We start from the raw sequence: 115343 nt of genomic DNA, 5'->3' as shown, positions 1-115343 counted from the left end.
CGGACTGGGACAGGACGACAATCGCTACAGCGATATCCAGGCCGAAACGCTGTGGGCCTTCAGCCACGGCCGCAATACCCTGAATCTGGCATTGCAAGCGGCCACCAGCCTGTCAGCCAACAATGCCGGCCTGGGCTTTTCCCTGGGTGGATTTCAGCACTTGTCGGCCTACGCAACGGATCAGTTCTACGGCAACTATCTGCTGTACGGCCGTGTCACCTATCTGCGCGACTTGAATGAATACAGCTTGCCGGGCCTGCGTAATCCGGTGCTCGGCACCAGTCTGGAAGCCGGTAACGTCTGGCAGAACCGCAGCGCCTTCGGCGATGGGCCGTACAAAAAGAGCATCAGCGTATTCGTCGGCGGCGGCAGCGCCATCGGCCCGCTCTACCTGGGCGTGGCGCTGGGCCAGCAAGGCGTCTGGAATCTCTACCTGCAGCTGGGGCGGGTGTTTTAGCGGGTGCCGGATGTATATGGGTATGCGAAACTCACAGAACCACAACACGCTCACAAATTCGCTGGCCCATCATTCTCGGGAACACAGACCATGAAAACCGCAGTATTCAGCACCCGGCGCTACGACCAGACCTTGCTCTCGCGCGCCAACAGCGACGGTGCGCACGAACTGCTGTTTCTGCAAGACCGCCTCAGCCTGTCCACCGCCCCGCTGGCTGCAGGCTGCGAGGCCGTATGCATCTTCGTCAATGACGATGCCAACGCCGAGGTACTCGCGCAACTGGCCCGTCAGGGCACGCGGCTGGTGCTCACGCGCTCTACCGGATACAACCATATCGACGCAGCCGCAGCCGCCAGCGTGGGTATTACGGTCATGCGGGTGGCCGACTATTCGCCCTACTCGGTCGCCGAATTCGCGGTCGGACTGCTGCTGGCGGTCAACCGGAAAATCGCGCGCGCCAGCATGCGCACGCGGGAAGGCAATTTTGAACTCGACGGCCTGATGGGTTTTGATCTGCACGGCAAGACGGTAGGCGTGATCGGCACCGGCAAAATCGGCACGATCTTCGCACGCATCATGGCCGGTTTCGGCTGCCAACTGCTCGGCCATGATGTACACCACAACCCGCAATTCGAAGCACTGGGCGGACGCTATCTCGATGTTCCTCAATTGCTGGCGGCCAGCGATGTGGTGTCCTTGCATTGCCCGCTTATCGAAGCGACACAGCACCTCATCAACCGGCGGTCGCTGGCGGCCACGAGGCCGGGTTGCATTCTGGTCAACACCAGCCGCGGTGGCCTGATCGACACGGAAGCGGCCATCGAGTCGCTCAAGAGCGGACATTTACGCGGACTGGCGATTGATGTCTACGAGCAGGAAGCCAGCCTATTCTTCCAGGACCTGTCCTCCACCATCATCACCGACGATGTGATCCAGCGGCTGGTGTCCTTCCCCAACGTGATTGTCACCGGCCACCAGGCATTCTTCACCGAAGAAGCCATCGGACAGATCATGCAGACCACCATCCGCAACCTGTCGGATTTCTGCGGCGGCATGCTGCCTGAGGATCGCCTTGTGCGGGCTTGATTGCGTTGATCTTCCGCGTTCGAAAGCAATATTTCCCGATATGATCCGGCCTGATCGCGGGCCACGGAGAGCGACAGCGCAGACGCCAACAAAAATGCCGCTCAGTGTTTAACTGAGCGGCATTTCTGTTTAAAGCGAAGTTAATTCAGCGGAGCGACTTAGTAAGTCAGTGTGACAGTCACGGTGTCGGTGTAAGTGCCTGCCAGCGGAGTCTGAGCCGAAGCGATACGGCCGTAGACCGTCAGATTCTGCAGCAGGCCGCTGCCGGTGCCGGCCTGGGTATCGGTGCCGATGGTCGAACCCCAGTTGTTGGTGCGGCCCGAATCGCGATACAGCGCGTAGTTCAGTGTGCCGCCGCCGCTGCCGGTCATCTTGCGTGCTGCGGTGGTAGCGCCGGTGCCTGCACCTGCGTCCAGGCCAACGTTGTAAGTGGTGCCGTTGGTGCACAGCACGGCGATGTTGCCGGTCTGATCGACTTGCGTCGAGCTGTAGGCGCCGAAGGCGATAGTGGAGCCCACCACGGTGCAGGAGGCTAGCACCGAGGCGCTGATGATCAAGGAGCCGGTTGCAGTCGCGGCGAAAGTCGGAGCACTGGTTGCCAGCAGCAGAGCGGCGGCGGAAGCACAAACGAAGCGATTTTTCTTGGCAAAAAACATTTTATTCTCCCGATTTTCCCGACTCCCCGATCTCGCCCCTTGCGAGAACTTGTTTGCAGCGGGTATGGACACACTTTAATTTTTGACAGCACTTTGGTGAATCAGGGCCTTCCCTAGTCCACCGCCGAACTTCATCAGGAAAAACCTGAGCTGATGCAAATAGCCACAGAACGGGATAGAAATAGGTGCCGACCGGCAAGATTCACGTCGAATTTCAAGAAAACTGGGCGCAATCAAGAAAAGCACGGTCAAGGAAATGTGAGAACGGCGTCACCGCACGCCGACAAGCTCACAAAAACCGGCGTGGGAATATTGTCGTTACGCACAGATGAGTGAAATCGACAGCGCGGTGCATCGCATGGCGGAGATCGTCACCACCATCGAGCGCATCGCGGCACAGACCAACATCCTCGCCATGAATGCCTCAGTCGAAGCGGCGCGCGCGACATCAAGACGCTGATCATCGATTCACTGAAGAAGGTTCCATGCTGGCGACCCACGCCGGGCAATCGATGCGCGAGGTGGTCAGCGGCGCCAGCGACGTCGCGCGCCTGATCGATGGAATCAGTCAGGCCAGCAAGGCACAGAGCCCCGACACTGTGGAGTTCAGCCACGGCATGAAAGAACTGGAAAAAGGCATGGAGATCGATACCGAGAACGTCGGGCAAGTTGCTTCAGCCTCGGACAATCTGTCGGCACAGGCGCAGGCGCTCAGAGATTCCCTGTCGGTGTCTCTGAGCGCCAGGCACTGAGATTTTATGCTGCGGTACGGGCTGATTCGTCGAATCGGTTCGATCCGAACGGTGTCAGCAGGGAATGCGCATCGAGAACACGGTGCGCTCTGCTTCAGAATTCACCTGCACCGTGCCGCCGTGAGAGCGTGCGATTTCCGAGACGATGAACAAGCCAAGTCCCAGCCCCTCGGAATTGTTTTTCAGGCGCGTGAAGGCCTCAAACAAGGCGCCATGCTGATCGGCCGGAATCGGCTTGCCGGCATTTTCCACCGCCAGCTCGAACCAGCTGCCGATCTTGACGCCGGTCACAATGACCGGGCTGCTTTCGTCGCCATGCGCCAGCGCGTTCTTCAGCAGATTCGACAAGGCCTGCCCCAGCCTGCCGGGGTCGCATTGCAGCTCGATCAGCGAGGGAAATTTGACGATGATTTCACGCTCGGGATAAGCGCTTCGGAGTTCGCTGATCACATGCTCGAACACGCCCAGCATGTTGTGTTCGAACTGCATCACGGCAGGAATGCCGCCGGCCATGCGGCCGCGCGTGAAATCCAGAATATCGTTGACCATGCCCGACATGCGCAGCGCACTGCGACGCACGCGACCGACGATAGACATGGCCTTTTCGTCCAGCGACATTTTCTCCAGCACCGAGGCGCCGAGCAGGATCGAATTGATGGGATTGCGCAGATCGTGACCCAGCACACCGACAAAGGTTTCACGCAGTTCCGAGGCCACCTTTTCATCCACCAGCGCCTGATTCATCACGGCCAGATCGCGCGCGCCATTGCGGCTCAGCGTCGCAAATTCCTCACGTTCATTGACCAGGCTATGGCTGTCTTTCAACTGCAGGGAAATGAGTTCGGCCAGCATGCCGAGGCTGGCGATGGTCTTAGGATCGGAGATCTCGCGCTCGACCGAATCGATGCCGCACAGACTGCCGAAATACTCGCCGTTCTCACGGATCAGCGGGATCGAAAAATAGCTTTCGAACTGATAGATCTTGGGCGTGATGTGATCGGAATAAATCGGATCGCGGCTGACCGCATCGATGACCACCGGTGCCAGGCGTTCGCGCACATCCTTGCAGATGGTGGTGGAGAGAATCAGATCGTCGCCGGCACGCAGGCCGAAATTGAGATCGTCCTTGACGGCGCAGGCAGTCCAATGCTCATCCGTGACTCTGGCCACGCAGACAAAACGAAGTTTTGTCAGAAAGGAAACCATATCAAGTATCTTGGGAACAGCCTCAAGAGACTGAATCAGCAGGACGTCACCGGCAGTTGCGAAGCTCATTCGTTGACTTTGTACAAAAGGTGGGAGAGTTATTCGTGGACGATGCTTGAATTGCACGTCTTTTTTGCTTTGTATTCTATACGCAGATTCTCTTTGCACTGCATTAAACCGAACATACTTTGATTATCAATATTAATAAAATCGATAGCATCGCCCTATAACACTTGCTCGCAAGCATTTTTCACTGAACGCTGCAGACCGGCACAAGTTTAATGAGCAATTGGCCATACATGCCGCGCGAGAATGTTGCTGCGATACATTAAAATTCTGCAGTCCTGGTCCCGCTTGCAAGTCACAATCCCCATTCTCCATGAATATGCGCACATCCCGAACCATCATCATCGGCAATTCCGGCTCCGGCAAAAGCTGGCTGGCTGAGCGCATTGCGCGCCGCCACGATGCGCCGTGGATCGATCTGGACCGCATCCATTGGCAGGCGGATGGCTACAATCTGCCGCGCGACAGGGATCAGGCCATGGCCTTGACCAAGACCGCTGCCGCCGGAGATGCATGGGTGATTGAAGGCATTTACGGCTGGCTGGTGGAGCAGATCACGGCACGCGCCGATGGACTGATCTGGCTGTGCACGGACGAACAGGAATGCGTCGCCAATATTCGCCGGCGCGGCAAGCGCAATGGTGCGACAGCGGCGGGTTTCGAGGCTTTGCTGAGCTGGTCGTCCACATATCGCTCGCGCGAAGGTTCGAGTTCGTTCACCGCGCATCAGCGCTTGTTCGACACATTCACGGCTACCAAAATATGTTTGCGTGACCGGGAAGAAATCACGCGCTTCGCCGGAGAATGATCATCCCAATGCGATCCGCTGCTATACGCCGATGAACTGGACCCGAAACACCGAAGCCATCCCTCTCTGCCCGCCTTGCAGACTGTCGCATAATTGCCGGCTCAGCCTCATTTGATTGGACATCGACCATGAATTACCAGCTCAGAGAAACCGTCCCCGAGATCGAGGATTACATCAACATCCGACTGGCCGCCGGGATGAGCAGGAAGTCGCCGCAAGCGGCCGCCATCGGTCTGAAAAACGGTTTGTTCAGCGTCGTCGTTTATGCCGAGGATGTGCCGGTCGGCATCGGCCGCATCATCGGCGACGGCGGCTGCTTCTTTGAAGTGGTGGATATCGCGGTGCTGCCGCAGCATCAGAAAAAAGGACTGGGTCACATGATCATGCAAAGGCTCATGCAATACATTCATGCTACCGCCCTGCCGACCGCGTATGTCAGCCTGATGGCGGATCATGGCACGCCGGAGTTTTACCGCAAATACGGTTTCGAAGCATCGCTGCCGCCGAAGAAGGCAGGCATGTCTCTGCGCATCAGCTAGGGCCACAACATATCGCATCGCCGGCCCGAATCGCGGTGCCGCTACGGACACCATCACACCACGAAAGGCAGCCCACAGGAATGCAAGCAGCAACCATGACAGAAATCCGCCACGCCCGTTTTCCCGACGATCTCGACGCGGTGATCTGCATCTTCCGCGAATACATTGCGAGCGTCAGCGTCAGTCTCGCGTTTCAGGATTACGAGAGCGAATTCGCCGCCTTGCCGGGAAAATATGCGCAGCCTGCAGGCCGTCTGCTGCTGGCCTGGCGTGCAGATGAAGTGGTCGCTTGCGTGGGTCTGCGCCAGGTGGATGAAAGCAGCTGCGAGATGAAGCGCGTGTATGTACGCCCTGCCGCGCGCGGCGAAAATCTGGGACGCCGTCTGGTCGAGCGCATTCTGCAGGAAGCGCGCAGCGCCGGTTATGCGCGCATGTGTCTGGATGTGTTGCCGGAGTTCGCCGCCGCACAAAAAATCTATGCAGAGTTCGGCTTCAGCGAAGCGCCCGCCGTGACCTTCAATCCGGTGCCCGGCACCCGCTTTCTGGCGCTCGATTCATAGACTTGCTCAGCGCTTGCTGCCGGTCTGCGCGGTCTTTTCGGTCTTTGCTGTCTTGATGATTTTCTTCAGCTTCAGCTCGCCGATGATATTCGCGCACACGATCAGCAATGCGCCGACCGCGGCCAGCGGGGTGATTCTTTCGCCGGCAATGGCGCCGACCAGCCCGGCCCAGATCGGTTCGCCGGCGTAGATCAGCGTGGCCTTGGTCGCCGCAATACGCTTCTGCGCCCAGTTCATCACGTATTGAATGATGGCACTCATGACGCCCAGCGCGATTGCGCTGCCCACATAAAGCAAGTTCAGCTCCGGTGTCGGCTCGCGGGATATCAGCGCGCCGCCCAATGCCAGAAGCGAAGCAGTGGCCAGTTGCACCACCGTCACGCGCACGATATTGAGGCCGGGCGCTACCCGGCTGATCAATAGAATCTCGGCTGCAATCGCCACCGCACCCAGCATCGTCAAGAGATCGCCGGAACTGATGCCGGAAGCGACGCCATCCGGCCCCGTAATCAGGACCAGCCCGACGAAGGCGATACCGACCGCGATCCACGCCATCAGCGACGGCCGCTGCCGCAACACCAGCCATTGCAGAATCGGCACGAAGGGAACATAAAAGGCCGTGATGAAGGCAGAACGACTGCTGGAGATGCTCATCAGACCGTAAGTCTGCAAGCTATAGCCGCCGAAAATGCTGACGCCGATCAGCGCACCTGCGGCCAGTTCTGCGCGAGTCAGTCCACGCACCTGACGAAAAAAGATCAGACCCGGCAGCAGCGCGGCGACGCCGAAACGCATGCCGACAAACAACAGCGCGCCACTGGCTGCGACGGCGTTATGCACGATCAGAAAGGTGGCGCCCCACATGCAGGTGATGGTGATCAGCGCCAGTTCCGGCGCGCCGATGGCAGGTGCTGCCTTGGTTTCAATGCGGTTGTCCTTGCTCATTTCTCCGTGCGTCGGCTTTATGCAAGCCGCCCTGCATTCATTCAATATTCAAGCGCCGGATCATACCGCTTTTGCAGAAGCCGGGCAGACCCGGGCATGCTCAACGGCAGCACTCGGCGACACTTGCACGAGCGCACCATTTCATACACGCACGCCCTCGGCATGTGCTGCAGCGTGCACCATCAGCGCGCTTGATCAAGTGCAATAAATGTGTCCCAAGCTTGCGCGCAGTGCAGGCAAAGGCCGAACGTCGCCGGCTACCCGGATGGTTTCCCGTGCGGAAATCCTTGGGCGCGGCGCTTGAAGACCGGAAACTGTCATTCATTAACAAAATGCAATAGTGATTTTTCTAAATCACGGTGTCGACATGGCATGGAAAATGCATGTAGACTTTGATGTATACATTGATGCCAACATTTAAAGGAACAAGGATGAACATGCCATTTCTCCCGCTTTCCCGCTTCATGGGCCGTCTCGGTCTGCGCCTTGCCGCTGCCGGCTTGCTGACTGGTCTGGCTTTGTCGGCATCCGCCGCGACCATCAATATTTCGCTGGACGACGATCCGGGCAAGCTCGATCCGACACAATCGTCGATGATCGCCGAGCGCATGGTGTATCAAAGTATTTTCGACAAGCTGGTCGACCTCGATGAGACCGGCAAGATCGTGCCGATGCTGGCGCAGCGCTGGACCATCTCCGACGATCAGAAGACCTACACCCTGTATCTGCAAAAGGGCGTGAAATTCCATGACGGCACGCCCTTCAACGCCAAGGCAGTGGAATTCAATCTGCTGCGCGGCCAGGAAAAGAGCTCGCTGCGACGTAACGAGCTGAAGTACATCAAGCAGATCACCGTGGTGGACGACAGCACCATCAAGCTGGAACTGAGCACGCCGTTCGCGCCTTTCATGTCGATTCTGACCGACCGCGCCGGCATGATGTCATCGCCCGATGCCGTCAAGAAATTCGGCGACGACTACGTCAACAATCCGGTCGGCACCGGCCCCTTCGTATACAAGGGCCGCCTCAAGGGCGCCACCATCACGCTGGAAAAGAACCCGCACTACTGGCAAGCCGGCTTGCCGAAGGTCGACGGCGTGGTCTACAAGATCATGAGCGACGTCAATGTCGCCTTCAACAATCTGCGCAGCGGCCAGGTCGATGTCACCAATCGTTTCCCCTACAAGGAAATCACCAATATCCCGGCCAATGCCAACTACTCGGTGATCAACAAACCGTCGCTGGGCTTCCGCGGCTTCTACCTGAATACATCCAAGCCGCCGTTCGACAAGAAGGAAGTGCGTGAGGCGGTCGACATCCTGATCGACCGCAACGCCATCGCCAAGGTGGTCTACAACGGCGCAGTCGCGCCCAGCCACTCGCCGTTCAGCAAGGCGCAATTTGCCAATGGCGAAGCCGATCTGCCGCCCAAAGTGGATGTGGCGCGCGCCAAGGCGCTGCTGAAGGCGGCCGGCAAGGAAGCCGGCTTCAGCTTCAAGCTGACCCTGCCGACCACGCCGTATGAATCGCAGGTCGGCCAGATGGTGCAGAACATGCTGCGTCCGGCCGGCATCACCGTGACGCTGGAAAAGGCTGAACTGGCGACCCAGATCGAAGCCGGCAAGGCCGGTACTTATGAAGGCCTGTTCGTGGGCTGGAGCGGCCGTCCCGACCCTGACCAGAACATCTATGACTTCGTGGTCACCAACGGCTCGCTGAACTACTCCAAGTACGGCGCCAAGGAAGTCGACGATCTGCTGCAACAAGCCCGTCTGGAAGGCAACGACACCAAGCGCAAGGCTTTCTACGATCAGGCCATGCAGATCCTGGTGAAGGAAGTGCCTTACGTTTATCTGAACCACGACAATGTGCTGTTCGGCATTTCGAAGTCGGTCAAGGGATTCCGCTATGTCCCTGACGGGGTGATCCGCACCGCGACGCTGGCCAAGTAAGTGCGTTGAGCCAGCAGCCATGGCTGCGTGCGGACGAGGGTTCGCACGCAGCATCTGCCGCATCGGCATTCACCGTCCTACCCAACATGTTGTGCACATGTCTCCATTATTGAAACGCCTACTGCTGGTCATCCCCACGCTGCTGCTGGTCAGCATGGTGATCTTTTCGCTGCTGGCGATTCTGCCGGGCGATCCGGTGTCCGCCATTCTCGGCCAGGAAGCCACGCCGGAAGCCGCGCTCGCGCTGCGCGCCCAGCTCGGTCTGGACGATCCTATTTATGTGCAATACGCGCGCTGGCTGGGCGGCGTGCTGCACGGCGACCTGGGCCGCTCTTTCATCGACCGCACGCCGGTCATCGATGCCCTGATGCAGCGTCTGCCGGTGACCATAGAACTGGCGCTGGGCAGCTTCGCGGTGGCGATTCTGATTGCGGTGCCGGCCGGCATCATGGCGGCCGCCAAACCGCGCGGCTTCGCCAATTACTTCAGCACGCTGGTGGCGCTGTTCGGCATGTCGGTGCCGCACTTCTGGCTGGGCATGATGTTCATCATCCTGTTTGCGGTCAAGCTGGGCTGGCTGCCGGCCTCGGGCTATGTACCGCTGAGCGAAGACTGGCGCGCCAATCTGGCGGCGATGTGCATGCCGGTGCTGGCTACCGGTCTGCGCGAGTCGGCGATTCTGATGCGCATGGTGCGCAGCAGCCTGCTCGAAGTGCTCAATGAAGACTATATCCGCACCGCATTTTCCAAAGGCCTCAAGGACTGGCAGGTCGTGATCGGCCACGCGCTGCGCAATGCGCTGATCCCGGTGGTCACCGCCAGCGGCCTGATGGTCTCCAGTCTGCTGGGCGGACTGGTGATTACCGAAAGCATCTTCGGCATTCCCGGCATGGGCAAGATGATCGTGGATGCCATTTTTCAGCGCGACTACATCATGGTGCAGGGCGGCGTACTGGCCGCCGCGCTGATGGTGGTGATCGTCAATCTGGTGGTGGACGTGCTGTACACCGTCATCGACCCGCGCATTGCAAGGTAAGAAGCGTATGGAACCCTCTACTCCCGTCCCCGCCGTCCATCCTGACCAGGCCGCGTCCGCTTCCATGCCGGGCCGCGCGTCTGAAGTGCTGCCGCAGCGCCGGCGTTTCGCCGGCCTGCGCCGCTTCGCCGGCAATCGTCTGGCGGTGGTCGGCGCCCTCATCATTTTGCTGCTGGTGCTGGTGGCGCTGTTCGCACCGTTGCTGGCAACGCACGATCCCATCTTCGATCAGGATTACAGCAATCTCTTGTCCAATCCGGACGCCGCGCACTGGATGGGCACCGACGATCTCGGCCGCGACATCTTTTCACGCATGCTGTACGGCGCCCGCATTTCCTTGCAGGCGGCGATGATCGCGGTGGGGCTGGCGTTCTGCATCGGCGTGCCGATCGGCATCGCCAGCGGCTACTTCCGCGGCTTCTGGGATGAATGGGTGGTGATGCGTCTGGTCGATGCGCTGCAGGCCTTCCCTTCGCTGATTCTGGCGCTGGCGCTGGCGGCGGCGCTGGGCGGCGGTTTCTACAACGCCATGGTGGCGGTCGGCATCGGCTTCGCACCGGCCTTCATCCGCCTGGCGCGCGGCCAGGCCATGAGCATCCGCAATCTGGATTACGTGATGGCGGCGCGCTCGGTCGGCGCCGGCCATCTGCGCATCATGTGGCGCTATGTGCTGCCCAATGCGATGGCGCCGCTGGTGATTCAGGCCACTTTCGCGATGGGCTCGGCCATCATCGCCGAAGCCGGCCTGTCCTACCTCGGCCTCGGCGCCAAGCCGGAAGATCCGAGCTGGGGTTCGATGCTGCACATCGCGCAAGGCTATCTGAACACCAATCCGACGCTGGCGCTGTGGCCGGGCATCGCCATCTTTGCGGTGGTGCTGGGCTTCAATCTGCTGGGCGACGGCATCCGCGAAGTGTTCGATCCCAAGTTATCCAGATAAATCAGCTCAGGAAAAACGAACATGCTGGAAGTCTCCAATCTCAAAGTCGAATTCGTCAGTCACGGCAAGCGCGTGGCGCCGGTCGACGGCGTCTCGTTCTCGGTTGGCGCCAATGAAACGGTCGGCTTGCTGGGCGAATCCGGCTGCGGCAAGAGCGTCACCGCGCTGTCCATCCTGCAGCTGTTCCCGATGGCCAGCAAGGCGCAGCTGAGCGGCAGCATCAGCTACAACGACGGCATCGCCATCAGCAATCTGCTGGAAGCCGACGGCGACACCTTGCGCAGCATGCGCGGCAAGGAAATCGCGATGATCTTCCAGGAGCCGATGACCTCGCTCAATCCCTTGCATCGCATCGGCGATCAATTGCGCGAGATGCTGCGCATGCACAGCCAGCTCGACCGCAAGCAGATCGATGCGCAGGTGATCGCCATGTTGCAGCGGGTCGGCCTGCCGCGCGCCGAGCAACTGGTGAACGACTATCCGCACAGCCTCTCGGGCGGCATGCGTCAGCGCGTGATGATTGCCATGGCGCTGCTGTGCAAGCCCGGCCTGCTGATCTGCGATGAGCCGACCACCGCGCTGGACGTCACCATTCAGGCGCAGATTCTGGATCTGATGCGTGCGCTGAAGGACGAACAAGGCACCTCGATATTGATGATCACGCACGACCTCGGCGTGGTGGCCGAGATGTGCGACCGCGTGGTCGTGATGTACGCCGGTCAGGTGGTCGAGCAAAGCAGCGTGCGCGATCTGTTCGACGCGCCGGCGCATCCCTACACGCAGGCGCTGATGCGCGCACGGCCTGCGCTGGACGCCACGCCCGGCGCATTGCTGCAGGCGATTCCCGGCTCGGTGCCGCTGCCCGGTTCGGTGGCGGCCGGTTGCCGTTTTGCTGCGCGCTGCCCCAAGGTGCAAGCACGCTGCTACTCCGACGCGCCGATGCTGGCACCGGTCGCGGTGGCGGCAAAAACGGCAGCAACGAGCCATCAGGCGCGCTGCTGGTATCCGAACTGACGCGAAGAAAAAGATAAGAGGACAAGAAGATGACGACTCCCTTGCTGCAGGTTTCCGGTCTCAAAAAACACTTCGCGTCGGGCCGCGCCGGCGCCGCGCCGGTGCGTGCGGTGGACGATGTCTCGTTTCAGATCGCCGAAGGTGAAACGCTGGGTCTGGTCGGTGAGTCGGGCTGCGGCAAATCGACCACCGGCCGCAGCGTCTTGCGCCTGATCGAACCGACTGCCGGCAGCGTCAAATTCATGGGCCAGGAGATCTCGGCCCTGCCCTCGCGTCCGCTGCGCGCCATGCGGCGCCACATGCAGATGGTGTTTCAGGATCCGTTCGCCTCGCTCAATCCGCGCATGACCATCGGCGAAGTGCTGGAAGAACCGTTGATCGTGCATGGCCTGTTCGACCGCCTCACGCGCAAGCGCAAGGTAGCCGAGATTCTGGATGTGGTCGGACTGAGCCAGGCCTATGCCGGCCGCCATCCGCATGAATTTTCCGGCGGCCAGCGCCAGCGCGTGGGCATCGCGCGCGCCATCATCACGCGCCCGAAACTGGTGGTCGCGGATGAAGCGGTATCGGCGCTGGACGTGTCGATTCAGGCGCAGATTCTGAATCTGCTGCAGCAACTGCAAAAGGAATTCGGCCTGACCTATCTGTTCGTCTCGCACGATCTGGCGGTGATCCGCCACGTCAGCAACAGCATCGGCGTCATGTATCTGGGGCGCATGGTCGAATACGGCAGTTGCGAGAGCATCTACAACGCGCCCAAGCATCCTTACACGCAGGCGCTGCTGTCGGCGATTCCGCGCGAACATCCGGATCAGGTGCGCAAGCGCATCGTGCTCAAGGGCAGCATTCCGAATCCGGCCTCGCCGCCTGCCGGTTGCCATTTCCATCCGCGCTGCGCCTCCTGTATGGAGGTCTGCAAAACGGACACGCCGCCGCGTGTGGAAACCGCGCCCGGCGAATACGTAGCCTGTCATCTGTATCGCTAAAATATCGCTCATTGCACTTACGTCACTTTCACGATTTCAGAAAGCCAAACATGCCAAGCTTCAACGCCAATCACTACCCTTATGCATCGCGCCGCAGCGCAGTGTTCGCCCATCGCGGCATGGTCGCGACCTCGCAGCCGCTGGCGGCGCAGGCCGGTCTGCAAGTGCTGCAAGCCGGCGGCAACGCCATCGATGCAGCCATTGCGGCAGCCGCCGCGCTGACCGTGGTTGAACCGAGCGCCAACGGCATCGGCGGCGACGCCTTTGCGCTGATCTGGCACAAGGGTCAGATGCATGGTCTGAACGCCAGCGGCCCGGCGCCGATGGCGATGTCGCTCGACGCTCTGACTGCAGCCGGTCACAAGGAAGTGCCGAAATACGGCGCACTGCCGGTGACCGTGCCGGGCACGCCTTCAGCCTGGGTCACCATGGCCGAGCGCTTCGGCAAGCTGCCGCTCACGCGTTCCATGGCCGGCGCCATCAGTCTGGCGCAGGACGGTTTCCCGATCTCGCCGGTGGTGGCGGTGGCATGGGAGCAGGCTTACAAGAATTTTTCGCGTGTATTCAAGGAAGACCATTTCAAATCCTGGTTCGACACTTTCGGCGCCCTCGACGGCTCCGGTCGCGCGCCGCGTGCCGGCGAAATGTGGCGCTCGCCGGGCCATGCCAGCACCCTGCAATCGATTGCCGACGACAATGCCCGCAGCTTCTATCAGGGCGCGCTGGCCGAGAAGACCGCCGCCTTCATCCGCGCTGCCGGCGGCTACATGGAACTGAGCGATCTGGCCGACTTCCGCCCGCAATGGGTCGACCCTATCCGCGCCAACTATCGCGGCTACGACGTCTGGGAAATCCCGCCGAACGGCCATGGTCTGGTGGCGCTGCTGGCACTCAACATGCTCAAGGGTTTCGACTTCAGCGAGCGCGATACCCTGCTCACCTATCACCGCCAGATCGAAGCCATCAAGCTGGCCTACGCCGACGGTCTGGCGCACATCGCCGACATCGATCACATGCGCGTGTCGGTCGAGGATCTGCTGTCGGACGCCTACGCCGATGAACGCCGCAAGCTGATCGGCGCACGCGCCACGCTGCCGGTGGCCGGCGATCCGCCACGCGGCGGCACCGTGTATCTGTGCACCGCCGACAACGAGGGCAACATGGTGTCCTTCATCCAGAGCAATTACATGGGCTTCGGCTCGGGTCTGGTAGTGCCGGGCACCGGCATTTCGCTGCACAACCGCGGCAACAATTTCACGCTGGATGCAGCACATCCGAACTGCCTGGCGCCGGGCAAACGGCCGTACCACACGATCATCCCCGGCTTCCTGAGCAAGGACGGCGAAGCGGTCGGTCCGTTCGGCGTGATGGGCGGCTTCATGCAGCCGCAAGGCCATGTGCAGATGGTGATGAACACGGTCGACTTCGGCCTCAACCCGCAAGCCTCGCTGGACGCGCCGCGCTGGGAATGGGAAAGCGACAACAAGGTCAGCATCGAACACAGCACCGCCGAACATCTGTTCCGCGGTCTCGGCAGCGCCGGGCTCGGCCATGAAGTGAGCTGGTCCGGCAACCAGCTCGGTTTCGGTCGCGGCCAGATCATCTGGCGCGATGCCAACGGTGTCCTGTGCGGCGGCACCGAGCCGCGCACCGACGGCTGCATCGCCGCCTGGTAATTCTCTGCATTTATTGAAAAGGCCGCGTTGCCATGCAAGCACTCTCCGTTTCATCCCTGATCACTGGCGACAGTCCGGGCCAAGCATCGTCGGAACCTACAGAACCGGTGAAGGCCTCGCTGCCCGAATATGTCTACGCGCGTCTGCGCGAAGACATTTTCGAAATGCGGCTGCTGCCCGGCGATCAGGTTACTGAGACGGAAGTGGCGGCTTTCTTCAAGGTCTCGCGCACGCCGGTGCGCGAGGCGCTGCAACGCCTGCAAAGCGATGGCCTGATGCAAGGCTATGTACGCGGCGGCTGGGAAGTGATTCCCATGGATTTCAAGCGCTTCGCCGACCTGTATGAACTGCGCATGCTGATTGAAGTGCATGCAGTGACGCGATTGTGCCGGGACGCCGGCACCAGCCGCGACATCAACATCGCCATGGTCGACGATCTTAAAATGGTCTGGTGCGTGCCGCCGGCGGAACGCCTGAGCGATGGCCGCCTGGTGGCCACGCTTGATGAAAACTTCCACCAGACCCTGGTGCGCGCCACCGGCAATCAGGAAATGGCGGGCACCTTCGATCGTCTGACCGATCGCATCCGCATCGTGCGCCGCCTCGATTTCATCTACGGTGATTGCGTAGAATCGACCTACGATGAGCATGCCGCCATCCTTGCGCAAATCGATGCCCGCGACGGCGAGCAGGCTGCCAAACTGCTGACCGAACACATCTCGGGCAGCCATGCCGAAGTCAACCAGATCACCCTGCATCGCCTGCACAGCGCACGCGCCTCAGCGGCGACCGAGCGTCTGCCTTATGTGACGGTGCGGGTGATGCGGCAGTTTTGAGCGGCACCTTGTGACACTACCGGAATACCGCTCAGCCTAGGCACTCAACTCGGCCGCCAGAAAATCCATCGCCGCGCGCACGCGTGCCGGCAGGCCCTTGCGCGAGGGCACCATGATCATCAGTGGCGCCGGGTCGAATTGCCAGGCCGCCAGCACGCGTATCAGTTTTCCCTGGCCCACCGCCGCCTCCACATCCCACTGCGAACGCAATACCAGGCCCAGCCCCTGCTCGGCCCAGTAACGCGCGGTGCCGCCGTCATTGGTGAGCAGCGCCGGATGAATGCGCAAGGACTCACGCGCACCGAAACGGATTTCCGCATCGGCCTTCTCGCGCCGGAAATGCCACAGGCTGACGTCTTCATCGTTCTCGCGGATACAGATGCAGGCATGCTGCAGCAGATCGCGCGGCGTCTGCGGCATGCCGTTCTTTTTGATGTAGGCCGGGCTGGCGCAGACCCAGCGCTCGTTGTCCGCAATCGTGCGCGCCACCCAGGACGAATCGCGCACGCTGCCGATATGCACCACGATGTCGGCGTCATGGCGGTCGGGCCAGGGTGTTTCGCGCAGATCGAGTTGCAGTTTCAGTTCCGGATGCAGGCGTGCGAAGCGCACCAGCAGCGGCGCAATGCACTGTCGCCCGTAACCGAAGGGCGCCGCAATTTTCAGGCTGCCGCTGAGGCGCTGTTCGTTGCGCTGAAACATCTCCGGCAATTGTTCTATGCGCCCCAGCAAGCCCTGCGCCTCCTGCGCCAGCGCTTCACCGTCGGCGGTCAGGCTCAGGCGCCGGGCGGTGCGAGTCGCCAGCGCCACGCCCAGCGAGGTCTCCAGACTGCGCAGGCGCATCGATAAGGCCGAGGGCGTCAGATTCAGCGAGCGAGCGGCCTCGCTGAGCGAGCTGGATTGCGCCAGCGCGGCCATCAGTTGCAGGTCTTCGACCTTGATCATTGCATTCCTTCCAGTGATTTCTATATTCAATTTCTCTTAAGGTTTGATCGCACTTTATTTAAACATAACTTACCCTATTAATCTTAAAGTACGACGCTGTCACCACCTGATTCCGGAGCACACATGTCGGCCCTTGCCCATCTGAATACACCCTCGGCCCTGATCGATCTGGACCGCATGCAAGCGAACATTGCCCGCATGCAAACGCGCATGGATAGTCTGCAGGTCAAGTTCCGGCCGCACGTCAAGACCAGCAAAAGCGCGGCCGTGGCAGCGCAGCAACTGGCGGCGGGGGCCTGCGGCGTCACGGTATCGACGCTACGTGAAGCCGAGCAGTTTTATGCCGACGGCATCAGCGACATCCTGTACGCGGTCGGCATGGTCGCAAACAAGTTGCCGCAGGCCCTGGCCCTGCGCCGCCTCGGCTGCGATCTGAAAATCATTACCGACAGTCTGGCCTCGGCCCAAGCCATCGTGCAGTTCGGCCAGCTGCATGGCGAGATCCTGGAAGTGTGGATAGAAATCGACAGCGACGGCCATCGCTCCGGCATCAAGCCAGAACAGCAGGCGCTGCTGGACGTCGGCCAATGCCTGCATCAGGGAGGCATGAAGCTGGGCGGCGTGCTCACGCATGCCGGCTCCAGTTATGAATACGACACGCCGGTGGCGCTGATCGCCATCGCCGAACAGGAGCGCGCAGCCTGCGTGCTGGCCGCTGAACGCTTGCGTGCCGCCGGTCTGCCCTGCCCGGTGGTCAGCGTGGGCTCGACCCCGACTGCGCTGGCGGCGGAATCGCTGGCAGGTGTGACCGAAGTGCGCGCCGGCGTATATGTGTTCTTCGATCTGGTGATGCACAACGTCGGCGTCTGCCGCATGGATGAAATCGCGCTCAGCGTGCTGACCACCGTGATCGGCCATCAGGAAGAAAAGGGCTGGGCCATCGTCGATGCCGGCTGGATGGCCATGAGCCGCGATCGCGGCACGCAAAGACAGAAATGCGACTTTGCCTACGGCCAGGTGTGCGACCTTGCTGCTCAACCGCTTGCCGGTTACGTGCTGAGCAGCGCCAATCAGGAGCACGGCATTTTGTCTCTGCGAGACGGCGTGGACGCCGATATCGTCAGGCGCTTTCCCATTGGCACGCAGTTGCGTATTCTGCCGAATCACGCCTGCGCTACCGGCGCTCAATATCCGGAATACATTGCAATAGATGCCGCCGGCGAGGTCCGGCATTGGCCGCGCTTGCACGGCTGGTGATGCCGGCGCCGTCGACGCGCACGAAAGAAAATAGAATGTCGCAACTTGCTCGGCTCAATGCCTGCACGAGCTCAACCACTTATCCGAACAGGAACCTCATGCCGACATCCGCTACTCCATTCTCGCCACCGAACCCGGCCGAGGCCCGCTTGCTGCTGCTGGACAAACATCAGGTTGAAACACTGCTGACTGCCGAAGCGGTACTGCCGGCGGTGCGCGAAGCATTTCTGTTGCATGCAGCCGGAGAAGGACGCGTGTTTCCGCTGGTGCGTGAACCGCTATCGACCGGTGGCGTATTCGGCATCAAATCGGGCGACGTGCAATCGCAAGGGCTGCTGGGTTTCAAGGCGGCCGGATTCTGGCCCGCCAATCGCGCGCTGGGCGGCGAACCGCATCAGGCCACCATCATGCTGATCGCCCCCGAGACCGGCCGTCCGCTGTGCATCATCGACGGCAATGCGGTCACCACCATGCGCACCGGTGCTGCCGGGGCGCTCGGGCTGATGCACCTGGCGCGGCAAGACAGCATCCGACTGACGGTATTCGGCAGCGGCGTACAGGCCGCCATACAAGTGCAGTTTGCGCTGGCTTGTCTGCCTTCGCTGCAGCAAGTGAGCTACGTCAACACCAACCGCAGACGCGATGAAAAGTTTGAAGCCAGGTTCGCTGCGCGTTGCGATATCGCGCCGGCCGCCGACCACAATCTGGCCGTGAGCGAAAGCGACATCGTGATCACCGCGACCCCGGGAAAAGCTGCGCTGTTCGAACTCGACGCGGTGCGCCCCGGCACCCATCTGAATTGCGTGGGCGCGGATACCAAGGGCAAGCGAGAATTGCCGCCTGACTTACTGGCGCGAGCCAAAGTGTTTGTGGACGATGCGAATCAGGCGCGCCAGATCGGCGAGACACAATGGCATGCCGAAACGCCCGTCACCGAACTGGGCGATGTGCTGAGCGGCAAGAGCGTTTTTGCACGGGCGGATAAAGACATCACCGTGTTCGACATGACCGGCCTGGCGCTGCAGGACTTGACTGTGGCGCGCATGCTGTATGCGCAGGCTTTGCAGGATCAGGGCCGGCATGCCGGCATCGCCTGGCCCTGGTAATCATTGGCAATCATTGGCAATCATTGGTAATCATTGGTAATCACTGTTCACGACAGTGATCAAGCCGGCCGGCACGGCGCTTCACTTGACCTGCGCCGCCAGTTGCAGATTGATGCTTTCCAGTGTGAAGGGTTTTGAAATGACGCTGAAGCCGGCATTGACGGCGGCCTGCAAATCTTCAGCGTAGCCGCTGATCAGAATCACCGGCAAGGCCGGGAAATTGATGTGCAGTTTTTTGGCCAGCGCGATGCCGGTGATGCCGCCCGGCATATGAATGTCGGAGATGACGGCATCGACCCGCTGGTGTGCCAGAAACTCTTCAGCATCGAGCGCGTTGCTCAGATGCGTGATGCTGTGGCCCACGCTTTCCAGCAAGGCGACGATACCTTCGGCCACATCCAGATTGTCTTCCACCAGCAGGATATCCAGAGGTCTGATCTGCGGCGCTGCCGGCGCATCCGCATGATTCAACGGCACGCCCTCGGCCGGCGGCAGATAAATCGAAACCCTGGTCCCACTGCCCAAAGTGCTCTCTATCAGTACATGGCCGCCTGCAGTTCGGGCGAAATTCCTGACCTGCGATAAACCGAGCCCGGTGCCCTTGCCTGCTTCCTTGGTGGTGAACAAAGGATCGAACGCCTGGGTACGGGTTTCTTCCGACATGCCGGTGCCCTGATCGGCAATCGAGATGCAAACGAAATGCTCCTGCATCCGGGCGTCGCCGGGCCGCCGCACGTTTTCTATGTGCAGCGCGATGCGGCCGTCGGCGTTGCTGGCATCCCGCGCATTGACCAGAATATTGATCAGCGCCAGTTGCATCTCCACCGCATCGACGCAGACCGGCCAGGTATCAGGCGCCACCTCGATGCTGCAACGATGTGCACCGACGGTATTAAACAGCAGCAATTGCCATTCGGATATTTTGGTCTGCAGCGCAAACACTTCCGGCTTGAGCGGCTGGCGGCGGCTGACGCCCAGCAATTGCCGCGTCAGTTGCTCGCCGCTCTTGATGGAACGCTCGATGGCATCGATCTGCTTTTCGATGGCCGGCACCCGCTTGAGGCGGATGATCTGCATCCCGGTGGCAATCACCATCAGGCAATTGTTGAAGTCGTGAGCGACGCGCCCCAGCAACTTGCCGAGCGCATCGAATTTCTGGGATTCGCGCAGATCCGATTCGATCTTGTGGCGCAATGCCACTTCCTGCTGCCAGCGCTGCCAGGCAATTTTCTGGTCGCGCACGCGGCGTATCGCGAAGATGATGATGGCCCACAACAAGGCGCTGGGCACCAGCAGCAAGGCTGCGGCCAGCGACATGTACTGGAACCAGCTGCGCCAGACTTCCGACAGGGAGCGCGCCGACACCACATACACATCGTGATTGGTGACGCGGCGGTAGGAAATGATCTTGTTGTCGCCGTCCAGAGGCGAGCTGCCGGAGACAGTGCCGAACAGCGGATTCTGGCTGATGCCGCGCATGAAGGGCGCGCCCGGCGGCACCTTGGGCACCGCATTGATCAACTTGGGATAGCGCACCAGGATGTAGCCGTCCTTGCGCACCAGCGACAAGGACTGATGCATCAACCCGGGCAGCATCTCTTTGTAGAACGACAAAAAATAATCGGGATCGAGCGACACCAGAATCATGCCCAGAAATTCACCCGACTCGGAACGTCTGGCCACGCTGTCATTGAACAGCGCCTGCGTCACCTGACGCCCCACCATCACGCTGGAAATGGATTCGCCGCCACCTTGCCGGATGGCAATAAAATCATTGCGGTCGGCAATCGAGACGGCGGGTGCCGGATAGTCGCGGCTGTGCGCAAGCAAATCGCCTTTTTGACCGATCACCGCCACCGCAATGATCTGCGGCAGGCCGGAAATCATGCGCTGCAGTTTGGCGTGGATGGATTTTTCATCGGCGCGGATCTGGGCGTCATCCATCACGCCCAGCAGTTCCTCGATGCGCGCATTCAGGGAAGCGTCCAGTTCGAACACCTTGTCTGCATGCTCTCTGGCAACTACCGCAGCGCGTTCTGCAGACAAGCGCGCCTGCTCCTGCAATTCGCGCCACTGCACGATGCCGAGCACGGCCAGCAGCGCAAAGGAAATGACGACACTCAGCAGTAACAATGCGCGCAGCAAACGGCCTTGAATCTCAAATCCGATCCGGGGATGAACCGGACCGCTCTCATTTGCTGCGGTTGTCTTGTTACTAATGTCACCACGCTCGGTCATCGTCGATTCTGCAATGCGCGCTCATGCGCTTCAGTGGGAGGAAATGGGAAAACGAGTTGTTATACAACAAAACGGCGAAATACGGGGGCCGAGCATGGCCCGGGTTAAATACCGCAGGCGGGCACATGACCGCCGCTAGACTGCGGCCGCCAAGGACTGCTACAACCGCAGTGGCGAATGATTGCGAAATCTCCGGCAATAGCGCATCCGTTTCACTCCCTCATCCGTATAGGAAGTAAGGATGCGCAAGCTCATCAGGTTTTGTGCCTGCCATTTCTATTGCAGTCGGCCGTCGATGAACAGCCGTATCAGTTGGAACTGTTCGGTCGGCCTGGCCGGCTTGGCTGACATCACCCATCGCACTCCGGGGGAAAAATGGACAGATCGCCGCTCTACCCGTTCTTTGAAAAAAGACTGCGCAATGGTTTCGCCCGCATCATCCACCGCCAACTCACGCCCTGGCTGATGCTGGACAGCGGTGAGAATATTAATGTGCGCGACTTCGCCGGCAACCCGATCTCTTTCCAGAGCATCAGTTTTGACGGCTATGCCAGAAAGACTTTTTGGGACAACTACGTTCAACCCTTCATCGAAGAGATGGCTGAGCGCGAGATATCCATGGCGGTCACCACCGCCGCTGCACGAGGGCTGGAAGTCACCCGGACGCTGCATGAACTTGAGCACTTGCTGATGGCCGGCTCACTCGAGGTGTTCCAGAAAATGGCGGCCATCGATCAGCGGCTGCACTGCAGCAAGCATGGCCATGATGAATCGCAGGCGCATACCCAACGCTGCATTGACGCCGAGTTGCTGAGGATTCAGTCCTATGTGTCAGCGCTGGTCGAGAGCGAGCTGAATGCATGGCATCCGAAATCGGCTCTTGCGCTATGGCATGACAAACATGGATTTGCGCTGTGGACGATTACCACCCTGATTGCGCTGGCGGGGATGACGCATTCGATTCTGACCTGAGACGGTCACCGGGATCTTTCGCCACCGAACAAGCTGTCGCCGCTTGCTTCGCAGGTACAGCGCCGTGCCGGGCCAACAGCGCCTGGCGGTTTTATCACAAGACATTGCGCATTAGAAGTCGGCATGCAGACTTGTCGCCTTTCCCCTACGTTGCGCTGCAGCAAGGTGTGTATTGCCCGCGCTTTTATGCGTTAATTCTGCCTGTCGCATTTTTCCATGAACAGATTTCCGCCAGGAAAAACGGCCATGGCAGCGATGCGTACGCACTTGAACTCACATGCATGATGTCCGCATCGCCGCCGCTGTGAAATAGCCGGCACCAAGCCTGAGATACTGATGCAGATAGGATTTCAAAATTAAGCGCATACGAAAGATTTTGCGGATCAATGCTTTGCTGCTGGTCGCAATGGTATTTGGCCTGTGCGCCTGGATGCTCTACAAGAGTCACGATGAGGCAAGGCATTACGCGGTCGAAACCTCACAGAACATCACGCTGATCGCACAACGCGACATCCAGCGCAATATCGAGATCCTGTCCTTGTCGCTGGATTCGCTGACGCATCGCTATCAGCATCCATCGTTCCGCCAGCTGTCGCGCGAACAGCAGCGCTCCTATCTGTTCGGCAGCACGCTTCCGGCAAAGCACGTAGAGGTCATGGCGGTGCTGGATCATGCCGGCAAGGTGCTGGTGTCATCCATGCCGGGCGATGCGCGCAACACCTATGGCGACCGCCCCTATTTCACCGAGCAGCGCGACAAGCCCGACCTCGGCCTCTACATCTCCAAACCTATCGACGCCAAGTTCGCCAGGGGCTTGCAGGTGATCGTGCTGTCCAAGCGACTGTCCAATGAAGACGGCAGCTTTGCCGGCGTAGTGCTGATGGCGCTCAACCTGTCCTACTTCCGCGATCTGTTCAGCGGTCTGCAACTGGGCGAAGCCGGCGTGATGTCGCTCTACTCTCGCGACGGCGTGGTCTACATGCGCCTGCCCTCTACAGCCGACGCCATCGGCCGCGACATCAGCACCAGTCCCGGCTTTCAGCAGATCAAGCCGATGATGGCGCGCGACAGCGGCAGTTTCGTCGTCCGTGCCATTACCGACGGCGTACAGCGGCTCTATGCCTTCAGAAATATTCCCGGTACCGAACTGATGGTGTTTGTGGGGCGCTCCGAGCAGGACATTTTCATGCATTGGCGCGATTCGCTGTATGCGGTGGCCTCACTGATGCTGCTGTTTTCGATTGCCTGCGTATTGCTGCTGAGAGTGGTGCGGCGGGAGTTCAGACAACGCCAGGAGGCGGAAGAAAAACTGCGTACTCTGGTGCGCATCGATGGCCTGACCGGCCTGCTCAACCGGCGTGCGCTGGACGACATGCTGGCCGCGCTCTGGGGCCGCTGCCGGCGCCAGGAAGGCAGCTTTTCACTGCTGTTCATCGATGTCGACTACTTCAAGTTCTACAACGACAACTACGGTCACCAGCAAGGCGATGAAGTGCTGGTCGCCGTGGCGCAGACCATCGCCGGCCAATTGCCGCGAAGCTCGGATATCGCCGCGCGCTACGGCGGCGAGGAATTCATCGTGGTACTGGAAGAAACCGATGCGGACGGCGCGCTGCTGGTCGGCGAAAAGATACGTGCTGCGATTGAGCAACTGAACATACTCCATGCCCGCAGCCAGTGCGGACATGTGACGGCCAGCATCGGCGCCGCCACCTACCGGCGCGAGTTGTACGCCGATATCGATGCGGTGCTCAATGCTGCCGATGCGGCCCTGTATCAGGCCAAGGCCGATGGACGCAATCGCGTGTGCAGTGCCGGGCCGACACGGCAAGGGCTGCTGTGACCACAGCAGACAATCGGCGCCTCGCATCATCTGCTCATGGCGTCATCCGCAGCACAAGCACACGGCGGCTTGCGCCATCCCGATGTCAGAACATCAAATTGAATATTCTTCTTGCGAACTGGCTGATGCGCAGCATCAGCCAGGTGTTTGACTGAGCGCCAGGAGAATTGCCGATACTGCGCTGCGAACTGCATATCGAACTACGTATGGCGGCCCGCATTTTTCTGATCTTGCTCAGCCGGGTGTGCGTCGCTCTGCTCACCGGCCTGCATCTGTTTTTCCTGGTCCCGCCGGCTAATGCCCGGCCGCTGAAACGGGCCGCCTTGTTGTTGGACTGGAGGGTGACTCTCTGGCTCCGGCCGAGTGGGCTTTGCCGGCGGACCGGACTGGTCTTGCTCAGCCATGTGTACTTCCTTGAACACGGTCGTTTTAAATCATCATCGGGTCTGGCCGCGATCTCCGCCGCAGCATGAACGCGAATGCGGTTTGCCGAATTCCTGCAAGGAACACGCAGCGCGTCCGGCAAGAATTCAGGCAAGGCAACCGGATCAGTGACTCAGCTGTTTCTGCTGCCGGATCGACGGCCGCTGGTGGAAGGTTTGCCGCTCAGATATTTCTGCGCCGGCCCCTTGATGACGGGACGCCCGACCGGGCCTTTCTGTTCATGTGCGCCGTTACGGCCGGGCACGGCTTGAGCGCCCTTGCTGTCTTCTTTCGGCTGCTTGGCGTCTGCGGCTTTGGGGACGGCTGATTTATTGTTTGGCTTGACGTCCGACATCTGAATACCTCTGAGAATCTGGTCGAAGTGATGCGCCCGCGGATTTGACCCTGACCTCCGCAGGCGAGACCCGATAGTGTGCTGATGCATCCCGGATAGATGTAGGCGCAACCCGCATATCTGCGTGGTCGGAACGGATGCGATCTGAGCTGTCAGGGGAAGCATTTACGGCCAATGCGCCTACGCGGCGCCCTGGAGCTTACATACCTCGGCGAACTCAGTTGCCCGCATGGCCCCGGGAATCATCACCGCTGCGGCAGGGAGTAATGGCGGCGTAACCGGGAGATGGGTAAAAGCAGCAAGCCGGGGTACGAAGATGGCGTGATATCCACCGCCCGGCAGATCCGGGTCGCTCAGCTCATCGAAGAAATCAAGCGCGTCCAGCAACGCCAGCAGCTTGAAGAACTCGCCCGAACCACTGGTGCCGATAACGCGGTAGATTTCACCCTGCTCGTTGCGAATGGCGATCAGCAAGGGCATCTGGCGGGCAATGCGCAACGCGCCCGAGCGCAAACGCATTTTGATGACGAGACCGCTATCGAAACTGCTTGTGCCTACACCGGACACCAGCGCTGTTTTGCTCATCAATTCCCCTGCCGCGTGAGTTGAGATCGGGATCTGAAAATCAGATCTGCATGCATTCAGGCTCACGCTAGCATGTTGAACATGCAGCATCTGTTCGCCAACGCTCATAGCGGTAACGGCAGACTGTCTCAGCACCGGGAAGGCTTATCCCGGTCGCTTACACGGGGGGGCAAATTGACATCTGGCAAGAATAATCAGAAAAGTCAGGCTTCATTCCAGTCCTTCGACCTCGCTGCCCTCGCCGCCGGCTTCATCGGCCGGACGCCGGGCTCTGCGTTCACGACTGCGCACGGGCATAGGCGGAAAGCCGAAAAATTCCAGCACGCTGTTGGCGACCTGCTCACGGTCATTGTCGACACAGATCATGTGATAGCTGTTTTCCAGCACCACGGTGCGGGCGTCGGCCATGGTCGCCTGCAAGAATTCGGCCGAGCGCAGGCTGGTCAGCTCATCCTCGCGCGCGTGCACGATCAGGGTCGGCGCCTTGATCACGGCGGCGGCGCGACGCGCCCACGCGCGCAGCCGATCAACCTGGCGGATGCAGATCATCGGCACCCAGCGGTAATGGAAATTGTCGCCGCGCTCGAACTTGGCCTTGACCACTGCGCGCACCAGCGAATTCTTGATGCCGAAGGGCTCGCCCTCCTCTACCTTCATGCGGGTGCCGACGCCGGGAACGTAATACAACAGCGCACGCAGCGGCGCGTACCAGGGCGTGGACCAGCCGTCGATGTAGATCGGCGGCGCCAGCGTCACCAGCTTGCCTTGCGCCGCACTGTGCTGCACGCGCTCGCACAGCGCCAGGGCAACCAGCGCGCCCATGCACATGCCCATGATGTGCAGCTGATCGTATTGCGGCTGCAGCGTGCGGTATTGCTCGACCATGGCATCCAGCCATTGCTCGGCGCGCACCGGGATCAAATCTTCCGGCTGCGTGCCGTGTCCCGGCAAGGTGATGGCATGGGTCTCGATGCCGGCGCGCTTGAGCGCCTTATGCATGATGCCGAGATCGTATTGGGTGCCGCCCAGACCATGTATCAATAAGGCTCCGACGCGCGTGCTCATGCTTCGCTCCGCGTCGCGCCGGCCTCCACGGCATTGAAATGCCAGGCGCCGGCGACGATGGTCAGCTTGTCATCCGGGTCCAGCAGGCTGCGGCTCATGTCGGTCACCATGCTGACCTGGCCCGGCGGGAGCTGCAGCCGGAAATGCATCGCTTCGCGCACGTCGTCGCTGGTATCGTCCAGCCAGCGTTGGCGCAGGCGTTCCTGATCCATGGGATGGACGTGCGCCAGCACCTGATCCAGCGTCGCGACCTTGTCATGCGGTACGCCGAGCAAGCCCTGGACATCGCCGTTCCAGGCCACCGTCCGATGATCGGGGTCGATGCTGAACACCAGCTGGCCGCTGATGCTGAGCGCCAGTTCAACCTCGTTCTTCCACTGGTCGGCGGCTTCGTGCGCCTCTTCACGCGTACTCTTGAGCGCACTGATCAGTAACGACAATAGCGCCGCCACCGCCAGATACACTTGCAGTTCCAGCAAGGCATTGCTGGAATGCAGCTGCACCAGTTCCGCGAACGGCCCCTTGCCCAGCGAGTTGTAGATAAAGGCTATCAGCGCCAGCGCCGCCACCGACAGCGAGCCGCCGCGTCCGCCCCACAACAAGGTCACCAGCGCGATGAAGAACAGGGGCAGATAGGTGGTGGAAAAATTGATGTCGAATACGACGCGATCAATCTCGCTGTCGAAGGCCACGTAACTTGTCACCAGTACGCCGGCGAAAGCCAGCAAGCCGAGAATGAATTCAGTGCGCGCAATGCCGCCCGAGCGCGTGGCGCGAAACTGCGACCAGCCGGCAATCACCGGTACCACGATGAGGATGCCGACCAGATCCGACGACGACCACACACGCAGCGTCGGCCAGAACGGCGCATCTTGCGCCAGGTTGAACCAGATCGCTCCGGTCAGTCCGCTCACTACGCTGGCGCCGACGCCTATCATCAGCAGACCGCGCAGAAAATACAGTCCCTGCATGGGAAACGGCGCGCGCCGCACCAGCCACACGACCACCGCAGTAACGCCCACTTCATTGAGCGACAGCAAGGCCATGCGCCACAGCTCGCGCTGCTCCAGCCAGCCCAGCAGCAGCTGCGCCGCGAAAAATCCAAGCAGCAAGGGCCCCCAGCGCACGGTGCGCGTCAGCAGCAAGGCGCTGACGGCGATGCCGGCCGGCAGCCACAGATAACCGGTTGCGACAAAGGAGCCGTTGAGCGCATGGGACAGGTAACCGAAACCGAAGTAGCACAGCGCCCACACTAGTGGCGCGGCAAAACCGGCCAGGGAACTGGATGGATCACGTCTTTGCTGATTCAAAATTGAACTCCCCGCGCGAGGCTGAGGCCTCACGATTTATTGTTTGCTTAGTGCGGATCATCATCGACCGCGGTCGGCGTTTGCGGCTATACGACTATCGTTACCGATGCCGGACCAACTACTTTTTACCCCAGCGGTCTTCACCGCCGCCCACTGAAATGCAGCCTGCCGCGCTCATGCGGCCAGCCTGCATTTTAGCAGCGCCGTTAGGCCGTGAAGCGGACTTGTCGCAAGCAGCGATTCAAAGACGAGCGAGACAAGCGCACGCAAAAAGGCCCGCATACAGCGGGCCTTTAGAATGCAGATTGCCGCTACAGCGCCATCACTCCACTACACGCAGCGAATAATCGGTGGCGCGAATATCCTTGGTCAGGCTGCCGATGGAGATGCGGTCGACGCCGGTTTCGGCGATGGCGCGCACGGTATCCATGTTGATGCCGCCCGACGCTTCCAGCAAAGCGCTGCCGGCGGTCAGCCTGACTGCGTCCCGCATCAGCTCGGGGCTGAAGTTGTCGAGCAGAACGGAAGTGGCGCCGACGGCCAGCGCTTCTTTCAGTTGCGCGAGATTTTCGACTTCGACCTGAATCGTCACGCCGGCATTGAGCTTGATGGCGGCGGTGACGGCCGCCGTGATGCCGCCCGCCGCGGCGATGTGGTTTTCCTTGATCAGGATGCCGTCATACAGCGCCAGGCGCTGGTTCAGGCCACCGCCGACGCGTACCGCGTATTTCTGCGCCAGTCGCAGACCGGGCATGGTCTTGCGCGTATCGAGAATGCGCGCATTGGTGTCCTTCACCAGATCCACGTAACGCCGTGTTGCGGTCGCCACGCCGGACAGCAATTGCAGGAAATTCAAGGCGCCGCGTTCGGCCGTCAGCAATGCGCGCGCCGGACCTTCGATGCGGCAGACTTCGGTGTCGGGCTGCATCAGATCGCCTTCGGCGTAGCTCCAGCTGACGTGCAGACGCGGATCAAGCCGGGTCATGACTGCCTCGAACCAGGGCGCGCCGCACAGCACGGCCTGCTCGCGCACGATGACGCGGGCGGTAACGAATTCGTTTTCCGGCACCAGCAGGCCGGTGTAGTCGCAATTGCCGACGTCTTCCGCGATTGCCAGATTGACGTTGGCGTCGAAAGCGGCATGCAGCGCCGCATCGAAAGGCGCGTACGGATTGTTCAGACTGCTGGTGGTTTTGATGGTGCTGACTGAGGCGACATTGGTGCTCATGCTGGACCGATTCCTGCAAACAGTTTTTGTTCGTCTTCGAGTTTGGCCGACGGCCGCACCTTGGCTTTTTTCTGCGCGGCGAAATCCAGCATGCGGTCGATACAGACCACTGCCTTCTTGCCGATCGCAGGATCAACGTGAATCTCGTTACTGCCGGTTTCCAGCACTTGCAACAGGTTCTGCAAACCGTTCATGGCCATCCACGGGCAGTGCGCACAACTCTTGCAGGTGGCGCTGTTGCCGGCAGTCGGGGCATCGATGAAAATCTTGTCCGGCGCCGCCATGCGCATCTTGTGCAGGATGCCGTTGTCGGTGGCGACGATGAATTCTCTGGCATCCAGGGTGCGCACCGCGTCGATCAGTTGCGAAGTGGAGCCGATCACGTCGGCTTGCGCCACCACTGCTTCCGGCGATTCCGGATGCACCAGAACCTTGGCGTGCGGATGTTCCTGCCGCATCAGTTCCAGTTCGGCGCCCTTGAACTCGTCATGCACCAGGCAGGAACCCTGCCACAGCAGCATGTCGGCGCCGGTCTGCTTCTGGATGTAGCTGCCCAGATGCTTGTCGGGCGCCCACAGGATTTTCTTGCCTTGCTCATGCAGGTGCTTGACGATGTCGAGTCCGATCGAGGACGTCACCATCCAGTCGGCGCGCGCTTTGACGGCAGCGCTGGTGTTGGCGTAGACCACCACCGTGCGATCCGGATGGGCATCGCAAAACGCCGCGAATTCATCCGTCGGGCAACCCAGATCGAGCGAACATGTGGCGTCCAGATCGGGCATCAGAATGCGTTTTTCCGGGCTCAGAATCTTGGCGGTCTCACCCATGAAGCGCACGCCGGCAACCACCAGGGTCTGCGCTGCATGATCGCGGCCGAAGCGCGCCATCTCCAGCGAGTCCGACACGCAACCGCCGGTTTCTTCAGCCAGATCCTGCAGGTCGGCGTCGACATAGTAATGCGCCACCAGCACCGCTTGTTTTTCCTTCAGCAGCTGACGGATGCGCGCCTTGAGCGATTCGCGCTCCGTTGCCGTCGGCGTGGCCGGTACCTTGGCCCACGCATTGGCTGTGCAACTGCTGCCTGTCTCCATCTGCGGCCGTTCAAATTCGACGACCTTCATTGCGGTAGCTTGCATGGCTATTAAACAGCTTTCAAAGTTTACTCAATGCCCTGGCTGGCCAGGTAGTCCTCATAGGTGCCCTGGAAGTCCACCACGCCGTCTTCCTTCACTTCCAGAATACGGGTGGCCAGCGAGGACACAAATTCGCGATCGTGCGAAACGAAGATCAGGGTGCCGGCATATTTATCAAGCGCAATATTGAGCGACTCGATCGATTCCATGTCCATGTGATTGGTCGGCTCGTCCATCAGCAGCACGTTGTGACGACCCAGCATCAGCTTGCCGTACATCATGCGCCCCTTTTCACCGCCGGACAGCACCTGCACCGACTTCTTGACGTCGTCGCCGGAGAACAGCAGACGGCCCAGAATCGAGCGTACCGCCTGATCGTCGTCGCCTTCCTGCGTCCACATGCCCATCCAGTCGGTCAGGGTTTCGCCCTTGGCGAATTCCTCGGTCGGATCCTGCGGCATGTAACCGACGTTGGCGTTTTCCGCCCATTTCACCAGACCGCTGTCGGCTTGCAGACCGGCGACATCGCCGCCGATACAACGCAACAGCGTGGTCTTGCCGACGCCGTTGGCGCCGATGATGGCGATGCGTTCGCCGGCTTCAACCATGATGCTGAAGTTCTTGAAGATAGGACGATCATAGGTCTTGCTGATGCCTTGCGTTTCCACCGCCAGACGATGCAGCTTCTTCTCGCCGTCGAAACGCACGAAAGGATTGGCGCGGCTCGATGGCTTGATGTCTTCGACCTTGATCTTGTCGATCTGCTTGGCGCGCGATGTCGCCTGGCGCGCCTTGGATTTGTTGGCCGAAAAGCGGCGTACGAAGTCTTGCAGTTCCGCGACCTTTTCCTTGGCCTTGGCATTCACCGACAATTGCTGCGCACGCGCTTGCGAAGACGCCAGCATGTATTCGTCGTAATTGCCCGGATAGACCTTCAGCGTGCCGTAGTCCATGTCGGCCATGTGCGTACAGACCTGATTGAGGAAGTGGCGATCGTGGGAAATGATGATCATGGTGGAATTGCGCTCATTGAGCATGTCTTCCAGCCAGCGAATGGTGTTGATGTCGAGGTTATTGGTCGGCTCGTCGAGCAGCAGGATATCGGGATTGGAGAACAGCGCCTGCGCCAGCAGCACGCGCAGCTTCCAGCCCGGCGCGACGTTGCTCATCGGGCCCTGGTGCTGTTCGATCGACACGCCCACACCCAGCAAGAGTTCGCCGGCGCGCGCTTCGGCGGTGTAGCCGTCGTACTCGGCGAACTTGGCTTCGAGATCGGCCGCCTTCATGTAGTCGTCGTCGGTGGCATCCGGATTGGCGTAGATCGCATCGCGCTCAGACATCGCCGCCCACATTTCAGTGTGGCCCATCAGCACCACATCCAGCACGCGCATTTCTTCGTAGGCGAACTGATCCTGGCGCAGCTTGCCGAGACGCTCATTGGTGTCCAGGCTGACGTTGCCGCCGGATGGCTCGAGATCGCCGCCGAGGATTTTCATGAAGGTCGACTTGCCGCAACCGTTGGCGCCGATCAGGCCATAGCGATTGCCATCGCCGAACTTGACGGAAATGTTTTCAAACAACGGCTTGGGGCCGAACTGCATGGTGATATTTGCTGTGGATAGCACTACACAAAACCTTTACTAGAATTGAAAGCCGAAAGCCCGCCAGGCGAGCCCGAAACGAGAGATTTTACCATTGCGCGTCAAGTCCGGCGCGGTTGCGCGGCACGAAGCTGCCGGCGCGACAAATATTTCTGCGCAGCAATCAAAGGCCTGGTGCGATGCAGATGCGCCGGAATCGCTGCGCCGGATCAAGTACACTGCCGGGCGCCCACGTTCACGCGACGCCAGCGTCCTGGATGTGCATCGCAGGAATCTTTGCAGCTCAGCCGCTTCTAAGCGCTTTGCCGCCGTTCAGACCAGAAGGACAAGAATGAAATTTGCCAAGAGTTGCTTCCGTATTCCTCCATTGCAAGCCGGGCGTCACTGGCGCAAAGGTATTGCCCGGCTGTGCGCGGTGCTCGCGCTGAGCGGCGCCGCCGGCCTCAGCCAGGCCGCCTATAACGTCTGGACCAGCGAGTACACCGTCAGCAAGCAGGAACTGCAGAGCGCGATTGCGCCGCAGTTTCCGCGCAAGATGCGCTACATGGACATCTTCGACGTCACGCTCAGCAACCCGCGCCTGGCCATGGATGAAGCGCGCAATCGTCTGACCACCGTAGTCGATGCGCAAATCGACAACAAGCTCATCCTGCAAAGACCGATCAACAGCGTGCTGACCCTGAGCAGCGCCTTCAGATACGATGCGCCGACGCGTTCGGTGCGACTCGATTCGCCCGCCGTGGAAAAGGTGGAGGTGGCCGACGTGCCGCCGCAATACGGCCAGCAGCTGAACACACTGGCAAATCAGGCGGCGCAGCAGTTTCTGAAGGATTACACCATCTATACCTTCCAGCCCGAGCAATTGCAGATGAACGGCAAACGCTTCGAACCGGGCAAGATTACCGTACAAAAAGACGGCGTGAAGGTCGAGATCAAGGAAATGTGATCTGTCCTCCTTGCATGGGGACGAAAAAAACGCGCCGGCAAGGCGCGTTTTTCATTTCTGTCCACGTCATCAGACCGATCCTGCTTATCACCTCAGCACCGGATAGCCGCTCATCTCCAGACTGAAACCATCTGCGCCGGTGCTGCGCAGCTCGGCATGCGAGCCGACCGCCAGCGTGCCCAGATCGGGCACATGGCCGAAGGGCAAGCCGGTCATCAGCGGCGTGCGCAGACGGCTGCGCAGAAATGCCAGCATGGCGCCGAAGTCGTAGCCGTTGTCGATGGCCGGCGCCAGCCGGTAGCCGGAAAAATCCCCCAGCACGATGGCCTTCTGCTGCTGCAGCACGCCGGCATATTCCAGTTGCAGCAGCATGCGTTCGACGCGGAAGGGATGCTCGTTGACGTCTTCCAGAAACAGGATGCCGCCCTCGATTTGCGGAAAATACGGCGTGCCGAGCAAATGCGTGACCATCGCCAGATTGCCGCCCCACAAGGTGCCGCTGCAATTCAGTGCGGGATTGTGCGCATCCGGCGCGCTATCGCCGCAGGAGGGGGTGCCGTCAGCCAGCTGCGGGCGGCTGTGGATGCTGCTGCGCGGCTGCGTCAGCGTCTGCCAGAAACCGCGCAAGGTGCCGGCATTGAGCGTAAGGCCGCCGAAGTCGCCGTTGAGCATGGGCCCGGCAAAACTGACGGCGCCGGTTTTCGCCAGCAGGGCCAGATGCAGGGCCGTGATGTCGCTGTAGCCGACCAGCGGTTTGCCGCTGGCGGCCAGCAGCTCGAAATCGATCATCGGCAGAATGCGCGACACGCCGTAGGAGCCGCGCAAGGCCAGCAGCACATCGACTTCAGGATCGCGCGCAGCTTCATGCAAGTGCGCCACACGCGCCTCATCGGTCGCGCCAAAACGCTGGTAACGCTGTTCCGGCTGATAGAAATTCCTGACCGTGCAACCCATGGCCTGCAGCAAGGCGACGCCGCGTTCGACATTGGCCTGATCCGGCGCACCGCCGCCCGGCGCGACCACCGCCACGCAGGTGCCGACCGGGATCAGCGCAGCGATCTGCTGCAGTTCGGCGGCGGACAAGCCGCCGGTTTCAGGCGGGAGGGACATATCGTTCATGGATGCCTCAGTCATCGATTGGATTCTGCTCAGCACTTGCCGCTGCAGCCTGCAGCCGCTTCAGCCTGAGCTGCTCGCGCCGTTCAGCGAAGAAGGCCTTGAGCAGATCGCCGCATTCCTGCGCCAGCACGCCGCCCTGCACCTGAGTATGGTGATTCAGTTGCTCCTGTGCGAACAGGTTCAGTACCGAGCCGCAAGCGCCCGTCTTGGGGTCGGTCGCGCCGAAGACCACGCGCGCCAGCCGCGCATGCATCATGGCGCCGGAACACATCACACAAGGCTCCAGCGTGACGTACAGCTCGCAGCCCGGCAGACGATAATTGCCGAGCTTTTCGGCGGCGGCGCGCAAGGCCATGATTTCGGCATGCGCACTGGGATCGTGGCGGCCGATGGGCTGATTGAAACCGCTGGCGATGATCTCGCCGTCCCTGACCACCACGGCGCCGACCGGCACCTCGCCCAGCGCTCTGGCATGCGCGGCCTGCTCCAGCGCCGCCTGCATGAACCCCAGGTCCTGCCGATCGCGCAAATCGGCGGCGCTGACGACCGGCGTCTGCACCTCGCTTGAGGTGGGGGTGGAGGTAGGCAGGGAAAGCGTCATGCCGTCATCAGTCCGCAGTGATTTCAGCCCAGCAATTCGGGGTTTCGTGCAGCACCAGTTTTTGCAGATGCAGACCAGTGCCGTAATGATCCTTGTACGCCGCCTTGAGAATGTCGAAGGCAGTGCGCGCCAGATTTTCCACGGTAGGGATACGGTCAATGATCACGGTCTTGTGATCCGGCAGGCTGGCCAGGAAGTTACGTACCGGCGTGTCCTTTTCGTAGACCAGAAAAGCATGATCCCAGACATCCACCAGATGCTGTTTGGCCAGCGTCTTGATATCCGAAAAGTCCATGATCATGCCGTTGTCGGAGCTGCCTTCGACCTCGATCACTGCGCCCACCAGCGTGATTTCCAGTGTATAGCGATGGCCGTGCAGATTGCGGCACTGGCTTTTGTGGTCGGGGATGCGGTGGCCGGCATCGAATTCGAGTTTGCGGGTGATCGTCAGCATGGACTGGGTGTGATGAATGATTTCTTGAAAATACTAAACAGGATTCTGGACGGAACATGCCGCCAGCAAGGATTGTAATCAATCGCCGCCCGGCGCAGTGCGGGCGGATCAGATTGGCGTTGCCGTAACGGACCGGGATCAGGGAATCTGCAGCAGCTTGTGGGTCTGGATGCTGAGCTTCCACTTGGGATTGTTCTTTACCATCTCGATCGCCATTCTGGTGTTGCGCACAGCATCGGGGCCATCCATCGGTTGCAGCAAAAAGTGCTCGAAATCCAGTTGTTCGTACTCGTTCAGCGGCTGGCCGGCCTGCGGCACCACCACCTTGAGTTCGCTGCCTTTGAACACCTTCAGCTCGGAACCCATCTTGGGGCTGACGCAGATCCAGTCGACGCCGGCCGGCACCGGAATTGTGCCATTGGTCTCGATCGCGATCTCAAATCCGACCGCATGCATGGCCGCGATCAGCGCATCATCAAGCTGCAGCAGCGGCTCGCCGCCGGTAAACACCACGTACTTGCTGGGTGCATAAGTGGCCGGCCACAGGCTGTCGATCACCGCTGCCAGTTCCTGCGGCGTCTTGAACTTGCCGCCGCCGTCGCCGTTGGTGCCGATGAAATCGGTATCGCAGAACTGGCAGATCGCCTTACTGCGATCTTCTTCGCGCCCGGTCCACAGGTTGCAGCCGCTGAAGCGGCAGAATACGGCAGGACGGCCGGCGTGCGTGCCCTCGCCTTGCAAGGTGTAGAACATTTCTTTGATGCTGTAAGTCACGGTAGTCGGGCGCGGGCGAAGCGCAAAAACAGTATAGGGATGGCTGTGACGGCAATGGATATCAGCGAATCACGTGGCCAGAAGGCAGTGCAAATGATTCAAGTTGCTGATATTTCTGGGAATTTTGCCGCAAGCAAGGGCGCTATTATAGCCGCGCCCGACCTCTTGCGTCGGCGGCGGTGTTGCTTTTGCGGCGGCATGGCGCGCGTTTTTTGCCGAGCGAGCTTGTCGGCCGCATCGTTTTATTTCTCGCAGAACAACTATTCTGTCTGCACATCTTGAGGAACTCGCCACGCAGGCGCAACAAAATAGGCGACTGCTGTTCACGCCTGCGACCGTGCGCGCCCTCAAAAAACCCTGCCGCCATGTGATGTTGATCGGCCTCTGATTTCAAGCCGGTGGTAGCGCGTATTGCTGACCGGCCGGCAACAGCTCTGCTCCAGGCCGTCGCATTCATATTTCAATTGCAACCTGGGACATAGCAGCTGAAATCCAGCGCTAACGCATGAAGATCAAGATGCCTCCATACCGAACTTGTTGTTCGGCCTCAACCCAAGGAGAACACCATGCGTATCCACCTCGCTTTCTTTGCCATCATCGCCGGCTTATTCGTCACATCGGGCGCCTGCGCCGCCGACATGGTTACGCCGGCTTCCATCGATTGGGATCTCTGGGGGGAGTGGTTGCGTGAAGCTGTTCGCATGCCGATCGGCTGACAATTAAATGCCGCCACTCAGATGGCGTAGCAGGCTCTCTCGCGGCAAAGTTTCGGCGGCGTTGAATTCCGGCAAGGAATGGGTCGGGCAATCGCGCAGTTCCTCGCCCGATTGCTGACGTCGAATGCTTCGACTCTACGCCCGGAAACGGCCGCATACAGCGTTGAAATACAAGATGCCCGATGCGATGCATCCGGCATCATTGTTGCAGCAAGCTATTTGGGGAGTGAACCTGGCGAAGGCAAACTTCTGGCAACCGGCGCATCGGATTATCGCTGCTCACGCATACGAGGATGCAGCGCTCAGTGCGACAAAGACCGGCCTGTCCAACTGTCGGGTCCAGGCATGGTAAGTTTGCTCCGCGATCAAGTGCAATGCTTGGATGCGCTCATGCAATCCCTTCAAAATTTGCATCTCGCTTTGAACCGCAGGTCCATGCGCGCGACGGAGTTCGGCGCGCCCCGCTGCACACCAATTTGTGACGCTTGCCTCGGTCACTTCCAGGTGTCCCTGGAATGCCCAATGGCGACCGCGGAGGAAACCTTTGTTCAGGCAATGACTGCCGTACATCGTACGGGTGGCGCCGGCGGGGATGTCAAAAGTGTCATAGTGCCAGTTGAAGATCGTCACCTGTCTGGGCAAGCCCATACGCTGCTGCGCGTGCGGTGTGACCCATATCGGGCTCCAGCCGATATTCGCACAGATATTGCGGCTGACTTTTGCTCCCATGGCCCGCGCCAGCATCTGCGCGCCAAAACAGTGCCCGAGAATCGGAACGTCACGCCTGATGGCATCTTGCAGCAATGCCTGCTCATCTTCGATCCACGGCAAAGTTTCATTGACACAGTGGTCGCTGCCCAACACGACAATGCCACCAAATTTGCTTGCATCGACTGGAGCGTTTCCATCCGACGCAGGAGAAATGAGTCGATAGGGAAGGCTGTTTTTATCCAAATGGTCGAGCAATACGCCCGGCCCTTGTGTTGATTCGTGTTGAAGAATAGCGATCGGCCTCATGGAGTCGCGGCTTGCATGTACAAGCCCGTAGTGACGGAGACGCCAATCTAGAATCTTCGGCATAAAAACCGGATTCTATTTGATGTGATTTACGTAAAAAACGCGTAAAAAACCTCATTCGAAGAGAGTGAAATTACGCCGACTTCTGGCCGACTGCGGTCTTTCAGGTCGCGGCACCCTGAGGACAAATTCAGAGGAGAAAGCTGAGCGCTCCCTCGGCTGCTTAAAATTCAAGCACAACGCTGCAAGGCAGATGGGATATGGGGATGCAAATGGCGAGCCAGGCTTATCCACAAGCTTACTCACAAAATAAGGGGACAAGTCGCCACTCGTTACCGAGTGGCCTAAGCCGTCTGCCCTTTCCGCCCCTCGCTCCTTCGCGCCCTCTCCTCTGCTGCCTCAGGCCCGGGCCAAAGCGGCAATTTCATCCAATCAAGCAGGCATCGATTCGGCAATCACTCCGAAGTCAAGGCCGCCACCGGATCCAGTTGCGCCGCCTTCTTGGCCGGCATGTAACCAAACAGCAGTCCGGTCGCCACCGAGCAACCAAAAGCGGTCAGGATCGAGGTCAGCGAAAAGATCACCGGCGCGCCGGCCACGATCAGCAGCAGGCCGATCAGCAGACCGGCGATCACGCCGATGCTGCCGCCGACTACCGTTACCAGCACCGCCTCGGTCAGAAACTGGCGCAGGATGTCGCGCTGACGGGCGCCGGTCGCCAGCCGGATGCCGATTTCGCGGGTGCGTTCGCGCACCGTCATCAGCATCACGTTCATCACGCCGATGCCGCCCACCAGCAACGAGACCGCCGCCACCAGACTCAGCATCAGGGTCATGGTGTCGCGCGTCTTGGCTTCGGCGGCGATCGAGGCGGCGGCATTGCCGACGCCGAAATCGCGGATGCCGTGACGTTCCAGCAGCAGCGCTTCAAGCTGCTTCTGGGTCTCGGCGATGGCGCCGACGTCGGCCACCGCCAGCACTGTATAGGTCGGCTCGCGCTGGCCGAACAGCTTCACACCCGCAGTGCTGAAGGGCATGATCAGCAGATTGTCTTCATCGCGCTCGCCGGTCAGCGCGCCCTTCTCGCTCATCACGCCGACCACCTGAATCGGCACATTGCCGATCAGCACCACCTGCCCGATCGGATCTTCCACGCCCGGCATCAGATCGCGCGCCAGCTTGTGCCCGAGCACTGCGACCGATGCCAGTTCGCGCTCATCGGATTCGGAGAAAAAGGCACCGCGCGCCAGCGGCCAGTTCTGGATTTTCGGCAAAGCCGAACCGGTGCCGCGCACGTAAGTCTGGATGTCCTGATTGCCGTAACGCACCACCTTGTTGCCGGTGACGTTGGGCAGCACGTGCACGATGTTGGGAATCTCGCTCACCGCTTCCAGATCCTGCAGCGTGATGCTGCGTCCGGGAATGCGCGAGCTCTCGCCGATCGAGGCCATGTACATCAGGTTGGAGCCGAAGGCGCCGAGCTGCGCCACCACCTGCTGCCGCGTACCCAGACCGATGGCCAGCATCACGATCACCGATGCCACACCGATGATGATGCCCAGCAGCGTCAGCCCGGTGCGAAAACGATTGATCCACATCACGCGCCATGCAGCACGCGCGGCTTCGCGCAATTCGCCCAGCAGCAGGCGCGGACTGTCTTCTCCCGCCACTTCCAGACTGGTCGCCAGATCGGGCATGGGAGCGACCGTCTTTGTCTCGCCGTCCCTTTGCTGCGCAAGCTGATGCTGATACTGCCGCCGGCCATCCGGATCGCTGTCGCCGACTACCTGCCCGTCCAGCACTTCGATCACGCGCCGCGCCTGCGCCGCGACATTGCGGTCGTGGGTGATCAGGATGATGGTGTGACCGGCGTCGGCCAGCTCGTTGAGCAGCTTCATGACTTCGGCGCCGCTGCTGCTGTCGAGCGCCCCGGTCGGCTCATCGGCCAGAATGATGCGACCGCCGTTCATCAGCGCGCGCGCAATCGATACGCGCTGCTGCTGGCCGCCGGACAATTGATGCGGCCGGTGATCCAGCCGCTCGCTCAATCCCAGCCGGGTCAGCAAGGCTTCTGCGCGCTGTCGTCTTTCCTGCTCGGGCATGCCGGAATAGATGGCCGGCACTTCGACGTTTTCGCAAGACGATTCGGTCGGGATCAGGTGATAGCCCTGAAACACGAAACCGAAAGCTTCGCGCCGCAACCAGGCCAGCTGGTCGGCATCGAAGCCGGATACATCGCGGCCGTTGAAACGGTATTGGCCGGCGCTGGGCCGATCGAGACAACCGAGCAGATTCATCAGCGTCGACTTGCCGGAACCGGAGGCGCCGACGATGGCCACGAACTCGCCGCCATGAATATTGAGGCTGATGCCGCGCAGCACGTCGACTGCCGGCGGGCCGCCCTGATCAACGTCATGCCCGCCGTAGGATTTGCGAATCGCGTCCAGTGCGACCAGCGGTACACGCTGCCCCACGACATCCAGCTTCACGCTGCTCAAAGCTGGAACCTCTTGACGCCGCTGGCGTTGCTGCGCTCGCCGGTGACCAGCAGATCGCCTTCTTCCAAGCCGCTCAGCACTTCACCGCTGACGCGATTACGCACGCCGATTTCGATTTCCCGCACCTGCGGCTTGCCGTTGGCCGCCAATACACGCGCACGATAGCGCTGCGTTTTTGGACGCGCATGCGGAGCCGCTTGTACCGGCGGCATCGGCTTCGCCGCAGCGCCGTCTGCGCTTGTATGCACAGGGACCGGGACATCCACCGGAATCGCCGTCAATGCCGCCAGCGGCGCCGTCACCACGCCGTGCGCCGCGGCCGAAACGAAGTTGACCTGCGCCGTCATGAGCGGCATCAGTTCACCATCGGTATTGTCGATGTCGAACAAGGCTGTATACAGGATCACCTTGTTGGATGATGGCGCCAGCGCGGTGTCCGCGCTCTTGCCTTCCGGCGAAGGCGGCGCCGGCAACAGTTGGCGCACCTTGCTGTGCCAGCGGCGCTGATCGCCGCCCAGCGTGGTGAAGTACACCGGCATGCCGCCGCGCACGCGCCGCACATCGGCTTCCGACACTTCGGTCCACACCGTCATGGTGGACAGATCGGCGAGCCGCAGAATGGTCGGCGTCTGGTACGTCGCGTTCAGAGTCTGGCCTTCACGCGCGTCGACCGAGACCACCGTGCCGGCCATCGATGCATAGATACGCGTGTAGCCCAGACGCACTTCGTCGGCCTGCACGGTGGCGGAGGTCTGTGCGATCTGCGCCTTCAGGTTTTCAATCCTGGCGGCGGCCGACGCCAGCGCCGCCTCGGCAATCTGAACATCCTCCGTGCGCGTGGCCTGTCCCGCATCCAGCGCGCGCTGACGCGCCGCCTGTTGCGAGGCCAGCAAATGCTGCGCCTGCTGATCCGCCAGCTGGGCACGCAGGCCGCTCAGCGATGCGCGTCCTGCATCCACGATCGCCTTCTGCACGTTGGCATCGATCTCCACCAGCAACTGACCTTTTTCCACGGCGTCGCCGGGCTGCACATGCAGCCGCAGCACCATGCCCGACACCTGCGCGCCGACATCCACATAGCGGCGCGGCTGCAGCTTGCCGACCGCGGCCACATTGGCCTCGACATCGCCACGCACTATCTTTACCGTGTCGTAGGAAATCGCCGGCCGCGTCATCCACCACGCGGCGCCGGCCAGGGCCGCCAGCACGGCCAACAGCGCCAGCCTGCGTGGATTTTTCCAGAATGGCTTGTCCGCCCCCGGCTTCCTCCCGCCCCCGCCCGCCATCAGCGCGCGACCTCGAAACTCAATGTCGCCACGTGACGTACGTCCTCATATTGTTTGCCATCGATGGTCACTGTGCCATTAATGCGTGCGGTCACTTCCATCACATACAGACCGGGGAACGGGGTTTCCATGGTGACGGTGCCGTCGGCGCCCGGCTTGAGCACGCGACGCCAGCCTTCGGAGGTCTCGACATTCACTTGCGAAGCGGCGACCGCATTGCCCTTCCACATCAGTTTGAAGGTATTGCCGCCGGGGGTGGTCGGCACCAGCTCCAGATCGTTGACAGCCTTGGTTTCGGCACGGCCATAGCGCGCCTGATAGATCACCAGTGCATTCTTGCCGCCTTCCTTCACGCTCACCTGGCGCGCGCTGAACCGCAGATCGCCGGCGACCCTGGCAGCGTCGATCTGCAAGTGATCCGGCTGCGGCGTGAGCGGCAGGCTGTTGCTCTCAGGCGCGGCGGCATCCGCCGGAAACGCACGCGGCATGTCGATCTGCGGCAATGCGCGGTCGGGCTTCTCCAGTTCGCCGGAGAAAACCTTGAAGGCGCCCTTGGCTGCAGCATCTTTTTCCAGCCACAGATAGTTGGCGTAGGCCGGGTTGGCCAGCGCCAGTGTCGCCGCCACGGCCACGGCCGAGAACAGATGCTTGCGCGGCTGCGCCTGATCTTCGCCTGTGCTTGCTTGCGCTGCCGGCGCAGGTTTGTCTGCGCTGTATTTCAGTTTGGGAAATTTCATGAGGTGCTCCGATGTTCAATTGGATAGGTCGAATAAAGCTGCCGGCGCGATGGCGCACAGACGAAGACGACACCTCTGCCCGCCTTGAGGCGGAGCAAGTATCGTCGTGGCTGCGGAAGAACAATTCGGTGCGCTGGCTGCGAAAAAGGCCGGAGCCGGCTACTCAGACACCGGGCCATTCGACGCTCGGGAAACAAGCGGCAGGAGCGGTGTCATCATCAGCATCGCTGACGCTGCCGGACATCCGATGGTGTAGCGCATGCGCCGGCAAATCCGGCGATAGTCCGGCTTGTCTTGTTGAGGTTCCACTTGCGAATTCATGCAGTTCCTGTCTGACAGGCCTCCGGATGCCGGAACCTCGCCAATATCAAGGTGATTTTCAGCACGCGCGAAGCTGTTTTCGGCTCACTTCTGCGCACAGATCACAAATAAGAATTATTCTTATTTGATTATATCTGATGATGCTTAAAAACCGAAGTTTTCATAGACAAAAATAGGTAATTTTCTGGATCAATTTCTTCATCTGCGTTTACTTGTTTTCACGTTGCCCGCTTGTCGCCGCTCGTCCTCTGCGATTCAGACAAGTCCGCAAGTCGCGCGCTGCATTACGCTCGCCCTTTATGCACCGGAGCACTTCGCTGCAAAAACTCCTTGCCTTCTTCTCTCTTTGAATTAATAATGAGTGCTTACTCATTCATTATTTAATTCAGGCAGCAATATCCATGGCCCGCCCCAAAAGTGAAGACAAGCGCAATGCCATTCTGACCGCCGCCGTTACGGTGATGGCCGAGTTCGGGCCCGCCGCGTCGACCGCCAGGATCGCCAAGGCGGCAGGCGTGGCCGAAGGCAGCCTGTTCACCTACTTCGCGACCAAGGATGAGTTGATGAATCAGCTCTATCTGGAGATCAAGAGCGACCTGCGTGAAGCGCTGCTGGACGAGGAAGTGGCGCGCGCCGCCACGCCCAAACAAGCCATACGCCTGGCCTGGCATCGCTATGTGAACTGGGGTGTCGTCAATGCCGAGAAATGCAAGGTGCTGGCGCAGCTGAGCGTGGCCGAATGCATCACCGACGCGACCCGGGCCGAAGGCTCGCAAGCCTTCGGCGACCTGGTCGGACTGCTGCAGCATTGCATCAAGAATCCGGCTCTGTTGGCAGAGCCTTGCGGTTTTGCCGGCGCCATCATGGGTGCACTGGCCGATGCCACGATGGACTTCATGCGGCGCTATCCGGCGCAAGCCGAGTTCTACTGCGAGAACGGCTTCGAGGCATTCTGGAAGGCGCTGGGGAAGTAAGCTCAGACAACATCAGCATCTGAAATCGCCGCCACGGTGGCCACGCCCGTTGAGCTGAATTCAGATTGCTAACGAAGGACTGCGACTGCGCTGCACACACTGCTGCATCATCGGAGTATGAGGACATCAGACACGGCAGCCATATCCCGCATTATTCATGCAGCTTGTTTTTGGCATTTAATGAGTGATTACTCGCTCATACCTTATTTACGACCGATGCACCGGTCGATTATCCAAAGCGCAGCAGCGACCTGCTTCACGGCGCTGCGCAATCAAACCTGAAAGGATCAGCATCATGTCAAAAGTATGGTTGGTTACCGGCAGCGCGTCCGGACTGGGGCGCGACATCGCCGAAGCGGCGCTCGCCCATGGCGATTCGGTGGTCGCCACTGCGCGCAAGCCCGAACTGCTCGATGAGCTGGCACAGCAATACGGCGACCGCATTCTGCCGCTGGCGCTGGATGTCACAGATGCATCTGCAGCACGCAGCGCCGTGGAAAAATCAATCGAGGCCTTCGGGCGCATCGATGTACTCATCAACAACGCCGGCTATGGCCAGATGCTGCCTTTCGAACAGATGCCGGATGAGGATTTCAGCGCCCAGATCGATGCCAATTTCTACGGCGTGGTGCATCTCACGCGCGCGGTTCTGCCGGCCATGCGCGCGCAGCGTTCCGGACACATCATCAATGTATCGTCGGTCGGTGGTCGTATCGGCACGCCGGGCATGAGTGCCTATCAGGCCGCGAAGTGGGCGGTCGGCGGCTTTACCGAAGTGCTGGCAATGGAAACTGCGCCGCTCGGCATCAAGATCTGTGCCATCGAGCCGGGCGGCATGCGCACCAACTGGGCGGTGCGTGCACGCGCCGACATGCCGCAGGTGATGCCGGACTATCAGGAATCGGTCGGCAAGATGGCCGATCTGATCAAGGACTACGCCGGCAAAGAAGCGGGCGATCCGCGCCGCGTCGCGCAAGTGGTACTGGGTCTGGCTTATCACCCGCAACCGCCGATGCATCTGCTGCTGGGCACGGACGCTCTGCACTATTTCGATATGATCGACCGGCAACGTATCGCCGATGCCGAACGCTGGAAGGCGGTGACGGCAACCACGGTCTTCGGCGACACGCCGCTGGCTGAATTGCCGGGCGCATGATGCCGCAAGAACTCAATCGAGAGCAGCAAACTCAGTCCATGATCCGGCCCAGCCCGTCCGGGTCAACCCGCCACCAAGGGAGACAGCAACAATGAATGGATGGAACACGCGCGACATACCGGACCAGCGCGGTCGCATCGCAGTGATCACCGGCGCCACCGGCGGCCTCGGTTATGAGACCGCGCTGGCACTGGCGGGCGCCGGGGCAGAAGTAGTGCTGACCGGACGCAATGAAGGCAAGGGCAAGGCCGCCATCGCCAGCATCCTCAACCGTCATGCCGGCGCCAATCTCCGCTACCAGCATCTGGATCTCGGCAGTCTGGCGTCGGTGGCCGAATTCGCTCCGCGATTTGCGGCGCAACATGGTCGCCTTGATCTGCTGATCAACAATGCCGGCGTGATGGCGCCGCCGCTGCGCCAGACCACCAGCGACGGTTTCGAGCTGCAGTTCGGCACCAACTATCTCGCGCATTTCGCGCTGACGGCGCATCTGCTGCCGCTGCTGCGCAAGGCCGGCGCTGCGCGCGTGGTCAACCTCAGCAGCATTGCACACCGGGTGCGCGGCGCAATTCATTTCGACGATCTGCAATTCGCGCGGCGCTATGCGGCGTGGCCGGCGTATGCCCAGTCCAAGCTGGCAATGCTGATGTTCGCACTGGAGTTGCAACGCCGCAGCGACGCTCTCGGCTGGAAGCTGAGCAGCATCGCCGCTCACCCCGGTTATGCGCGCACCGATCTGATCGTCAATGGCCCCGGACTCAGCGGCGGCGCATGGCAATTCAATCGCTGGCTGATTCAGCCGTTTTTCAGTCAGCGCGCCGCCGACGGCGCCCTACCGAGTTTGTTTGCCGCGACCGCGCCGCAGGCGGAAAACGGCGGCTACTACGGCCCGGCATTTCTTGAACTAAAAGGCCGCGTCACGCGCGCCGGAATCAGTCGCCGCGCTCAGGACAGCGCCGTCGCGGCCAGGCTGTGGCAGGTTTCCGAACAATTGAGCGGCGTGCAATGGCCGCAAGGAGTCTCCCTTTGAACGTGCTTATCTTCGGCGCCAGCGGCATGCTGGGCCATGGCGTGTTGCGCGAATGTCTGCTGGCCGACGATGTCGCGCTGGTGCAGGTCATCGGCCGCAGCGAGCTCGACACCAGCAGACTCGGCGTGGATGCAATGCATCTGCGCAAACTGCAGCAGGTGGTGCAGCCCGATCTGTTCGACTACCGCCAGATTGAAAACCGTCTGAAGAATTTCGACGCCTGCTTCTTTTGCCTCGGCGTATCGTCCGGCGGCATGCGCGAAGCCGACTACCGGCTCCTGACCTACGATCTGACGCTGGCGGCGGCGCAAGTATTGGCGCGACTGAATCCGCAGATGACATTCACCTATGTTTCCGGCGCCAGCACCGACAGCAGCGAGCAAGGCAAAAGCATGTGGGCGCGGGTCAAGGGACGCACCGAAAATGCCTTGCTGCGCCTGCCTTTCAAGGCCGCTTACATGTTCAGGCCGGGGGTGATTCAGGCCTTGCATGGCGCCCGTTCGCGCACGCCGCTGTACCGGATTTTCTATGTATTCGCGGCGCCGCTGATGCCGCTGGCACGCAGGCTGATGCCGGATCAGGTGCTGACCACAGAAGTGATCGGACGCGCCATGCTGAATGTGGCGCGCCATGGCGCCGACCGCCGCCTGCTGGAATCTCCGGATATCAACCGGCTGGGCAGCGAACATCCCGATGCACCGGCATCACACGCACGCACCGCATAAATACTCGCGCAATAAAAAATGGCGGGATGCCGTTGCCGGAATCCCGCCATGTCCCCTCCCTATTCAGTCCTTGCTGCGCGCTGTTGATTTATTACCGCAATAACGTAAAGACTGATCGCTTAGTCTCAAGCTGCAGACTTAGAAATCGATCCGCGCATTCAGGCTGAGGGTGCGCGGCGCTGCTGCAAAAATGTAGTTGCTGCCGTTGTAGACCCAGTAACGATGGTTGGTCAGATTCTGAATCTGCGCATTGAAGGTCACGTCCTTGCCGCCGAGTCGGGTGCGATAGACAGCGCCGGTATCGAAGCTGTAATACGAAGGCAGGTCCAGCGTGTTGTCGGTGCTGAGTTTGGATGAGCCGACGTAACGGCCGCCGGCATTCAGCGACAGGCCCGGCAAGGCCGCCACGCGGTAACGCACGGCTGCGGTGGCCTGGAAGCGCGGCGCGCCGACCACCCGTTTGCCCTGGAGCGTGCTCGACGAATTCTGATACTTGGCGTCCAGCCACATCACACCGCCGTTCAGTGACAGATCCTTGTTCAGATCGTAGCGACCGGACAGGTCAAAACCCTGATAGCGCGTCTCGCCATCCTGCACGTAGTAATTGGCGCTGTTGGTGAATTCGGCGGTGCGCTGCACGCGGAACAAGGCGGCCGAGGTCGACCAGGTCTCACGCTCGGTCTTCACGCCCAGCTCGACCTGCTTGCTCTTCATCGGACCGAGAATCTCATTGGCATTGGCCGCCGTCAGCGGCGCGGTGCCGCCGCGTTCCAGCGCTTCCACATAGCTGCCGTAGAAGGTGGTATCCGGCGCCGGCTTGAACATCAACGCAATGGTCGGCGTCAACGGATTGCGCTTGTACCGGGTGGTGGTGACGCCGCTGGTGTTCAGTCCGATCTGATCGAATTTGGTGTAACGCAAACCTGCGATCAGCGACCAGTTTTCACCGAAGCTCAATGTGTCGCTCGCGAACAGCGCATTCTGGATGATTTCAGCGGAACGATATTGCGTATGCGTGTCGTTGTTCAGCGTGGTGCGCAAGGTGGTGTCGCGATACATGTTGCCGCTGCCCAGCGCCAGCGAAACACCGCTGCGATCCGACAGCGACTGGTATTCCTGGCGGCTGGCGCCGAACACCAGCTGATGCTTGACGGCGCCGGTGTTGACCTGGCCTTCCAGCATGGCCTGCAGTTGCTGGAACTGGAAGCCGTAGATACCGGCGCTCATGGACGTCGAGGTGTCGCCGGCGGCATTCAGGATATTGATGTTGCCGTAGACATAGTCCACATCTTCGCGTGCATAGCGATACGAGAAACTGCTCTTCCAGTCTTCGTTCAGACGCCATTGCAGGCCGGTGGTGACCATGATGTTTTCATTGTTGAAGTAGGCGCCTTCAGGCTGCTGACGGGTGCTTGGATCGATGGTCGCCGGCAGCGCCAGACCGCTGGCCAGCGACATGCCCCAGAACGCATTGCCAAGTGACTTGCGCTTGGCGTACAGGGTATCGAAAGTCAGCGTGAGGTCGTTGGTCAGCTTCAGATCGAGCGCCAGCGACGCCGCATCGCGGATCAGCTCGCCGCCCTTGAAGTAAGTGCCGCCCTGCTCATGAACCAGATTGATGCGATAGCCGAGGCGCTTGTCGTCGCCGGCGCGACCGCCGACATCGACGTGTTCGGACAGCAGCGAGTTGCTCTTGTAACCGACATCCACCGAGAAGGTGTTTTCATCGGTAGGACGCTTCTGCACATAGTTCATGATGCCGCCGGGCGAGCCGAAACCGTACATGAAGCCGCTCAGGCCCTTCAGCAGTTCGATGCGCTCGAACATTTCCATCGGCAGCAGATCGTTGCCCCAGCCCGGAATCGCCAGACCATCCATCTTGAAACCGTTGGTGGCATCGATGCCCAGACCACGCACCAGCAAAGAGGAGCCCCGGCCGTACTCGCCGCTGGCCGAGGTCACGGTGGGATCAAAGCGGAACGCCTGCTCGACGTTGGTGACCTGGCGATCCTGAATGTCTTCGCGATCCACCACGCTGATCGAGAACGGCGTATCCAGCACCGAGCGCGAACCCAGTGCGCCGGAGGCTGCCACCCGCTTGAGGCCGCTGCCTTCGCTCGCCGCGCTGGCCACCACGGTCACCGCCGGCAAGGCGCTGGCCGAGTCACCCGCTGCACGCTGCGTGATCACCACGCTGCCGTCGGCCTTTTGCAAGGCTTCCAGACCGCTGCCGCTGAGCAGGCTTTCCAGCCCCTGCCGCACGGTGTAGCTGCCGCTCAGGCCCTTGCTTTGCTTGCCTTGCGCCAGTGCCGGATCGAGCACCAGCAGAATGCGGGCGCGCGCGGCGAACTGATTGAGCGTCTGATCCAGCGCACCGGCGGCAATGTCGTAGCGCTGCGCGGCGGCTGCAGTCGGGCTGCCCGTCGCTGCGGCATCAGCCGCGAGCGCCGGACTGAAGCTGCTGCCGAGCGCCATGAGCAGACTGCCGGTCAGCAAAACGTGGGAGGTCGTGGAGAGTGCGCGGCAGGCCATGGGAGCGGGCTGCAAGGGCAGTTGTTGCCGGCGCGCGGCGGAAAGTTGACGCATGAATCGAGTCCTCGTGGGTTGGATGTTTTGTGATCGTTCACATCCTTTACGAACGAGATTCGAAAAGTGCTACGCCATCCGGAAAATAATTTTGATTGCGAGCGGCGGGGACATTCGTGCTGCGACAGCGGCGGGATTGCAGGCGATGGAATATCCACTCCTCCGCATTTATCTGGCCGCCACATTCACCCAGTAGCGTGTGCGCCGCTTGATGCGCAGCGGAAACGCCTGCGCCAGCGCGTTCAGAATGCGGTCGGTGTCGTCCAGCGGAAACACGCCGGTGACGCGCATCTCGGCGACCTCGCCGTCGCAGTTCAGAATGCCGGGCCGGTAACGGCCCAGCTCTTGCAAAAAGTCGCCCAGGGTGCGGCTGCGCGCCACCAGCATGCCTTGCGCCCAGGCCTGGGCGTTGAGATCCAGCGGTGCCGGCGCATCAATGCGGCTGGCGCTGAAACCGGTCTGCTGGCCAGCCTTGAGTCGGGCGGAATTGGCCCGGGCGCCGGGACTGATCTCCACCGCGCCCTCCATCACCGCCACCAGCACGCGCCGGTTTGCGGAGCGCGATGGATCTTCCTCTCTGACCGTGAAGCGGGTGCCCAGCGCGCGTACCTCGCCCTGCGTTGTCTGCACGATGAAAGGCTGATCGGCCCAGCCCGGCTGATGCGCGGTTTCTATCATGATCGCGCCGCGCCGCAGAATGATGCGGCGCTGCTGGCCGTCGAAACGGATATCCAGCGCAGTATGCGTGTCCAGCATCACTTGCGTGCCGTCAGCCAGCGTGATCGTCTTTTGCTCGCCGGTCGCGGTACGCTGATCGGCGTTCATTTCCAACAGGCTGTCGCGCTGGGTATAGAGCAAGGCGCCGGCGGCGATGCCGCCAAGCACACCGAGCGCCATGCGGCGCGACATCACCGGTTGCCGCGTCTTGCGCAAGGCCTGGCCGGCCACCGGCCCCGGTACGCCGCGTAGGGCGTGCTGAAACTGTTCGATCAAACCCCAGTGTTGCTGATTGCCCGGCTGCGCCAGCCATTGCTCGAACTCGCGGCGCTCCTGTGCGCTGACCTCGCCCGAAGACAGGGTCACGAACCAGTTCAGCGCCGCATCGAGCGCATCGCCGCCCGGCTCGATTGCGTCATCGGCGCCATGGGACACTGGAAAAAGCATGGCAGGTGTGGCATTCATCTGGTCGTCGCTTCCATCGGCATTCGGCGCCCGTCTGCCTGCATCGCCAGGAAGCAGGCCCGCGTTGCGCTCAACATGTGCTTGCGCACCGTGGCAACGGCGATGCCCAGCGCCGAGGCGATGGCGCTGTAGGTCATGCCGTCGAACTGCGACATGAAGAAGGCTTCGCGCACCTTCTCCGGCAGGCTGTCGAGCGCACGGTCGATCGCGCTCAGCGTCTGCAGCACGATCAGGGTGTCTTCATGCGAGGGAGTAAATGGCTCGGGCAGGCAAGCCAGCGCCGACAGATAAGCCTCTTCCAGCGTGCGCCGGCGATACAGATCGATCATCAGGCGCTTGGCGATCTGCACCAGATACGGCCGCGCCTCTTCCGGCGCCGGCATGGTCTTGCCGGTGGCCACCCGGATATAGGTGTCCTGAGCCAGATCTGCCGCATCGAATACGTTGCCCAGCTTGCGCTGCAGCCATTGCACCAGCCAGTTGTGATGGCCGCAATAAATCAGATGAAGCGGATCTGCTTCATGTGATTGAAGCACGTCCATAGTCGAAGGCAATCGCCAATTCAGTAATGAGAATCGTTATTATATGAGACGTTCATCGACTATTTTCTATGTTTGGCATAAATGCCACGTTTTGGGAGATCGCTGCAAGCCGATTTCCCACGCGGCAAATCGGCCAAACCCTTGAGCGCCTGAGGATTTCCGGGCGATCGGATGCTCACTGACATGTATCTCTTTACCTTCATACACTCTTGACGCCCCTTCCATTTCCGGCATTCAGGCGTGATCGAGCGGCTGCAGTTTCAATTTCAGTCCCAGCTTTTCGATCAGGCGCCGCGCATCGAAAGGTGCTTTCACCTTGATGTCATTATCGAAGTAGCAATAAATATCCCGACTCTTCCTGGCCGGCGGCGCCATTGAAGAAATGCGTGTTCCGTTTTCCGGTTGGCCGCCCGCGGCCCACGCGCGTATCCGCTCAGCCCATTCGTCCAGCGCGGCTTCGCTGTAACCGCTGGCATACAACTCCTTGTCGCCGTGCAGGCGCAGATACATGAAGTCGGCGGTCACATCCTCCAGGTAAGGCCACTTGCGTGCGGCATCGGCCACCACCAGCGCTACCCTGTATTTGCGCAGCAATTTGATGAAGGATGCATCGGCAAAGCTGTCATTGCGGATTTCCATCGCGTGGCGCAGCTTGCGCTTCTTGTCGATCTCCAGCGCGGTGCGGCCCTGCATACGCGGTTCATGTTGCCTGGCCAGCGCCAGCGCCTGTTCGCTGTCATGCGGCAAAAGGCTCAGGAAATGCTCGACCAGATCGGCGTCGTAACGAAAGCTGGGCGGAAACTGCCAAAGAAACGGGCCCAGCTTTTCACGCAGATTAAACACGCCCGAGGCAAACACATTCGCCAGTGCGCCCTCCACTTCGCGCAGGCGCAAGGTATGCGTGATGTAGCGATTACCCTTGTGACTGAAGACGAATCCGGGAGGCGTGGCCTGGTACCAGGCGCGGTAACTTTCCGGCCGTTGCAGCGCATAGAAAGAACCGTTGAGCTCAATCGAGGGCAAGGCGCGCGATGCGAACTGCAGCTCATCCGCCTGCCTCAGCCCCTTGGGAAAGAATTCGCCGCGCCACGGTGCGTAGCGCCAACCTGAAATGCCGATGAAAATTTTGCCCATGATCATGACCCGATAGCGATGCAAGCAAGACAGGCCGGCGCATGACTGCGCATAACGACGCGCCATCTGCCGGCAACCCATGCCTTGCGACATCAAGCCGGTAAGTAAGTGCCGTCAATTGCGCCGGCAGCCTTGCTGCCATTTCCCGGGTAAAACTATTGCATCAGCACCTCACAGCAACACTGCCCCGCCCAGTTGCGCCGGCGCCAGCTCGAACGCGCTTTTCATCTCACGCACTTCGTCGCCCGGGCTGCGCCCGAAAAAGCGTTTGAACTCGCGCCCGAACTGCGACGGACTTTCATAGCCGACACGCGCCGCCGCTGCCGCCGCCGTGAGATCGTCGCGAATCATCATCAACCGCGCCTCATGCAGACGAGTCGATTTGATGTATTGAATCGGCGAGGTGTGGGTCACCGATTTGAAATGGGCGTGGAAAGCCGGCACGCTCATGCCGGCCTCATCAGCCAGGGTGCTCACATCCAGCGCTTCGGCATAGGCCGAATGAATGCGCCGCAATGCTCTGGAGATCTTGCCGAATTGCCCCTGATGCGCCAGCGCCGCGCGCACCGAGCCGCCCTGCTCGCCCATCAGCACGCGAAAACAGATTTCGCGCACGATGGCAGGCCCCAGCACCGCCGCCTCCAGCGGCCGGGACAGCGCTTCCAGCAAACGCAAGGTGGCGTCGGCCAGCGCACCTTCGAGCGGCGTGGCAATCATGCCGCGTGCCGCCATCGGCGATGCGCCGCCGGCCTGATCCAGCGTCAGCACCAAATCGGCGATCTCGGTCATGTCCAAGCGTATGAACAGCGCCAGCAAAGGCTCTTCCGGCGTTGCCTCGGTTTCGCTGGAAAAGGGCAGCGGCACCGACAGCACCAGATAGTGGCGAGCGTCGTAGACATATTCTTCGTCGCCGAGAAAACCGCGCTTGCGCCCCTGACAGACGATCACGATGCCCGGCTCGTACAAGACCGGCGTACGCGCCAGCGGTCGGTCGGCGCGCATGAAGCGCACGCACTCCAGCGCCGACATGGTGTAACCCTCTTGCGGAGCGAGCTGGCGGATCAGCGCGATCATGCGCGTTGAAGCGTAGTCGGGATCGGATGGGTTCATGCGGAGTTTTCCATTTCAGGCCGTCTGCGGCAGACGGATCAGGCTCGGAGAAATGCCGACGGTGCCGGCAAAGAGCAATGAGACATCATATCCGCACTTTTTGCAGCAGAAACTCCTCCTGAAAATAGAAATAGGCCAGAACTGCATAGCCCTGTGCATAGCGTGGCAGGCCCCTCCTGCATAACATTGATTCACCGCATCAAGCGATGCAGCGCATGCCGGACCGGCTTGCATCCCGGGCGTGCCGCCCGTTTATTTCCCACTGCAAAGGAAACATCATGAACTACGCTCAATCGACACCCAAGGTCATTCTCGTCACCGGCGCCAGCAGCGGCATCGGCGAGGCCATTGCACGCCTGCTGGCAGCCCAGGGCCATCACCTGCTGCTCGGCGCGCGACGCACTGATCAACTGGCTGCGCTGACGCAGGAACTCGCCAACAAACATGCGGGCAATGGCGGCTCGGTCCGATTTCAGGCCTTGGATGTCACCAGCATGAGCGACATGCAGGCTTTTGCCGACGCCGCGCTGGCAAGTCACGGCCGCATCGATGTGATCGTCAATAATGCCGGCGTCATGCCGCTGTCGCCGCTGGCGGCGCTCAAGATCGATGAATGGGACCGCATGATCGACGTCAACATCCGTGGTGTGCTGCACGGCATTGCGGCAGTGCTGCCGACCATGCAAGAACAGAATGGCGGCCAGGTCATCAACATCTCGTCGATAGGCGGTCTCAGCGTGTCGCCGACCGCCGCCGTGTATTGCGCGACCAAGTTCGCCGTGCGCGCCATCTCCGACGGTTTGCGCCAGGAAAGCCAGCGCCTACGCGTGACCGTGGTCTGCCCCGGGGTGGTCGAATCCGAACTCGCAGAAAGCATCTCCGATGACAGCGCACGCGCCGCCATGCGTGAATTCCGCGCCATCGCCATCCAGCCGGACGCCATTGCGCGCGCGGTCGCCTACGCCATCGAACAGCCGGCCGATGTGGATGTCAGCGAACTGGTGGTGCGCCCGACAGCCAGCCCTTATTGAACCGTCCTGAAAACAGGCTGCAAGCATGAAGGAATACACCATGAATACCTCTCCCAACACCTGGTTCGTCACCGGCGCGTCGAAGGGCCTCGGCCTGGCCCTGGTCAAGGCGCTGCTGGCCCATGGCCAGAATGTCGCCGCCACCTCGCGCACGCGCGCATCTCTTGAATCAATTCAGACTGAAGGCAAGGCTGGTCAATTGCTGCCGCTGGAGGTCGATCTGTCTGATGCGGACAGCGTGCAGCGCGCAGTTGACGCCACCGTGACGCGCTTCGGCCGTCTTGATGTACTGGTCAACAATGCCGGCTACGGCCAGCAAGGCACGCTGGAAGCAATGAGCGACGCCGAGGTGCGCCGCAACTTCGAGATCAATGTCTTCGCGCCGATCAATGTCCTGCGTCAGGCGCTGCCGCACATGCGACGGCAACGCAGCGGCCACGTGATCAATATCGCCTCCATTGTCGGCTTTCAGGGCGGCTATGCCGGCTGGGGCAGCTATGTCGCCACCAAATTTGCGCTGGCCGGCCTCACTGAAACACTGGCGGCGGAAACCGCCGAACTCGGCATCAAGGCCACGGTGGTCTATCCGGGGCCGGTCCGCACCGATTTTCTCTCCAGCGGATCGCTGATGCTGGCTGCGCGCAGCATCGCCGACTATACCGAAGCACAGGCCTCGCTGGATCTGCATCTGGACTCGCTGGCCGGTCAGCAGGCCGGCGATCCCGAGCGGCTGGCGCTGCTGATCATGCAGGCGGCGGCCGTCGAAAAACCGCCGCTGCACCTGTTCGCCGGACGCATCGCATGCCATCTGGCGCAACAGAAAATGAACACGGTCACTGCCGATCTCGACGCTTGGCGCGCCGCTTCAATGGCTACGGATTTTGCCGCATGAGCAGACACATTGCTGAGCGAGGCAGCAGCGAGGCGCTCAGACCGCAAACAAGTGCTGCGCCATGAAATCGATGAAGACTCGGAGCTTGGGCGAAAGATGGCGACTGGATGGCCATAACATGCGGAATGCACCTTCGTGTTCGATGCAGTCGTCCAGCAGCGCCACCAGACTGCCGTCGGCCAGCTGGCGGCGGATCGCAAAGTCGGGCAGACAGGCGATGCCCAGCCCCTGCTCCGCCATGTAGATCAGCGGTTCGATGGAATTGGCGGCGGCAGTCACCGGCCATTCCATGTCTTTGGCGCCATCCTTGCCGCTCCTGCGCAAGGGCCAGCGCTCCAGCTTGCCGTTGTTGGCGTAGCGATGATGCAGACAGGCATGCTGCATCAAATGCGAAGGGCGCTCGGGCGTGCCGCGTTGCGCCAGATAGGCCGGCGCCGCAGCCAGCTTGAAACGAAAAGTGCCGAGGATGCGCGACATCAGGCGCGAGTCGCTGACGTCGCCGGTACGCACTACGCCGTCCAGACCTTCATCGATCACATCGACCAGGCGGTCGGTGAAATCCAGATCCAGCTCAATCTCGGGATACGCGCGCATGAAGGCGCACAGCGTCGGCATCATCAGCATGCCGACCAGCGGCAGACTGATGCGCAACTTGCCGCGCGGCGCGTCCTGGGTGCGTGCGATCTCCTGTTCGGCCGCTTCCACCTCGCAAAAAATACGGCGGCAACGCTCAAGGAACAGACTGCCTTCCGGCGTCAGCGTAATGCTGCGCGTGGAGCGGTGAAACAGGCGCACGCCGAGACGCTCCTCCAGCCGCGCCACGGCCTTGCTGATGGCAGAGGAAGAGACGCACAGCTGACGGCCCGCGGCGGTGAAGCTGCGCGTGTCGGCGGCGCGCACGAAGGCGTTCAGCGAGCTCAGGCTATCCATTCAGCGCTCCGGCTGATTGCTGGTCAGTCCATCCCTTTGATTCCATTGTCTACATCCTTTGCTGTTGCGTATTACATCGCTTCCTGGCATCGGTTTCATCGGGCGACCGCCGGGAATCGTCAAGCGACGTTGCCAAGGCATGCTCATTCATGACATTTATGTCCTTTGTGTTGTGAACTATAGCCTTATTCTCAAAAATGGATGCCTGGCTTATCGTTGCGCTCCGAGGCCTTGTTACTGCCGGCCCCCAGTTGTCTGCGACACCAGGCTCTGCCCCATCATTCATCTTTAATGCCAATGACTTCCACCAATCCACCTTGCCCTGCCGAACTTGCCGACGCCAAACCGGCTCCTGCAACGCCCGCCAACGTCGACCGCCTGCCGCTGAGCGGTTTGCTGGCCTTGGCGCTGGCTGCCTTCATCACCATTCTGACCGAGGCCTTGCCGGCCGGTCTGCTGCCGCAGATGAGCGCCGATCTGCAAAGCTCGGAAGCGCTGATCGGGCAGCTGGTCACCATGTACGCCATGGGATCGCTGCTGACCGCCATTCCGCTGACGGCCATGACGCAAGGCTGGCGCCGCCGCAAGCTGCTGCTGGTGGCCATCGCCGGCTTTGCGGTGGTGAACACGATCACTGCGCTCTCAGGCATTTATGCGCTGACACTGGTGGCGCGCTTTTTCGCTGGCGTGTTTGCCGGACTGCTGTGGGCGCTGGCCGCCGGCTATGCCGCGCGTATGGTGCCGGAACACCTGCAAGGGCGCGCGATTGCGGTCGCCATGGTCGGCGCACCGCTGGCCTTGTCGCTGGGGATTCCTGCCGGCACCTTTCTCGGCGGGCTGATAGGCTGGCGCGTGTGCTTCGGCATCATGAGTGTGCTGACGCTGATCCTGATCGGCTGGGTGATCGCCCGTGTGCCCGATTTCGCCGGCCAGTCTGCAGGCCACCGCCTGAGCTTGCGCCAGGTGTTCATGCGGCCCGGCGTGCGACCGGTCTTGTTCGTGACGCTGGCGTTCGTGCTGGCTCACAATGTGCTGTACACCTATATCGCGCCGTTTCTGGCACGCGCCGGCATGGCGACGCAGATCGACCTGGTGCTGCTGGTGTTTGGGTTGACGGCCTTGCTCAGCATCTGGTTGGTGGGCTTGCTGATCGACCGCTGGCTGCGCGCGCTGGTGTTGAGCAGCAGCCTGCTGTTTATCGTGGCGGCGCTGATGCTGGCACTGGCCGATGGCAGTGCGCTTGTCATCTATGCCGGCATCGCACTCTGGGGCCTGGCCTTCGGCGGTGCGGCGACGCTGTTTCAGACCGCCTCCGCCAAGACTGCCGGCGATGGCGCCGATGTGGCGCAATCGATGATCGTCACGGTGTGGAATCTGGCGATTGCCGGCGGCGGTCTGGCCGGCGGCGTGTTGCTGGAAACACGCGGCGTGAATGCGCTTCCCTGGGCCTTATTGATCTTGCTGCCGCCGGCATTGCTGGTGGCCTGGCGCGCACGGCGCCATGGTTTTCCCGCCATCTGATTTGTAGAAACGCCGGCCATAAAAAAACCGCATCGTTGCCGGCGATGCGGTTTTTTATAAGCAGCCGGCACCAGCCAGGGGCGTCAGGCAGACACAGGCCGATGATCCAGTCCGGCGATCAACGCCTGCAGCCGCTCATCAATTTCGGCAAACAAAGGACGACGTGCGCTGTCTTCGCTGAAACAGGCGGTCTTCAGATCATCCAGCGTGGCCAGCGCAGACTCGTCGCCGGCGACGGCATGGCAGCGCTCAAGCAGTTCTTCCAGCAGGCAGGCGAAAGCCCGCACCTCCAGCCGCTGCAGCCACTCTGCCGAAGACCGGTCTTCGCGCGCATAGAATGAAGCCGCGCCGAAATCGCCGATCAGAGCCCGGCCTTGTTCGCAATGCAGAATGTTATGCGCATAGAGGTCGCCATGCATGATGCCTTGCGCATGCAGATGGCGGGCGACGGAAGCGATGCCGCGCGCGATATCCAGCGCCGCCGGCAGATCGAAACCAGCATCGCCCGGATAGACGTCGCGCGTGCAGGAATCCAGACTCGGCGGCCCGGCCAGATTCTTGAATTCAGGATCGATCAGTTCCATCACCAGCCCGCTGATGCCCGAGGGATGATCGTTGACCTTGCCGATGACGTTGATCAGATTCGGATGGCGGCCGGCGCTGATGGACGCCGCCATCTCACACTGCGGCGAACCATCGCTGGTGACCGCGCCCTTGAACAGCTTGAGCGCAACGTGTGCGGAGTCATTACCCGCGTCGCGGTAAGCAGCGCGATGAATGAAGCCGGACGCGCCTTCGCCCAATAACTCTTGCAACGCCAGGCTCTTCCAGCTGACTTCTGCAACTGCAGGCGCATTCAGGGCGCGCGCTTCCAAGGCGGCAGAAAACGGATTGCCCGAATACGCCAGCCAGGACAAGCGCGGCAACGCCGGCAGGCAAGCCGGCATCTCTGCGAGTTGATTGGCGGCGATGCGGATCAATTCCAGATTCTTGCAGTTGGCCAGCGCTGCCGGCAGCGATCGCAAGCGATTACCGGCCAGCATCAACTTTTGCAGCGCAGGACGGTTGCCGATGTCGGACGGCAGTTCTTCGATCTGGTTATCGGTCAGAATCAGCCAGCGCAATCTGGCGGGAAGAGACTGCGCCGTTACCGTGCGAATCTGATTGGCCTTGAAACCGACCATGCTCAACTCGCTGCAAGTGCCCAGCACTTCAGGCAGTTCGGTGAATTGATTGTCGGAACAGAAAATAATGCGCAGTTTGCTCAGCAGCGCCAGATCATCGGGTAGCGCCGACAGCGCATTGCCGGACAGATCGAGAATCTCCAGCGTCTCCGCCAGATCCATGATCTCGCCTGGAAAGCTGGTGAGACCACAAGACAATTTCAGACGGCGAATGCCGGCCAGCTCTCCGGAACGGAGTTGTTCTAATGTGTGCATGCTTGATTCTGATACGGCCCGCTTAACTGGCGCCGGCGGCCGCTTTAGCCCGCGCCTTGTGCAGTTTCTTGTAGCTGTCGATCAGGCGATGGTGACGCTCCAGCCCTTCCAGTTGCATGCTGGTCGGCGTCAAACCAAAGAAGCGCACGCTGCCGTCCACCGCGCCCATTGCGGCATCCATCCGGACGTCGCCAAACATACGGCGGAAGTTGACTTCGTAATCATCCAGCTCCAGCTCGTCGTCGAGCAGCACCTCCAGCACCACACTCAAGGCCTGATAAAACAGGCCGCGCTCGGCCGAATTGTCGTTGTACTGGAGGAAGGCGCCGACCAGCTCATGCGCCTCTTCAAATTGCTGCAAGGCGAGCTGAATCAGCAGCTTCAGCTCCAGCACCGTCAGCTGACCCCACTCGGTATTTTCGTCAAATTCGATGCCGATCAGGGTGGCGATGTCGCCGTACTCATCGAGCTCACTGTTCTCCAGACGCTCAAGCAACGCTTCCAGCGCGGCATCATCCAGGCGATGCAGGTTCAGAATGTCGGCGCGGAACAAGAGCGCCTTGTTGGTGTTATCCCAGACCAGATCCTCGACCGGGTAGACCTCCGAATACCCGGGCACCAGAATCCGGCAGGCGGTGGCACCCAACTGGTCGTACACCGCCATATAGCTTTCTTTACCCATGCCCTCCAGAATCCCGAACAAGGTCGCGGCTTCATCTGCATTGGAATTTTCACCCTGGCCGGAAAAATCCCACTCAACAAATTCGAAATCCGTTTTGGCACTGAAAAAGCGCCACGACACGATGCCGCTGGAATCGATGAAGTGTTCGACAAAATTGTTGGGCTCGGTCACGGCTTCGCTGGCGAAGGTAGGCCGCGGCAAATCGTTGAGGCCTTCAAAACTGCGGCCTTGCAGCAGCTCCGTGAGACTGCGTTCCAGCGCTACTTCAAAGCTCGGATGCGCGCCGAATGAGGCAAACACACCGCCGGTGCGCGGATTCATCAGCGTGACGCACATCACCGGATAGACGCCGCCCAGCGATGCATCTTTCACCAGCACCGGAAAGCCCTGCTCTTCCAGACCGGCAATCCCGGCCAGAATGCCGGGATATTTCGCCAGCACTTCCTGCGGCACATCCGGCAAGGCGATTTCGCCTTCCAGGATCTCACGCTTGACCGCCCGTTCGAAAATTTCGGACAGGCATTGCACCTGCGCTTCGGCCAGCGTATTGCCGGCGCTCATGCCGTTGCTGACGAACAGGTTTTCGATCAGGTTGGACGGGAAATACACCTCCGCGCCATCCGACTGCCGTACATACGGCAGCGCACAGATGCCGCGCTGCGCATTGCCGGAGTTGGTGTCGATCAGATGCGAAGCACGCAGCTCGTCGTCGGGGTTATAGATGTCCAGACAGTAGGCATCCAGAATCTCTTTCGGCAGTGCATCCTTGCGGCCCGGCTTGAACCAGCGCTCGTTCGGGTAATGCACGAACTCGGCGTTGGCGATTTCTTCGCCCCAGAACGCGCCGGCGTAGAAATGGTTGTTGCTGATGCGCTCGATGTACTCGCCCAGCGCCGAGGCCAGCGCGCTTTCCTTGGTCGCGCCCTTGCCGTTGGTGAAGCACATCGGCGAATGGGCATCGCGGATATGCAGCGACCACACGTTGGGAATGATGTTGCGCCACGAAGCGATTTCAATCTTGATGCCGAGCTCTGCGAGAACGCCCGACATGTTGGCGATGGTCTGCTCCAGCGGCAGATCCTTGCCGAGGATATAGGTGCTGGCATCGGTATCGGGTCTGGCGGTCAGCAACGACTGGGCATCGGCGTCGAGATTCTCGACTTCCTCGATGACGAAATCCGGCCCCTCCTGCACCACCTTCTTCACCGTGCAGCGCTCGATGGAGCGCAGGATGCCCTTGCGGTCGGCCGGCGAGAAATCGGCAGGCAGCTCGACCTGAATCTTGAAGATCTGCTTGTAGCGGTTTTCCGGATCGACGATGTTGTTCTGCGAGAGGCGAATATTTTCGGTCGAGAGATTGCGCGTGTTGCAGTACAACTTCACGAAGTAAGCCGCGCACAAGGCCGACGAGGCCAGGAAATAATCGAAAGGTCCAGGTGCCGAGCCGTCGCCCTTGTAGCGGATGGGCTGATCGGCGATAACGGTGAAGTCATCGAACTTGGCTTCGAGACGCAGCTTGTCGAGGAAGTTGACTTTAATTTCCATGAGGGAATTCCAAAAATGATGCTTTAAAGAGGTGGGCGCTATTATCCGTCATCCGCCACCGCACCCAGCTCGTGCGCAGATGCTTGCCTACCATGCAGGAACGGCCAGGCGCCGCTTCTCCATCCAGTTGCTCAATCCAAAATACAAAGCCCTGTACAAACAGGGCTTTGATCGTGACTCAAGCAACGGGTCATGCTGAGAAATGCGTCCCCAAGGGGAAAATCATTCCCACTCAATCGTCGCAGGCGGCTTGCCCGAGATGTCGTAGACCACGCGGTTGATGCCGCGTACTTCGTTGATGATGCGGTTCGATACGTGGCCCAGCAGTTCGTGCGGCAGGTGCGCCCAGTGTGCGGTCATGAAGTCTTGCGTCTGCACTGCGCGCAAGGCCACCACGTATTCGTAGGTGCGGCCGTCGCCCATCACGCCCACCGACTTGACCGGCAGGAACACAGCGAACGCCTGGCTGGTCTTGTCGTACCAGCTCTGGCCGTCTTCGTCCTTGGTGTTGCGCAGTTCTTCGATGAAGATGGCATCGGCGCGACGCAGCAGATCCGCGAATTCCTTCTTCACTTCACCGAGGATGCGCACGCCCAGACCTGGGCCCGGGAATGGATGGCGATACACCATTTCATGCGGCAGACCGAGCGCCACGCCCAGCTCACGGACTTCATCCTTGAACAGTTCGCGCAGCGGTTCCAGCAGCTTCAGGTTCAGCGTCTCAGGCAGGCCGCCGACATTGTGGTGGCTCTTGATGGTGTGCGCGCCCTTCTTGCCCTTGCCGGCGCTTTCGATCACGTCCGGATAGATGGTGCCTTGCGCCAACCACTTGGCGCTCTTGAGCTTGGCCGATTCGACCTGGAACACTTCGACGAACTCGCGGCCGATGATCTTGCGTTTGGCTTCCGGATCGGTCACGCCGGCCAGATGGCCCATGAACTGATCGGTCGCATCGACATGGATCACCTTGACGCCGAGGTTCTTGCCGAACATCTCCATGACCATCTTGCCTTCGTCCAGGCGCAGCAGGCCGTGGTCGACGAACACACAGGTCAGCTGGTCGCCGATGGCGCGGTGGATCAGGGCCGCCGCCACGCTGCTGTCGACGCCGCCGGACAGGCCGAGAATCACTTCGTCGGTGCCGACCTGCTTGCGGATCGATTCGACGGCTTCGGAGATGTAGTCCGGCATGTTCCAGTCCGATTTGCAGCCGCAGATTTCGTGCACGAAGCGGCCCAGCATGGCCTTGCCTTGCAAGGTGTGGGTGACTTCAGGGTGAAACTGCACGGCGTAGAAACGACGCTCTTCGTCGGCCATGCCGGCGATCGGGCAGTTGCCGGTGGAAGCCATCAGCTTGAAGCCGGGCGGCATTTCATTGACCTTGTCGCCGTGGCTCATCCATACCTTGAGCATGCCGTGGCCTTGCGCATTGGTGAAGTCGCTGATGTTTTCCAGGAAGGCGGTGTGACCATGCGCGCGCAGTTCGGCGTAACCGAATTCGCGCAGATGGCCCATTTCAACCACGCCGCCCAGTTGCAGCGCCATGGCCTGCATGCCGTAGCAGATACCGAGCACCGGCACGCCCAGTTCGAACACCGATTGCGGCACGCGCGGTGTGTCGCCTTCGGTCACGCTGTTCGGTCCGCCCGACAGGATGATGCCGGCGGCGCCGTAGTTGCGCACGAACTCATCGCTGACGTCATAGGGAAAGACCTCGGAAAACACACCGGCTTCGCGCACGCGGCGTGCGATCAGCTGGGTAACCTGGGAACCGAAATCGAGAATCAGAATTTTTGAGTGCATGGCAGTGAGCGGTGGCTGTGTGAAGTCAGTCGGAAAAATAAAAATCGGTTCTTTGCAGTTCAGTCTCGAAACCTGTGCTGCGTTGATACTAAAAAATCGTGCCTGGCAAGGCGGCGATTGCCAGATGTTGCATGCTGCTGATTTGCTCGCTAAGCAGCCTTGAATTCTTTCCTGCCGCTCAAGCGCAGCGCCAGTAACCAGGCAATCGCCTGCAGCCCGGCGCAGACGAAAAATACGCTGCCGATGCGCCAGTCGGACTTGGGCAAATTGCTGACCTCGGCCAGCATCGGTGCGCCGATCAAAGGCGCCACAATCATGGTGACGCTATTGATGCTGGTCAGCGCGCCCATCATTACGCCCTGCTCTTTGGGATCAACTGCTTTTGAAATCAGTCCCTGAATCGCCGGTGCCGAAATCGCGGCCAGAAAATTGCCGAAGATGATGCAATACATGACCCAGCTTTGCTGCGCCAGACCATAACAGATGTAAGCCACGATGGCGGAACAAAAGCCGATCTGCATGGCCTTCATCTCGCCCCAGCGCCTGAGCAGCATGCCGAGCAGACCGCCCTGCACCACCGCTGAAACGACACCGGCCATGAATAAGGATGCGCCGTTTTCTTCCGGCCCCCAGCCGAAACGGAAGGTGCCATACAGCACCCAGACCGTGTACAGCACGAATTGCGCCAGCATGCTGAAGGCATACACGCCAACCAGACCGCCCACACCTTGCAGACGAGCCAGCCCGCGCAAGGCCGCAAACGGATTGGCATTGGCCAGTTTGAAACGGCTGCGGCGCTCTGCAGGCAGGGATTCCGGCAGTACAAAATAGCCGTAACACCAGTTGAGCGCAGCCAGGCCCGAGGCAAAAAAGAAGGGCAAACGCAAATCGACCACGGCCAGAAAGCCGCCGATCACCGGCCCCAGGATGAAGCCGACGCCGAAGGCGGCGCCGATCAGACCGAAACTTCTGGCGCGTTCTTCACCGCTGGTCACGTCTGCGATATAAGCATTGGCGACCGAGAAATTGGCCGCCGTGGCGCCGCCGATCACGCGCGCCAGCAAGATCACGGTGAGCGATGGCGCAAAGGCCAGCAGCAGAAAATCAAGACCGAGGCCGAACACCGAGATCAGGATCACCGGACGTCGCCCGAAACGATCCGACAAGGCGCCGAGCAAGGGTGCGCAGACAAACTGCATCAGACCGTAGACCGCGCTGAGCAGCCCATACCAATAGGATTGAGAAGCCGGATCCTGCGCAAACTGACCGACCAGCGCCGGCAATACCGGAATGATCAGCCCGAAGCCGAGGACGTCGAACAGTACCGTCACCAGAATGAAAGGCACTGCTGCCTGGCGCGAGGCCAGCGACGACTTCGGCAACCGGCTCATCAATTACTCTGCGCGATAGTTCGGCGCTTCCTTGGTGATCTGCACATCGTGCACGTGCGATTCGCGCATGCCGGCCGAGGTGATCTCGACGAACTCCGCCTTCTCGCGGAAATCGTCGATGGAACCGCAACCGCAGTAGCCCATCGAGGAGCGCACGCCGCCGACCAGCTGATACAGGATCGCCACCACGCTGCCCTTGTAGGCGACGCGGCCTTCGATGCCTTCCGGCACGAACTTGTCGGCGGTGTTGTCGCCGTCCTGGAAGTAGCGGTCGGCCGAACCGTCGGCCATTGCGCCCAGCGAGCCCATGCCGCGATACGACTTGTAGCTGCGACCTTGGTACAGAATCACTTCGCCCGGTGCTTCTTCAGTACCGGCGAACATGCTGCCCATCATCACGCTCGATGCGCCGGCTGCCAGTGCCTTGGCGACGTCGCCCGAGAAGCGGATGCCGCCGTCGGCGATGACCGGCACGCCGGTGCCGCGCAGTGCTTCAGCGACGTTTGCAATTGCAGTAATCTGCGGCACGCCGACGCCGGCCACGATACGGGTGGTGCAGATCGAGCCGGGACCGATACCGACCTTGACCGCATCCGCGCCGTGTTCGACCAGTGCCTTGGCCGCCGCCGCGGTGGCGATATTGCCGCCGATCACTTCCACGTGCGGGTAACGGGTCTTGACCCATTTGACGCGGTTCAGGACGCCGGACGAATGCCCGTGTGCGGTATCGACCACAATGACGTCGACGCCGGCGGCAACCAGCAGTTCGATGCGCTCATCATTATCAGGACCGACGCCGACCGCAGCGCCTACGCGCAGCTTGCCTTGTTCGTCCTTGCAGGCGAAAGGATGTTCGGTGGATTTCTGGATGTCTTTGACGGTGATCAGGCCGCGCAACTCGAAAGCATCGTTGACGACCATGACGCGTTCCAGGCGGTGCTTGTTCATCAGGCGCTTGGCTTCTTCCGGATCGGCGCCTTCCTTGACGTAGACCAGCTTGTCGCGCGGCGTCATCTTGGCGCGCACTTCGGCGTTCAAGTCTTCTTCAAACCGCAGATCGCGATTGGTGATGATGCCCAGCAGACTCTTGCCTTCAACCACCGGGAAGCCGCTGATGCCATGCTGTTGCGACAGAGCGATGACGTCGCGGATCTTCATGGTCGGCGGGATAGTGATCGGATCGCGCACCACGCCGGATTCGAAACGCTTGACCTTGGCGACTTCACGCGCCTGTTCTTTCGGCGTCAGATTCTTGTGAACGATACCAATGCCGCCTTCTTGCGCCATGGCAATGGCCAGGCCGGCTTCGGTCACGGTATCCATTGCCGCAGAGACGAGCGGAATGTTCAACGTGATCTTGCGGGTAAGGCGAGTCGTGAGCGAAGTATCTTTAGGGAGGATGTCCGAATGGGCCGGAACGAGCAGCACGTCATCGAATGTGAGTGCTTTTTGGAGAAGACGCATAGTGTTTCCTATAGGCGCAAAAGCGAATTATACAGAAAAGCTTTGCCTGCGTCTTGTTGCTGCTGAGTTTTACATGGCTACACGCGACAGCTGTGGCAAAGCCGCCGCATTTCTTCAGAAACGCGGCGTGAAGAGTTGGCGCACAGACAATGAGAACAGGCGCAACGCGCGAGCCTGAAGAGGCGCAGCCTCAGCCGCCCTGCTGAACGGGCCTGGCCGCCTTGTGCGTGACGCGGCGCCTGCGCGACTCCATCGGATCGGCAATCAGCGGGCGGTAGATTTCAATACGGTCCTGATCGCGCACCGGCGCATCCATCTCTTTCAGCTTGCCGTAGATGCCGACGCGGCAGCTGGTCAGATCGATGGCCGCATGTTCGCGCAGCAGTCCGCTCAGCATGATGGCCTGCTGCACCGTTGCGCCGGCCGGCACCAGCAGCTCGCGCACGACCTGCAGCTGAGGCGTGGCGTAGCAGATCCGGACTTGCAATTGGGCGGGTTCAGCCATATATCTGTTCGGCACGCTTGCAGAATGAATCCACGAAGCTGTTGGCGATCATGCTGAATACCGGACCGATGACCGACTCCAGAATCCGGCTGGAAAATTCATATTCCATATCGAACTCGATCTTGCAGGCGTCAGCCCGCAGCGGCTTGAAATTCCAGCGGCCCTCGAAATGCTTGAACGGCCCTTCCACCAGACGCATGGTCATGCTGGTCGGCGGCACATTGGTGTTCTGGGTGCTGAACGACTGCTTGAGGCCGTGATAATTGATCTTGAGCTTGGCGGTGAGCGTGCTCTCACCGCGTTCGCTGACTTCAACTCCGCCACACCAGGGCAGGAATTCAGGATAGTCTTCGACCTTGTCCACCAGCGCAAACATCTGTTCGGCGCTGTAGTTGATCAGGACGGTTTTGTGTACGACTGCCATTGAAGGTGGTCCGTTTGATAAAATCGCAAAGTTGAAATTTTAACCGACCACCATTAGATGAGCATTGTTGATAACAAAAAAGCCTTTTTCGATTACTTCATCGAAGAGCGATTCGAGGCAGGCATCGTCCTGGAAGGCTGGGAGGTCAAAGCGATCCGCGCCGGGCGCGCGCAGCTGAAAGAAGCCTATGTGATCGTGCGCGGCGGCGAAGTCTTCCTGTTCGGCTCGCATATCAGCGCGCTGACCAGCACCTCGACCCACGTCCATCCCGAAACCACGCGCACCCGCAAGCTGCTACTCAATGCGGCCGAAATCAGCAAGCTGATCGGCAAGGTCGAGCGCTCCGGCTACACGCTGGTGCCGCTGAACCTGCATTACAGCAAGGGCCGCGTCAAATGCGACATCGGCCTGGCCAAGGGCAAGAAGCAACACGACAAGCGCGAGACTGAAAAGGAACGCGACGGCAAGCGTGAAGTGCAGGCCGCCATGAAACAGCATCGCCGCTGATCTCAGCCCTACCAACTGATTGTGTTGCTCGCATCGATGCTGCGCTGAGATATCGACGTGTACGATATACGACTCAGCGCTTCAACACTGCCCAAAAATAAAATGGCTGCACAATGCAGCCATTTTTTATGGTGACGAAAGCGCTGCGGCAATCAGGCAACAGCAATCAGGCCGGCACAGTAATCGCGTACGGCGGCAACCACTGCCCCCCATTCTCCACGCTGACTCTGACGAAACAGGTGTGCCGAGGCATACCAATCTGTCGTGTGCGGCGCCACGCCCCAGCGCCATTCACCTTCCAGCCGCAGCATCAGACAAAGCGGTTTACCCAGCGCGCCGGCCAGATGGGCAATCGAGGTATCCACCGCGATCACCAGATCCAGATTGGCGAGCAGCGCCGCGGTCTGCGACCAGTCCTCCAGCGCAAAGGAATGCAGCGCCGGCAATTCTTCGGCCACCGCGACATCGGGCTCAGGCAATGATTGCTGCAGACTGATGAAATCGGCATCGAGATCGAACAGAGGCTGCAAGTGCGCCAGCCGCATGTCGCGGCTGTGATTCACGGTGCCGTACTGGCGCCCGGCCCAGGCCAGTCCGATGCGCAGGCGCGGCGCGGCCGAGGGCCTTTTTTCTGCAATCGCATCTTCCAGACGCTGCGCCCATTGTTCGCGCAAGACAGGATCGGCTGCCAGATAAGCAGCGCCACCCGCTGCGGCCGGCGCAAATTTTTCCAGCATCAGCGGCAGGCTGATCAGCGAACAATACAGATCATGCGGCGGCAATTCCTTGTCGTTGTCGATGAAGCGACAGCGCCCTTCCGCCACCGCCTGCACGCAGACCGACTCCAGCAGAGTTTTCAGCGAAGGCGGTACGCAGACGATGACCTGCGAGGCCATGGCAGCCACCAGCGGAATGTAACGGGCAAACTGCAGCGTATCGCCCAGGCCTTGCTCAGCCCACAGCAACACGGTCTTCTGATGCAGCGCCGCCATGTCTGCAAAACCAGCCTGCCATCGCGGACTGAGGCTGCGCAACTCGTTTTGCTTGAGCAAGGCGATATCGCGGCGCGCCTCATGCTCGCGCCAGCCTTCTTCATATTGACCGTGCATCAGCAGAATATGACCGCGCGCCACGCGCGCCTCCGCGAATTGCGGATACGCTGCCAGCGCCTGTTCATAAGCCGCCAGCGCATCCTGCATCCGGCCCATCTGACGCAATACGTTGCCGCGATTGAAGTGCAACAGGGGCTCGGAAAAGTCGGCGCCTTCAGCGGAGACGCGGACATAGCAAGCCAGCGCTTCTTCATGGCGGTTCAGATGCAGCAAGATGTCGGCTTGCAGATTGAGAACATCGAAATCACCGGCGCGCCCGGCATGAATGCCGGCCAGCCCGTCCAGCGCTTCGACATGGCGTCCCAGCGCATGCAAGGCTTGTGCACGCTGCAAAACGAAATGGGAAATATCGGATGTGTCGGTGGCAGTCCGCAGTTGCTGCTCGCACTGCTGCACCGCTGCCAGCAATGCGCGCTCACGCGCCCAGCCGGCCTCGGCCAGATCGGGCCGGGTATTGAGACAATGTTGATAGGCGGCTGCGGCTTCGGCGTAATGGCCCTGCTCTTGCAGCAGGCGGCCGCGCTGCATCTGCAGTGGAAAGAAATCCGGCTGCAGTGCAAGCCCCTCATCTGCACGTGCCAACGCCAGTTGCGTTTGCTGTGCCAGCCCGAGTGCGATGCTCTCGCACATCAGGCTCATCAATTGCTCAAGCCGAGCAGCGTCCGTCATGTTCATGACGGTCAGCTTAGCATGTCGCGCATCGGACAATGTATGCTGCGGCCCGACCTCAAGCAGTGGTATCAACCAGATTGCCGGTGGTCTTGCCGGAGTTCAGTTTGCTTTGCAGACTTTGTAGGAAGCTGGACAAGGAGGTCGTGCTGCCCGACACCCCCAGCGAACTCAGCAAGCTGCTGAAGCTGCTTTCCAGGCCGGACAAGCTGGAGTCGGAAGAGGATGAACTGTCCGAACTGCTGTCGTCTGAGCTGAGCTTGGAGATCAGGCTCTTCAGATCGGCCTCCAGACCGCCACCCGGCGGCGGACGACGTCCCGAAGTTGTATAGGACGTCGCGGTAGTGGTGTCGGTGCTATCCACTGCGCTAGTCGAATCACTGCTGTCGCTACTCGATGAGGAAGAGCTCGACGAGTCGGAACTCGATGCAGGGGGCGGCGGTGGTTTGCTGCCCTGGGCATGCAAGGCCGCCATCAGGCTTTGCAGGAAAGAGTCCAGCTTGGCATCCGTGTTGCTGCTAGACACTGCGCTGCTGGACGACAGTGAAATCGCGCTGGTGGCGCTGGTCGCGGTGCTATCCGAATCCAGCGAAACGCCAAGCGAAGAGAGAATATCCTTGAGTGCTCCCAGCAAGCCGCCACCCCCTCCGCCCGGTGGCGGTGGCGGCGGGCCGTCGCCCATGCGCACGGTAGCGCTGGAGGAATTGGCGCTGCTGACACCGCTCAGCGCGCTGAGGTCGGATAAACTGAAACTGCTGCTGGAAAGACTGCTGATGGCCATGATGAACTCCCGCTCTATCGCGCTATATATTGATGACTTTAGTGCGCCCCCGTTGGCGCTGCATGACTGAAACCGCCATGAAACTATCGTCAGTATCGGCGATAGCCGCATGTAAATTTCAGGTCGATTGAGTAAATTGGAGTAAAGTTTTGATCACAGTGCAAGCTGCGCGCGAAGCTTGCAGTGGCGAGCGTGGCGGCGATGTTGGCGATGCAAACATTGAATACAGACACAATTGCCGGCCCGACAAATTTTCTGCGCATTTCATTTCCTTGCAGAAAGATCAACGCGATGAGCGGAAATGAACCGGAATGTTCTGCAGCAGCAGGTAAATGAATGTAAAGATTGAATTGTAAAGACGCCTGAAACACCTCTGCAAAACATTTTGCGGCATATTTGCGGCTGGCGACGCCCGGCAGCCCTGATGTCCGAGCACATGTAGAAATGGAAGCACAGCGATGTCAAAAGTACTATTGATCGACGACGATGTTGAACTCGTCGACATGCTCAAGGAATATCTGGAGCAAGAAAAATTTGAAGTCAACGTGGCCTACGACGGCGAAGCCGGCGCAGCAGAAGCGCTGACCGGCAAATACGCCATCGCCGTGCTCGACGTGATGATGCCGCGCCTCAACGGCGTCGACACGCTGCGCCGCATTCGCGCCAAGAGCAGCATGCCGGTGGTGATGCTCACCGCCAAGGGCGACGACACCGACCGCATCATCGGCCTGGAGCTGGGCGCCGACGATTACGTCCCCAAGCCCTGCACGCCGCGCGAACTGGCGGCCCGCATTCGCGCCATCCTGCGCCGCTCCTCGAGTGAAAACAACGAACAGGCGCCCTACTCGCCACTGGCCGTCGGCGCCTTGTCGATGTGGCCGGAGCAACGCCGCGCCAGCTGGAGCGGCAAGCCGCTGGAATTGACCAGCAGCGAATTCAATCTGCTGGAAGTGCTGGCGCGCAATGCCGGCAAACCGGTGAGCAAGCAAAACCTGTCGGAACAAGGTCTGGGCCGTCCGCTGGCGCGCTTCGATCGCAACATCGATGTACACCTCTCCAGCATCCGTCAGAAAATCGCCGCACTCGGCAGCGACAAATCCTGCATCCAGACCGTCTATCGACTTGGCTACCAGTTCTTGAAGGAATAAAGTGGGTCGGCTATTCTGGAAATTCTTTTTCTTCATCGCAATCGCGCAAGTCACAGCCATCCTGGGCGTCGGGGTGATGGTGTCCATAGAAAATATGGAACGCAACCGCAGCTCCTCGGAAATCGATCTCAGCCCCCCGGCCTCGTTCATGATCCGTTCGGCCGCCGCCACCTTGCAGTTCGGCGGCGCCGAAGCTTTGCGCGGCCTGATCAATGAGGGCCGCCAGCGGCGTCAGCAGCTGTACGCGATTGACGAAGACAACAAGGATCTGATGGGTCGCCCGGTCAGCGCCAAGCTGGTCGAGGAAGCACGGCAACTCTTGCGCAATGAAAAGCGCCGGCATGCGGTGGAACAGGTCAAGCTGGCCGACGGCCGCAGCTATGTGCTGTTCATTCCCAATCCAAATGAAGACGGCCCGCCGGAAGGCCATAGCGGCACGCCGCGCCTGCGTGGCGCCGCCGACAATCCGGAAGACCGCGGCATGCGGCCGCCGGGCGGAGGTCGTCCGGAAGATCGCGGCTGGATGTTCCCGGTGCTGCCGATGGCGGCCTCGCTGTTCGCCAGCGTGGTGTTTGCTTTCTTGCTAGCCTGGTATTTCTCCTACCCGATCCGCAGCCTCAAAAATGCCTTCGCACAGGCCGCTTCCGGCAAGCTGGATATTCAGCTGGAACAGGTCATGAGCAAGCGCAGCGACGAACTGGCCGATCTCGGCCGCGACTTCGACAGCATGACTGCGCAGTTACGCATCCTGATGGAAAGCCAGCGGCGTCTGCTGCATGACGTGTCGCACGAACTGCGCTCGCCGATTGCACGGCTGCAGGTCGCGATCGGCCTGGCCCGAGTGCAACCGCCTGAAAAGCTGGATGCCACACTGGTGCGCATCGAGCGCGAAAGCGTGCGCATGGACAAGCTGGTCGGCGAACTGTTGACGCTGTCGCGGCTGGAAGCCAGCGTGACCGGTTCGATGGAAGAAAACATTTCCATGCAGCTGATGCTGGGCGACATGATCAATGACGCCCGCTTCGAGGCCGAAGCCAACGGCAAGCATGTGGAAGGCGTGGCCGATTGTCCGGTGGCGATCAAGGGCAATCCCGAGCTGCTGTATCGCGCGGTCGAAAATGTGGTGCGCAACGCCATCAAGCATACTGCGCCGGATACCACGGTGCAGATCCATACCCAGGTCGATTACATCAACAGCCTGCTGCATCTGTCGGTGCTGGATCGCGGGCCGGGCGTGCCGGAAGACGAACTGAAGATGATCTTCGAACTATTCTTCCGCAGCAGCCGCACCAAGACCAACAGCGACGGCCACGGCCTCGGTCTGAGTATTGCGCGCCGCATCGTGGAAGCGCATCACGGCTACATCAACGCCGCCAACCGCCTCGATGGCGGCCTGCGCGTAGATATCACGCTGCCCTTCCATATCTCGGACCTGGCACCGTCGCATGCGACCGGATCGGATGTGTGAGAGGCAAGTCTGAACTGCGTGGAACCTTGCGCTGCAAAGAAAAAAGCCGCCCTGTCATGACACAGGGCGGCTTTTTTTTACGTCTTCGCGCCAGACAGCTTTGTCCGGCGCCAAGCCGACTACTCTTTTGGAAGGGGCAAAGCTTTATCGATGATCGCGCTCATCAGATTGAGCTGCACCGCAGTCTGAAACGCCTGCAATTCGGGCAAGGCTTTTTCCGGCGGATAGGCAATCGGCAGGCGATTGAACAGCACTGCCCACGACCAGCCGTCATCGCGCGCCTGCAGGTAGCCATACGTGCCGCTGGTGAGCGCACCGCTATGCGAGATGATCTGCACGCCATCCATGGTGGTCACCACCCAGCCCAGGCCGTTATTGTTTTGCAGCATGCGCGGATTGCGCGCGCGCATCAGTTTGACGGTCTCCGGCCTGAGCAAGGCGACTGCGCCCTGGCTCCCCTGCCCACCCAGCGTGGCATTGACGAAGCGCACCAGATCGCTGGCGCTTGCCACCCAACCGCCGTGCGCATCCATGGTCTGCAAATGGAAGCCGAAATAAGACTCGGGCCCCATCTCGCCGTTGCCTTCCTGATCCGGCACTTGCGGCCAGCGCGGGTCGTCGTAGTACACCGCCTCATTGGCGACACGCTGCAGGCGCTTGTCATTGCCGATGGAAGCGCTGGTTACACCGGCCGGCTGGAATACCGCTTCGCGCACCGCCTGCTCGTAAGGCTTGCCGCTTTTGTATTCGATGATGCGGCCCAATACGTTGTAACCGAAATTACTGTAATGAAATTCAGTGCCGGGCGCCTCATCCAGCATGCGCTGCTGCAGCATGTAGGCGATCACGGTGCGCGCCGGGGCGGGTGCTTCAACGTTCATGGTCTTGGCAATGTCGACCAGATCGTATTGCGGATCGTAGTCGCTCGCGCCCCAGCCGGAGGTGTGCTGCAGCAAGTCGCGCAGAGTGATATCCAGCACACGCGGATCTTTGGGGTTGGCGAATTCCGGATGCGCAGCATCAGGCAGCAGGCCATCGGGGCCGAAGACCTTGCGCGACAGCGCTTGCGGCAATTCGTTTTCAAACAGCTTGAGCACCGCCACTGCCGTCACCGGTTTGGATATGCTGGCGATGCGATAGAGAGTCTGCGGCGTGGCGGGCGTACTGGTCTCGGTCACAGCCAGACCGTAGCCGCGCTGATAGACGAATTCACCGCGATAGGCCACCGCGATGGAGGCCCCGGGAATCTGGTATCTGGCGAACAACTGCTCCATTTGCGTATCGACGCGCCTGGCCAGCGCCTCGTCGTCGGCATGCGCCTCGCCATGACCCAGCGCACACAATGCCGCCACACTGAAAGCCACGATCGGCAAGGCGCGATGGCATTTTTGCGCCTGACGCCGGATTGCAGTCCACATTACATTTCCTTCACGTTCGAATTCATTTTTGCTATCCCAGGGCATGCGCACTTGGCAGATGCTCCGTGGTCGAAATCAGCGGCGAGCGGTGAGCGAAATCAACGAGCCCCTATCGGATTTACTTGGGTTGCGACTTCACCACCTGCATGGCGCTGGCGATCAGCGAACTCATGTCGCCCAGATTGGCCGGCACGATGATGGAGTTATTGGTCTTGGCCAGTTGCGCAAAGGCCGCCACGTATTGCTCAGCCACCTTCAGATTGACGGCGTCGGAACCGCCCGGCGCCTGAATCGCCGCAGCGGTCTTGCGAATCGCTTCGGCGCTGGCTTCGGCAATCTCCAGAATCGCCGCCGCCTGACCTTGCGCGCGATTGATCGAAGCCTGCTTCTCGCCTTCCGACTTGGCAATCGAGGCTTCGCGTTCACCTGTGGCGATATTGATCTGCTCCTGCTTGCGGCCTTCAGAGGCAGCAATCAGCGCGCGCTTCTCGCGCTCCGCGGTGATCTGCGCCTGCATCGCGTGCAGGATTTCTTTCGGTGGCGTCAGATCCTTGATTTCGTAGCGCAGGACTTTCACGCCCCAGTTCTCCGCCGATTCATCGATGGCGCTGACGATGGTGGTATTGATGTGATCGCGCTCTTCGAAAGTCTTGTCCAGCTCCATCTTGCCGATGACCGAACGCAAGGTGGTCTGCGCCAGCTGCGTGATCGCGGCGATGTAATTCGAGGAGCCGTAAGACGCGCGCATCGGATCGGTGATCTGGAAATACAGGATGCCGTCCACCTGCAGTTGTGTGTTGTCGCGCGTGATGCAAACCTGCGGCGGGACGTCGAGCGGGATTTCTTTCAGGATGTGTTTATAGGCGACCCGGTCGATGAAGGGCACCACAATATTCAGGCCCGGGCCGAGCGTTGCATGATATTTACCGAGACGCTCCACCACCCAGGCATGCTGCTGCGGCACCACCTTGACGGTCTTGATGACGAAGACGATGGCGATGAAAAAAATGATCAGGGTTACGCTGCCGAACATATTGCTCTCCTGTTGCTGTTGCGATTGATGCAGATAGGGATAAACCCGGATGGCGGATGGATGCCGATGAAGCAGCCTGCGGGCAAAATCGCTTACTAAGGCGCGACGATCAAACGGCTGCCGCGCACTTCGCGGATGACATATTGACCCGGCAAAGCGCTGATGCCGGGCACCAGTTCAACATCCCACATGGCCCCGCGATATTTGACGCGCGCGATATATACATCCCCTTGCGCTTGCCATTGATCGACATGCAGGCTCTGACCGATGTCGAGAATCACGTTTGGATCGGACGTGGCCTGACGCACACGGCGTCGGCCGAATCCACTGCGGCGCAAGGCGATGGTGGCGCCGATGCCGACCACGGCTGCGATCAGCAACTGCCACTCCAGCGACACTTGCAACAAGGCAGCGATACCACCTGCGACCAGCCCGAGCGCCAGCATCAGCAGATAGAACGTGCCGATGAAGAGCTCGGCGGCAATCAGCACGCCGGCCAGCACCAACCAAATAGCCCAGGCTGTCATATCGATTTTCCTTGTTCCTTTCGCGCGCGCAATTGCTTGCGCATCTCTGGTTTTTTGTTGTAGCTGGTGCTTGATGCGACTCGCTTTGGCCAGTACGTCACGCCATTTTCTGCGGCATTATTTGCGCTGTTCTTTACAGCTGCGGGAGCCTCTGCCTGAGGACTTCAGGTGTCTGGCCGCAGCTCCATATTCATGCAGATGGCTGTGATTTTTGGCGCTTGCCGTCCGCCTATGTCTTGCCAACGCCGGCATTCTGAAAAATTGCCAACATGCCTTTGCGGCAAGAGCGGCATAAGTCTAACTCACAAAAGCAAAAACGCGGACTTGAAGTCCGCGTTTTCGAATGCTGCTGTAGTCGCTCCGGCTGCTGCCTGCGCCGCATTGCTGTCTGAACTTTCTTACAGCAATGCGGCATCAGACAAGATTCAGGAACAATTACTTCTTGGCTGCCAGCTTCTGCCAGGTGTCGATCACCGAATCGGGATTCAGCGAAATCGATTCGATGCCCTGCTCCATCAGCCACTCGGCGAAATCCGGGTGATCCGAAGGCCCCTGTCCGCAGATGCCGACGTACTTGCCCTTTGCCAGGCAAGTCGAGATGACCTTGGTCAGCAAGGCTTGCAGCGCAGGATCGCGTTCGTCGAAATCGGCAGCCAGCAATTCCATGCCGGAATCGCGATCCAGACCCAGTGTCAACTGCGTCAGATCGTTGGAACCGATAGAGAAGCCGTCGAAGAACTCCAGGAACTGCTCAGCCAGAATCGCATTGGATGGCACTTCGCACATCATGATGACGCGCAGACCGTTTTCGCCGCGCGTCAGACCATTCTTGCCGAGGAGGTTGATCACCTTTTCAGCCTGGCCCAGTGTACGCACGAACGGCACCATGATTTCGACGTTGGTCAGACCCATGTCGTTACGCACGCGCTTCATGGCCTGACATTCCATTTCGAATGCTTCGGCGAAGTCGGCGGCCAGATAACGTGCGGCGCCGCGGAAGCCCAGCATCGGATTTTCTTCATCCGGCTCGTAACGCGAACCGCCGATCAGCTTCTTGTACTCGTTCGACTTGAAGTCGGACAAGCGCACGATCACCGGCTTGGGCCAGAAGGCCGCAGCGATGGTCGCCATGCCCTCGGCCAGCTTGTCGACGTAGAACGCCTTCGGCGATGCGTGACCGCGCGCCACCGACTCCACAGCCTTCTTCAGGTCGGCGTCGATGTTCGGGTATTCCAGAATCGCTTTCGGGTGCACGCCGATATTGTTGTTGATGATGAATTCCAGACGCGCCAGACCGACACCGCCGTTGGGAATCGACTGGAAGTCGAAAGCCAGTTGCGGGTTGCCGACGTTCATCATGATCTTGAGCGGGATCGGTGGCAGTTCGCCGCGCGCCACTTCAGTCACTTCGGTTTCCAGCAGACCGTCGTAGATCTTGCCTTCGTCGCCTTCAGCGCAGGACACGGTTACCAGCGTGCCGTCCTTCAGGATCTCGGTGGCATCGCCGCAACCGACCACCGCCGGCACGCCCAGTTCACGCGCGATGATCGCTGCGTGACAGGTACGGCCGCCACGATTGGTGACGATGGCGGAGGCGCGCTTCATCACCGGCTCCCAGTTAGGGTCGGTCATGTCGGCCACCAGCACGTCGCCCGGTTGCACGCGTTCCATTTCCGACGGATCGGTAATCACGCGCACCGGACCTGCGCCGATCTTCTGACCGATGGCGCGACCGGTCGTCAGCACGGTGCCCGAGCTCTTCAATTTGAAGCGTTGCTGCGCATCGGTCGCCTTCTGCTGCGACTTCACGGTTTCAGGACGCGCCTGCAGGATGTACAGTTTGCCGTCGCGGCCGTCCTTGCCCCATTCGATGTCCATCGGACGCTCGTAGTGCTTCTCGATGATGGTGGCGTACTTCGCCAGTTCGACGATTTCAGCGTCGTTCAGCGAATAGCGGTTGCGCATTTCCACCGGCACATCGACGGTGCGCACCGAGCGGCCGGCCTTGGCTTCACCGGTGAATTCCATCTTGATCAGCTTGGAGCCGATGTTGCGGCGGATGATAGGCAGCTTGCCTTGTTCCAGCATGGGCTTGTGGACGTAGAACTCGTCCGGATTGACTGCGCCCTGCACCACTGTTTCGCCCAGACCGTAGCTGGAAGTGATGAAGACCACATCCTTGAAGCCCGATTCGGTATCGATGGTGAACATCACGCCGGCAGCGCCGACGTCGGAACGGACCATGCGCTGCACGCCGGCGGACAAAGCCACTTCAGCGTGAGTGAAGCCCTTGTGGACGCGATACGAAATGGCGCGATCGTTGTACAGCGAAGCGAACACGTGCTTCATCGCTTCGAGTACGTTTTCGATGCCGACCACGTTCAGGAAAGTCTCTTGCTGACCGGCAAACGAAGCGTCCGGCAAGTCTTCAGCCGTGGCCGAAGAGCGGACGGCAAACGACATCTCGCTGGAGGAATCCGCAACCAGCTTTTCGTAGAAAGAATTGATTTCCTGTTCCAGACGCGGCTGGAAAGGCGTCTCGACGATCCATTGACGGATCTCGGCACCGGCCTGAGCCAGTGCGCGCACGTCTTCGATATCCAGCGTGGAGAGACGCGTCTCGATGCGTTTGGCCAGCGTTTCGCCGCCATTCGCGCTGTGCTCGAGGAAGTCGCGGAAGGCCTGGGCCGTCGTGGCGAAACCACCTGGCACCCGGACTCCGGCTTCTGCGAGCTGGCTGATCATTTCACCCAGGGACGCGTTTTTACCACCGACGGACTCGACGTCCGTCATGCGAAGATTTTCAAAGGAGACTACGTATGCGGCCCCCTGGGTAGCACCCATATTTGCTGCGTTGGACATAACAACCCCTACTTTGATGATAAGAAATCTTCACGGGCGCTGCATGCGTCATTTGTTTTTTGTTATTCTGGGACGGAGGCAATGCGATAGACGGGAGAAACGGGCTCAATCGATTCCAGAAACGCGCACACGAACCGAAGACGTTTGCGATGGCAAACATCAGGACAAATTCGGTTAAGCTGCGCAGACATTGGACGATCATTTAGGATGAGCCTCTCGATCAGTTCTTGGGCATTTTACAGGCTAGCCGCCGTTTTTTTCACGGTGCCAATCTTTTTTTTCATTTATTTCTGACAACATCATGCTCGATCCAACGCCCATTCCGCGCCCCGCACCGCTCATAGCGGCCAACCGTACCGTCTTCTTTGTTTCGGACGGCACCGGCATCACTGCGGAAACACTCGGGCACTCCATACTCAGTCAATTCGAGTTGCGATTCAAGCAAGTGCGCCTGCCTTTCATCGACACACTGGACAAAGCCTATGACGCCACCCGCAAGATCAATGAAGCGTTCGAAGTAGATGGCAAATTGCCCATCGTGTTCTCAACGCTGGTGAAGTCCGATCTCTCGGGTGTCATCCGCCATTCGAAAGCAATGCACATGGATTTGTTCCAGACTTTTGTCGAACCATTGGAACAAGAGCTTGAAATGAAGTCCACGCATACCGTCGGACGCAGCCACAACACGGCCGATTCGGAGGAATACAAGAACCGCATCGAGGCCATCAATTTTTCTCTGGCGCACGATGACGGCCAGTCCAACAAGAACTTGTCGGAGGCCGATGTGATCCTGGTCGGCGTCTCCCGCTCGGGTAAAACGCCGACCAGTCTGTATCTGGCGATGCAGTACGGCATCAAGGCCGCCAACTATCCGCTCATCCCCGACGACTTCGAACGCGAAAAGATGCCGAGCGGATTGCTGCCGCACAAGAAAAAGATTTTTGGTCTGACCATCGCGCCGGAACGTCTGGCCGAAGTGCGCAATGAACGCCGACCCGGCAGCAAATACGCCGCGCTGGAAAATTGCCGCTATGAAATCAATGAGGCGGAAAAGATGATGCGCCGTGAAGGCATACGCTGGATGTCGTCGACTGCCAAATCGATTGAAGAAATCGCCGCCACCATCCTGCAGGAAATCAAGCCGGAAACACGCTGGCTCTGATCATCGCCGCGCCGGGTTGCAGGCAGCCATGACTTGCTCATGGCTGCCATCATCAAGTCTGTCGAACTACGTGCTCATGCCAGGCGAATGAAGCTGGTATGCAGCACGTAATCTTTTTGCGGGCCGGCGATCACGGTATCCAAATCGAACTGTTGCCCGCTCGTCAGGCGATATTCGCTGTTGTAGCGATCGGCGAGGCAGAGATGGGTGCTGTCGGGACGCAAGGTATGCGCTGAAGCATCGAAGAAGTAGGTCTGATACAGCTCGCCCGATTGTGGGCCATCGGCAAAAAAAACCTGCACGCATGGCACTGATTTTTCTTTCGAAAACTCAGACTCAGCTTCATCGGCATTCTCTTCGATGCCGATGAAGTAGTCGAATGCACGCGAAAACGAAACCGCTTTCGCCGCCGCAAACAAAGTCATTTGACCCGATTCACGATAGCGCAACAAGCGCATGCTGCCACGCTGAAGTTGCCGGCGGGGGCCAACTTCGGCAGTCTTCGACGGCGATGGAACGCAGGGTGATTCGACAAACTCTGCCATGCCGATTGCCTCACCGGTCGGGCGTGCATCACTGTCGCAGACGCTGCGCTGCAAACTCCAGCGTCCGAGGAAAAATCTGAAAATGTCGTCGACAGAATTCATCTGCCGATTACTGAGCAGACTCGGCAGCAATAATTGCCGCCTGACGCTGGCGCATGGCTTCGAAGAAACACACGGCCGCCGCTGCCGCCACATTGAGCGACTCCATTGCGCCGGCATGCGGGATCACCACTTGCGTCGTCGCCGCATCCATCAGCTCGGGCGCCACGCCCTGACCTTCATGGCCGAACAGCCAGACCACTTCGCCTTGCAAATCGGCCTGATAGATCGAGCGGGTCGCGTAAGAACTGGTTGCCAGCACCGGCACCGCAGCGTCGGCGCACAGCATGAACAGATCGGCATTCTCAAAGATGTCCAACATAAAATGTGCGCCCATGCCGGCACGCAGTACCTTGGGCGACCACGCGGCAACCGTGCCGGGGGAGCAGAACACCTGACGAATGCCCGATGCCGCGGCGCTACGCAGAATGGAACCGAGATTGCCAGGATCCTGCAGGCCATCCAGCAGCACCGAGGCGCCGGACAATTGGGTCGGCATCTGCGGTTGCGGCGTATCCACCACCAGCGTCAGACCGACTCCGTTTTCGACCTGGCTGATGCTTTGATAAAGCGCATCCGGCAGCACGATGCACTGGCAACCGCTGAGACTGCGGCAAGCGTCCATCACCGACACGACCTCCGCATTGACCTCGGCGCTTTCGGCAACGATACAAATCAGCGGCGCAGCACCTTGCGCTTGCTGCAGCCAGGCTTGCGCCAGATGCACGCCGTCCAGCAGGCTGCGTCCGGCCTTGCGGCGTGCTTGCGCACTGGCGGCCAATTGCTTGAGTTCCTTGAACAGCGGATTATCGCGGGAGCTGATCAGCTTCATGCGCAGTGGCCTCCGTTAAACAGCAGATAGGGTGATGTCAACGTCACTCTCCAAACTCCATCGCGACAGACAAGCTGCCTGGCTGCGCCGGCTGCTGTGCCGCAACCAGGAAAGCGGGCGGAGTTGCGACTTCCAGCAAGGCGCGCACCGGCGCATAGGAACGGCGATGCACGGGCGATACGCCGTGCAGTTGCAGGCGCTCCAGATGCAAAGCCGTAGGATAGCCCTTGTGCTGATCGAAGGCGTAATGCGGATAGATGGCGTGCAGTTCGTGCAAGGCGGCGTCGCGCGCAGTCTTGGCCAGAATCGAGGCGGCGGAAATCGCGGCGACCTTGTCATCGCCCTTGACGATGGCTTCCGAGCGGATTGCCATCACCGGGCAGCGATTGCCGTCAATCAGCGCCAGCGTCGGCACCGTCTGCAAGGCTTCCACGGCGCGGCGCATGGCCAGCATGCTAGCCTGCAGAATGTTGAGCTCGTCGATTTCCTGTTCAGAGCAGGATGAAATCGCCCACGCCAGCGCATGGCTCTTGATCAACATGGCGAGACTGTCGCGGCTGGCTTCCGACAGTTTTTTTGAATCACGCAGCCCTTCTATCGGTCGGGCTGGATCGAGAATGACGGCGGCTGCAAACACCGGACCAGCCAAAGGGCCGCGACCTGCTTCGTCCACGCCGCAGATGATTTCGTCGACATAGCTCGAATAGTCGAACAGGGACAGATTGCTCTCGGCCGCTTTGGCCGCTTTTGCAGCCTTGGCTACTTTGGCAGACTTGACCGGCTTCGCCGCGTTGAGCGTTTTTGGCATGTGTTTTCCTTGCTGAGTGGGGCCGGACAGAATCAATGCGGGCCCGACTTGAATCAGATTCTTGATGCGCCGGGGCGGCGGCCTTGCAAAACTTCAGAGACGGCTTGCGCGCTCTCTTTGCTGGTGTCGCGCAACAGCGTGTGGTGCATCTCGGTGAAGCGATGCACCAGGCGCCGTTGATGCGCATGATCTTCCAATTGCTGCCACATGGCGTCGGCCAATGCGCGCGGCGTGGCCGCATCCTGCAGCAGCTCCGGCACCAGAAACTCGCGCGCTAGAATATTCGGCAGACCGACCCAGGGCTGATAGCCCATGTGCCGCATGATCTGGTACGAAGCCCAGATCATCTTGTAGGCAATCACCATCGGCTTCTTGAACAGCGCCACTTCCAGCGATGCGGTGCCTGAGGCCACCAGCACGGCATCGGCGGCTTCCATCGCGGCATGTGACTGGCCCAGCACCAGTTTGATCTGCAGATCCTGATAGCCGCCCTGCTCGATCTGGCTGTTGAAGAAGACCATCTGCTTTTCGCCCGCCATCGGCGTGACGAACTGCAAGGAAGGATCGCGCTGACGCAGCAGGCGCGCCGCCTCCAGAAAACCGGGGCCGTTGTGCTTCAGCTCGGACATGCGGCTGCCCGGCAGAATGGCCACCACACGCGTCATCTCGGATAAACCCAGACGCCAGCGTGCACCCGGCATGTCGGGCTGCATCGGAATCACTTCTGCCAGCGGATGACCAACATAGGTGACCGGAATCCCGGCCTGCCGGTAAATGCTTTCTTCAAACGGAAAGATGACCAGCATGTGCGACACCGCACGCGCGATCTTCTTGATGCGGCCGCCACGCCAGGCCCAGATCTGCGGGCCGATGAAATGAATGGTGGGAATGCCGGCCTTGCGCAGTTGCTCTTCCAGCCCCAAATTGAAGCCGGGATAGTCGACGCCGACGAAGGCTGCCGGCCGCTCCTGCAGCAACTTGTCGCGCAGCGCGTTCTGGATGCCCTTGATTTCGCGGTAACGCGGAATGATTTCAAACAGGCCGCGCACGGTCAGCTGATCCATCGGCCAATCGCTGACGAAGCCTTGCTCCGCCATGTGCGGCCCGCCTATCCCATGCAGGCGCAGATCCGGCATCTGGGCGCGCAAGCCGGCCAGCAAACGACTGCCGAGCAGATCGCCGGAGCTTTCGCCGGCAACCAGTGCGACCGACTGATCAGCGGATGATGCCACGGGCCGAAGCTTCGATGAACTCGCGCAGCACACGAAGATGCTCGGCCGAATCCGGCGTCTGCGCTTCCATTTGGGCCAACTGCTGCTTGGCCTCATCCTGCGATAGTCCGGAGCGATAGATCGCCTTGTAGGCGCGCTTGATGACCATGATCTGTTCGCTGCTGAAACCGCGCCGCTTGAGGCCTTCGCTGTTGATGCCGGCAGGCACCGCGCGATTGCCGGCGGCCGTCACGAAGGGCGGCACGTCCTGGCTCACGGCGGCGGTAAATGCGGTCATGGCATGCGCGCCGATGCGGCAGAACTGATGCACCGAGGTGAAGCCGCCCAGGAACACCCAGTCGCCCAGGTGCACGTGACCGGCCAGCGTGGCGTTGTTGGCCAGGATGATGTTGCTGCCCAGCTGGCAATCGTGCGCCAGATGGACGTAGGCCATGATCCAGTTGTCGTTGCCCATGCGCGTGGCGCCGGCGTCCTGCACGGTGCCGCGATTGAAGGTCACGAATTCGCGGATGGTGTTGCGGTCGCCGATTTCCAGCGTGGTCGGTTCGTCTGCGTATTTCTTGTCCTGCGGCGCGGCGCCGATCGAACCGAACTGGAAGAAGACGTTGTCGCGGCCGATGGTGGTGTGACCTTCGATCACGACATGCGGACCGATCCTGGTACCGGCGTCAATCCGGACGTTGGGGCCGATCACCGCGTAAGGGCCGACCTGCACCGTCGAATCGAGCTGCGCACCGGCGTGAATGACGGCGGTTGGATGAATATTCGACATGTTCAGCGTATAGGAAGTGGCAATCAGGCGGACTGGCTGGCGTCGGCAGCGCTGCGCATGGTGCACATCAGATCGCCTTCGACCGCTACCTGACCGTCGACGGTAGCGACGGCCTTGTATTTCCAGATGCCGCGCGCGCGGCGCGTGATTTCCACATGCATCTTCAACTGATCGCCCGGTTCCACCGGACGCTTGAAGCGCGCATTGTCGATGCCGACGAAATACACCACAGTATTTTCATCCGGCTTGCGGCCTTCGGTCAGGAAGGACAGCAGCGCAGCGGTCTGCGCCAGCGCCTCAATCATCAATACACCTGGCATCACCGGCTTGTGCGGAAAGTGGCCGTTGAAGAACTCTTCATTGACGGTCACGTTCTTGATGGCGGTAATGGTCTTGCCGCTTTCCCATTCCAGCACGCGGTCCACCAGCAGCAGCGGATAGCGGTGCGGCAGGTATTGTTTGATTTGATTGATGTCGAGGCTATTCATTATTTGTTTCTTGGTTCTGTGTCAGCGTTTTGAGCGATTTTTCCAACGCCCGGATTTTCTCACGCATGGTGCCCAGATTGCGCACCAGCGCAGCGGATTTTTCCCAGTCGCCGTGCTTGGCGATAGGATAGAAGCCGGTGTATTGCCCCGGCTCAAGAATCGAGCGCAAGGCCAGCGTACCGGCCGAGACGTGCACTTTGTCGGCGATCGTGATGTGACCATGAATCATGGCGGCACCGCCGATGGAGCAATACTTACCGATCCTGGCACTGCCGGCGATGCCGACACAGGCCGCAATCGCGGTATGAGCGCCGATATGGCAGTTGTGCGCGATCTGGATCTGATTGTCGAGCTTGACGCCCTCTTCGATCACCGTATCAGACAAGGCGCCGCGATCGATCGTGGTATTGGCGCCGATTTCAACGTCGTCGCCGATCATCACGCGACCGACCTGCGGAATCTTGACCCAGGCGCCGGCTTCATTGGCGAAGCCGAAACCGTCGGCGCCGATCACCGCGCCCGAATGGATGATGCCGCGCTGACCGATTTCACAACGCGCATGCAAGGTCGCCCTGGCGTGGAAATGCGTGTCGGCCCCGACTTTGGCGGCGCGGCCGACAAAACTGCCGGCATCGATCACGGCACGCTCGCCGATGTCAGCATCGGCCTCGATCACCACATGCGGGCCGATCACCGCCGAAGCGGAGACTTTGGCGGCAGGATCAACAAAGGCGCTGGGATGGATACCTGCCGGTTTTGGCTGAGCTGCCAGCTGCTCGAACAACTGAGCGGCATGCGCAAAATAGGCGTAAGGATTTTTGACGATAATGCGTGCGCCGGCATAGTCGGCGATCTGCACATCATCGGCTTCGGACAGAATCAATGCAGCCGCGTGGGTCTGCTCTGCCTGGGAACGAAACTTGGGATTGGATAGGAACGTAATATGCGCCGCAGTGGCCGCATCCAGTGGAGCGATGCCCTGCACTTGCGTCTGCGCATCGCCTTTCAACTGGCCACCCAAGCGTTCGACCAATTGTGCCAGCCGAATACTCATCTTGGCCTTCCGTATCTGTGTGCGTTTGCGAAATGTCCGGTCTCTTGCTGCTTGCCAGCCCGTCGTTAAGGCTCGGCGGCTTTTGCTGCGATCGGCTCGAAGCTGCGTTCAAGCTCAATCGACGATCAAGCGCACTCAAACTGAAACCGAACGGCAAGAAAACTGAAATCGGGCTGAGATCAGATATTGACTTCAGCCCGACACTCCCCGAACAGGGAAAATTACTGCCTGAATTGCTTGTGGCTTACTTCGCCAGTTCCTTCAAGACCTTGTCAGTGATGTCGATACGCTTGCTGGCGAATACGGCCTCCTGGAACACGATGTCGAACTTTTCAGCTTCGGCGATCTGGCGAATGACCTTGTTGGTGCGTTCCAGCACCACGGCCAGTTCTTCGTTGCGACGCTGATTCAGGTCTTCGCGGAATTCGCGCTGCTTGCGCTGGAATTCCTTGTCCAGATCGGACAGATCACGCTGACGCTTGGCGCGGTCGGATTCCGACAGGACTGCTGCATCCTTGTCCATCTTTTCGGATTGGGTCTTCAGACGGGCCGCCATGTCTTGCAGTTCGCGGTCGCGCTTGGCGAATTCCTGTTCCAGCTTGGTCTGCGCGGCCTTGGCCGGCACTGCTTCACGGAAGATGCGTTCGGTGCTGACGAAAGCGATCTTGGTCTCCTGCGCGTTCGCAGCAGAAAAGCTCAACAGGGAAACCGCCATCACAACGGCTTGCAGGGAAAAAAACGATTTGGTAAGAAACTTCAAGGTTACTCTCCGTATTGCAAAATTTTTTGCTCTTGACCGCACTAGGCGGCCTGATTATTCACTTGAAAGCGTTCAGTCAGAACAACTTAGAAACCGGTTCCCAACTGGAACTGGAAGTTCTGAGATTTGTCTCCGTCCTTCAAGTTCAATGGCTTACCGTAACTCAGCTTCAGAGGGCCGATAGGCGACACCCAGCTGATACCGATACCGGCCGAATAGCGCAGGTCGTTGAACTTGATGTTCTGACCGTCAGCGAAGACGTTACCGCCGTCGAAGAAGGTAAACCAGCGCAGGGTACGATCCTGGCCCGAACCCGGGAACGGGAATTGTAACTCTGCATTGCCGTACACGCGAGATGCGCCACCCATCGAATCGCCGTACTGGTCTTTCAGACCGCCCAGCGACGAAGCTTCGTAGCCGCGCACGGTGCCGATACCGCCGGCGTAGTAGTTCTTGAACACAGGATACGGCTTGCTGCCGATACCACGGCCATAATCCAGTTCACCGTTCAGTGCCAGCGTCACAGCCTTGCTGAACATGGGCTGGAAGTACTGGTGCTGATAGCTGGCGCGATAGTAACGCAGCGAACCAATTGCCGACACTTCCAGGTTGGCGCGCTGATAGCGGCCTTGAGTCGGAACTAGCGCACTGTCACGGCCGTCACGCTGCCAGGCCACGGTCAGCGGGAAGCTGAGGGTGCTGGCACTGCCGATACCGCAGCTTGCATTGCTGGACACGTCGGTCACGGCGCAACCTGCTGCTCCCGCATTACCGAAGTCACGGACATACTGGCGATACAGCGTCGGACTGGTCAGATCGGTACTGACATTGGTGTTTTCGATACCGATACCGAAGAACACGCGATCCAGTTCCGAGAACGGGATACCGAACTTGACGCTGCCGCCCAGCGTACGCACGCGGTAGTCACCGGTGGCATAAGTCGAAGGACGGATCGTGCGCAGATAGACTTCGTAGGTGCGGCTGATGCCGTCATCCGTGAAGTAGGGATTGGTCTGCGAAACGGAAATCGTACGATAGCGCGAGCTGGTGTTGACTTCGATACCGACGGTGTTGCCGCTGCCGAAAGCGTTTTCCTGCGAAATCGAACCGGTCAGGCTGAGCTTGTCGGATTGCGAGAAGCCGGCGCCCAGCATGATGTTGCCGGTCGGCTTTTCTTCCACCTTCATGTTGACGTCCACCTGATCGGCGGTGCCCGCCACTTCAGGCGTCTCGACTGTGACCTCCTTGAAGTAACCCAGGCGGTCGACGCGGTCGCGCGACAGCTTGATCTTCTCGCCGTCATACCAGGAATCTTCGAACTGACGGAATTCGCGGCGGATGACTTCATCGCGCGTCTTGGTATTGCCGGCCACGTTCACGCGACGCACATACACGCGCTTGCCCGGATCGATCATGATGGTGAAGGCAACTTCCTTCTTCTCGCGATTGACGTTCGGATTGGCGTTGACGTTGGCGAAGGCGTAACCGAAGTTGCCCAGACGCTCACCGATCTTCTTGGTGCTGTCGGTCAGCTTGGAACCTGAGTAGATCTCGCCCTTCTTCAGCTGAATCAGCGAAGCCAGTTCCTGATCCATGCCGAACATTTCACCTTCAAGCTTGACGTCGGAGACGGTGTACTTGTCGCCTTCGTTGACGTTGATGGTGATGTAGATGTCCTTCTTGTCCGGCGTGATGGAAACCTGAGTCGATTCGACCTGCATTTCCAGATAGCCGCGATCCAGATAGTAGGATCGCAGGCTTTCGATGTCACCCGACAGCTTTTGCTTGGAATACTGGTCGGCCTTGGTGTACCAGGTGAACCAGCCCGGCGTGGTCAGCTTCAGCTGATCGCGCAGGGTGCCGTCGGAAAACGCCTTGTTGCCGACGATATTGATTTGCTTGATGCGGGACACTTCGCCCTCATCCACCGCAAACGTGATCGCCACGCGATTGCGTTCGATTGGTGTCACGGTGGTGGTGACCTTGGCGCCGTACAGGCCGCGCGACAGATACTGACGCTTCAGTTCCTGCTCGGCGCGATCGACTTGCGAGCGGTCGAAAATACGCGATTCGCCGACGCCGATTTCCTTCAGCGCCTTGGTCAGTTGCTCTTTGTCGAATTCCTTGATGCCGGTGAAGTCGACGCTGGCGATCGCCGGACGTTCTTCCACCTGCACCACCAGCACGTCGTTTTCAGACTCGATCCGTACGTCCTTGAAGAAACCGGTCGCATACAAGGCCTTGATCGCGGCCGTGCCTTTTTCATCGGTGAAGGTATCGCCGACGCGCACCGGCAGGTAACTGAATACCGTGCCGGCCTCGGTGCGCTGAATGCCTTCGACGCGGATATCCTTGACCACAAACGGCTGTACCGCCATGGCTTGACTGGAGCACAGTGCAAACGCGGCGGCAGCGATCAGACGACGGGAAAATGTCGGAAGGGTCGGGATAGGGAATTGCGAAGAATGTAATTTCATCTATCGTGTATGAACAATGTTTCTGCTGCGAAATAGCCGAAATGAGCCGAGAAGGCCCGGATGTTCCACCTGAGCGGAAAAACCCCGCATAGCTATCGGCAGGCAATAGCGAACTGGCGCAGCGCCAATTGACAATTGCTTAACAACAGCCACCTGAAGTCGGCAAAATGTAAAAATCCGGTCGTTGCTGCCGCTGGCTGCGCAGATCGTTCATCTGCACACGCTTGCGGCAATCAGGCCGGATCTATCTAAAACATCAGACGCACGATGTCGTTGAACGCGGCAACAAGCATCAATGTCATCAAAATTCCAAAGCCGGCACGCTGAGCAATCTCCCCAAAACGCTCTGAAACGGGACGCCCGGTCAAAATCTCCAGCGAATAATACAGCAAATGACCGCCATCTAAAACCGGGATCGGCAAGAGATTCATCACACCCAGACTAATGCTGATGAAGGCGATGAAGCTGAGATAACTGACCAGTCCCACGCGCGCCGTCTGCCCCGCGTAGTCGGCAATGGTGATCGGGCCGGTAATGTTCTTCAGAGAGACCTGACCGACGATCATTTTGCCGATCATTTTAAAGGTCAGAATGCTGGTATCCCAGGTACGCTTTGCACCCTTTTGCAATGCGGTCAGCGGCGGATCGCTGGCCAGCGCCATTTCCGGCGCCAGCGGCACTTCAACCTTGATGCGGCCAATGGTCTGGCCGTTGTCGGTAACGCTGTCCGGAGTCACGTCGGCGGTGAACGGCTGCTGCCCGCGCAAACCTTCCAGCTTCAAAGTCTGACCGGCGGACGCCCTCACCTTCTCGACGAAGGCCAGACCATCGCTGACCGCCGCGCCATTGATGCGCTGGATCAGGTCGCCGGTCTGCAGGCCGGCCTGCTGCGCCGGGCCATCCATGATCTTGCCCAGAATGGCCGGCGGACGCGCCAGCGCCAGGCCCAGCTTGGCGACAAAATCACCTTCCAGATCTTCGGCGTTCAGCGAGGCCAATGGAATGCTGACCGTGTCGAGCAGCTTGCCGCCCGAAGCAGGCGCCGGACGCTCGACGTCGATGCGAACCCTTGCCTTTTCCAGTGCCGGCTGCATCAATTGCCAGCGCACATCAGACCACACATGCACCGGCTCACCATTGATCGCCGTGATCAGTTCGCCGCCGCGCAAACCTGCCTGATAGGCAACGGTATCGCTGGCCGCTGCGCGCAGCTTGGCAATCGGCTCGGGAATGCCGTGCATGTAAAGTCCGGCAAACAGCAGAATGGCGAGAATGAAATTGGCAGCCGGGCCGGCGGCCACAATGGCGATGCGACGCCAGACCGACTGCCGCGTGAACTCGCGCTTCAGATCTTCCGGGCGCATGTCATTGATATCCTGCTCGCGCGCGTCCAGCATCTTGACGTAACCGCCCAGCGGCAGGATCGACAGCGCCCACTCGGTCTGATCGCGGCCAAAGCGGCGCGAATAGATGACGCGGCCCATGCCCACCGAAAAGCGCAGCACCTTGACGCCGCACCAGCGCGCGACAAGGTAATGTCCCAGTTCGTGCACCACCACCAGCGAACCGAGTGCGACGAAAAACGCCAGCAGCGTATGGATCAGCGTCATGATGCGATCAGCGCCTCGGCCTTGGCGCGGGCGATGCCGTCCTGCTCAAGCAGAGTCTCGATGTCGCTGACGGCGCCATACGGGATGGCATCCATCACGCGTGCGATGAGTTGGTCGATCATGCGGAAGCCTATCTTGCGTTCGAGGAATGCCTGCACTGCAACTTCGTTGGCGGCATTGAGAATGGCGGCCAGCGATCCGCCGGCGCGCAGAGCATCATACGCCAGTTTCAGACAGGGAAAGCGCTGCAGGTCGGGCTGGGTGAACGACAGTTGGGCAATCTGCGCCAGATTCAGCGGCGCGACGCCCGAGGCGATGCGATCAGGGTAAGCCAGCGCATTGGCGATCGGCGTGCGCATGTCCGGGTTACCCAGTTGCGCCAGCACCGAGCCGTCCACATACGAGACCATGGAATGAATCACGCTCTGCGGATGGATCACGACCTCGATCTGATCGGCCGGCGCACCAAACAGCCAATGCGCCTCGATCACCTCCAGCCCCTTGTTCATCATGGTGGCTGAATCGACAGAAATCTTGCGCCCCATCACCCACTTCGGATGCGCCACTGCCTCTTCAGGCGTGACATCGTCCAGCGATGCCACTTCACGCGTGAGGAAGGGACCTCCCGACGCAGTCAGCAGAATGCGGTCGATGCCATGCTGCGGCAGCGAGCGGGTGAAGTCATGCGGCAGGCATTGGAAAATCGCGTTGTGTTCGCTGTCGATAGGCAGCAGCGTAGCGCCATGCCGGGCCACCGCATCCATCAGCAACTGGCCGGAAATCACCAGCGCCTCCTTGTTGGCCAGCAGAATTTTCTTGCCGGCACGGGCCGCAGCCAACGTAGACGCCAGGCCCGCGGCGCCGACGATGGCGGCCATCACGATATCGCAGCGCTCAGCATCGGCGATGCGGCACAAGGCTTGTTCACCATAGGTGACTTCAATACGCAAGCCGCGCTCCTGCAGCAACTTTTGCAGTTGCTGCGCGGCGGCGGCCGAACCGACCACAGCCACCTCAGGCCTGAATTGGGCACATTGCGCCGCCAGCTCATCTACCCGCGAGTGGGCGCTCAGGGCATAGACGCGATAGCGATCCGGATGGCGTGCCACCACGTCGAGCGTCGACACGCCAATAGAACCGGTTGAACCAAGAATGCTTATTGACTGCATGAAATTTCCAGAGATCGCGTGTAACACAGCAACTGAGGCGGCAGGCATACTGCCGCTGCCGGCTTCAGGCTCAGGCCGCCATCAGCCACAGATCGAACAGCGCCGCCAGCGGCAACACCGGGATCAGGGCATCGATACGGTCCAGCACACCGCCGTGCCCAGGCAGCAGATTGCTGCTATCCTTGAAGCCCGCGCGCCGCTTCAGTTGCGACTCAAACAGGTCGCCGACCACGCTGGCGGCGACCAGCAAGGTCGTCACGCCAATGAAACCCAGCCAGCCCCAGCGGCTGTACAGTTTGAATTGGAAGGTTTCACCCAGCACGGAGCACATGACCACAGCGGCGGAAATGACCAGCACCGCCAGCCAGCCGCCAATGGCGCCTTCCCAGGATTTACCCGGAGAAATACTGGGCGCCAGCTTGTGACGGCCGAAGCCCTTGCCGGAGAAGTAGGCGCCGATATCCGCCACCCACACCACCGCCATCACCGAGAGCAGATACAGAGGCGCACGCTGAAACAGATCGACGATGGCGACGAAGCAGCCCAGAATCGACAGCATGTAAGTGCCGTTCAGCAGACGATTGGAGACCGCCTCCGGCGACGGCAGTCCGACCCGCAGTGCCGGCACGAAACGCAGCGCCCACAACGCCACGCAGACTGCATACAGCGATCGCACGCCGGGCAAGCCGGTAATGAAGAGGATGACGCTGAAAATCAGCGTCCACACCACCGCCCAGACTATCGGACGCGGGCTTTTGAAGAGACGGAAGCATTCCCAGGCGGCAGCGGCAAAAAACACCACCGACACCGCAGCAAACGCCGGGAAGAAATCGAAATAAAGAATAGGCAACAGGATTGCCAACAGAATCAACGCCGTGATGACACGCGTTTTTAACATCAGGAAGCCTTTTTCTGATTGAGCACCTGGGCGCTGGTACGACCGAAGCGGCGCTCGCGCTGGCGATAGGATTCAATCGCGAGATCCAGCGCTGCAGCGTCGAAATCAGGCCAGAAGGTCTCTGTGAAATAGAGTTCGCTGTAGGCCAGTTGCCACAGCAAGAAGTTGGAGATGCGCTGCTCGCCGCCGGTGCGGATAAACAGATCGGGCTCAGGCGCATACGCCATGGAGAGATAAGGCTGCAGCTGATCTTCGGAGAAATCGGTCGCGTCCGGCTGTTCGCGCACCATCTTGCCGACCGCCTGCATGATGTCCCAGCGGCCGCCGTAGTTGGCGCATACCGTCAGCGTCAGGCGCGTGTTTGCTGCCGTGCGCTGCTCCGCCTTGAGCGCCATTTCCTGCAGCTTGGCATCGAAACGGCTCATGTCGCCGACGATCTTGAGGCGGATACCATTGGCATCCATGCGATCAACTTCGCGCTCCAGCACCGTCATGAACAAGCGCATCAGCACCGACACCTCATCGGCCGGACGGCGCCAGTTTTCGGAGCTGAACGCAAACAAGGTCAGGAACTCGATACCGCGCACCGCGCAAGCTTCAACGATGCTGCGCACGGCATCAACGCCCTTGGCATGCCCCGCCACGCGCGGCAAAAAGCGTTTGGTCGCCCAACGTCCGTTGCCATCCATGATGATGGCAACATGGCGCGGCACCGCAGAAATTTCCGGTACCGCCAGAGTTGAGCTTTGATGCTTCATGAAGATGTCTTACTTACACTAATAATATTGGTCCCGCTCAAGCCGGACTTATCTGCCAATTCACGGAATATCGGGGATCAGCGCGCATATCACTGCCAATTCCCGTCAAAAATCCGGAAGCATTCTTCTTTGACTCTCACCGATACCTGGCTCATCGATGCAATGCAATCCAAGGCATCAACAGCTGCCAGCGGTAAAGCGCTTGATTCTACGGCCTTATCGGCACGAAAAAAAGCGGCTTTTTGTGGAGTCGGGTTTCAGGCTCTTGTGTCCCCCATCGGCCTGCAACCTGAAACAGGCCGGATCGAACGCCGGCCTGGATGTAGGGCTGCGACCGCCAGACTGGGGGCGCTGCCGCTGGCGACCAGCACTACACGGTCATCACTTCCTTTTCCTTGTCGCCGACCAGCTTGTCGATTTCAGCGACGAACTTGTCAGTCAGCTTCTGAATGTCGTCCTGGCCGCGGCGCTCGTCATCTTCCGAACAAACCTTGTCCTTGACCAGCTTCTTGAGCGATTCATTGCCGTCACGGCGCACGTTGCGCACGGCGATCTTGGCATCTTCCGCTTCGTTCTTGACCAGCTTGACCATTTCCTTGCGGCGCTCTTCGGTCAGTGGCGGCATCGGCACACGGATCAGTTCGCCATGCGAGGCCGGATTCAGGCCCAGATCCGCTTCGCGGATGGCCTTTTCAACCGCCGCCAGCATTTTCTTTTCATACGGCTGCACGCCGATGGTACGGGCGTCGATCAGCGTCAGGTTGGCGACCTGCGACAAATTTGTCGGCGAACCGTAATAGTCCACCATGACCTGATCCAGAATGCCGGTGTGAGCGCGACCCGTGCGAACCTTGGCCAGATTGGCCTTCAGCTGCTCGATCGACTTGCTCATTTTCTGTTCACTGTTTTTTTTGACGTCAGCGACACTCATGCTGCTCTCCTAATTGATGCAATTATTGCAATAACGTTACTTAAAGTAATACAACGCGGAAAACGGCGACATTATGCGCCGCGACGCTTCCTTGATGCGTTTTAAACTCGGGCGACAAATCAGACGTGTACCAGCGTGCCTTCGTCTTCGCCCATGATGACGCGCTTGAGCGCACCCGGCTTGATGATGGAAAACACCTTGATCGGCAGCTTCTGGTCCCGGCACAACGCAAAAGCTGTAGCATCCATGACTTGCAGATGCTTGGCAATCGCCTCATCGAAAGAAATCGAAGTATAGCGAGTTGCGGTTGGGTCTTTCTTTGGATCGGCGGTATAGACGCCGTCGACCTTGGTGGCTTTCAGCACGATCTGCGCACCAATTTCCGAGCCGCGCAGCGCGGCGGCGGTATCAGTCGTGAAAAACGGGTTGCCGGTACCGGCGGCGAACACCACGACTTTTCCTTCTTCCAGATATTGCAGGGCCTTGGGGCGGACGTAAGGTTCGACCACCTGTTCGATGGCGATTGCCGACATCACGCGGGCGGTCATGCCACCCTGACGCATGGCATCGGCCAGTGCCAGCGAATTCATCACCGTGGCCAGCATGCCCATGTAATCGGCTGTCGCGCGATCCATGCCTTGCGCGCCTGGCGCCACGCCGCGGAAAATATTGCCGCCGCCGATCACGATCGCCAGTTCCACGCCGAGATTGCTGATTTCTGCCACATCCGCCACCATCCGTTCGATGGTCGCGCGATTGATGCCGTAGGCATCGTCGCCCATCAGCGCTTCGCCGGAAAGTTTAAGGAGTACGCGCTTGTAGGCAGGTGTTGTCATTTGCTGGGCTCCGTATCTATCCGATTTAACTTGTATCCCGCGTCACAGCTGATTCCGGCTCGACGCATGCGCCAATGCGATACCGAAAAACTGCGAGCAACGGTCGTATTCTATGCTACGGCGCCTGCTTGCACATCCGTCAGAACACACCAAGCCTTGCTGCTAGCCATGGGCATTCCAATAGATGAAAATCCTCGCGAAAGTTCCGAAGGACTTAAAAAAACGGGCCTCTCGGCCCGCTTTTCATTTCAACTCTTACTGTGCCTGTTTCGCAGCAGCCACTTGCGCCGCCACTTCAGCAGCAAAGTCATCCTGCTTCTTCTCAATGCCTTCACCCACCACAAACATGACGAACGACTTCACGCTGGTATTGGTCGCCTTCAGCATCTGTTCCACGCTTTGCTTGTCGTTCTTCACAAAAGCCTGATTGAACAGCGAGACTTCCTTCAGGAACTTCTGCACCGAACCGTCCACCATCTTGGCGACGATGTCAGCCGGCTTGCCCGATTCAGCAGCTTTCAGTGTTGCCACCGAACGCTCTTTTTCGATCAGATCGGCAGGCACTTGCTCGGACGACAGCGCAACCGGCTTCATCGCAGCGATATGCATCGCGACATCCTTGCCGACTTGTTCGTCAGCACCGTCGAATTCGACCACGACGCCGATACGTGTACCGTGCAGGTAGGAAACCAGCTTGCCGGTGGTTTCAAAGCGCTGGAAACGGCGCACCGACATGTTTTCGCCGATACGGCCGATCAGTTCGGTGCGGGTTTCTTCAACGGTCTTGCCGTTCAGCGGCAAGGCAGCGACAGCAGCCAGATCGGCCGGATTGTTTTCAGCCACCAGCTTGGCGATTGCATTGGCAAAAGCGATGAACTCATCGTTCTTGGTCACGAAGTCGGTTTCGCAGTTGACTTCAACCAGAGCGCCAACGCCGCCGGCGATGAACGCCGACACAACGCCTTCAGCAGTCACGCGGGACGAAGCCTTGGAGGCCTTGCTGCCCAGCTTGACGCGCAGGATTTCTTCAGCGCGGACCATGTCGCCTTCGGCTTCGGTCAGTGCCTTCTTGCATTCCATCATCGGCGCGTCGGTCTTCGCGCGCAGTTCACCAACCAGTGCTGCGGTAATTGCCGCCATATCCATCTCCTAACTAGAGGACGTCCCGCGCAGACCGCGAAACATCCGAAATTCGAACAAATTTACTCAAAAAAAAGGGGCCAACTGCGCCTGTTCCGCTGTCACCCCTTTTTCAACTTCACCGGCAAAGGCTGAAATTAAGCCTGCTCGCTGACCTCAACGAATTCGTCGCCACCGTTCTTGACGGCTTCGACCACTTCGTTCACGGCATTGGCACGACCTTCCAGAACCGCATCAGCCACACCGCGTGCGTACAGAGCGATTGCCTTGGCCGAGTCATCGTTACCAGGGATCACGTAAGTCACGCCTTCTGGCGAGTGATTGGTATCAACCACGCCGATAACCGGGATGCCCAGCTTGGCGGCTTCAGTGATGGCGCCCTTGTGGTAGCCGACGTCGATCACAAAGATTGCGTCAGGAATGCCGCCCATATCCTTGATACCGCCGATTGCCTTTTGCAGCTTTTCCAGCTCGCGGCTGAACAGCAGGGCTTCTTTCTTGCTCAGCTTTTCAACCGAACCGTCTTCGATCGACGCTTCCATGTCTTTCAGACGCTTGATCGATGTCTTGATGGTCTTGAAGTTGGTCAGCATGCCGCCCAACCAGCGCTGGTCGACGAAAGGAACGCCTGCGCGTTGTGCTTCGCCGGCGACGATTTCACGCGCCTGACGCTTGGTACCGACAAACAGGATATTGCCGCGGTTGGACGACAGTTGACGCACATACTTCAGCGCCTCCTGGTACATGCCCAGGGTCTTTTCCAGATTGACGATGTGAATTTTGTTGCGATGACCGAAGATAAACGGGGCCATCTTTGGGTTCCAGAAGCGGGTTTGGTGACCGAAGTGGACACCGGCTTCCAGCATTTCGCGCATAGTTACGGACATAATTCTCTCCAGGGTTAGGTCTGGAATCCGCTCGGTAATCCGGCCCATGCTTGGCCCGACACCCTTTTGCGAACGGATTCGCGTTTCAATGACTGCTATAAAATATCGATTCGGCTTCCCTGGCCTGCCTTGCGACACACCCTTGAAACCAAGCCCGGAACTGCAAAAAGCCACATAACATAGCTCGCAAATCTGGACTTCAACCTTCTCGATTCAGGTTAGCCGAGCATTCTACTCGATCCGAGCAATTCGTTCAAGCACGACTTCCTTTGCTTTTTCATTCGCCCGTCCTCTCAAATTCAAGCGAGGCGACGCCCATCAGCCTGATCCATCGCCACCCCGCCAAAACTGGCCGCATATCCGCCGAATCGAAAAACTTCCGCAAACAACAGAAAAGACCCTGCTCGTCTATAATTCTCACTTGACGAATTTTGCGAACAATCAAGAAATATGGGCTCCATCTCCATCAAGACCGCCGAAGACATCGAAGGCATGCGCGTTGCCGGCCGCCTGGCGGCGGAAGTGCTCGATTACATCACGCCCTTCATCAAACCCGGCGTCACCACCGGCGAAGTAGATCGCCTGTGCCATGAATACATGACAAATGTACAAGGCACCATCCCGGCCCCGCTGAATTACTGCCCGCCAGGCTACACGCCTTACCCCAAGGCAACCTGCACCTCGCTTAATGATGTGATCTGCCACGGCATTCCGGGCGACAAGGTGATGAAAAACGGCGATGTGCTGAATCTGGACATCACCGTCATCAAGAATGGTTATCACGGCGACAACAGTCGCATGTACTTTATCGGTGAACCATCCATCCTGGCGCGTCGCCTGACCGAGATCACTTACGAATGCATGTGGCTGGGCATTGCCAAGATCAAACCCGGTGCACATCTGGGCGATATCGGCCATGCCATTCAGCAGCACGCGGAAAAGGCAGGCTACAGCGTGGTGCGCGAATTCTGCGGTCACGGCATCGGCAAGGTCTTCCACGAAGAGCCGCAAGTGCTGCACTACGGCCGCCCGGGCACGCTGGAAAAACTGGCGGCCGGCATGATTTTCACGGTGGAACCGATGATCAATGCCGGCCGTCGCGAAATCCGTGAAATGGGCGATGGCTGGACCATCAAGACCAAGGATCGCAGCCTGTCGGCGCAATGGGAACACACTGTACTCGTGACCGAAACCGGCTTCGAAATCCTGACTGCCTCTGCCGGCATGCCGGCGCCGCCGGCCTTCATCCAGAATCAGGCCGCGACTGCAGCTGCCTGATGCCGGGAGGGCTTACGCCCGCATCAACGCTCCAGCCAGTCAAACCTGCTGAACTGGTCGAAGCAGACTGACACACCCCCTGAATCGCACAGCAAACAATGCGATTCAGGGCATATTCTTTGCTTTGCCTGCGTCTCCGGTCTGGCAATGTGGCATATATTCGCTGCCCTTCCATTCAACCACCCGCTCCTACCGATTGCAGACTCCAGATGCCGACCTTCGCCATCACGCTCAAAAAACAATTGAAAGCCGCCCGCCAGCAGGCGATTGAAGTCTTTCAGGCCGATGGCAAACCGGAGCACTTGCTGATCCAATTGCGGCGCAACGTGGATGCCGCGCTGACCGAAGCCTGGAACAATTTTCAAATGCCAGACGGCAATGCGCTGGTGGCGGTCGGCGGCTACGGCCGCGGCGAGCTGTTCCCGCATTCGGATGTGGATGTGCTGATCCTGCTGGAGCATGCGCCGGACGCTGCGCTGCAGGCCAAGCTGGAAAAGCTGGTGCAGGTGTTCTGGGACATGGGGCTGGAAATCGGCCACAGCATCCGTACCGTGGACGAATGCATGAGCGAATCGGCGGCCGACATCACGGTGCAGACCAGCCTGCTGGAAGCGCGCCTGATCACCGGCAGCCGCAGCCTGTTCAAGGACTTGCAGGAACGCTATCACGCCGCGCTCGACCCGCTCGCCTTCTTCCAGGCCAAGACCCTGGAAATGCGCCAGCGCCACGTCAAGTTCGAAGACACGCCCTACAGCCTGGAACCCAATTGCAAGGAAAGCCCGGGCGGCCTGCGCGATCTGCAAGTGATCCTGTGGGTAGCCCAGGCGGCCGGCCTCGGCGACTCCTGGAGCAAGCTGGCGCAACATGGCATGCTGACCAATACCGAAGCGCGCCAGCTGCGACAGAAAGAACGCGCCTTCAAGGACATCCGCATCCGTCTGCACATTTACACCGACCGTCGCGAAGACCGTCTGGTGTTCGACATCCAGACGCCGATTGCCGAGACCTTCGGCTTCAAGACTACCGATACCCGGCGCGCCAGCGAATACCTGATGCAGCGCTATTACTGGGCGGCCAAGGCGGTGACCCAGCTCAATACCATCCTGCTGCAGAACATCGAAGCGCATCTGTTCCCGCAGCAGACCGTGCCCAAGCCGATCAACGAGCGCTTCAACGATATCAACGGCTTTATCGACATTGCACAGGAAGACACCTTCGAAAGCACACCCTCGGCGATGCTGGAAGTGTTCCTGCTGATGTGTCAGCACTCCGAGCTGAAGAACATGACCGCCCGCAGCATGCGCGCGCTGTGGCATGCGCGCTTCAAGATCGATAACGCCTTCCGCCGCAATCCCGACAATCACAAGCTGTTCATGCAGATCCTGCAGAGCAAGCGCGGCGTGATCCATGCGCTGCGCCGCATGAACGCGATGAGCATTCTCGGCCGTTATCTGCCCAACTTCCGCCACATCGTCGGCCAGATGCAGCACGACCTGTTCCACGTCTACACGGTCGATCAGCACATCCTGATGGTGGTGCGCAACGTGCGCCGCTTCACGATGAGCGAACACGCGCACGAATACCCTTTCTGCAGCCAGTTGATGGCCAACTTCGCGCAATCCTGGATTCTCTACGTGGCGGCGTTGTTCCACGATATTGCCAAGGGCCGCGGCGGCGACCACTCCAAACTCGGCATGGCCGATGCCCGTCAGTTCTGCGTACAGCACGGCATGTCGGAAGAGAACACCGAGCTGGTGGTGTTCCTGGTCGAACATCACCTGAGCATGTCGCACGTGGCGCAGAAGCAGGACTTGTCGGATCCGGACGTGATCATGCAGTTCGCGCAGTCGGTCAAGGACGAACGCCATCTCACCGCGTTGTACCTGCTGACGGTGGCCGACATTCGCGGCACCAGCCCGAAAGTCTGGAACGCCTGGAAAGGCAAGCTGCTGGAAGACCTGTATCGCATGACCCTGCGCGTGCTCGGCGGCGAGGCGCCATCGGCCGACCGCGAACTCAAGAACACCCAGCAGGAAGCCATCAAGACGCTGCGCCTGTATGGTTTGCCGGCCGATGCGCACGAACAGTTCTGGCGCCAGCTCGACGTCGCCTATTTCCTGCGCTCGGACGCCTCCGACATCGCCTGGCAGACGCGCTGCTTCTACGACAAGATCGACAGCGATATCCCGCTGGTGCGCTGCCGCCTGGCGCCGATCGGCGAAGGCGTGCAGGTGGCGGTCTACACCAAGGACCGCCCTGATTTGTTCGCGCGCATCTGCAGCTATTTCGACGCCAAGAACTTCAGCATTCTGGACGCCAAGATTCACACCACGCAAAAGAACTACGCGCTGGATGCCTTCCTGATCAGCGCCCCGATCTTTGCCAAGAATTACCGCGACATCATCAACCTGATCGAGCATGAACTCGGCGAGCTGCTGCAATCCGACAGCCCCCTGCCGTCGCCTTCGAAAGCGCGCCTGTCGCGCCTGTCGCGCACCTTCCCGATCAACCCTTCGGTCGATCTGCGGCCGGACGATCGTGGCCAGTATTATTTGCTGTCGATCTCGGCCAATGACCGTGCCGGCCTCCTGTATTCGATTTCGAACGTGCTGGCGAAATACAAGATCAACCTGCACACGGCGAAGGTGATGACGCTGGGTGAGCGCGTCGAAGACGTGTTCCTGATCGATGGCGCCGCACTCAACAAACCGCGCAATCAGATCATGCTGGAGACCGAACTGCTCAAGACCTTGCGCATCTGAAGCCACGACGATAAAAAAGCCGGCGGCGATAATCATCACCGCATCCATTAAAATACGAGCGCCGGACTGCATGCGATGCAGCCGGCCCCCGACCTCTTTTCATTGCCTCACCAGGCTTCACCGACATTACCGAATCACTGCCATGACTGAACCAGTACGCCTCTCCAAACGCATGTCCGAACTCGGCCTGTGCTCGCGCCGCGAAGCCGACGAATGGATAGAAAAGGGCTGGGTGCGGGTCGACGGCGTGGTAGTGGCAGTGCTCGGCAGCAAGGTGCTGCCGCATCAGCGCGTCACGGTCGAACGTCAGGCCGCCGCCGAGCAATCCAAGCGCGTCACCATCCTGATCAACAAACCCATGGGCTTTGTCAGCGGCCAGGCCGAAGACGGCTACAAGCCGGCGGTAGTGCTGGTCAATGCCGAATCGCGCTGGAGCGAAGACCAGGTCGACACCGAGTTCCACCCAAAACAATTGCGCAGCCTGGTGCCGGCCGGACGTCTGGACATCGACTCGGTCGGTCTGCTGGTGCTGACGCAGGACGGCCGCGTCGCCAAGCATCTGATCGGCGAAGACTCTTCGGTGGAAAAGGAATATCTGGTGCGGGTCAAGTATTCCAAGCCCGGCACCCTGCCCGAACATGAACTCAAGCGCCTCAACCACGGCCTGATCATGGACGGCAAACCGCTGCGTCATGCCAAGGTGTTCTGGATGAATGAAGATCAGCTCAGCTTCACCTTGCGCGAAGGCAAGAAGCGTCAGATTCGCCGCATGTGCGACATGGTGGGACTGAAGGTGATCGGCCTCAAGCGCGTGCGCATCGGCAACGTCAAGCTGGGAGATTTGCCGACCGGGCAGTGGCGTTATCTGCGGCCGGATGAAGAATTTTAAGGCAACACGGAAGGCGCTGGGCAGACAAGCCTGAGCGCCCTCCGCATTCAGTTTTGAAGATGCTCAGGCCCTTGGCGCTGACCACGGAATTGGCAGCAAGCACCTCATTCCGAAAGTGCAAGCCGCCAGTCCTGCGACGCCAACCCAACCCAAGCAGTTACAGAAACCGATCCAGAATCTTGCGGCTCGGCTTGTCCAGCGCCTTGCTGTCGCGGATCAGAAACTGGATGCCGTGGGTATCCGCAATCAGCAGCGCCGACTGCGCCAGACGACGGATGTCTTCTTCGCCCTTGAGCGTGAAGGTGCTGACGCCGCGATTGGTTTCAACCTGCCACTCGCTGGGCGTAGCGTAAGTCGAGACGCCGACGATACGCAGGATCTCCGGCATGAACTCGCGGCTCGCCAGTTCCTCTTCGATCATCGCCTGCAAATGCGGCGCCAGATCGCTCAGCTTATCGATCCAGGCCAGTTCGCTGCCATCGCTGCTGACCACCGAAATGCCCTGATCGGGCGCGCTCACCGGGAAGGACCGCACCGGAATCGCGCCCTCGTATTCATGCCCCTCCAGATCGATGAAGACCAGACGGCCGAACGCATTGCGGCGCAGTTCGAAAGCAAGGCCGGTAGCAGCTTGCACACTGTTGAAGCTGGTATTTGTGTTGGCGAGGCTCATGCTCATGCTCCCTTTTCTTCATCGCTGACCGAGATTTCGGCATCGCCGTCCGGGTTGCGCGCCTGCGCCTGATACAGCTTGTAATAGTGGCCTTCACGCGCCATCAGCTCTTCGTGATTACCGACCTCGACCACCTGGCCGCGATCCAGCACCACCAGCCGGTCGGCCTTGCGCAGGGTCGACAGACGGTGCGCAATCGCAATCGTGGTCCGGCCCTGCACCAGATTGTCGAGTGCCTTCTGGATTTCCTTCTCGGTGGTGGTATCCACCGAAGAAGTCGCTTCATCCAGAATCAGAATCCGTGGATCGATCAGCAAGGCGCGCGCAATCGAAATGCGCTGGCGCTCGCCGCCCGACAAAGCCTGACCGCGCTCGCCGACCAGCGAGTCATACCCCTGCGGCAGACGCAGAATGAATTCATGCGCATGGGCTGCGCGTGCCGCAGCGACAATCTCTTCGCGCGTCGCTTCCGGCTTGCCGTAGGCGATGTTCTCGGCAATCGTGCCGAAAAACAGGAACGGCTCCTGCAGCACCAGACCGATGTTGCGGCGGTATTCCGAAATCGGCATGGAGCGGATATCGACGCCGTCGATGCGGATCGCCCCTTCCGACACATCATAGAAGCGGCAGATCAGATTGACCATGGTGCTCTTGCCCGAACCGCTGTGGCCGACCAGGCCGATCATTTCGCCCGGCGCAATCGACAGACTCATGTTGCGGATCACCGCGCGGTTGCCATAACGGAAACCGATGTTGCGGACTTCAATCGCCCCCTTGACATGCTCGATATGCACCGGATTGGCCGGCTCCGGCACGCTGGAAACGTGATCCAGAATATCGAAGATGCGCTTGGCGCCGGCCGCCGCCTTCTGCGTCACCGACACGATGCGGCTCATCGAATCCAGACGCGTGTAGAAGCGGCTGATGTAGGCCAGAAACGCGGTCAGCACACCCACCGTGATCTGATTGTTGGAAACCTGCCAGATGCCGAAGGCCCACACCACCAGCAAACCGATTTCGGTCAGCAGCGTGACGGTCGGCGTGAACAGCGACCAGATTTTATTGACGCGGTCATTCACCACCAGATTGTGGCGATTGGCTTCGCGAAAACGCGCCACCTCACGCTTCTCCTGCGCGAAGGCCTTGACCACGCGGATGCCGGGAATGGTGTCGGCCAGCACATTGGTCACTTCCGACCAGATGCGGTCGATCTTTTCGAAACCATGACGCAGACGGTCACGCACCACGTGAATCATCCAGGCGATGAACGGCAGCGGCAGCAAGGTCACCAGCGCCAGCCAGGGGTTGATCGAAATCAGGATGGCTGCGGTCATGATGATCATCAGCACATCGATGGCGAAATCCAGCAGATGCAGCGAGAGGAACACGCAGATGCGGTCAGTCTCTGAGCCGATGCGCGCCATCAGATCACCGGTGCGCTTGCCGCCGAAATATTCCTGCGACAGGCGCAGCAGATGTTCATAGGTGGTGGTGCGCAGATCGGCGCCGATGCGTTCACTGACCAGCGCCAGAATATAAGTCCGCGCCCAGCCCAGCCCCCAGGCCAGCAAGGCCGACGCCAGCAGACCGCTCAGATACAGCATGGCCAGATGGGTATTGATGGGCGCGCCGTTCTGGAATGGGATCAGGATGTTGTCCATCAGCGGCATCGTCATGTAGGGCGGCACCAGCGTGGCGGCAGTCGAGGCCAGCGTCAGCAGAAAACCGAGCAGCAAGGACCCCTTGTAAGGTTTCGCGAAACGGCTGAGACGAAACAGCGCCCAGGTGGACGGCGGCGCCTCCTTCACTTCAGGGCAGATAGCGCAGGTTTCCTGACCTTCAGGAATCGGCGCCTTGCATTGCGGGCAGACGTCGCCGCTGTCCTCTTCCTGCATCACGCCCGAGGCCTGCGCATCACGCTGCTGCTCGAACAGTTTGACCAGGCGCAGCGCCTGCGGATTCTGCGCCAGGGTATAGCGCCATTGCGCCAGCCGGCCCTGCTCGTCGCACAGCTCCAGCGTACCGACGCCGGCGTGGTCATGATGCTTGAGACTGATGTCCGGACGATATGCCCATTCCTGCCAGCCGGCGCCGTCGGAGTTTCTGGAGAGCAAGCGCAACTCGGTCGCCACCAGCAGCGAGCGTTTGAATTGCAGTTGGGTATCGAGATCCAGCTCCAGCCAGGCGACCATTTTTTCGGAAGCGGCTAGTTGCGCGGAAATTTCCGACTGCCAATGTTCGGGCAAGCTGGCAGTAGCGGAAGGAATGGAGTCTATAGTCATGTAGAGGCAGCAATAAGCCCGAGGCGAGCGTCAAACAAAAATTCACAGTCCAGTCGAAGACAAACCGCAGTCCGAACCACGCGCGGATTTGCGCAGCGCGCGATTATAACGCAGCGCTTTTGAGCTCAATCAGGCGATGATTCGGATGCAAATTCGGACATTGCTTTCAAGCAAGCAATTTCAAGGCTTGCGCGTTCACGCTTTTCACCCGCAGCGGCAGCACCTGAGTCTGACTGCAATGTCAGGACTTGCAGGCTTAACGCTAAGGCAAGCCATTCGGTGCACGAAGGCTGAACAATACTTCCGGGATCAGAGCCTAAGCCTTGCTGGGCGGTTCAGGTCGCATCACTCCCGATCCCGCCCTCATGCGAGCCCTGCGCATACCCCTGACGCAAGTTGCACCGCAGGCTTGCTTGCCGCGATTGACGATTTCACTGCACGAGCCGCGACAGTCTGCGACAATAACGCTCACTACCTGCCATCCACATACTACTCAGATGAATTCATCCGCTGCCCGATGCAAAACTTGCAAGTTTCTGTTCGGGAGTTCGCTTCATTAAAATCCAGCAACATTGCCGCAGCAGTTTTTATTGAGCTGCGGCAAGCCGGTCTACCCCGATCTTCCGCTTCGCTTGTCTTTTTATTCACGCCAGTAAACCAATTGCCCGGCAACACGTTAGTAGGCCATGCGCTATTCTGACGGAATGATGACGGAAAAATTCTGTCGCACCTTCATCACGGCAGAATTGAACACCCAGGTGGAATATCAGATTGAATAACGGGCAACACGCACGGCAAGAAGAAATGCAAGAAAAGTAGCCAGGCAGCAAGGCAAGAACAGTTCGGCAATGACATGTCACGTGTTCATTACAAGTTCAACGCGCAACCAGCATTACCTTCAGATATGAAAAACATAGAATTCCTCCGCTTCCTGCCCCTGCAGGGCCCGAATATCTGGACCTATCGGTCTGCTCTCGAAGTCTGGATCGACATCGGCGAACTGGAAGACTTTCCATCCAATACCCTGCCCGGCTTCAATGAACGGCTGACTACCTGGTTGCCGTCGCTGGTCGAGCACCGCTGCAGCTACGGCGAACGCGGCGGTTTTCTGAAGCGCCTGGAAGAAGGCACCTGGCCTGGCCACATCCTCGAACACGTCACGCTGGAGCTGCAAAACCTGGCCGGTCTGCCCGGCGGTTTCGGCAAGGCGCGTGAAACCTCGGTGCGGGGCATTTACAAAGTGGTGGTACGCGCACGGCATGAAACCGTGACCCGCGCAGCACTGTATGCGGCCCGCGAACTGGTGATGGCGGCCATCGAAGACAAGCCCTTCAACGTCGAAGCCAAGCTCGATGAGTTGCGCGACATGGTCGATTCCCTGTGCCTCGGCCCCAGCACCGCCTGCATCGTCGATGCCGCCGACGAGCGCCGCATCCCTTCGATTCGTTTATCCGAGGGCAACCTGGTGCAACTCGGCCACGGCTGCAAGCAACGCCGCATCTGGACCGCCGAAACCGATCAGACCAGCGCCATCGCCGAAAGCATTTCACGCGACAAGGATCTGACCAAGACATTGCTGGAATCCTGTGGCGTGCCTATCCCTGAAGGCCGCATGGTCGACAGCCCGGCCGATGCCTGGGATGCCGCACAAGACATCGGCCTGCCGGTGGTGGTGAAGCCCTCCGACGCCAATCACGGCCGCGGCGTGTTCATCGATCTGAATACCCAGGCCGAAGTTGAAACCGCCTACAAGGCGGCGCTGGAAGAAGGCAGCAGCGTGCTGGTCGAACGCTTCGTGCGCGGCAATGAACATCGTCTGCTGGTGGTGGGCGGCAAGCTGGCCGCCGCTGCGCGTGGCGAACCGATTTTCGTGATCGGCGACGGCAAGTCCACCGTGCAGCAGCTGATCGACGTAGTGAATACCGATCCGCGTCGCGGCGATCTGGAAGAACATCCGCTCAACCCGGTGATCCTTGAGCGCGAACCGGCCGCACGTCTGGAACTCGAACGCCAGGGTCTGAGCGCCGACTCGGTGCCGCCGGCCGGCAAGAAAGTGCTGCTGCTGCGCAACGGCAATGTGGCAATCGACATCACCGATCTGGTTCACCCCAGCGTGGCCGCCACCGCCTCGCTGGCCGCGCGCGTGGTCGGCCTCGACATCGCCGGCGTCGACATCGTGATGGAAGACGCCTCCAGGCCGCTGGCGGAACAACGCGGCGCCATCGTTGAAGTGAATGCCGGCCCCGGTCTGCTGATGCACCTGAAACCGTCGGAAGGCAAACCGCGTCCGGTCGGCCAGGCCATCGTCGCCAATCTGTTCAAGGAAGGCGAAAACGGCCGCATCCCTATCGTCGGCATCACCGGCACCCACGGCAAGACCACCATCGCACGTCTGGTGGCGCGCATCATTCATCTGAGCGGCAAGCACGTCGGTCTGGCTTGCGGCGACGGCCTGTATTTCGGCGAACGTCCGGTCGAACGCGGCAATCGCGCCAACTGGGCGGCAGCGCATCGGGTGCTGCTGAACCGTGCGGTGGAAGCCGCCGTGTTTGAAAACAGCAGCGTCGCGATTCTGTCCGAAGGTCTGGCCTACGACCGTTGCCAGGTGGGCGTGGTCGCCAACATCGACCCCAACGACAGCCTGCCCGAGTATTACATCGAAAACGCCGAACAGATGGCGACCAAGGTCAAGCGTACTCAGGTCGATGTGGTGCTGCCGGACGGCGTCGCCGTGCTCAATGCCGACGACCCGCTGGTGGCCGACATGGCCTCGCTGTGCGACGGCGAAGTGATCTTCTTCGGTCTTGATCCGGATTCCGAATTGCTGGCCGAACATCTGAAGGCAGGCAAGCGCGCGGTGTTCCTGCGCGAAGGCGCCGTGATTCAGGCGCATGGCAGCCAGGAAACCAAGGTCAGTTCGGTGGATGCGATTCCGCTGACGCAGAACGGCGCAGTCGCCTATCAGGTCGAGAACGTGCTGGCGGCAGTCGGCGCGGCCTGGGCGCTGGACATCAGTTCCGAACTGATCCGCGCCGGCATCGAATTGTTCGGCACCGAACGCGCAGAGGAACAGGGACTGACGTTCAAGACCCAGACGCAAGCGCAGCCAGCCTGACGGCAATGCCAGACAAGCAGTACATCAGAGCCCTTTAAGAGACACTCAGGAAAACAGTTCATGGACGTATCCCGAATTCGCGCACTGCGCGGCCCGAACCTGTGGAGCAGGCACACTGCGATTGAAGCCATCGTCTCCTGCCCCGAGACCGAACGTGTCATCGATGACATGCCCGGCTTCGAACAGCGCTTGCGCGCGCGCTTCCCGCAAATCGGTTTTCTGCAGCCGGACGGCGGCACCCAGGCGGTGTCGATGGCGCATGCACTGGCCGCCGCAGCGCTGGCCCTGCAATCGCAGGCCGGTTGCCCGGTGACCTTCAGCCGCACCGTCTCGACGCTGGAAGCCGGCGTGTTTCAGGTGGTGGTCGAATACACCGAAGAAGCGGTCGGCCGCCTGGCGTTCAGTCTGGCCGTCGATCTGTGCAAGGCCGCCTTCGACGACACGCCCTTCGACGTCACGCCGGCCCTGGCGCAAGTGCGTGAACTGGACGAAGACGTACGCCTCGGCCCCAGCACCGGCTCCATCGTCAACGCTGCGCTGCGCCGTGGCATTCCCTATCGCCGCCTGACCGACGGCAGCATGGTGCAGTTCGGCTGGGGCAGCCGCCAGAAGCGGATTCAGGCGGCTGAAACCAGCCACACCAGCGCCATCGCCGAATCGATCGCGCAGGACAAGGATCTGACCAAGATGCTGCTGCACGCCGCCGGCGTGCCGGTGCCGAACGGCCGCGTGGTCACCACGGTGGAAGAGGCCTGGGCCGCCGCCGATGAAATCGGCTCGGCGGTCGTGATCAAGCCGCTCGACGGCAATCAGGGCAAGGGTGTGGCGGTCAACATCAGCAGCCGCGTGCATATCGAATCCGCCTTCCGGGCGGCGGCAAAGATCAGCGATGAAGTCATCGTCGAACGTTATCTGCCCGGCCACGACTATCGCCTGCTGGTGATCGGCAACAAGCTGGTCGCCGCTGCGCGCCGCGATCCTCCGCAAGTCATCGGCGACGGCATCCATACCGTGCGCCAGCTGGTCGATCAGGTCAATCTCGATCCGCTGCGCGGCGACGGCCATGCCACTTCGCTGACCAAGATCCGCATTGACGAGATTGCGCTCACCGTGCTGTCTGGCCAGGGCCTGACATTGGACTCGATCCCGGCGCAAGGCGTGCGCGTGGTGTTGCGCAATAACGCCAACCTGAGCACCGGCGGCACCGCCACCGACGTCACCGACGACGTCCACCCGGACATGGCGGCCCGCGCCATCGCCGCCGCGCAGATGGTCGGCCTCGACATCTGCGGCGTCGACGTGGTCTGCAATACCGTGCACGCCTCGCTCGAAGAACAGGAAGGCGGCATCGTTGAAGTCAACGCCGCGCCCGGCCTGCGCATGCACCTCTCGCCGTCCTACGGCAAGAGCCGCGACGTCGGCGAAGCCATTATTTCCACCATGTACGACGACGGCGACGACGCCCGCATTCCGGTAGTGGCCGTCGCCGGCACCAACGGCAAGACCACCACCGTGCGTCTGATCACCCACCTGCTGGCCGAAAAGGGCCTGCGCGTCGGCATGACCAACACCGACGGCGTCTACATCGACAAGCAACGCATCGACACCGGCGACTGCAGCGGCCCGCGCAGCGCACGCAATGTGCTGTTCCACCCTGACGTCGACGCCGCCGTGCTGGAAACAGCGCGTGGCGGCGTGCTGCGTGAAGGTCTGGGTTTCGACCGCTGCCAGGTGGCCGTGGTCACCAACATCGGTCTGGGCGATCACCTCGGCCTGAGCTACATCAGCACCGTGGAAGACCTGGCCGTAGTCAAGCGCGTGATTGTGGAAAACGTGGCGCCGACCGGCACCGCCGTGCTCAACGCGGCTGATCCCATGGTCGCAAAAATGGCTACCTCCAGCCCCGGCGCAGTGACCTTCTTCGCGCTCGACCCGCAACATCCGATCATGGCCACGCATCGCGCTCAGGGACAGCGCGTGGTGTATCGCGACGGCGGCGACATCGTGGCCGCGCAAGGCGATTTCGAGAAGCGTCTTCCCTTGTCCGCCATTCCTTTAACGCGCAGCGGCGGCATCGGCTTCCAGGTTGAAAACGTGATGGCTTCGGTCGGCGCGGCCTGGGCGCTGGAGCTGGACTGGAATCTGATTTCTTCGGCGCTGCGCAGCTTCATCAGCGACGCCGATACCGCTCCCGGGCGTTTCAATCTGTTCGACTATCGCGGCGCCACCCTGATCGCCGACTACGGCCACAATCCGGACGCCATTGCGGCGCTGGTCAAGGCGGTGGAAAGCATCCCGGCCAAGCATCGCTCGGTGGTCATCAGCGGCGCCGGCGACCGGCGCGACATCGACATCCGCCAGCAGACTGAAATCCTCGGCGAAGCCTTCGACGAAGTGGTGCTGTATCAGGATCAATGCCAGCGCGGCCGGGTCGATGGGGAAGTCATCGCACTGCTGCGCGAAGGTCTGGTCAATGCCACCCGCACGCGTGAAACCAAGGAAATCTACGGCGAGTTCCTGGCCATCGATACTGCGCTGGCATCGCTCAAGGAAGGCGATCTGTGCCTGATCCTGATCGACCAGATCGAAGAAGCGCTGGCGCACATCGCCATGCGGGTAAAAGAGACAGCCTGATTTCGCCCGCGAATGAAATGACGGGGCCGATCCGCGATCTGCCCCAATCAGCGCCGACAAGGCAAAAGCCGGTGAGAATTTTCACCGGCTTTTTTCATGCGCGCCGCAATAAGCCTTGATTCTTCCGCCCTGATTCACCAACTTTTATTCGGCGGTACATGGCAAAAATCACAGCGCCTATCCTGTTGCGAGAGTTTTTGTTACAACAATGCGTGGGAGAAACACCTGAATGTCGACGTCGAAAAAACGCCGAGCAAACATGTCGTTCAGCTTGCGCAAAGCCTTGTGGAGCAAGCCCTGAAGGCAATCACATCGGCATTGAAAACGCGCTGAATCAGGCCGCTCAAGATGAATTTGCAACAGGTGACAGCGTGCTCGTCTGTCATCCTCGCGCGATTTGTCCCACAGCGATAGCTGGGCCGCACTGACTGCACGCAAGCCAGAAGTTTTCTATTCTGGCTTCACGTTTCCGCACTTGCCGAAACGACCAACCAAGGAGATCAACTATGTCGATCAAAATGATAAGCGCTTTGGTGGCCGCGGCTGCTTTCAGTACCGGAGCATTCGCCCAGTCCACTTATACCCCGACGCAATCGAGTGACTATTCTTCGCAACCGTCGCAATCGTATCAAGGCCAGAGCGACAGCGGCTATTCCAGCGCGACCGGTGCTCCTGCCTACACCGCCGATCCGGCTTGGATGCCACAGAACGGCGCCTATGTGGATCACGACTATCAGGAAGTGCGCGGCCAGCCTAACAGCTATGCCCGCGACATGGCTGACGGTCCTATGGGCACCTCGCCAGGTTCGTGATCGAGGGGCTGATGGAATTGCTGTTCCAAGCAATTTCTCGGACGTCTCGGCCAACAGCCCCGCCTTCATGGCGGGGTTTTACTTTGTGCGCGCCGGTTTCCTGCAGACGCGCTCGTCACGTCGAATGTCAGACCAGAACTGTCTTAGAACTGATTCTGGTCGATCCAGTCGCCGGAAAAATCGAGGATATAGGCAATCGCCTCATCTTCGGTAGGAAACACGCTGGTCGGCGTGCGGCGCTCGTAGCGCACTTCCTCCGTGCCCGACAGTTTGGAACGGATCTCGAAACAGGCTGCATAACTGCCGTCATCCTGCTGCTCGACCTGCGGTACGACGCGATGGCCCTTGTAGGGAAATCCCGGATGTTCACTCATGATGTTTGTTTCCCTTGCGCTGCTTTAACCTGCTTGTCCGCGCGAGCGCGGCGCTGCTTGATTCATGAACGATGACCGACGAAAAATGAGGGCGGCGACGCCTTCAGCGCTCAGTCATCCTGATTCGGATCCATTTCCGGGAACAGCACTTCCGTAAAACCGAATTGTGAAAAATCGCGAATGCGCATCGGATACAGGACGCCCTCCAGATGATCGCACTCATGCTGCACCACGCGTGCATGGAAGCCATCCACGGTGCGATCAATGACATTGCCCTGCTCATCGAAGCCGGTATAGCGCAGACTGTGCCAGCGCGGCACCACGCCGCGCATGCCGGGCACCGAAAGGCAGCCTTCCCAGCCGTCTTCGATTTCTTCCGACAGCGGCGTCAGCACCGGATTGATCAGCACGGTCTCCGGCACATCGGGCGCATCGCCCTCGCGCGCCTGTTTGCTGAAGCCGAAAATCACCAGTTGCAGATCGACGCCGATCTGCGGTGCGGCCAGGCCTGCGCCATTGACGGCGCGCATGGTGTCGAACATGTCTTCGATCAGGCAGCGCATCTCGGGCGTATCGAATGCGGTCACCGGCTGCGCCTGACGCAGCAAGCGCGGATCGCCCATTTTCAGGATTTCACGAATCGCCATGAGGCTTGCTCTCCACTACGGAATTGAGACATTGAGGGAAGGATTGAATTGCCATTCAGATGCAGCTTGCCGAACACATCGCCGCATCTGAATGAGCAAATCCCGCCTCAGCGGGATTTGCCATGATGACTACCGATTGCCTTGCATGATATCGACTGCAGCAGCAATCGGCTGCAGCACGATCATGCAGGATCATGCGCGATTATCCCAGTTGCTTGAGAAATTCGCTCAGACCGGCGCCGGTTTCAGGATGCTTCAGCCCCATCGCCACGGTCGCCTTCAGATAGCCGAGCTTGGAGCCGCAATCGTAGCGCTGGCCCTGATAGCGATAAGCCAGTACCGATTCCGCCTGCATCAAGGCAGCGATACCGTCGGTCAGCTGAATCTCCCCGCCGGCGCCTTTGCCTATGGTTTCCAGGTAATCGAAAATACGATTGTTCAGCACGTAGCGGCCGACCACCGCCAGCGTCGACGGTGCATCGTCCGGCGCCGGTTTTTCGACGATGGCGTTGACGCGCTCCAGATCCGGCTGATACGAGGTGGCGCTGACAATACCGTATTGCTTGGTGTCGCTGCGCGGCACGTCCTGCACCGCCAGCAGGCTCATGCCTTCGCGCTCGTAGACTTCGGTCATCTGCGCCATCACCGGCTTGTGGCCTGCGTCGACGTCCATGAAATCGTCGGCCAGCAGAATCGCAAACGGCTCTTCACCGATCACCGGACGCGCGCACAACACGGCGTGACCCAGACCCAGCGGCGCCGATTGGCGGATGAAGATGCAGTTGACGTTCTTGGGCACCACATTGCGCACGATCTCCAGCAATTGCTTCTTGCCGGCGGCTTCCAGTTCCGCTTCCAGCTCATAGGCCTTGTCGAAGTGATCTTCGATGGCGCGCTTGTTGCGGCCGGTGATGAACACCATGTCGGTGATGCCGGCAGCGACTGCCTCTTCCACTGCGTAGTGAATCAGCGGCTTGTCGACGATGGGCAGCATTTCCTTTGGCTGAGCCTTGGTTGCCGGCAAAAAGCGGCTGCCTAATCCGGCCACAGGAAATACTGCTTTGGTAATCTTCTTGATCATTGCTTCTCCGAGATAAAAACAAACAGGTGTTTCAATAACTCACTCTTACGCCGGGCTCGCTACAGGCTCTGCCCGACTGCAATTGTTGTTGTCAATCAATACTCGCAGCGCGCGATACTTCATTTGCAATCTGCAAACTTCACGCGCTGCAAAGCGCTTTCAGACCGTCTTCATCCAGAATCCGGATGCCCAACTCTTCAGCCTTGGCCAGTTTGCTGCCGGCTTCCGCCCCGGCAACAACGTAGCTGGTCTTCTTCGATACGGAGCCGGTGACCTTGCCGCCGGCCGCTTCAATCATCTGCGCGGCTTCGTCGCGCGACATGTTCGGCAACGTGCCGGTCAATACGAAAATATTTCCCTGCAGCGGCTTGGGCTGGCTGTCCGAGCCTGCATGTTCAGGCCAGTGCACGCCGACCGCGCGCAACTGCTCGACCAGTTCGACATTGAGCGCGTCGCTGAAGAAAGCGCGGATCGAACTGGCTACCACCGGGCCGATGTCGGCCACTTCCAGCAATTGTTCTTCGCTGGCCTGCAAGACCTTGTCCAGATTGCCGAAGTGACGTGCCAGCTCCTTGGCGGTAGCCTCGCCCACATGGCGAATGCCGAGCGCGTAGATGAAGCGCTGCAGCGTGGTGTCCTTGGATTTCTGCAATGCATCCAGCACGTTCTGGGCCGACTTCTCGGCCATGCGATCCAGCTCCGCCAGGGCGCTCAGACCGAGACGATACAGATCGGCCGGCGTGTTGACCACATTGCGGTCCACCAGTTGTTCGACCAGTTGCTCGCCCAGGCCCTCGACGTCCATGGCGCGGCGCGAAGCGAAATGCTGCAGACCGCCCTTGCGCTGCGCCGGACATTTCAGCCAGCCGCCCGAGCAGCGGGCAATGGCTTCATCTTCCAGCCGCACGATGTCCGAACCGCAGATCGGGCAGTGCGTCGGCATCACAAACTGGCTGGCGTCGGCCGGACGTTTTTCAGGCACGTAAGCCACCACTTCCGGTATCACATCGCCGGCGCGGCGCACGATCACGGTGTCGCCGATCTGGATATCCTTGCGCCGCACTTCATCTTCATTGTGCAGCGTGGCATTGGTGACCGTGACGCCGCCCACGAACACCGGCGCCAGTCGCGCGACGGGGGTGATGGCGCCGGTGCGTCCAACCTGCACTTCGATGCCTTGCACCACCGTCAGCGCTTCCTGCGCCGGGAATTTGTGCGCCAGCGCAAAACGCGGTGCGCGCGAGACAAAGCCCAGATGCTTCTGCTGATCCAGGCGATCGACCTTGTAGACCACGCCATCGATTTCGTAGGGTAATTTCTCGCGCCTGGCGCCGATGCCGGCGAAGAACTCCAGCAAGCCAGCCGCGCCGCTGACCACTGCGCGCTCCTTGCACACCGGCAGTCCCAGCGCCTGATACCAGTCGAGCAAAGCCGAGTGCGAAGGCGGCATGTCCATGCCTTCCAGCACGCCGATGCCATAAGCGAAGAAACGCAAGGTGCGCTGCGCCGTGATGCGCGAATCAAGCTGACGCAGACTGCCGGCGGCGGCGTTGCGCGGATTGGCGAACTCTTTCTGGCCGGCGTCGCGCTGACGCTGATTGAGTCGCGCGAAATCATCCTTGTACATCAGCACTTCGCCGCGCACTTCCAGCACCGTGGGGATGTTCTTGCCATGCAGGCGCAGCGGAATTGCGCGCACGGTGCGGATATTGGTGGTGACGTTTTCACCGGTGGTGCCGTCGCCGCGCGTGGCGGCCTGCACCAGCAAGCCGTCTTCGTAGCGCAGGCTGATCGCCAGACCATCGAACTTCAGCTCGGTGGCGTAGCGCACGCTCTGTTCGGTGTCGAGGCCGTCCATGACGCGCTTGTCGAAGGCTTCGATATCCTCGCTGCTGAAGCCGTTGCCGAGCGACAGCATCGGAATCGCATGCCGCACCTGATCGAATTGCGGCAGCGGCGCAGCACCCACACGCTGGGTCGGCGAATCGGAACTGAGCAGTTCCGGGTGTGCGGTTTCCAGCGCCTGCAATTCCTGAAACAGGCGATCGTATTCGGCGTCGGGAATGCTGGGCTGATCCAGCACGTAGTAGGAATGATTGTGGCGATTGAGTTCCTGGCGGAGCTCAAGCGCACGGGCAGCCCAGTCTTGCGACGGGCCGCCTGCGATGGTTGAATCTGCTGGCATCTTGAGAAACGTGGAGGCTGACGATACTGAGTGCCGGCGAAAATCGCCGGTCAGCTGAACAGACGCGTGGCGCGCGTCGAACCGGCCGGAATATCAGCCGACTCCATCGCGCTGTAGAAAGCGCCGACTTGTTCGGCGATGTCGGCCAGCGCCGCATCGGACAACATCTGATCGCTGTCGTCGACCATGGTGCCGCCCAGGCGGGCCGACAGCGACCGTGCGCAGGCCACCAGTGCGCCGTAGCCGTCGCGCGAAGGCGCAACCCGGGGCACATCCAGCAACAAGGTCAGACGGTCGGTGGTTTCATCGGCCTGCGATGCATTGGTGGATAACGCAAACAACACCTCGCCCTCGCCGTCCTGCATCACCAGATAGCCTTCGGTGCGACGGTCGAAGCCCTGACGCGTCAATGCCGTCAGCAAGGTCGCCAGATTCCAGGGCGCGCCGTTGGTGTGTACATTCACGCTCAGTTGCACGTCGTGGTCGGCGATGAACTGATGCAGAGCCTGTGCGGTTC

Annotated in this window: 102 protein-coding genes (2 of these 102 cut by a window edge); 39 read left to right on the top strand and 63 right to left on the bottom strand. The window is 60.1% G+C overall.

Annotation, left to right across the window (positions count from 1 at the left end; genetic code table 11):
• Positions 1 to 457, top strand: the end of a protein-coding gene (locus tag PQR62_RS13075; protein ID WP_408158551.1) for a patatin-like phospholipase family protein. 1811 nt of this gene lie to the left of the window's left edge; only the last 457 of its 2268 coding nucleotides appear in the window; its start codon lies off the left edge, out of view; the stop codon is at positions 455 to 457.
• A 90-nt stretch (positions 458 to 547) separates the two neighbouring features.
• Positions 548 to 1543, top strand: a complete 996-nt coding sequence (locus PQR62_RS13070; RefSeq protein ID WP_408158380.1) for a 2-hydroxyacid dehydrogenase — start codon at positions 548 to 550, stop codon at positions 1541 to 1543.
• A gap of 158 nt (positions 1544 to 1701) precedes the next feature.
• Here the strand turns inward: PQR62_RS13070 and PQR62_RS13065 are convergent, their stop codons facing one another.
• On the bottom strand, positions 1702 to 2199 hold the full coding sequence (locus PQR62_RS13065) for a Csu type fimbrial protein (protein ID WP_408158379.1): 498 nt from the start codon (positions 2197 to 2199) through the stop codon (positions 1702 to 1704).
• Positions 2200 to 2527: 328 nt separating this feature from the next.
• Here PQR62_RS13065 and PQR62_RS13060 point away from each other — a divergent pair, with 328 nt between their 5' ends.
• Both PQR62_RS13060 and PQR62_RS13055 read left to right on the top strand, forming a co-directional pair.
• Positions 2528 to 2659 (top strand): methyl-accepting chemotaxis protein, encoded by a 132-nt coding sequence (locus tag PQR62_RS13060; protein WP_408158378.1) that lies wholly within the window; start codon positions 2528 to 2530, stop codon positions 2657 to 2659.
• Positions 2660 to 2684: 25 nt separating this feature from the next.
• The gene (locus PQR62_RS13055) at positions 2685 to 2951 is read left to right on the top strand and encodes a hypothetical protein (protein ID WP_408158377.1); all 267 of its coding nucleotides are present in this window, start codon (positions 2685 to 2687) and stop codon (positions 2949 to 2951) included.
• 54 nt (positions 2952 to 3005) lie between these two features.
• Here PQR62_RS13055 and PQR62_RS13050 read toward each other — a convergent pair whose 3' ends face one another.
• Positions 3006 to 4157 carry a GAF domain-containing sensor histidine kinase gene (locus PQR62_RS13050; protein WP_408158376.1) on the bottom strand — a complete coding sequence of 384 codons (1152 nt, stop codon included), beginning with the start codon at positions 4155 to 4157 and terminating at the stop codon, positions 3006 to 3008.
• A 385-nt stretch (positions 4158 to 4542) separates the two neighbouring features.
• On the opposite strand from PQR62_RS13050, the gene PQR62_RS13045 reads away from it, so the two are divergent.
• The 3 genes from PQR62_RS13045 to PQR62_RS13035 all read left to right on the top strand — a co-directional run bounded on the left by PQR62_RS13045 (position 4543) and on the right by PQR62_RS13035 (position 6130).
• Positions 4543 to 5031 carry a P-loop NTPase family protein gene (locus PQR62_RS13045; protein WP_408158375.1) on the top strand — a complete coding sequence of 163 codons (489 nt, stop codon included), beginning with the start codon at positions 4543 to 4545 and terminating at the stop codon, positions 5029 to 5031.
• 128 nt (positions 5032 to 5159) lie between these two features.
• Positions 5160 to 5570, top strand: a complete 411-nt coding sequence (locus PQR62_RS13040) for a GNAT family N-acetyltransferase (RefSeq protein WP_408158374.1) — start codon at positions 5160 to 5162, stop codon at positions 5568 to 5570.
• Positions 5571 to 5665: 95 nt separating this feature from the next.
• Positions 5666 to 6130 carry a GNAT family N-acetyltransferase gene (locus PQR62_RS13035; protein WP_408158373.1) on the top strand — a complete coding sequence of 155 codons (465 nt, stop codon included), beginning with the start codon at positions 5666 to 5668 and terminating at the stop codon, positions 6128 to 6130.
• A 6-nt stretch (positions 6131 to 6136) separates the two neighbouring features.
• Here PQR62_RS13035 and PQR62_RS13030 read toward each other — a convergent pair whose 3' ends face one another.
• Positions 6137 to 7075 (bottom strand): DMT family transporter, encoded by a 939-nt coding sequence (locus PQR62_RS13030; protein ID WP_408158372.1) that lies wholly within the window; start codon positions 7073 to 7075, stop codon positions 6137 to 6139.
• A 464-nt stretch (positions 7076 to 7539) separates the two neighbouring features.
• Here PQR62_RS13030 and PQR62_RS13025 point away from each other — a divergent pair, with 464 nt between their 5' ends.
• From PQR62_RS13025 to PQR62_RS12995, 7 genes are all read left to right on the top strand, one after another.
• A complete protein-coding gene (locus tag PQR62_RS13025; protein WP_408158550.1) occupies positions 7540 to 9027 on the top strand; it encodes an ABC transporter substrate-binding protein in 1488 nt (495 codons plus the stop codon).
• Between the two features lie 97 nt (positions 9028 to 9124).
• A complete protein-coding gene (locus PQR62_RS13020) occupies positions 9125 to 10063 on the top strand; it encodes an ABC transporter permease (protein WP_408158371.1) in 939 nt (312 codons plus the stop codon).
• Between the two features lie 64 nt (positions 10064 to 10127).
• The gene (locus PQR62_RS13015; protein WP_408158549.1) at positions 10128 to 11003 is read left to right on the top strand and encodes an ABC transporter permease; all 876 of its coding nucleotides are present in this window, start codon (positions 10128 to 10130) and stop codon (positions 11001 to 11003) included.
• A gap of 21 nt (positions 11004 to 11024) precedes the next feature.
• Positions 11025 to 12017, top strand: a complete 993-nt coding sequence (locus PQR62_RS13010) for an ABC transporter ATP-binding protein (protein WP_408158370.1) — start codon at positions 11025 to 11027, stop codon at positions 12015 to 12017.
• Positions 12018 to 12046: 29 nt separating this feature from the next.
• Positions 12047 to 13003, top strand: a complete 957-nt coding sequence (locus PQR62_RS13005) for an ABC transporter ATP-binding protein (protein ID WP_408158369.1) — start codon at positions 12047 to 12049, stop codon at positions 13001 to 13003.
• A gap of 50 nt (positions 13004 to 13053) precedes the next feature.
• Positions 13054 to 14679, top strand: a complete 1626-nt coding sequence (locus PQR62_RS13000) for a gamma-glutamyltransferase family protein (protein WP_408158368.1) — start codon at positions 13054 to 13056, stop codon at positions 14677 to 14679.
• Positions 14680 to 14711: 32 nt separating this feature from the next.
• On the top strand, positions 14712 to 15515 hold the full coding sequence (locus PQR62_RS12995) for a GntR family transcriptional regulator (protein ID WP_408158367.1): 804 nt from the start codon (positions 14712 to 14714) through the stop codon (positions 15513 to 15515).
• Positions 15516 to 15551: 36 nt separating this feature from the next.
• Here PQR62_RS12995 and PQR62_RS12990 read toward each other — a convergent pair whose 3' ends face one another.
• Positions 15552 to 16460, bottom strand: a complete 909-nt coding sequence (locus tag PQR62_RS12990; RefSeq protein WP_408158366.1) for a LysR family transcriptional regulator — start codon at positions 16458 to 16460, stop codon at positions 15552 to 15554.
• Between the two features lie 123 nt (positions 16461 to 16583).
• On the opposite strand from PQR62_RS12990, the gene PQR62_RS12985 reads away from it, so the two are divergent.
• Together PQR62_RS12985 and PQR62_RS12980 are read left to right on the top strand one after the other, a co-directional pair.
• A complete protein-coding gene (locus tag PQR62_RS12985) occupies positions 16584 to 17717 on the top strand; it encodes a DSD1 family PLP-dependent enzyme (protein WP_408158365.1) in 1134 nt (377 codons plus the stop codon).
• Between the two features lie 98 nt (positions 17718 to 17815).
• Positions 17816 to 18823 (top strand): ornithine cyclodeaminase family protein, encoded by a 1008-nt coding sequence (locus tag PQR62_RS12980; protein ID WP_408158364.1) that lies wholly within the window; start codon positions 17816 to 17818, stop codon positions 18821 to 18823.
• Between the two features lie 81 nt (positions 18824 to 18904).
• Here PQR62_RS12980 and PQR62_RS12975 read toward each other — a convergent pair whose 3' ends face one another.
• Positions 18905 to 20956 (bottom strand): hybrid sensor histidine kinase/response regulator family protein, encoded by a 2052-nt coding sequence (locus PQR62_RS12975; protein WP_408158363.1) that lies wholly within the window; start codon positions 20954 to 20956, stop codon positions 18905 to 18907.
• Between the two features lie 480 nt (positions 20957 to 21436).
• Here PQR62_RS12975 and PQR62_RS12970 point away from each other — a divergent pair, with 480 nt between their 5' ends.
• From PQR62_RS12970 to PQR62_RS12960, 3 genes are all read left to right on the top strand, one after another.
• Complete coding sequence (locus PQR62_RS12970; protein WP_408158362.1) at positions 21437 to 22033, top strand: hypothetical protein; 597 nt, start codon at positions 21437 to 21439, stop codon at positions 22031 to 22033.
• A gap of 391 nt (positions 22034 to 22424) precedes the next feature.
• Positions 22425 to 23876: a sensor domain-containing diguanylate cyclase gene (locus PQR62_RS12965; RefSeq protein ID WP_408158361.1), complete on the top strand. Its 1452-nt coding sequence runs from the start codon at positions 22425 to 22427 to the stop codon at positions 23874 to 23876.
• Positions 23877 to 24043: 167 nt separating this feature from the next.
• The gene (locus PQR62_RS12960) at positions 24044 to 24349 is read left to right on the top strand and encodes a hypothetical protein (RefSeq protein WP_408158360.1); all 306 of its coding nucleotides are present in this window, start codon (positions 24044 to 24046) and stop codon (positions 24347 to 24349) included.
• An 83-nt stretch (positions 24350 to 24432) separates the two neighbouring features.
• On the opposite strand, the gene PQR62_RS12955 is transcribed toward PQR62_RS12960, so the two are convergent.
• The 7 genes from PQR62_RS12955 to PQR62_RS12925 all read right to left on the bottom strand — a co-directional run bounded on the left by PQR62_RS12955 (position 24433) and on the right by PQR62_RS12925 (position 31600).
• Entirely contained in the window at positions 24433 to 24654 is a 222-nt protein-coding gene (locus tag PQR62_RS12955; RefSeq protein WP_408158359.1) for a hypothetical protein, read from the bottom strand.
• Positions 24655 to 24834: 180 nt separating this feature from the next.
• Entirely contained in the window at positions 24835 to 25239 is a 405-nt protein-coding gene (locus tag PQR62_RS12950; RefSeq protein WP_408158358.1) for a hypothetical protein, read from the bottom strand.
• 210 nt (positions 25240 to 25449) lie between these two features.
• Positions 25450 to 26304 (bottom strand): alpha/beta hydrolase, encoded by an 855-nt coding sequence (locus PQR62_RS12945; RefSeq protein ID WP_408158357.1) that lies wholly within the window; start codon positions 26302 to 26304, stop codon positions 25450 to 25452.
• Entirely contained in the window at positions 26301 to 27614 is a 1314-nt protein-coding gene (locus PQR62_RS12940) for an MASE1 domain-containing protein (protein WP_408158356.1), read from the bottom strand. The genes PQR62_RS12945 and PQR62_RS12940 overlap by 4 nt, the downstream gene beginning before the upstream one ends.
• Positions 27615 to 27936: 322 nt before the next feature.
• Positions 27937 to 28842: a carboxylating nicotinate-nucleotide diphosphorylase gene (gene nadC, locus PQR62_RS12935; protein ID WP_408158355.1), complete on the bottom strand. Its 906-nt coding sequence runs from the start codon at positions 28840 to 28842 to the stop codon at positions 27937 to 27939.
• Positions 28839 to 29978 carry a quinolinate synthase NadA gene (gene nadA / locus PQR62_RS12930; protein WP_408158354.1) on the bottom strand — a complete coding sequence of 380 codons (1140 nt, stop codon included), beginning with the start codon at positions 29976 to 29978 and terminating at the stop codon, positions 28839 to 28841. Before nadA ends, nadC begins: the two co-directional genes overlap by 4 nt.
• Before the next feature lie 23 nt (positions 29979 to 30001).
• Complete coding sequence (locus tag PQR62_RS12925; RefSeq protein WP_408158353.1) at positions 30002 to 31600, bottom strand: ABC-F family ATPase; 1599 nt, start codon at positions 31598 to 31600, stop codon at positions 30002 to 30004.
• A gap of 307 nt (positions 31601 to 31907) precedes the next feature.
• Between PQR62_RS12925 and PQR62_RS12920 the strand changes: the two genes are divergently transcribed.
• A complete protein-coding gene (locus tag PQR62_RS12920; RefSeq protein WP_408158352.1) occupies positions 31908 to 32522 on the top strand; it encodes a DUF1439 domain-containing protein in 615 nt (204 codons plus the stop codon).
• 87 nt (positions 32523 to 32609) lie between these two features.
• Here PQR62_RS12920 and ldcA read toward each other — a convergent pair whose 3' ends face one another.
• The 4 genes from ldcA to queE all read right to left on the bottom strand — a co-directional run bounded on the left by ldcA (position 32610) and on the right by queE (position 35470).
• Complete coding sequence (ldcA, locus tag PQR62_RS12915; protein ID WP_408158548.1) at positions 32610 to 33632, bottom strand: muramoyltetrapeptide carboxypeptidase; 1023 nt, start codon at positions 33630 to 33632, stop codon at positions 32610 to 32612.
• Positions 33633 to 33648: 16 nt separating this feature from the next.
• The gene (gene tadA / locus PQR62_RS12910; RefSeq protein WP_408158351.1) at positions 33649 to 34242 is read right to left on the bottom strand and encodes a tRNA adenosine(34) deaminase TadA; all 594 of its coding nucleotides are present in this window, start codon (positions 34240 to 34242) and stop codon (positions 33649 to 33651) included.
• A 7-nt stretch (positions 34243 to 34249) separates the two neighbouring features.
• On the bottom strand, positions 34250 to 34696 hold the full coding sequence (gene queD / locus PQR62_RS12905) for a 6-carboxytetrahydropterin synthase QueD (RefSeq protein ID WP_408158350.1): 447 nt from the start codon (positions 34694 to 34696) through the stop codon (positions 34250 to 34252).
• 138 nt (positions 34697 to 34834) lie between these two features.
• Positions 34835 to 35470 carry a 7-carboxy-7-deazaguanine synthase gene (queE, locus tag PQR62_RS12900; protein ID WP_408158349.1) on the bottom strand — a complete coding sequence of 212 codons (636 nt, stop codon included), beginning with the start codon at positions 35468 to 35470 and terminating at the stop codon, positions 34835 to 34837.
• 566 nt (positions 35471 to 36036) lie between these two features.
• Here queE and PQR62_RS12895 point away from each other — a divergent pair.
• Positions 36037 to 36186, top strand: a complete 150-nt coding sequence (locus PQR62_RS12895) for a hypothetical protein (protein ID WP_408158348.1) — start codon at positions 36037 to 36039, stop codon at positions 36184 to 36186.
• Positions 36187 to 36465: 279 nt separating this feature from the next.
• Here the strand turns inward: PQR62_RS12895 and PQR62_RS12890 are convergent, their stop codons facing one another.
• The 4 genes from PQR62_RS12890 to PQR62_RS12875 all read right to left on the bottom strand — a co-directional run bounded on the left by PQR62_RS12890 (position 36466) and on the right by PQR62_RS12875 (position 41724).
• Positions 36466 to 37203 carry a type 1 glutamine amidotransferase gene (locus PQR62_RS12890; RefSeq protein WP_408158347.1) on the bottom strand — a complete coding sequence of 246 codons (738 nt, stop codon included), beginning with the start codon at positions 37201 to 37203 and terminating at the stop codon, positions 36466 to 36468.
• 455 nt (positions 37204 to 37658) lie between these two features.
• Positions 37659 to 39692, bottom strand: coding sequence for a MacB family efflux pump subunit (locus tag PQR62_RS12885; protein WP_408158547.1), 2034 nt, complete (start codon positions 39690 to 39692; stop codon positions 37659 to 37661).
• Positions 39693 to 39697: 5 nt separating this feature from the next.
• Positions 39698 to 40987 (bottom strand): efflux RND transporter periplasmic adaptor subunit, encoded by a 1290-nt coding sequence (locus tag PQR62_RS12880; RefSeq protein ID WP_408158346.1) that lies wholly within the window; start codon positions 40985 to 40987, stop codon positions 39698 to 39700.
• The gene (locus PQR62_RS12875; protein WP_408158345.1) at positions 40987 to 41724 is read right to left on the bottom strand and encodes a hypothetical protein; all 738 of its coding nucleotides are present in this window, start codon (positions 41722 to 41724) and stop codon (positions 40987 to 40989) included. Before PQR62_RS12875 ends, PQR62_RS12880 begins: the two co-directional genes overlap by 1 nt.
• A gap of 722 nt (positions 41725 to 42446) precedes the next feature.
• Between PQR62_RS12875 and PQR62_RS12870 the strand changes: the two genes are divergently transcribed.
• From PQR62_RS12870 to PQR62_RS12855, 4 genes are all read left to right on the top strand, one after another.
• Positions 42447 to 43019 (top strand): TetR/AcrR family transcriptional regulator, encoded by a 573-nt coding sequence (locus tag PQR62_RS12870; RefSeq protein ID WP_408158344.1) that lies wholly within the window; start codon positions 42447 to 42449, stop codon positions 43017 to 43019.
• 295 nt (positions 43020 to 43314) lie between these two features.
• The gene (locus PQR62_RS12865; protein ID WP_408158343.1) at positions 43315 to 44175 is read left to right on the top strand and encodes an oxidoreductase; all 861 of its coding nucleotides are present in this window, start codon (positions 43315 to 43317) and stop codon (positions 44173 to 44175) included.
• A 91-nt stretch (positions 44176 to 44266) separates the two neighbouring features.
• Positions 44267 to 45205 carry an oxidoreductase gene (locus PQR62_RS12860; RefSeq protein ID WP_408158342.1) on the top strand — a complete coding sequence of 313 codons (939 nt, stop codon included), beginning with the start codon at positions 44267 to 44269 and terminating at the stop codon, positions 45203 to 45205.
• Positions 45202 to 45930 (top strand): Rossmann-fold NAD(P)-binding domain-containing protein, encoded by a 729-nt coding sequence (locus PQR62_RS12855; protein ID WP_408158341.1) that lies wholly within the window; start codon positions 45202 to 45204, stop codon positions 45928 to 45930. The genes PQR62_RS12860 and PQR62_RS12855 overlap by 4 nt, the downstream gene beginning before the upstream one ends.
• A 138-nt stretch (positions 45931 to 46068) precedes the next feature.
• On the opposite strand, the gene PQR62_RS12850 is transcribed toward PQR62_RS12855, so the two are convergent.
• The 5 genes from PQR62_RS12850 to PQR62_RS12830 all read right to left on the bottom strand — a co-directional run bounded on the left by PQR62_RS12850 (position 46069) and on the right by PQR62_RS12830 (position 52484).
• A complete protein-coding gene (locus tag PQR62_RS12850) occupies positions 46069 to 48516 on the bottom strand; it encodes a TonB-dependent siderophore receptor (RefSeq protein WP_408158340.1) in 2448 nt (815 codons plus the stop codon).
• A 168-nt stretch (positions 48517 to 48684) separates the two neighbouring features.
• Positions 48685 to 49680: a FecR domain-containing protein gene (locus tag PQR62_RS12845; RefSeq protein WP_408158339.1), complete on the bottom strand. Its 996-nt coding sequence runs from the start codon at positions 49678 to 49680 to the stop codon at positions 48685 to 48687.
• A 14-nt stretch (positions 49681 to 49694) separates the two neighbouring features.
• On the bottom strand, positions 49695 to 50234 hold the full coding sequence (locus tag PQR62_RS12840) for a sigma-70 family RNA polymerase sigma factor (protein ID WP_408158338.1): 540 nt from the start codon (positions 50232 to 50234) through the stop codon (positions 49695 to 49697).
• 240 nt (positions 50235 to 50474) lie between these two features.
• Positions 50475 to 51374: a DUF72 domain-containing protein gene (locus PQR62_RS12835; RefSeq protein ID WP_408158337.1), complete on the bottom strand. Its 900-nt coding sequence runs from the start codon at positions 51372 to 51374 to the stop codon at positions 50475 to 50477.
• Between the two features lie 171 nt (positions 51375 to 51545).
• Positions 51546 to 52484, bottom strand: a complete 939-nt coding sequence (locus tag PQR62_RS12830; RefSeq protein WP_408158336.1) for an AraC family transcriptional regulator — start codon at positions 52482 to 52484, stop codon at positions 51546 to 51548.
• 278 nt (positions 52485 to 52762) lie between these two features.
• On the opposite strand from PQR62_RS12830, the gene PQR62_RS12825 reads away from it, so the two are divergent.
• Complete coding sequence (locus PQR62_RS12825; protein ID WP_408158335.1) at positions 52763 to 53515, top strand: SDR family oxidoreductase; 753 nt, start codon at positions 52763 to 52765, stop codon at positions 53513 to 53515.
• A 40-nt stretch (positions 53516 to 53555) separates the two neighbouring features.
• Positions 53556 to 54407, top strand: coding sequence for an SDR family NAD(P)-dependent oxidoreductase (locus PQR62_RS12820; protein WP_408158334.1), 852 nt, complete (start codon positions 53556 to 53558; stop codon positions 54405 to 54407).
• A gap of 36 nt (positions 54408 to 54443) precedes the next feature.
• Here PQR62_RS12820 and PQR62_RS12815 read toward each other — a convergent pair whose 3' ends face one another.
• The gene (locus tag PQR62_RS12815; protein ID WP_408158333.1) at positions 54444 to 55337 is read right to left on the bottom strand and encodes a LysR family transcriptional regulator; all 894 of its coding nucleotides are present in this window, start codon (positions 55335 to 55337) and stop codon (positions 54444 to 54446) included.
• 297 nt (positions 55338 to 55634) lie between these two features.
• Between PQR62_RS12815 and PQR62_RS12810 the strand changes: the two genes are divergently transcribed.
• Positions 55635 to 56858: an MFS transporter gene (locus tag PQR62_RS12810; protein WP_408158546.1), complete on the top strand. Its 1224-nt coding sequence runs from the start codon at positions 55635 to 55637 to the stop codon at positions 56856 to 56858.
• Positions 56859 to 56941: 83 nt separating this feature from the next.
• Here PQR62_RS12810 and PQR62_RS12805 read toward each other — a convergent pair whose 3' ends face one another.
• The 7 genes from PQR62_RS12805 to PQR62_RS12775 form a co-directional block, all read right to left on the bottom strand.
• A complete protein-coding gene (locus PQR62_RS12805) occupies positions 56942 to 58297 on the bottom strand; it encodes a leucine-rich repeat-containing protein kinase family protein (protein ID WP_408158332.1) in 1356 nt (451 codons plus the stop codon).
• 22 nt (positions 58298 to 58319) lie between these two features.
• Positions 58320 to 60524, bottom strand: coding sequence for an OsmC domain/YcaO domain-containing protein (locus PQR62_RS12800; RefSeq protein ID WP_408158331.1), 2205 nt, complete (start codon positions 60522 to 60524; stop codon positions 58320 to 58322).
• Between the two features lie 222 nt (positions 60525 to 60746).
• Complete coding sequence (guaA, locus tag PQR62_RS12795) at positions 60747 to 62327, bottom strand: glutamine-hydrolyzing GMP synthase (RefSeq protein ID WP_408158330.1); 1581 nt, start codon at positions 62325 to 62327, stop codon at positions 60747 to 60749.
• A gap of 149 nt (positions 62328 to 62476) precedes the next feature.
• Positions 62477 to 63718 (bottom strand): TCR/Tet family MFS transporter, encoded by a 1242-nt coding sequence (locus PQR62_RS12790; protein WP_408158329.1) that lies wholly within the window; start codon positions 63716 to 63718, stop codon positions 62477 to 62479.
• Between the two features lie 3 nt (positions 63719 to 63721).
• Positions 63722 to 65182 carry an IMP dehydrogenase gene (guaB, locus tag PQR62_RS12785; RefSeq protein WP_408158328.1) on the bottom strand — a complete coding sequence of 487 codons (1461 nt, stop codon included), beginning with the start codon at positions 65180 to 65182 and terminating at the stop codon, positions 63722 to 63724.
• 190 nt (positions 65183 to 65372) lie between these two features.
• The gene (locus PQR62_RS12780) at positions 65373 to 65687 is read right to left on the bottom strand and encodes an RnfH family protein (RefSeq protein WP_408158327.1); all 315 of its coding nucleotides are present in this window, start codon (positions 65685 to 65687) and stop codon (positions 65373 to 65375) included.
• A complete protein-coding gene (locus PQR62_RS12775; RefSeq protein WP_408158326.1) occupies positions 65680 to 66111 on the bottom strand; it encodes a type II toxin-antitoxin system RatA family toxin in 432 nt (143 codons plus the stop codon). Before PQR62_RS12775 ends, PQR62_RS12780 begins: the two co-directional genes overlap by 8 nt.
• Before the next feature lie 57 nt (positions 66112 to 66168).
• Here PQR62_RS12775 and smpB point away from each other — a divergent pair, with 57 nt between their 5' ends.
• Positions 66169 to 66618 (top strand): SsrA-binding protein SmpB, encoded by a 450-nt coding sequence (smpB, locus tag PQR62_RS12770; RefSeq protein WP_408158325.1) that lies wholly within the window; start codon positions 66169 to 66171, stop codon positions 66616 to 66618.
• Positions 66619 to 66770: 152 nt separating this feature from the next.
• Here smpB and PQR62_RS12765 read toward each other — a convergent pair whose 3' ends face one another.
• The gene (locus tag PQR62_RS12765; RefSeq protein ID WP_408158324.1) at positions 66771 to 68405 is read right to left on the bottom strand and encodes a tetratricopeptide repeat protein; all 1635 of its coding nucleotides are present in this window, start codon (positions 68403 to 68405) and stop codon (positions 66771 to 66773) included.
• A 52-nt stretch (positions 68406 to 68457) separates the two neighbouring features.
• The gene (locus PQR62_RS12760; protein WP_408158323.1) at positions 68458 to 69180 is read right to left on the bottom strand and encodes a hypothetical protein; all 723 of its coding nucleotides are present in this window, start codon (positions 69178 to 69180) and stop codon (positions 68458 to 68460) included.
• Between the two features lie 458 nt (positions 69181 to 69638).
• Between PQR62_RS12760 and PQR62_RS12755 the strand changes: the two genes are divergently transcribed.
• Positions 69639 to 70328, top strand: a complete 690-nt coding sequence (locus tag PQR62_RS12755) for a response regulator (protein WP_408158322.1) — start codon at positions 69639 to 69641, stop codon at positions 70326 to 70328.
• Position 70329: 1 nt separating this feature from the next.
• The gene (locus PQR62_RS12750) at positions 70330 to 71796 is read left to right on the top strand and encodes an ATP-binding protein (protein ID WP_408158321.1); all 1467 of its coding nucleotides are present in this window, start codon (positions 70330 to 70332) and stop codon (positions 71794 to 71796) included.
• 119 nt (positions 71797 to 71915) lie between these two features.
• Here PQR62_RS12750 and PQR62_RS12745 read toward each other — a convergent pair whose 3' ends face one another.
• The 4 genes from PQR62_RS12745 to ppsA all read right to left on the bottom strand — a co-directional run bounded on the left by PQR62_RS12745 (position 71916) and on the right by ppsA (position 77567).
• Entirely contained in the window at positions 71916 to 73214 is a 1299-nt protein-coding gene (locus tag PQR62_RS12745; RefSeq protein ID WP_408158320.1) for a serine hydrolase domain-containing protein, read from the bottom strand.
• Between the two features lie 118 nt (positions 73215 to 73332).
• Positions 73333 to 74247 (bottom strand): SPFH domain-containing protein, encoded by a 915-nt coding sequence (locus tag PQR62_RS12740; protein WP_408158319.1) that lies wholly within the window; start codon positions 74245 to 74247, stop codon positions 73333 to 73335.
• A gap of 95 nt (positions 74248 to 74342) precedes the next feature.
• Positions 74343 to 74774 carry an NfeD family protein gene (locus PQR62_RS12735; protein ID WP_408158318.1) on the bottom strand — a complete coding sequence of 144 codons (432 nt, stop codon included), beginning with the start codon at positions 74772 to 74774 and terminating at the stop codon, positions 74343 to 74345.
• Positions 74775 to 75209: 435 nt separating this feature from the next.
• A complete protein-coding gene (gene ppsA / locus PQR62_RS12730; RefSeq protein WP_408158317.1) occupies positions 75210 to 77567 on the bottom strand; it encodes a phosphoenolpyruvate synthase in 2358 nt (785 codons plus the stop codon).
• Between the two features lie 370 nt (positions 77568 to 77937).
• On the opposite strand from ppsA, the gene ppsR reads away from it, so the two are divergent.
• Positions 77938 to 78798 (top strand): posphoenolpyruvate synthetase regulatory kinase/phosphorylase PpsR, encoded by an 861-nt coding sequence (ppsR, locus tag PQR62_RS12725; RefSeq protein ID WP_408158316.1) that lies wholly within the window; start codon positions 77938 to 77940, stop codon positions 78796 to 78798.
• Positions 78799 to 78872: 74 nt separating this feature from the next.
• Here ppsR and PQR62_RS12720 read toward each other — a convergent pair whose 3' ends face one another.
• From PQR62_RS12720 to rpsB, 17 genes are all read right to left on the bottom strand, one after another.
• The gene (locus PQR62_RS12720; protein WP_408158315.1) at positions 78873 to 79445 is read right to left on the bottom strand and encodes a DUF6314 family protein; all 573 of its coding nucleotides are present in this window, start codon (positions 79443 to 79445) and stop codon (positions 78873 to 78875) included.
• A gap of 7 nt (positions 79446 to 79452) precedes the next feature.
• Positions 79453 to 80274, bottom strand: a complete 822-nt coding sequence (locus PQR62_RS12715; protein ID WP_408158314.1) for a TrmH family RNA methyltransferase — start codon at positions 80272 to 80274, stop codon at positions 79453 to 79455.
• 43 nt (positions 80275 to 80317) lie between these two features.
• Entirely contained in the window at positions 80318 to 81082 is a 765-nt protein-coding gene (rnhB, locus tag PQR62_RS12710; protein WP_408158313.1) for a ribonuclease HII, read from the bottom strand.
• A 53-nt stretch (positions 81083 to 81135) separates the two neighbouring features.
• On the bottom strand, positions 81136 to 82314 hold the full coding sequence (gene lpxB, locus PQR62_RS12705; RefSeq protein WP_408158312.1) for a lipid-A-disaccharide synthase: 1179 nt from the start codon (positions 82312 to 82314) through the stop codon (positions 81136 to 81138).
• Entirely contained in the window at positions 82298 to 83086 is a 789-nt protein-coding gene (gene lpxA / locus PQR62_RS12700; protein ID WP_408158311.1) for an acyl-ACP--UDP-N-acetylglucosamine O-acyltransferase, read from the bottom strand. Before lpxA ends, lpxB begins: the two co-directional genes overlap by 17 nt.
• Positions 83087 to 83109: 23 nt before the next feature.
• On the bottom strand, positions 83110 to 83574 hold the full coding sequence (gene fabZ, locus PQR62_RS12695) for a 3-hydroxyacyl-ACP dehydratase FabZ (protein ID WP_408158310.1): 465 nt from the start codon (positions 83572 to 83574) through the stop codon (positions 83110 to 83112).
• Complete coding sequence (lpxD, locus tag PQR62_RS12690) at positions 83567 to 84628, bottom strand: UDP-3-O-(3-hydroxymyristoyl)glucosamine N-acyltransferase (protein ID WP_408158309.1); 1062 nt, start codon at positions 84626 to 84628, stop codon at positions 83567 to 83569. Before lpxD ends, fabZ begins: the two co-directional genes overlap by 8 nt.
• 244 nt (positions 84629 to 84872) lie before the next feature.
• Positions 84873 to 85343, bottom strand: coding sequence for an OmpH/Skp family outer membrane protein (locus PQR62_RS12685; RefSeq protein WP_408158545.1), 471 nt, complete (start codon positions 85341 to 85343; stop codon positions 84873 to 84875).
• Between the two features lie 131 nt (positions 85344 to 85474).
• Positions 85475 to 87865, bottom strand: a complete 2391-nt coding sequence (gene bamA / locus PQR62_RS12680) for an outer membrane protein assembly factor BamA (protein ID WP_408158308.1) — start codon at positions 87863 to 87865, stop codon at positions 85475 to 85477.
• Between the two features lie 248 nt (positions 87866 to 88113).
• On the bottom strand, positions 88114 to 89475 hold the full coding sequence (rseP, locus tag PQR62_RS12675; protein ID WP_408158307.1) for an RIP metalloprotease RseP: 1362 nt from the start codon (positions 89473 to 89475) through the stop codon (positions 88114 to 88116).
• Complete coding sequence (gene ispC / locus PQR62_RS12670; protein ID WP_408158306.1) at positions 89472 to 90644, bottom strand: 1-deoxy-D-xylulose-5-phosphate reductoisomerase; 1173 nt, start codon at positions 90642 to 90644, stop codon at positions 89472 to 89474. Before ispC ends, rseP begins: the two co-directional genes overlap by 4 nt.
• A 70-nt stretch (positions 90645 to 90714) precedes the next feature.
• On the bottom strand, positions 90715 to 91542 hold the full coding sequence (locus tag PQR62_RS12665; protein WP_408158305.1) for a phosphatidate cytidylyltransferase: 828 nt from the start codon (positions 91540 to 91542) through the stop codon (positions 90715 to 90717).
• Entirely contained in the window at positions 91542 to 92300 is a 759-nt protein-coding gene (uppS, locus tag PQR62_RS12660) for a polyprenyl diphosphate synthase (RefSeq protein ID WP_408158304.1), read from the bottom strand. Before uppS ends, PQR62_RS12665 begins: the two co-directional genes overlap by 1 nt.
• Positions 92301 to 92670: 370 nt before the next feature.
• The gene (gene frr, locus PQR62_RS12655; protein WP_408158303.1) at positions 92671 to 93231 is read right to left on the bottom strand and encodes a ribosome recycling factor; all 561 of its coding nucleotides are present in this window, start codon (positions 93229 to 93231) and stop codon (positions 92671 to 92673) included.
• A gap of 119 nt (positions 93232 to 93350) precedes the next feature.
• Positions 93351 to 94067, bottom strand: coding sequence for a UMP kinase (pyrH, locus tag PQR62_RS12650; protein WP_408158302.1), 717 nt, complete (start codon positions 94065 to 94067; stop codon positions 93351 to 93353).
• 255 nt (positions 94068 to 94322) lie between these two features.
• On the bottom strand, positions 94323 to 95207 hold the full coding sequence (tsf, locus tag PQR62_RS12645) for a translation elongation factor Ts (RefSeq protein WP_408158301.1): 885 nt from the start codon (positions 95205 to 95207) through the stop codon (positions 94323 to 94325).
• 137 nt (positions 95208 to 95344) lie between these two features.
• On the bottom strand, positions 95345 to 96094 hold the full coding sequence (gene rpsB / locus PQR62_RS12640; protein WP_408158300.1) for a 30S ribosomal protein S2: 750 nt from the start codon (positions 96092 to 96094) through the stop codon (positions 95345 to 95347).
• A 450-nt stretch (positions 96095 to 96544) separates the two neighbouring features.
• Here rpsB and map point away from each other — a divergent pair, with 450 nt between their 5' ends.
• From map to PQR62_RS12625, 3 genes are all read left to right on the top strand, one after another.
• Positions 96545 to 97372 (top strand): type I methionyl aminopeptidase, encoded by an 828-nt coding sequence (gene map, locus PQR62_RS12635; RefSeq protein WP_408158299.1) that lies wholly within the window; start codon positions 96545 to 96547, stop codon positions 97370 to 97372.
• Positions 97373 to 97581: 209 nt separating this feature from the next.
• The gene (locus tag PQR62_RS12630; protein ID WP_408158298.1) at positions 97582 to 100134 is read left to right on the top strand and encodes a [protein-PII] uridylyltransferase; all 2553 of its coding nucleotides are present in this window, start codon (positions 97582 to 97584) and stop codon (positions 100132 to 100134) included.
• Between the two features lie 142 nt (positions 100135 to 100276).
• Positions 100277 to 101023: a pseudouridine synthase gene (locus tag PQR62_RS12625; protein WP_408158297.1), complete on the top strand. Its 747-nt coding sequence runs from the start codon at positions 100277 to 100279 to the stop codon at positions 101021 to 101023.
• A gap of 157 nt (positions 101024 to 101180) precedes the next feature.
• Here the strand turns inward: PQR62_RS12625 and PQR62_RS12620 are convergent, their stop codons facing one another.
• Both PQR62_RS12620 and PQR62_RS12615 read right to left on the bottom strand, forming a co-directional pair.
• On the bottom strand, positions 101181 to 101696 hold the full coding sequence (locus PQR62_RS12620) for a cyanophycin metabolism-associated DUF1854 family protein (RefSeq protein WP_408158544.1): 516 nt from the start codon (positions 101694 to 101696) through the stop codon (positions 101181 to 101183).
• Between the two features lie 2 nt (positions 101697 to 101698).
• Positions 101699 to 103978: a cyanophycin metabolism-associated ABC transporter gene (locus tag PQR62_RS12615; protein ID WP_408158296.1), complete on the bottom strand. Its 2280-nt coding sequence runs from the start codon at positions 103976 to 103978 to the stop codon at positions 101699 to 101701.
• Between the two features lie 904 nt (positions 103979 to 104882).
• Here PQR62_RS12615 and PQR62_RS12610 point away from each other — a divergent pair.
• From PQR62_RS12610 to PQR62_RS12595, 4 genes are all read left to right on the top strand, one after another.
• A complete protein-coding gene (locus PQR62_RS12610; protein WP_408158295.1) occupies positions 104883 to 107093 on the top strand; it encodes a cyanophycin synthetase in 2211 nt (736 codons plus the stop codon).
• A gap of 60 nt (positions 107094 to 107153) precedes the next feature.
• Complete coding sequence (gene cphA / locus PQR62_RS12605) at positions 107154 to 109727, top strand: cyanophycin synthetase (RefSeq protein ID WP_408158294.1); 2574 nt, start codon at positions 107154 to 107156, stop codon at positions 109725 to 109727.
• A gap of 96 nt (positions 109728 to 109823) precedes the next feature.
• Positions 109824 to 110060, top strand: coding sequence for a hypothetical protein (locus PQR62_RS12600; RefSeq protein ID WP_408158293.1), 237 nt, complete (start codon positions 109824 to 109826; stop codon positions 110058 to 110060).
• 173 nt (positions 110061 to 110233) lie between these two features.
• Complete coding sequence (locus PQR62_RS12595) at positions 110234 to 110539, top strand: hypothetical protein (protein WP_408158292.1); 306 nt, start codon at positions 110234 to 110236, stop codon at positions 110537 to 110539.
• Positions 110540 to 110682: 143 nt separating this feature from the next.
• Here PQR62_RS12595 and PQR62_RS12590 read toward each other — a convergent pair whose 3' ends face one another.
• From PQR62_RS12590 to PQR62_RS12570, 5 genes are all read right to left on the bottom strand, one after another.
• Positions 110683 to 110913, bottom strand: coding sequence for a hypothetical protein (locus PQR62_RS12590; protein ID WP_408158291.1), 231 nt, complete (start codon positions 110911 to 110913; stop codon positions 110683 to 110685).
• Positions 110914 to 111023: 110 nt separating this feature from the next.
• On the bottom strand, positions 111024 to 111560 hold the full coding sequence (def, locus tag PQR62_RS12585; RefSeq protein ID WP_408158290.1) for a peptide deformylase: 537 nt from the start codon (positions 111558 to 111560) through the stop codon (positions 111024 to 111026).
• A gap of 202 nt (positions 111561 to 111762) precedes the next feature.
• Entirely contained in the window at positions 111763 to 112641 is an 879-nt protein-coding gene (gene galU, locus PQR62_RS12580) for a UTP--glucose-1-phosphate uridylyltransferase GalU (RefSeq protein WP_408158289.1), read from the bottom strand.
• 139 nt (positions 112642 to 112780) lie between these two features.
• On the bottom strand, positions 112781 to 114826 hold the full coding sequence (gene ligA / locus PQR62_RS12575; RefSeq protein WP_408158288.1) for an NAD-dependent DNA ligase LigA: 2046 nt from the start codon (positions 114824 to 114826) through the stop codon (positions 112781 to 112783).
• Positions 114827 to 114876: 50 nt separating this feature from the next.
• Positions 114877 to 115343: the 3' portion of a cell division protein ZipA C-terminal FtsZ-binding domain-containing protein gene (locus PQR62_RS12570; protein WP_408158287.1), read on the bottom strand. It continues 871 nt past the right edge of the window; only the last 467 of its 1338 coding nucleotides appear in the window; the start codon falls outside the window, past its right edge — the gene reads right to left on this strand; it ends in the stop codon at positions 114877 to 114879.

It is taken from the genome of Herbaspirillum lusitanum (genome assembly GCF_046025995.1).
GTDB lineage: Bacteria > Pseudomonadota > Gammaproteobacteria > Burkholderiales > Burkholderiaceae_D > Herbaspirillum > Herbaspirillum lusitanum_A.
Note: the sequence above shows the minus strand (reverse complement) of the source record. Positions and strands in the feature narration are given on the sequence as shown.

What these genes read in the sequence shown, in the direction of transcription:
- PQR62_RS13070 (WP_408158380.1), top strand. Translation starts at nt 548, where the DNA reads ATGAAAACCGCAGTATTCAGCACCCGGCGCTACGACCAGACCTTGCTC.
- PQR62_RS13065 (WP_408158379.1), bottom strand. Translation starts at nt 2,199, where the DNA reads ATGTTTTTTGCCAAGAAAAATCGCTTCGTTTGTGCTTCCGCCGCCGCT.
- PQR62_RS13060 (WP_408158378.1), top strand. Translation starts at nt 2,528, where the DNA reads ATGAGTGAAATCGACAGCGCGGTGCATCGCATGGCGGAGATCGTCACC.
- PQR62_RS13055 (WP_408158377.1), top strand. Translation starts at nt 2,685, where the DNA reads ATGCTGGCGACCCACGCCGGGCAATCGATGCGCGAGGTGGTCAGCGGC.
- PQR62_RS13050 (WP_408158376.1), bottom strand. Translation starts at nt 4,157, where the DNA reads ATGGTTTCCTTTCTGACAAAACTTCGTTTTGTCTGCGTGGCCAGAGTC.
- PQR62_RS13045 (WP_408158375.1), top strand. Translation starts at nt 4,543, where the DNA reads ATGCGCACATCCCGAACCATCATCATCGGCAATTCCGGCTCCGGCAAA.
- PQR62_RS13040 (WP_408158374.1), top strand. Translation starts at nt 5,160, where the DNA reads ATGAATTACCAGCTCAGAGAAACCGTCCCCGAGATCGAGGATTACATC.
- PQR62_RS13035 (WP_408158373.1), top strand. Translation starts at nt 5,666, where the DNA reads ATGACAGAAATCCGCCACGCCCGTTTTCCCGACGATCTCGACGCGGTG.
- PQR62_RS13030 (WP_408158372.1), bottom strand. Translation starts at nt 7,075, where the DNA reads ATGAGCAAGGACAACCGCATTGAAACCAAGGCAGCACCTGCCATCGGC.
- PQR62_RS13025 (WP_408158550.1), top strand. Translation starts at nt 7,540, where the DNA reads ATGGGCCGTCTCGGTCTGCGCCTTGCCGCTGCCGGCTTGCTGACTGGT.
- PQR62_RS13020 (WP_408158371.1), top strand. Translation starts at nt 9,125, where the DNA reads ATGTCTCCATTATTGAAACGCCTACTGCTGGTCATCCCCACGCTGCTG.
- PQR62_RS13015 (WP_408158549.1), top strand. Translation starts at nt 10,128, where the DNA reads ATGCCGGGCCGCGCGTCTGAAGTGCTGCCGCAGCGCCGGCGTTTCGCC.
- PQR62_RS13010 (WP_408158370.1), top strand. Translation starts at nt 11,025, where the DNA reads ATGCTGGAAGTCTCCAATCTCAAAGTCGAATTCGTCAGTCACGGCAAG.
- PQR62_RS13005 (WP_408158369.1), top strand. Translation starts at nt 12,047, where the DNA reads ATGACGACTCCCTTGCTGCAGGTTTCCGGTCTCAAAAAACACTTCGCG.
- PQR62_RS13000 (WP_408158368.1), top strand. Translation starts at nt 13,054, where the DNA reads ATGCCAAGCTTCAACGCCAATCACTACCCTTATGCATCGCGCCGCAGC.
- PQR62_RS12995 (WP_408158367.1), top strand. Translation starts at nt 14,712, where the DNA reads ATGCAAGCACTCTCCGTTTCATCCCTGATCACTGGCGACAGTCCGGGC.
- PQR62_RS12990 (WP_408158366.1), bottom strand. Translation starts at nt 16,460, where the DNA reads ATGATCAAGGTCGAAGACCTGCAACTGATGGCCGCGCTGGCGCAATCC.
- PQR62_RS12985 (WP_408158365.1), top strand. Translation starts at nt 16,584, where the DNA reads ATGTCGGCCCTTGCCCATCTGAATACACCCTCGGCCCTGATCGATCTG.
- PQR62_RS12980 (WP_408158364.1), top strand. Translation starts at nt 17,816, where the DNA reads ATGCCGACATCCGCTACTCCATTCTCGCCACCGAACCCGGCCGAGGCC.
- PQR62_RS12970 (WP_408158362.1), top strand. Translation starts at nt 21,437, where the DNA reads ATGGACAGATCGCCGCTCTACCCGTTCTTTGAAAAAAGACTGCGCAAT.
- PQR62_RS12955 (WP_408158359.1), bottom strand. Translation starts at nt 24,654, where the DNA reads ATGTCGGACGTCAAGCCAAACAATAAATCAGCCGTCCCCAAAGCCGCA.
- PQR62_RS12950 (WP_408158358.1), bottom strand. Translation starts at nt 25,239, where the DNA reads ATGAGCAAAACAGCGCTGGTGTCCGGTGTAGGCACAAGCAGTTTCGAT.
- PQR62_RS12945 (WP_408158357.1), bottom strand. Translation starts at nt 26,304, where the DNA reads ATGAGCACGCGCGTCGGAGCCTTATTGATACATGGTCTGGGCGGCACC.
- nadC (WP_408158355.1), bottom strand. Translation starts at nt 28,842, where the DNA reads ATGAGCACCAATGTCGCCTCAGTCAGCACCATCAAAACCACCAGCAGT.
- nadA (WP_408158354.1), bottom strand. Translation starts at nt 29,978, where the DNA reads ATGCAAGCTACCGCAATGAAGGTCGTCGAATTTGAACGGCCGCAGATG.
- PQR62_RS12920 (WP_408158352.1), top strand. Translation starts at nt 31,908, where the DNA reads ATGAAATTTGCCAAGAGTTGCTTCCGTATTCCTCCATTGCAAGCCGGG.
- ldcA (WP_408158548.1), bottom strand. Translation starts at nt 33,632, where the DNA reads ATGTCCCTCCCGCCTGAAACCGGCGGCTTGTCCGCCGCCGAACTGCAG.
- tadA (WP_408158351.1), bottom strand. Translation starts at nt 34,242, where the DNA reads ATGACGCTTTCCCTGCCTACCTCCACCCCCACCTCAAGCGAGGTGCAG.
- queD (WP_408158350.1), bottom strand. Translation starts at nt 34,696, where the DNA reads ATGCTGACGATCACCCGCAAACTCGAATTCGATGCCGGCCACCGCATC.
- PQR62_RS12895 (WP_408158348.1), top strand. Translation starts at nt 36,037, where the DNA reads ATGCGTATCCACCTCGCTTTCTTTGCCATCATCGCCGGCTTATTCGTC.
- PQR62_RS12890 (WP_408158347.1), bottom strand. Translation starts at nt 37,203, where the DNA reads ATGAGGCCGATCGCTATTCTTCAACACGAATCAACACAAGGGCCGGGC.
- PQR62_RS12880 (WP_408158346.1), bottom strand. Translation starts at nt 40,987, where the DNA reads ATGGCGGGCGGGGGCGGGAGGAAGCCGGGGGCGGACAAGCCATTCTGG.
- PQR62_RS12875 (WP_408158345.1), bottom strand. Translation starts at nt 41,724, where the DNA reads ATGAAATTTCCCAAACTGAAATACAGCGCAGACAAACCTGCGCCGGCA.
- PQR62_RS12870 (WP_408158344.1), top strand. Translation starts at nt 42,447, where the DNA reads ATGGCCCGCCCCAAAAGTGAAGACAAGCGCAATGCCATTCTGACCGCC.
- PQR62_RS12865 (WP_408158343.1), top strand. Translation starts at nt 43,315, where the DNA reads ATGTCAAAAGTATGGTTGGTTACCGGCAGCGCGTCCGGACTGGGGCGC.
- PQR62_RS12860 (WP_408158342.1), top strand. Translation starts at nt 44,267, where the DNA reads ATGAATGGATGGAACACGCGCGACATACCGGACCAGCGCGGTCGCATC.
- PQR62_RS12850 (WP_408158340.1), bottom strand. Translation starts at nt 48,516, where the DNA reads ATGCGTCAACTTTCCGCCGCGCGCCGGCAACAACTGCCCTTGCAGCCC.
- PQR62_RS12845 (WP_408158339.1), bottom strand. Translation starts at nt 49,680, where the DNA reads ATGCTTTTTCCAGTGTCCCATGGCGCCGATGACGCAATCGAGCCGGGC.
- PQR62_RS12835 (WP_408158337.1), bottom strand. Translation starts at nt 51,374, where the DNA reads ATGGGCAAAATTTTCATCGGCATTTCAGGTTGGCGCTACGCACCGTGG.
- PQR62_RS12830 (WP_408158336.1), bottom strand. Translation starts at nt 52,484, where the DNA reads ATGAACCCATCCGATCCCGACTACGCTTCAACGCGCATGATCGCGCTG.
- PQR62_RS12825 (WP_408158335.1), top strand. Translation starts at nt 52,763, where the DNA reads ATGAACTACGCTCAATCGACACCCAAGGTCATTCTCGTCACCGGCGCC.
- PQR62_RS12820 (WP_408158334.1), top strand. Translation starts at nt 53,556, where the DNA reads ATGAATACCTCTCCCAACACCTGGTTCGTCACCGGCGCGTCGAAGGGC.
- PQR62_RS12815 (WP_408158333.1), bottom strand. Translation starts at nt 55,337, where the DNA reads ATGGATAGCCTGAGCTCGCTGAACGCCTTCGTGCGCGCCGCCGACACG.
- PQR62_RS12810 (WP_408158546.1), top strand. Translation starts at nt 55,635, where the DNA reads ATGACTTCCACCAATCCACCTTGCCCTGCCGAACTTGCCGACGCCAAA.
- PQR62_RS12805 (WP_408158332.1), bottom strand. Translation starts at nt 58,297, where the DNA reads ATGCACACATTAGAACAACTCCGTTCCGGAGAGCTGGCCGGCATTCGC.
- PQR62_RS12800 (WP_408158331.1), bottom strand. Translation starts at nt 60,524, where the DNA reads ATGGAAATTAAAGTCAACTTCCTCGACAAGCTGCGTCTCGAAGCCAAG.
- guaA (WP_408158330.1), bottom strand. Translation starts at nt 62,327, where the DNA reads ATGCACTCAAAAATTCTGATTCTCGATTTCGGTTCCCAGGTTACCCAG.
- PQR62_RS12790 (WP_408158329.1), bottom strand. Translation starts at nt 63,718, where the DNA reads ATGAGCCGGTTGCCGAAGTCGTCGCTGGCCTCGCGCCAGGCAGCAGTG.
- guaB (WP_408158328.1), bottom strand. Translation starts at nt 65,182, where the DNA reads ATGCGTCTTCTCCAAAAAGCACTCACATTCGATGACGTGCTGCTCGTT.
- PQR62_RS12780 (WP_408158327.1), bottom strand. Translation starts at nt 65,687, where the DNA reads ATGGCTGAACCCGCCCAATTGCAAGTCCGGATCTGCTACGCCACGCCT.
- PQR62_RS12775 (WP_408158326.1), bottom strand. Translation starts at nt 66,111, where the DNA reads ATGGCAGTCGTACACAAAACCGTCCTGATCAACTACAGCGCCGAACAG.
- smpB (WP_408158325.1), top strand. Translation starts at nt 66,169, where the DNA reads ATGAGCATTGTTGATAACAAAAAAGCCTTTTTCGATTACTTCATCGAA.
- PQR62_RS12765 (WP_408158324.1), bottom strand. Translation starts at nt 68,405, where the DNA reads ATGAACATGACGGACGCTGCTCGGCTTGAGCAATTGATGAGCCTGATG.
- PQR62_RS12760 (WP_408158323.1), bottom strand. Translation starts at nt 69,180, where the DNA reads ATGGCCATCAGCAGTCTTTCCAGCAGCAGTTTCAGTTTATCCGACCTC.
- PQR62_RS12755 (WP_408158322.1), top strand. Translation starts at nt 69,639, where the DNA reads ATGTCAAAAGTACTATTGATCGACGACGATGTTGAACTCGTCGACATG.
- PQR62_RS12745 (WP_408158320.1), bottom strand. Translation starts at nt 73,214, where the DNA reads ATGTGGACTGCAATCCGGCGTCAGGCGCAAAAATGCCATCGCGCCTTG.
- PQR62_RS12740 (WP_408158319.1), bottom strand. Translation starts at nt 74,247, where the DNA reads ATGTTCGGCAGCGTAACCCTGATCATTTTTTTCATCGCCATCGTCTTC.
- PQR62_RS12735 (WP_408158318.1), bottom strand. Translation starts at nt 74,774, where the DNA reads ATGACAGCCTGGGCTATTTGGTTGGTGCTGGCCGGCGTGCTGATTGCC.
- ppsA (WP_408158317.1), bottom strand. Translation starts at nt 77,567, where the DNA reads ATGACGGACGTCGAGTCCGTCGGTGGTAAAAACGCGTCCCTGGGTGAA.
- ppsR (WP_408158316.1), top strand. Translation starts at nt 77,938, where the DNA reads ATGCTCGATCCAACGCCCATTCCGCGCCCCGCACCGCTCATAGCGGCC.
- PQR62_RS12720 (WP_408158315.1), bottom strand. Translation starts at nt 79,445, where the DNA reads ATGAATTCTGTCGACGACATTTTCAGATTTTTCCTCGGACGCTGGAGT.
- PQR62_RS12715 (WP_408158314.1), bottom strand. Translation starts at nt 80,274, where the DNA reads ATGAAGCTGATCAGCTCCCGCGATAATCCGCTGTTCAAGGAACTCAAG.
- rnhB (WP_408158313.1), bottom strand. Translation starts at nt 81,082, where the DNA reads ATGCCAAAAACGCTCAACGCGGCGAAGCCGGTCAAGTCTGCCAAAGTA.
- lpxA (WP_408158311.1), bottom strand. Translation starts at nt 83,086, where the DNA reads ATGTCGAATATTCATCCAACCGCCGTCATTCACGCCGGTGCGCAGCTC.
- fabZ (WP_408158310.1), bottom strand. Translation starts at nt 83,574, where the DNA reads ATGAATAGCCTCGACATCAATCAAATCAAACAATACCTGCCGCACCGC.
- lpxD (WP_408158309.1), bottom strand. Translation starts at nt 84,628, where the DNA reads ATGAGTATTCGGCTGGCACAATTGGTCGAACGCTTGGGTGGCCAGTTG.
- PQR62_RS12685 (WP_408158545.1), bottom strand. Translation starts at nt 85,343, where the DNA reads ATGGCGGTTTCCCTGTTGAGCTTTTCTGCTGCGAACGCGCAGGAGACC.
- bamA (WP_408158308.1), bottom strand. Translation starts at nt 87,865, where the DNA reads ATGAAATTACATTCTTCGCAATTCCCTATCCCGACCCTTCCGACATTT.
- rseP (WP_408158307.1), bottom strand. Translation starts at nt 89,475, where the DNA reads ATGACGCTGATCCATACGCTGCTGGCGTTTTTCGTCGCACTCGGTTCG.
- ispC (WP_408158306.1), bottom strand. Translation starts at nt 90,644, where the DNA reads ATGCAGTCAATAAGCATTCTTGGTTCAACCGGTTCTATTGGCGTGTCG.
- PQR62_RS12665 (WP_408158305.1), bottom strand. Translation starts at nt 91,542, where the DNA reads ATGTTAAAAACGCGTGTCATCACGGCGTTGATTCTGTTGGCAATCCTG.
- uppS (WP_408158304.1), bottom strand. Translation starts at nt 92,300, where the DNA reads ATGAAGCATCAAAGCTCAACTCTGGCGGTACCGGAAATTTCTGCGGTG.
- frr (WP_408158303.1), bottom strand. Translation starts at nt 93,231, where the DNA reads ATGAGTGTCGCTGACGTCAAAAAAAACAGTGAACAGAAAATGAGCAAG.
- pyrH (WP_408158302.1), bottom strand. Translation starts at nt 94,067, where the DNA reads ATGACAACACCTGCCTACAAGCGCGTACTCCTTAAACTTTCCGGCGAA.
- tsf (WP_408158301.1), bottom strand. Translation starts at nt 95,207, where the DNA reads ATGGCGGCAATTACCGCAGCACTGGTTGGTGAACTGCGCGCGAAGACC.
- rpsB (WP_408158300.1), bottom strand. Translation starts at nt 96,094, where the DNA reads ATGTCCGTAACTATGCGCGAAATGCTGGAAGCCGGTGTCCACTTCGGT.
- map (WP_408158299.1), top strand. Translation starts at nt 96,545, where the DNA reads ATGGGCTCCATCTCCATCAAGACCGCCGAAGACATCGAAGGCATGCGC.
- PQR62_RS12630 (WP_408158298.1), top strand. Translation starts at nt 97,582, where the DNA reads ATGCCGACCTTCGCCATCACGCTCAAAAAACAATTGAAAGCCGCCCGC.
- PQR62_RS12625 (WP_408158297.1), top strand. Translation starts at nt 100,277, where the DNA reads ATGACTGAACCAGTACGCCTCTCCAAACGCATGTCCGAACTCGGCCTG.
- PQR62_RS12620 (WP_408158544.1), bottom strand. Translation starts at nt 101,696, where the DNA reads ATGAGCCTCGCCAACACAAATACCAGCTTCAACAGTGTGCAAGCTGCT.
- PQR62_RS12615 (WP_408158296.1), bottom strand. Translation starts at nt 103,978, where the DNA reads ATGACTATAGACTCCATTCCTTCCGCTACTGCCAGCTTGCCCGAACAT.
- PQR62_RS12610 (WP_408158295.1), top strand. Translation starts at nt 104,883, where the DNA reads ATGAAAAACATAGAATTCCTCCGCTTCCTGCCCCTGCAGGGCCCGAAT.
- cphA (WP_408158294.1), top strand. Translation starts at nt 107,154, where the DNA reads ATGGACGTATCCCGAATTCGCGCACTGCGCGGCCCGAACCTGTGGAGC.
- PQR62_RS12600 (WP_408158293.1), top strand. Translation starts at nt 109,824, where the DNA reads ATGCGCGCCGCAATAAGCCTTGATTCTTCCGCCCTGATTCACCAACTT.
- PQR62_RS12595 (WP_408158292.1), top strand. Translation starts at nt 110,234, where the DNA reads ATGTCGATCAAAATGATAAGCGCTTTGGTGGCCGCGGCTGCTTTCAGT.
- PQR62_RS12590 (WP_408158291.1), bottom strand. Translation starts at nt 110,913, where the DNA reads ATGAGTGAACATCCGGGATTTCCCTACAAGGGCCATCGCGTCGTACCG.
- def (WP_408158290.1), bottom strand. Translation starts at nt 111,560, where the DNA reads ATGGCGATTCGTGAAATCCTGAAAATGGGCGATCCGCGCTTGCTGCGT.
- galU (WP_408158289.1), bottom strand. Translation starts at nt 112,641, where the DNA reads ATGATCAAGAAGATTACCAAAGCAGTATTTCCTGTGGCCGGATTAGGC.
- ligA (WP_408158288.1), bottom strand. Translation starts at nt 114,826, where the DNA reads ATGCCAGCAGATTCAACCATCGCAGGCGGCCCGTCGCAAGACTGGGCT.